The 112,706-nt window shown below is 69.7% G+C and carries 102 protein-coding genes, 3 tRNA genes, 1 pseudogene and 1 riboswitch (1 of these 107 running past the window's edge); of the genes and pseudogenes, 47 read left to right on the forward strand and 59 right to left on the reverse strand.

Annotation, left to right across the window (positions count from 1 at the left end; translation table 11 throughout):
* The 7 genes from Bra3105_RS00005 to Bra3105_RS00035 all read left to right on the forward strand — a co-directional run bounded on the left by Bra3105_RS00005 (position 1) and on the right by Bra3105_RS00035 (position 12,868).
* Entirely contained in the window at positions 1-597 is a 597-nt protein-coding gene (locus Bra3105_RS00005; protein ID WP_228358084.1) for a single-stranded DNA-binding protein, read from the forward strand.
* On the forward strand, positions 594-1,745 hold the full coding sequence (locus Bra3105_RS00010) for a hypothetical protein (RefSeq protein WP_228358085.1): 1,152 nt from the start codon (positions 594-596) through the stop codon (positions 1,743-1,745). Before Bra3105_RS00005 ends, Bra3105_RS00010 begins: the two co-directional genes overlap by 4 nt.
* A gap of 22 nt (positions 1,746-1,767) precedes the next feature.
* Positions 1,768-3,117: a hypothetical protein gene (locus Bra3105_RS00015; RefSeq protein WP_228358086.1), complete on the forward strand. Its 1,350-nt coding sequence runs from the start codon at positions 1,768-1,770 to the stop codon at positions 3,115-3,117.
* Between the two features lie 670 nt (positions 3,118-3,787).
* Entirely contained in the window at positions 3,788-4,345 is a 558-nt protein-coding gene (locus Bra3105_RS00020; RefSeq protein ID WP_228358087.1) for a hypothetical protein, read from the forward strand.
* A gap of 167 nt (positions 4,346-4,512) precedes the next feature.
* Positions 4,513-10,812 (forward strand): helicase-like domain-containing protein, encoded by a 6,300-nt coding sequence (locus Bra3105_RS00025; RefSeq protein ID WP_228358088.1) that lies wholly within the window; start codon positions 4,513-4,515, stop codon positions 10,810-10,812.
* A gap of 84 nt (positions 10,813-10,896) precedes the next feature.
* Positions 10,897-11,550, forward strand: coding sequence for a hypothetical protein (locus tag Bra3105_RS00030; protein ID WP_228358089.1), 654 nt, complete (start codon positions 10,897-10,899; stop codon positions 11,548-11,550).
* Between the two features lie 637 nt (positions 11,551-12,187).
* On the forward strand, positions 12,188-12,868 hold the full coding sequence (locus Bra3105_RS00035; protein WP_228358090.1) for a metal-dependent transcriptional regulator: 681 nt from the start codon (positions 12,188-12,190) through the stop codon (positions 12,866-12,868).
* On the opposite strand, the gene Bra3105_RS00040 is transcribed toward Bra3105_RS00035, so the two are convergent.
* From Bra3105_RS00040 to Bra3105_RS00050, 3 genes are read right to left on the reverse strand one after another with little or no spacing between them, the layout of a single operon-like run.
* Positions 12,844-13,749 carry a metal ABC transporter permease gene (locus Bra3105_RS00040; protein ID WP_228358091.1) on the reverse strand — a complete coding sequence of 302 codons (906 nt, stop codon included), beginning with the start codon at positions 13,747-13,749 and terminating at the stop codon, positions 12,844-12,846. The genes Bra3105_RS00035 and Bra3105_RS00040 overlap by 25 nt on opposite strands.
* The gene (locus Bra3105_RS00045; RefSeq protein WP_228358092.1) at positions 13,746-14,486 is read right to left on the reverse strand and encodes a metal ABC transporter ATP-binding protein; all 741 of its coding nucleotides are present in this window, start codon (positions 14,484-14,486) and stop codon (positions 13,746-13,748) included. The genes Bra3105_RS00040 and Bra3105_RS00045 overlap by 4 nt, the downstream gene beginning before the upstream one ends.
* Positions 14,483-15,418 carry a metal ABC transporter substrate-binding protein gene (locus Bra3105_RS00050; RefSeq protein WP_228358093.1) on the reverse strand — a complete coding sequence of 312 codons (936 nt, stop codon included), beginning with the start codon at positions 15,416-15,418 and terminating at the stop codon, positions 14,483-14,485. The genes Bra3105_RS00045 and Bra3105_RS00050 overlap by 4 nt, the downstream gene beginning before the upstream one ends.
* A 219-nt stretch (positions 15,419-15,637) precedes the next feature.
* Here Bra3105_RS00050 and nrdI point away from each other — a divergent pair, with 219 nt between their 5' ends.
* Together nrdI and nrdF are read left to right on the forward strand one after the other, a co-directional pair.
* Positions 15,638-16,147: a class Ib ribonucleoside-diphosphate reductase assembly flavoprotein NrdI gene (gene nrdI / locus Bra3105_RS00055; RefSeq protein WP_228358094.1), complete on the forward strand. Its 510-nt coding sequence runs from the start codon at positions 15,638-15,640 to the stop codon at positions 16,145-16,147.
* Positions 16,144-17,157 carry a class 1b ribonucleoside-diphosphate reductase subunit beta gene (gene nrdF, locus Bra3105_RS00060; protein WP_228358095.1) on the forward strand — a complete coding sequence of 338 codons (1,014 nt, stop codon included), beginning with the start codon at positions 16,144-16,146 and terminating at the stop codon, positions 17,155-17,157. Before nrdI ends, nrdF begins: the two co-directional genes overlap by 4 nt.
* 21 nt (positions 17,158-17,178) lie before the next feature.
* Here the strand turns inward: nrdF and Bra3105_RS00065 are convergent, their stop codons facing one another.
* The 5 genes and pseudogenes from Bra3105_RS00065 to Bra3105_RS00085 form a co-directional block, all read right to left on the reverse strand.
* A complete protein-coding gene (locus Bra3105_RS00065) occupies positions 17,179-19,074 on the reverse strand; it encodes a heavy metal translocating P-type ATPase (RefSeq protein ID WP_228359690.1) in 1,896 nt (631 codons plus the stop codon).
* A gap of 236 nt (positions 19,075-19,310) precedes the next feature.
* Positions 19,311-19,649, reverse strand: a pseudogene (cmtR, locus tag Bra3105_RS00070) (Cd(II)/Pb(II)-sensing metalloregulatory transcriptional regulator CmtR); the annotation flags it as partial.
* A 296-nt stretch (positions 19,650-19,945) separates the two neighbouring features.
* Positions 19,946-23,677 (reverse strand): MobF family relaxase, encoded by a 3,732-nt coding sequence (gene mobF / locus Bra3105_RS00075; protein WP_228358097.1) that lies wholly within the window; start codon positions 23,675-23,677, stop codon positions 19,946-19,948.
* Entirely contained in the window at positions 23,668-24,174 is a 507-nt protein-coding gene (locus Bra3105_RS00080) for a hypothetical protein (protein WP_228358098.1), read from the reverse strand. The genes mobF and Bra3105_RS00080 overlap by 10 nt, the downstream gene beginning before the upstream one ends.
* A gap of 523 nt (positions 24,175-24,697) precedes the next feature.
* The gene (locus tag Bra3105_RS00085) at positions 24,698-25,030 is read right to left on the reverse strand and encodes a glutaredoxin family protein (RefSeq protein WP_228358099.1); all 333 of its coding nucleotides are present in this window, start codon (positions 25,028-25,030) and stop codon (positions 24,698-24,700) included.
* 102 nt (positions 25,031-25,132) lie between these two features.
* Between Bra3105_RS00085 and Bra3105_RS00090 the strand changes: the two genes are divergently transcribed.
* Positions 25,133-25,603, forward strand: a complete 471-nt coding sequence (locus tag Bra3105_RS00090; RefSeq protein WP_228358100.1) for a hypothetical protein — start codon at positions 25,133-25,135, stop codon at positions 25,601-25,603.
* Between the two features lie 4 nt (positions 25,604-25,607).
* On the opposite strand, the gene Bra3105_RS00095 is transcribed toward Bra3105_RS00090, so the two are convergent.
* A complete protein-coding gene (locus tag Bra3105_RS00095) occupies positions 25,608-25,796 on the reverse strand; it encodes a hypothetical protein (RefSeq protein WP_228358101.1) in 189 nt (62 codons plus the stop codon).
* A 219-nt stretch (positions 25,797-26,015) separates the two neighbouring features.
* Between Bra3105_RS00095 and Bra3105_RS00100 the strand changes: the two genes are divergently transcribed.
* The gene (locus tag Bra3105_RS00100) at positions 26,016-26,372 is read left to right on the forward strand and encodes a hypothetical protein (protein ID WP_228358102.1); all 357 of its coding nucleotides are present in this window, start codon (positions 26,016-26,018) and stop codon (positions 26,370-26,372) included.
* Positions 26,373-26,529: 157 nt separating this feature from the next.
* Here the strand turns inward: Bra3105_RS00100 and Bra3105_RS00105 are convergent, their stop codons facing one another.
* A complete protein-coding gene (locus Bra3105_RS00105; RefSeq protein WP_228358103.1) occupies positions 26,530-26,937 on the reverse strand; it encodes an antitoxin HicB in 408 nt (135 codons plus the stop codon).
* Positions 26,934-27,134 (reverse strand): type II toxin-antitoxin system HicA family toxin, encoded by a 201-nt coding sequence (locus Bra3105_RS00110; protein WP_228358104.1) that lies wholly within the window; start codon positions 27,132-27,134, stop codon positions 26,934-26,936. The genes Bra3105_RS00105 and Bra3105_RS00110 overlap by 4 nt, the downstream gene beginning before the upstream one ends.
* Positions 27,135-27,409: 275 nt before the next feature.
* Between Bra3105_RS00110 and Bra3105_RS00115 the strand changes: the two genes are divergently transcribed.
* Positions 27,410-28,135 carry an SOS response-associated peptidase gene (locus tag Bra3105_RS00115; protein ID WP_228358105.1) on the forward strand — a complete coding sequence of 242 codons (726 nt, stop codon included), beginning with the start codon at positions 27,410-27,412 and terminating at the stop codon, positions 28,133-28,135.
* A gap of 45 nt (positions 28,136-28,180) precedes the next feature.
* Here Bra3105_RS00115 and Bra3105_RS00120 read toward each other — a convergent pair whose 3' ends face one another.
* From Bra3105_RS00120 to Bra3105_RS00160, 9 genes are all read right to left on the reverse strand, one after another.
* On the reverse strand, positions 28,181-28,765 hold the full coding sequence (locus tag Bra3105_RS00120) for a recombinase family protein (RefSeq protein WP_228358106.1): 585 nt from the start codon (positions 28,763-28,765) through the stop codon (positions 28,181-28,183).
* Between the two features lie 242 nt (positions 28,766-29,007).
* Positions 29,008-29,610 (reverse strand): cadmium resistance transporter, encoded by a 603-nt coding sequence (locus tag Bra3105_RS00125; RefSeq protein ID WP_062949375.1) that lies wholly within the window; start codon positions 29,608-29,610, stop codon positions 29,008-29,010.
* Positions 29,607-29,966: a Cd(II)/Pb(II)-sensing metalloregulatory transcriptional regulator CmtR gene (gene cmtR, locus Bra3105_RS00130; RefSeq protein WP_006590980.1), complete on the reverse strand. Its 360-nt coding sequence runs from the start codon at positions 29,964-29,966 to the stop codon at positions 29,607-29,609. Before cmtR (Bra3105_RS00130) ends, Bra3105_RS00125 begins: the two co-directional genes overlap by 4 nt.
* 282 nt (positions 29,967-30,248) lie before the next feature.
* Positions 30,249-30,950 carry a response regulator gene (locus tag Bra3105_RS00135; RefSeq protein ID WP_062946894.1) on the reverse strand — a complete coding sequence of 234 codons (702 nt, stop codon included), beginning with the start codon at positions 30,948-30,950 and terminating at the stop codon, positions 30,249-30,251.
* Positions 30,947-33,448 (reverse strand): DUF4118 domain-containing protein, encoded by a 2,502-nt coding sequence (locus Bra3105_RS00140; RefSeq protein ID WP_062946893.1) that lies wholly within the window; start codon positions 33,446-33,448, stop codon positions 30,947-30,949. The genes Bra3105_RS00135 and Bra3105_RS00140 overlap by 4 nt, the downstream gene beginning before the upstream one ends.
* A 2-nt stretch (positions 33,449-33,450) precedes the next feature.
* On the reverse strand, positions 33,451-34,065 hold the full coding sequence (gene kdpC / locus Bra3105_RS00145; RefSeq protein WP_062946892.1) for a potassium-transporting ATPase subunit KdpC: 615 nt from the start codon (positions 34,063-34,065) through the stop codon (positions 33,451-33,453).
* Positions 34,066-34,084: 19 nt separating this feature from the next.
* Complete coding sequence (gene kdpB / locus Bra3105_RS00150) at positions 34,085-36,274, reverse strand: potassium-transporting ATPase subunit KdpB (protein ID WP_062946891.1); 2,190 nt, start codon at positions 36,272-36,274, stop codon at positions 34,085-34,087.
* Positions 36,275-36,276: 2 nt separating this feature from the next.
* Positions 36,277-37,947 carry a potassium-transporting ATPase subunit KdpA gene (gene kdpA / locus Bra3105_RS00155; RefSeq protein WP_062946890.1) on the reverse strand — a complete coding sequence of 557 codons (1,671 nt, stop codon included), beginning with the start codon at positions 37,945-37,947 and terminating at the stop codon, positions 36,277-36,279.
* Positions 37,947-38,036 carry a potassium-transporting ATPase subunit F gene (locus tag Bra3105_RS00160; protein WP_062946889.1) on the reverse strand — a complete coding sequence of 30 codons (90 nt, stop codon included), beginning with the start codon at positions 38,034-38,036 and terminating at the stop codon, positions 37,947-37,949. Before Bra3105_RS00160 ends, kdpA begins: the two co-directional genes overlap by 1 nt.
* A 568-nt stretch (positions 38,037-38,604) precedes the next feature.
* Here Bra3105_RS00160 and Bra3105_RS00165 point away from each other — a divergent pair.
* From Bra3105_RS00165 to manD, 7 genes are all read left to right on the forward strand, one after another.
* Positions 38,605-39,204 (forward strand): recombinase family protein, encoded by a 600-nt coding sequence (locus Bra3105_RS00165; protein WP_062947965.1) that lies wholly within the window; start codon positions 38,605-38,607, stop codon positions 39,202-39,204.
* A 1-nt stretch (position 39,205) separates the two neighbouring features.
* Positions 39,206-40,600 carry a TnsB C-terminal domain-containing protein gene (locus Bra3105_RS00170; RefSeq protein WP_062946888.1) on the forward strand — a complete coding sequence of 465 codons (1,395 nt, stop codon included), beginning with the start codon at positions 39,206-39,208 and terminating at the stop codon, positions 40,598-40,600.
* Positions 40,601-41,407: an AAA family ATPase gene (locus Bra3105_RS00175; RefSeq protein WP_062946887.1), complete on the forward strand. Its 807-nt coding sequence runs from the start codon at positions 40,601-40,603 to the stop codon at positions 41,405-41,407.
* Between the two features lie 299 nt (positions 41,408-41,706).
* Positions 41,707-42,030: a hypothetical protein gene (locus Bra3105_RS00180; protein WP_228358107.1), complete on the forward strand. Its 324-nt coding sequence runs from the start codon at positions 41,707-41,709 to the stop codon at positions 42,028-42,030.
* Positions 42,031-42,258: 228 nt separating this feature from the next.
* A complete protein-coding gene (locus Bra3105_RS00185) occupies positions 42,259-42,753 on the forward strand; it encodes a DUF2975 domain-containing protein (protein ID WP_228358108.1) in 495 nt (164 codons plus the stop codon).
* Positions 42,753-42,956 carry a helix-turn-helix domain-containing protein gene (locus tag Bra3105_RS00190; RefSeq protein ID WP_228358109.1) on the forward strand — a complete coding sequence of 68 codons (204 nt, stop codon included), beginning with the start codon at positions 42,753-42,755 and terminating at the stop codon, positions 42,954-42,956. The genes Bra3105_RS00185 and Bra3105_RS00190 overlap by 1 nt, the downstream gene beginning before the upstream one ends.
* A gap of 842 nt (positions 42,957-43,798) precedes the next feature.
* Positions 43,799-45,022 carry a D-mannonate dehydratase ManD gene (gene manD / locus Bra3105_RS00195; RefSeq protein ID WP_228359691.1) on the forward strand — a complete coding sequence of 408 codons (1,224 nt, stop codon included), beginning with the start codon at positions 43,799-43,801 and terminating at the stop codon, positions 45,020-45,022.
* A gap of 63 nt (positions 45,023-45,085) precedes the next feature.
* On the opposite strand, the gene Bra3105_RS00200 is transcribed toward manD, so the two are convergent.
* Both Bra3105_RS00200 and Bra3105_RS00205 read right to left on the reverse strand, forming a co-directional pair.
* Positions 45,086-46,447, reverse strand: a complete 1,362-nt coding sequence (locus Bra3105_RS00200; RefSeq protein WP_228358110.1) for a PepSY-associated TM helix domain-containing protein — start codon at positions 46,445-46,447, stop codon at positions 45,086-45,088.
* A 53-nt stretch (positions 46,448-46,500) separates the two neighbouring features.
* Complete coding sequence (locus tag Bra3105_RS00205; protein WP_228358111.1) at positions 46,501-47,127, reverse strand: DUF5134 domain-containing protein; 627 nt, start codon at positions 47,125-47,127, stop codon at positions 46,501-46,503.
* Positions 47,128-47,517: 390 nt separating this feature from the next.
* On the opposite strand from Bra3105_RS00205, the gene Bra3105_RS18620 reads away from it, so the two are divergent.
* Both Bra3105_RS18620 and Bra3105_RS00210 read left to right on the forward strand, forming a co-directional pair.
* Positions 47,518-48,012, forward strand: coding sequence for a GNAT family N-acetyltransferase (locus Bra3105_RS18620; protein WP_407650887.1), 495 nt, complete (start codon positions 47,518-47,520; stop codon positions 48,010-48,012).
* 107 nt (positions 48,013-48,119) lie between these two features.
* The gene (locus Bra3105_RS00210) at positions 48,120-48,914 is read left to right on the forward strand and encodes an SDR family NAD(P)-dependent oxidoreductase (RefSeq protein ID WP_228358112.1); all 795 of its coding nucleotides are present in this window, start codon (positions 48,120-48,122) and stop codon (positions 48,912-48,914) included.
* A gap of 246 nt (positions 48,915-49,160) precedes the next feature.
* Here the strand turns inward: Bra3105_RS00210 and Bra3105_RS00215 are convergent, their stop codons facing one another.
* Positions 49,161-50,021 (reverse strand): hypothetical protein, encoded by an 861-nt coding sequence (locus Bra3105_RS00215; protein WP_228358113.1) that lies wholly within the window; start codon positions 50,019-50,021, stop codon positions 49,161-49,163.
* Positions 50,022-50,302: 281 nt separating this feature from the next.
* On the opposite strand from Bra3105_RS00215, the gene Bra3105_RS00220 reads away from it, so the two are divergent.
* Positions 50,303-51,468 (forward strand): IS3 family transposase gene (locus Bra3105_RS00220; protein ID WP_228358114.1). Its coding sequence is split into 2 segments (ribosomal slippage): positions 50,303-50,575 and positions 50,578-51,468, totalling 1,164 coding nucleotides; the frame shifts between segments, so codons are not numbered across the junction.
* Between the two features lie 97 nt (positions 51,469-51,565).
* Here the strand turns inward: Bra3105_RS00220 and Bra3105_RS00225 are convergent.
* From Bra3105_RS00225 to Bra3105_RS00240, 4 genes are all read right to left on the reverse strand, one after another.
* Positions 51,566-51,814: a hypothetical protein gene (locus tag Bra3105_RS00225; RefSeq protein ID WP_228358115.1), complete on the reverse strand. Its 249-nt coding sequence runs from the start codon at positions 51,812-51,814 to the stop codon at positions 51,566-51,568.
* Positions 51,815-52,178: 364 nt separating this feature from the next.
* Positions 52,179-52,694 (reverse strand): hypothetical protein, encoded by a 516-nt coding sequence (locus Bra3105_RS00230; RefSeq protein ID WP_228358116.1) that lies wholly within the window; start codon positions 52,692-52,694, stop codon positions 52,179-52,181.
* A 188-nt stretch (positions 52,695-52,882) separates the two neighbouring features.
* Positions 52,883-53,440 carry a thermonuclease family protein gene (locus Bra3105_RS00235; protein ID WP_228358117.1) on the reverse strand — a complete coding sequence of 186 codons (558 nt, stop codon included), beginning with the start codon at positions 53,438-53,440 and terminating at the stop codon, positions 52,883-52,885.
* Positions 53,441-53,461: 21 nt separating this feature from the next.
* On the reverse strand, positions 53,462-53,854 hold the full coding sequence (locus tag Bra3105_RS00240; protein WP_228358118.1) for a hypothetical protein: 393 nt from the start codon (positions 53,852-53,854) through the stop codon (positions 53,462-53,464).
* Positions 53,855-53,978: 124 nt separating this feature from the next.
* On the opposite strand from Bra3105_RS00240, the gene Bra3105_RS00245 reads away from it, so the two are divergent.
* Positions 53,979-54,359 carry a hypothetical protein gene (locus tag Bra3105_RS00245; protein ID WP_228358119.1) on the forward strand — a complete coding sequence of 127 codons (381 nt, stop codon included), beginning with the start codon at positions 53,979-53,981 and terminating at the stop codon, positions 54,357-54,359.
* 18 nt (positions 54,360-54,377) lie between these two features.
* Here Bra3105_RS00245 and Bra3105_RS00250 read toward each other — a convergent pair whose 3' ends face one another.
* The 11 genes from Bra3105_RS00250 to Bra3105_RS00300 form a co-directional block, all read right to left on the reverse strand.
* The gene (locus Bra3105_RS00250; RefSeq protein WP_228358120.1) at positions 54,378-55,280 is read right to left on the reverse strand and encodes a hypothetical protein; all 903 of its coding nucleotides are present in this window, start codon (positions 55,278-55,280) and stop codon (positions 54,378-54,380) included.
* Position 55,281: 1 nt separating this feature from the next.
* A complete protein-coding gene (locus Bra3105_RS00255; protein WP_228358121.1) occupies positions 55,282-55,905 on the reverse strand; it encodes a hypothetical protein in 624 nt (207 codons plus the stop codon).
* A gap of 15 nt (positions 55,906-55,920) precedes the next feature.
* Positions 55,921-57,138 (reverse strand): hypothetical protein, encoded by a 1,218-nt coding sequence (locus Bra3105_RS00260; RefSeq protein WP_228358122.1) that lies wholly within the window; start codon positions 57,136-57,138, stop codon positions 55,921-55,923.
* Positions 57,138-58,241: a C40 family peptidase gene (locus Bra3105_RS00265; protein ID WP_228358123.1), complete on the reverse strand. Its 1,104-nt coding sequence runs from the start codon at positions 58,239-58,241 to the stop codon at positions 57,138-57,140. The genes Bra3105_RS00260 and Bra3105_RS00265 overlap by 1 nt, the downstream gene beginning before the upstream one ends.
* Positions 58,242-58,254: 13 nt before the next feature.
* Positions 58,255-58,488 (reverse strand): hypothetical protein, encoded by a 234-nt coding sequence (locus Bra3105_RS00270; protein WP_228358124.1) that lies wholly within the window; start codon positions 58,486-58,488, stop codon positions 58,255-58,257.
* Between the two features lie 31 nt (positions 58,489-58,519).
* Entirely contained in the window at positions 58,520-58,693 is a 174-nt protein-coding gene (locus Bra3105_RS00275) for a hypothetical protein (protein WP_228358125.1), read from the reverse strand.
* Positions 58,690-59,286, reverse strand: coding sequence for a ParA family protein (locus Bra3105_RS00280; protein WP_228358126.1), 597 nt, complete (start codon positions 59,284-59,286; stop codon positions 58,690-58,692). Before Bra3105_RS00280 ends, Bra3105_RS00275 begins: the two co-directional genes overlap by 4 nt.
* Positions 59,283-59,660, reverse strand: a complete 378-nt coding sequence (locus tag Bra3105_RS00285) for a hypothetical protein (protein ID WP_228358127.1) — start codon at positions 59,658-59,660, stop codon at positions 59,283-59,285. Before Bra3105_RS00285 ends, Bra3105_RS00280 begins: the two co-directional genes overlap by 4 nt.
* A complete protein-coding gene (locus tag Bra3105_RS00290; protein WP_228358128.1) occupies positions 59,657-60,103 on the reverse strand; it encodes a hypothetical protein in 447 nt (148 codons plus the stop codon). Before Bra3105_RS00290 ends, Bra3105_RS00285 begins: the two co-directional genes overlap by 4 nt.
* 66 nt (positions 60,104-60,169) lie before the next feature.
* Entirely contained in the window at positions 60,170-60,427 is a 258-nt protein-coding gene (locus Bra3105_RS00295; protein ID WP_228358129.1) for a hypothetical protein, read from the reverse strand.
* 194 nt (positions 60,428-60,621) lie between these two features.
* The gene (locus tag Bra3105_RS00300) at positions 60,622-61,494 is read right to left on the reverse strand and encodes a tyrosine-type recombinase/integrase (RefSeq protein WP_323188835.1); all 873 of its coding nucleotides are present in this window, start codon (positions 61,492-61,494) and stop codon (positions 60,622-60,624) included.
* A 135-nt stretch (positions 61,495-61,629) separates the two neighbouring features.
* On the opposite strand from Bra3105_RS00300, the gene Bra3105_RS00305 reads away from it, so the two are divergent.
* The 8 genes from Bra3105_RS00305 to Bra3105_RS00340 all read left to right on the forward strand — a co-directional run bounded on the left by Bra3105_RS00305 (position 61,630) and on the right by Bra3105_RS00340 (position 69,930).
* Entirely contained in the window at positions 61,630-61,971 is a 342-nt protein-coding gene (locus Bra3105_RS00305) for a histone-like nucleoid-structuring protein Lsr2 (protein WP_228358131.1), read from the forward strand.
* Between the two features lie 333 nt (positions 61,972-62,304).
* On the forward strand, positions 62,305-63,201 hold the full coding sequence (locus tag Bra3105_RS00310; RefSeq protein WP_200501046.1) for an NAD-dependent epimerase/dehydratase family protein: 897 nt from the start codon (positions 62,305-62,307) through the stop codon (positions 63,199-63,201).
* A gap of 242 nt (positions 63,202-63,443) precedes the next feature.
* Positions 63,444-64,406: a mevalonate kinase gene (gene mvk / locus Bra3105_RS00315; protein ID WP_228358132.1), complete on the forward strand. Its 963-nt coding sequence runs from the start codon at positions 63,444-63,446 to the stop codon at positions 64,404-64,406.
* Positions 64,403-65,398 carry a diphosphomevalonate decarboxylase gene (gene mvaD / locus Bra3105_RS00320; RefSeq protein WP_228358133.1) on the forward strand — a complete coding sequence of 332 codons (996 nt, stop codon included), beginning with the start codon at positions 64,403-64,405 and terminating at the stop codon, positions 65,396-65,398. The genes mvk and mvaD overlap by 4 nt, the downstream gene beginning before the upstream one ends.
* Positions 65,395-66,492, forward strand: a complete 1,098-nt coding sequence (locus Bra3105_RS00325) for a phosphomevalonate kinase (protein ID WP_228358134.1) — start codon at positions 65,395-65,397, stop codon at positions 66,490-66,492. Before mvaD ends, Bra3105_RS00325 begins: the two co-directional genes overlap by 4 nt.
* Positions 66,489-67,640, forward strand: coding sequence for a type 2 isopentenyl-diphosphate Delta-isomerase (fni, locus tag Bra3105_RS00330; RefSeq protein ID WP_228358135.1), 1,152 nt, complete (start codon positions 66,489-66,491; stop codon positions 67,638-67,640). The genes Bra3105_RS00325 and fni overlap by 4 nt, the downstream gene beginning before the upstream one ends.
* Positions 67,637-68,737 carry a hydroxymethylglutaryl-CoA reductase gene (locus tag Bra3105_RS00335; RefSeq protein ID WP_228358136.1) on the forward strand — a complete coding sequence of 367 codons (1,101 nt, stop codon included), beginning with the start codon at positions 67,637-67,639 and terminating at the stop codon, positions 68,735-68,737. The genes fni and Bra3105_RS00335 overlap by 4 nt, the downstream gene beginning before the upstream one ends.
* Positions 68,734-69,930, forward strand: coding sequence for a hydroxymethylglutaryl-CoA synthase (locus Bra3105_RS00340; protein WP_228358137.1), 1,197 nt, complete (start codon positions 68,734-68,736; stop codon positions 69,928-69,930). Before Bra3105_RS00335 ends, Bra3105_RS00340 begins: the two co-directional genes overlap by 4 nt.
* 130 nt (positions 69,931-70,060) lie before the next feature.
* Here Bra3105_RS00340 and Bra3105_RS00345 read toward each other — a convergent pair whose 3' ends face one another.
* A complete protein-coding gene (locus Bra3105_RS00345; RefSeq protein WP_228358138.1) occupies positions 70,061-70,765 on the reverse strand; it encodes an SDR family oxidoreductase in 705 nt (234 codons plus the stop codon).
* Between the two features lie 55 nt (positions 70,766-70,820).
* Here Bra3105_RS00345 and Bra3105_RS00350 point away from each other — a divergent pair, with 55 nt between their 5' ends.
* Complete coding sequence (locus tag Bra3105_RS00350; RefSeq protein WP_228358139.1) at positions 70,821-71,210, forward strand: MerR family transcriptional regulator; 390 nt, start codon at positions 70,821-70,823, stop codon at positions 71,208-71,210.
* A 45-nt stretch (positions 71,211-71,255) separates the two neighbouring features.
* Here the strand turns inward: Bra3105_RS00350 and Bra3105_RS00355 are convergent, their stop codons facing one another.
* Positions 71,256-73,844, reverse strand: coding sequence for a polysaccharide pyruvyl transferase family protein (locus Bra3105_RS00355; RefSeq protein ID WP_228358140.1), 2,589 nt, complete (start codon positions 73,842-73,844; stop codon positions 71,256-71,258).
* Positions 73,845-74,651: 807 nt separating this feature from the next.
* Positions 74,652-74,727: transfer RNA gene (locus Bra3105_RS00360), tRNA-His, on the reverse strand.
* Positions 74,728-74,923: 196 nt separating this feature from the next.
* On the opposite strand from Bra3105_RS00360, the gene Bra3105_RS00365 reads away from it, so the two are divergent.
* The 3 genes from Bra3105_RS00365 to Bra3105_RS00375 are packed head-to-tail and all read left to right on the forward strand — an operon-like array spanning position 74,924 to position 76,154.
* Entirely contained in the window at positions 74,924-75,166 is a 243-nt protein-coding gene (locus tag Bra3105_RS00365) for a hypothetical protein (protein WP_228358141.1), read from the forward strand.
* Positions 75,167-75,178: 12 nt separating this feature from the next.
* Entirely contained in the window at positions 75,179-75,772 is a 594-nt protein-coding gene (locus Bra3105_RS00370; protein ID WP_228358142.1) for a hypothetical protein, read from the forward strand.
* 40 nt (positions 75,773-75,812) lie between these two features.
* Entirely contained in the window at positions 75,813-76,154 is a 342-nt protein-coding gene (locus Bra3105_RS00375) for a thiamine-binding protein (RefSeq protein WP_228358143.1), read from the forward strand.
* A gap of 39 nt (positions 76,155-76,193) precedes the next feature.
* Here the strand turns inward: Bra3105_RS00375 and orn are convergent, their stop codons facing one another.
* Entirely contained in the window at positions 76,194-78,116 is a 1,923-nt protein-coding gene (gene orn / locus Bra3105_RS18530) for an oligoribonuclease (protein ID WP_323188836.1), read from the reverse strand.
* A 61-nt stretch (positions 78,117-78,177) separates the two neighbouring features.
* Positions 78,178-78,270: riboswitch (TPP riboswitch) on the forward strand.
* Here orn and Bra3105_RS00390 point away from each other — a divergent pair.
* The 3 genes from Bra3105_RS00390 to Bra3105_RS00400 all read left to right on the forward strand — a co-directional run bounded on the left by Bra3105_RS00390 (position 78,262) and on the right by Bra3105_RS00400 (position 81,334).
* A complete protein-coding gene (locus Bra3105_RS00390; protein ID WP_228358144.1) occupies positions 78,262-79,671 on the forward strand; it encodes an MFS transporter in 1,410 nt (469 codons plus the stop codon). (Overlaps the previous riboswitch by 9 nt.)
* Positions 79,668-80,615, forward strand: coding sequence for a hydroxyethylthiazole kinase (locus Bra3105_RS00395; RefSeq protein ID WP_228358145.1), 948 nt, complete (start codon positions 79,668-79,670; stop codon positions 80,613-80,615). Before Bra3105_RS00390 ends, Bra3105_RS00395 begins: the two co-directional genes overlap by 4 nt.
* A complete protein-coding gene (locus tag Bra3105_RS00400) occupies positions 80,612-81,334 on the forward strand; it encodes a thiamine phosphate synthase (protein WP_228358146.1) in 723 nt (240 codons plus the stop codon). The genes Bra3105_RS00395 and Bra3105_RS00400 overlap by 4 nt, the downstream gene beginning before the upstream one ends.
* Here Bra3105_RS00400 and Bra3105_RS00405 read toward each other — a convergent pair.
* The 3 genes from Bra3105_RS00405 to Bra3105_RS00415 form a co-directional block, all read right to left on the reverse strand.
* Positions 81,288-82,349, reverse strand: a complete 1,062-nt coding sequence (locus tag Bra3105_RS00405; RefSeq protein WP_228358147.1) for an SDR family NAD(P)-dependent oxidoreductase — start codon at positions 82,347-82,349, stop codon at positions 81,288-81,290. The genes Bra3105_RS00400 and Bra3105_RS00405 overlap by 47 nt on opposite strands.
* Positions 82,350-82,471: 122 nt before the next feature.
* Positions 82,472-84,043 (reverse strand): FAD-dependent oxidoreductase, encoded by a 1,572-nt coding sequence (locus tag Bra3105_RS00410; RefSeq protein WP_228358148.1) that lies wholly within the window; start codon positions 84,041-84,043, stop codon positions 82,472-82,474.
* Between the two features lie 155 nt (positions 84,044-84,198).
* A tRNA-Arg gene (locus tag Bra3105_RS00415) sits at positions 84,199-84,274 on the reverse strand.
* Between the two features lie 189 nt (positions 84,275-84,463).
* Here Bra3105_RS00415 and Bra3105_RS00420 point away from each other — a divergent pair.
* Positions 84,464-85,435, forward strand: coding sequence for a nucleoside hydrolase (locus Bra3105_RS00420; RefSeq protein WP_228358149.1), 972 nt, complete (start codon positions 84,464-84,466; stop codon positions 85,433-85,435).
* A 31-nt stretch (positions 85,436-85,466) separates the two neighbouring features.
* Entirely contained in the window at positions 85,467-86,501 is a 1,035-nt protein-coding gene (locus Bra3105_RS00425; RefSeq protein WP_228358150.1) for an SDR family oxidoreductase, read from the forward strand.
* On the opposite strand, the gene Bra3105_RS00430 is transcribed toward Bra3105_RS00425, so the two are convergent.
* Both Bra3105_RS00430 and Bra3105_RS00435 read right to left on the reverse strand, forming a co-directional pair.
* Positions 86,491-87,480: a DNA-formamidopyrimidine glycosylase family protein gene (locus Bra3105_RS00430; RefSeq protein ID WP_228358151.1), complete on the reverse strand. Its 990-nt coding sequence runs from the start codon at positions 87,478-87,480 to the stop codon at positions 86,491-86,493. The genes Bra3105_RS00425 and Bra3105_RS00430 overlap by 11 nt on opposite strands.
* A complete protein-coding gene (locus Bra3105_RS00435; RefSeq protein WP_228358152.1) occupies positions 87,480-92,327 on the reverse strand; it encodes an ATP-dependent helicase in 4,848 nt (1,615 codons plus the stop codon). Before Bra3105_RS00435 ends, Bra3105_RS00430 begins: the two co-directional genes overlap by 1 nt.
* A 209-nt stretch (positions 92,328-92,536) precedes the next feature.
* Between Bra3105_RS00435 and Bra3105_RS00440 the strand changes: the two genes are divergently transcribed.
* Together Bra3105_RS00440 and Bra3105_RS00445 are read left to right on the forward strand one after the other, a co-directional pair.
* Positions 92,537-93,163 carry a superoxide dismutase gene (locus Bra3105_RS00440; RefSeq protein ID WP_228359569.1) on the forward strand — a complete coding sequence of 209 codons (627 nt, stop codon included), beginning with the start codon at positions 92,537-92,539 and terminating at the stop codon, positions 93,161-93,163.
* Positions 93,164-93,515: 352 nt separating this feature from the next.
* The gene (locus Bra3105_RS00445; RefSeq protein WP_228358153.1) at positions 93,516-94,100 is read left to right on the forward strand and encodes a single-stranded DNA-binding protein; all 585 of its coding nucleotides are present in this window, start codon (positions 93,516-93,518) and stop codon (positions 94,098-94,100) included.
* 25 nt (positions 94,101-94,125) lie between these two features.
* Here the strand turns inward: Bra3105_RS00445 and Bra3105_RS00450 are convergent, their stop codons facing one another.
* Positions 94,126-94,671, reverse strand: coding sequence for a PPA1309 family protein (locus tag Bra3105_RS00450; protein ID WP_200501024.1), 546 nt, complete (start codon positions 94,669-94,671; stop codon positions 94,126-94,128).
* A 146-nt stretch (positions 94,672-94,817) separates the two neighbouring features.
* Here Bra3105_RS00450 and Bra3105_RS00455 point away from each other — a divergent pair, with 146 nt between their 5' ends.
* Both Bra3105_RS00455 and Bra3105_RS00460 read left to right on the forward strand, forming a co-directional pair.
* The gene (locus Bra3105_RS00455) at positions 94,818-97,958 is read left to right on the forward strand and encodes a UPF0182 family membrane protein (RefSeq protein ID WP_228358154.1); all 3,141 of its coding nucleotides are present in this window, start codon (positions 94,818-94,820) and stop codon (positions 97,956-97,958) included.
* Positions 97,959-98,146: 188 nt separating this feature from the next.
* Positions 98,147-98,220, forward strand: a tRNA-Met gene (locus Bra3105_RS00460).
* Positions 98,221-98,306: 86 nt separating this feature from the next.
* Here Bra3105_RS00460 and Bra3105_RS00465 read toward each other — a convergent pair.
* Positions 98,307-99,194 (reverse strand): alpha/beta fold hydrolase, encoded by an 888-nt coding sequence (locus Bra3105_RS00465; RefSeq protein ID WP_228358155.1) that lies wholly within the window; start codon positions 99,192-99,194, stop codon positions 98,307-98,309.
* Between the two features lie 113 nt (positions 99,195-99,307).
* Between Bra3105_RS00465 and Bra3105_RS00470 the strand changes: the two genes are divergently transcribed.
* Complete coding sequence (locus Bra3105_RS00470) at positions 99,308-99,949, forward strand: SGNH/GDSL hydrolase family protein (RefSeq protein ID WP_228358156.1); 642 nt, start codon at positions 99,308-99,310, stop codon at positions 99,947-99,949.
* Between the two features lie 15 nt (positions 99,950-99,964).
* Here the strand turns inward: Bra3105_RS00470 and Bra3105_RS00475 are convergent, their stop codons facing one another.
* From Bra3105_RS00475 to Bra3105_RS00500, 6 genes are all read right to left on the reverse strand, one after another.
* Entirely contained in the window at positions 99,965-100,753 is a 789-nt protein-coding gene (locus tag Bra3105_RS00475) for a calpain family cysteine peptidase (RefSeq protein WP_228358157.1), read from the reverse strand.
* A gap of 16 nt (positions 100,754-100,769) precedes the next feature.
* Positions 100,770-101,990: a pyrophosphate--fructose-6-phosphate 1-phosphotransferase gene (locus Bra3105_RS00480; RefSeq protein ID WP_228358158.1), complete on the reverse strand. Its 1,221-nt coding sequence runs from the start codon at positions 101,988-101,990 to the stop codon at positions 100,770-100,772.
* 139 nt (positions 101,991-102,129) lie between these two features.
* Positions 102,130-102,921, reverse strand: coding sequence for an inositol monophosphatase family protein (locus Bra3105_RS00485; protein ID WP_228358159.1), 792 nt, complete (start codon positions 102,919-102,921; stop codon positions 102,130-102,132).
* Between the two features lie 69 nt (positions 102,922-102,990).
* Entirely contained in the window at positions 102,991-104,034 is a 1,044-nt protein-coding gene (rsgA, locus tag Bra3105_RS00490) for a ribosome small subunit-dependent GTPase A (protein WP_228358160.1), read from the reverse strand.
* Positions 104,031-105,353: a 3-phosphoshikimate 1-carboxyvinyltransferase gene (aroA, locus tag Bra3105_RS00495; RefSeq protein WP_228358161.1), complete on the reverse strand. Its 1,323-nt coding sequence runs from the start codon at positions 105,351-105,353 to the stop codon at positions 104,031-104,033. Before aroA ends, rsgA begins: the two co-directional genes overlap by 4 nt.
* A gap of 3 nt (positions 105,354-105,356) precedes the next feature.
* Positions 105,357-106,010 carry a hypothetical protein gene (locus Bra3105_RS00500; protein WP_228358162.1) on the reverse strand — a complete coding sequence of 218 codons (654 nt, stop codon included), beginning with the start codon at positions 106,008-106,010 and terminating at the stop codon, positions 105,357-105,359.
* Positions 106,011-106,390: 380 nt separating this feature from the next.
* On the opposite strand from Bra3105_RS00500, the gene Bra3105_RS00505 reads away from it, so the two are divergent.
* Together Bra3105_RS00505 and rsrA are read left to right on the forward strand one after the other, a co-directional pair.
* Positions 106,391-107,032, forward strand: a complete 642-nt coding sequence (locus tag Bra3105_RS00505; protein WP_228358163.1) for a sigma-70 family RNA polymerase sigma factor — start codon at positions 106,391-106,393, stop codon at positions 107,030-107,032.
* On the forward strand, positions 107,029-107,352 hold the full coding sequence (gene rsrA, locus Bra3105_RS00510; RefSeq protein ID WP_200501008.1) for a mycothiol system anti-sigma-R factor: 324 nt from the start codon (positions 107,029-107,031) through the stop codon (positions 107,350-107,352). Before Bra3105_RS00505 ends, rsrA begins: the two co-directional genes overlap by 4 nt.
* A 170-nt stretch (positions 107,353-107,522) precedes the next feature.
* Here the strand turns inward: rsrA and Bra3105_RS18625 are convergent, their stop codons facing one another.
* The 4 genes from Bra3105_RS18625 to Bra3105_RS00525 form a co-directional block, all read right to left on the reverse strand.
* Entirely contained in the window at positions 107,523-107,597 is a 75-nt protein-coding gene (locus Bra3105_RS18625; RefSeq protein WP_370645926.1) for a 50S ribosomal protein bL37, read from the reverse strand.
* A gap of 63 nt (positions 107,598-107,660) precedes the next feature.
* Complete coding sequence (locus tag Bra3105_RS00515; RefSeq protein ID WP_228358164.1) at positions 107,661-108,338, reverse strand: GDSL-type esterase/lipase family protein; 678 nt, start codon at positions 108,336-108,338, stop codon at positions 107,661-107,663.
* Between the two features lie 12 nt (positions 108,339-108,350).
* Positions 108,351-112,280 carry a multifunctional oxoglutarate decarboxylase/oxoglutarate dehydrogenase thiamine pyrophosphate-binding subunit/dihydrolipoyllysine-residue succinyltransferase subunit gene (locus Bra3105_RS00520; RefSeq protein WP_228358165.1) on the reverse strand — a complete coding sequence of 1,310 codons (3,930 nt, stop codon included), beginning with the start codon at positions 112,278-112,280 and terminating at the stop codon, positions 108,351-108,353.
* A 189-nt stretch (positions 112,281-112,469) separates the two neighbouring features.
* Positions 112,470-112,706, reverse strand: partial view of a HAMP domain-containing sensor histidine kinase gene (locus Bra3105_RS00525; RefSeq protein ID WP_200501006.1) — the final stretch only. 792 nt of this gene lie beyond the right edge of the window; only the last 237 of its 1,029 coding nucleotides appear in the window; its start codon lies beyond the right edge, outside the window — the gene reads right to left on this strand; the stop codon is at positions 112,470-112,472.

Below are 112,706 nucleotides of genomic sequence, written 5' to 3' on the forward strand. Positions count from 1 at the left end.
ATGACCGTCACCCAGCGCATGGAGAGCCAGCGAGGCCAGATCGGCAAGGAGATCCGGCACGACCTGGACAAGAACGGCAACCCGTGGGCGAACTTCTCGCTCGCGGTCGACAGGAACCGTCAGGATCAGCAGGGCAACTGGCACAAGGAGGGCACCGACTGGTACCAGGTCTCCGTGTTCGGCGCGCAGGCGGCGAATGTGGCCGAGTCCCTGCGCCCGGGCGCTCCCGTGGTCGTCACGGGCCGTCTGGAGACTGAGCACCGCCTCGGGGAGGACGACAACGGCCAGCCCGTCGTGCAGGTCCGCAACAACGTCATCGCCGACGTGGTGGCCCCGGATCTGCGTCGCACCGCGGTGATCCTTCCCGACAAGCCGGAGACGGCAGGTCCCAGCGTCTCCGGGACCGGGCCGCAGGCCACGGCTGAGGCCGCCGCGGCTCCCGCGCAGGGACAGGTAGCACAGCAGCCGGGACAGCAGGCGTACCAGCAGGCGCAGGCCCAGCAGCCTCAGCAGGGACAGGCGGCGGCGCCAGCGGGCGGCGCGGGGTGGCCCCAGGTCGCTCAGCCGGGTAGCGGGCAGGGGGCGACGTTCGCGTGAACGCGATCTTCGACCCGGACGCGCCGGGGGCGGAGGTCGTTCTGACCACGCTCCTGGCGCGTGCCCGCGCCCGCGGCGATTGGACCGCCGCGTCCCCCGCGGACGAGTGGATGTTCCAGCCGAGCCTGAGCCCGTTCAACGCGCCCGAGATCAGCATCCCGTTTGAGGGGCCTCGCGAGTGGACGACCGTGCAGCTGGACGAGTTCGACGCCTGGTGCACGAGCCAGGGCGCCGTGTTCGACGAGTCCGTGGGCGAAGTCCGCGTGTCCCTCGACGAGATCAAGGGCGATGACCCGGGTGGACGCTACTGCGCCTGGCAGCACATGACGGCTGAGGACCTGACCTCGCTGATCACGCCGGACGCTGAAGGGCAACGGGTGCTCCCGTACGTCCTGTCCGAGGGGAAAGGGATCCCTCTCGCGTGCGACGCCGGGAACCTCCACCTCGTCATGGAAGCGAACGAGCCCCGCGTCTACGTGGAGGCAGATCGCGACGCGGCCGATGCACCCCTGAACAGTGGATACGAGTGGGACGAGATGGTCTATGCCTACGGCGGGAAGCCGTATGACCACCGGCCTCTCTTCCCCGTGGCTGTGAGCGAGACCAGCAACGTGCGTTTCACCGATGATCCCTCGCGGGGCGTCGTCGACACCGGTAGCTGGCTGCGTCCGGATGCGGCGAAGGCCTTCGAATGGGCGAGTAGCGCCCAGCTGTCTGCGGTGACGAACTGGGACCAGCACGGCACCGTGCCACTGGATGACCGGCACCTGCGCCTGGCGACCACGAAGGTGGGCCAGAAGACCCTCATGACGTGGGTCGGCGCGGATGACGTCCCTCAGACCAATCCCGACCTGCCCTCGGCATGGCTGAACGCCGAGGGGCGGCTGGAGTCGTTCGGCGACTACAGCAACGGCCATGAGGCCGGGATGTGGCACTGGACGAACGAGCAGGGCGAGATCTCGCAGCGTGCCTACGTGGGTCCTGAGGGCGTGGTGGGCCCGGCCGAGTTCCGGCAGGGCCAGGAGTGGTCGGTGGGAGCGGACCGAGGGAATACCTCCCTCGCATCGGAGCCCGCGCAGTCCTTGGAGACCGTGAGCCCGCCTCATCCCGCGGCTGAGCCGGCGGGCCCGCGAATGGGCATGAACTGACGACCGTGAGAGGAGCACGAGCATGACGCAGACGAACAGTCCGAGCGAGATCGACGTGGCCATGGAGCATATGGAGGTGCTCGCCCTGCTGATGCGCCGCGCGAAGAACCATGCGGGCCGCGGTAGCCGCGGTGCCCGCCAGGGCGACTCCGAGCCTGGCACCACGACGGAGACACCCGACGACGAGGTGGACCTCGAGAGTGAGTGGGGTGCCGACGGCCAGGTCGAGCAAGGCCCTGCCGCGGTCGACGAGTCCGGTGTCGTCCGGGTGCCTCTTCAGCGGCGCGTCGAGGGGCTGGAAGTGGATCCCTCCGCGGCCGACGAGGTCGATATCAGCGAGCGTGACGCACCGGAGATCAACGAGCAGCTGCGTGAGCTGGGGGCAGCGCTCGATCCGGAGACGGGCGAGGCCGTGATGGAGCGCGCGGCGTTGGAGGAGCGCGGGTGCACGGACGTCGAGGACCGCCTTGAACTGTTCTCCCGCATGTCGCCCGAGGAGCTGCTGACCGTGGTCGATGGCAGCGACCGTGCTGCAAGGTCCACGCGGGCGTGGATGCTCTCGCAGGACGACGTGTCCGAGAATCTGCGGCCTGCCGGTGACGTATCGCGCGCCGTGCTGCGCGACGGTGAGGTGTCGATCGAGCACCGTGCCCGCCTCCAGCGTGAGGACACGACGCTGAACCCGCAGGAGTGGGAAGAGGCCGTCCGCGCTGCGGGTGGGATCGCCGACGGGGACCGGGCGATGTTCCGCGCCGAGGTGGAGGACGCCGCCCGCGCGGCACAGTCGCAGAAGTTCCCACGGCCGGTGGAGGTGGCGGCCTTCGACAGGCTGGACTCCGACGGGCTGCACGAGCTGAGGGCGGGCGCCGAGCGCATGGACGAGCCGCGTTTCGAGGAAGCCGAGGATCTCGAGCTGATGGAGCTCAAGGGCGCGCAGGACCAGACGCGTGCGCTGGTGTGGGCTGACGAGACGGGCGCGCCGCAGACGCACCCGGAGCTGCCGTCGCTGTGGATGCGGGAGGACGACCCCAGCAAGGTCGAATCTGTCGGCAACTACGAAGACGGCCAGATGCACGGCGACTGGTACTGGGCCGATGAGGAAGGGCACGAAGCAGTCGAGACCGCTCCCTTCGATCACGGCGTGCAGAGCGGGCCCGCCGAGCAGCGCGACCCCGGGGAGGGGTGGGTGACTGTCGCGCAGACGCCGGAGCAGGGACTGTCCGCGCCGCGCCGACCGACCGAGGGAACCGCGGCATCGGCGGAGACGTCGACGGGGCCTTCCTCGTCGCCGGGTTCGAGCACGTCGCAGTCGACGCTCGCGGCGTCGACGTCGGAGCCGAACCACACCCCGGGTGGCCCCCGCATGTCCTGACGAGACGACTGGAGAAGAACCGTGGGCGGTGGGAACCGGGGCCGGTTTCCACCGCCTGCGGTTGTGGTGTGTTGACGAGCGAGGAGGTGCCCTGTGGCGTTCGTGCAGGGAGCGTTTGATCTGGACGGCCTGTGGGATACAGGCGAGGAGTCGATCGACGGCGGCGACGGCCGTGCGGTCGCGGTGCCGGAGGTGGCGTGGCCGAGCGTGGGCGGCCCGTCTCCTTGGGGGCCGGTGCGGCGAGTCGTCGAGGTCGTGCCCGCGGGTGTCGTGTGGGTCGATGCGCGCGACCAGTCCGGGTACTGGGTGGGCGAAGACCTGCGCGATCTCCTGGATGCGGGCGCGCGCGAGCACTCACCGGATACGAGGGCGGGCTGGTTCGGCGAGGTCGATGAGGCGATCGGCGTGGTCGTGCGGGAATGGCCCGCCGCGACCGTGGAGGCGCTGACCCGTGCCGACGCAATGACGTGGCAGAGCGCGGCGGGCCAGCTTCGCCGTGATGTGCGCGCCTCCCAGCGGCGTCTGGGAATGGCCGAAGGCTGGCTGTCCGCGTTCGACGACGTGACCCGGAAGAGCGGGGCACACCAGGAGGCGGAGCCCTCCGATATTCCGGCTGGCGCGGATCTGGCCGGGGAGGACACACGAGAGGGAAGCGAGCGAGGAGACGGTCATGGTGAGCGCGACGCAGAGGATGCAGGAGCTGAACGAGACCCGGGCACAGGCCCTGACGGAGAGGGAGTGGGAGCGGACGCTGCGGGAAGCGACCGCGTGGAGGAGCGACCCGGAGAGGTGGCGGCTGCCGGTGCCGGAGCAGGAAGCGGACCCGACCGACCCGCAGACGCATCCGAGCCCGCTGGGGGCGATCTCCTGGATTTTCCCTCGGACGGAGGACCTGCCGGTGTTCTTCACCCTGATGGACCGCCTGTGGAGCGTGAAGCAGGCGGACGAGGCCCCGGACAGGATGCTCGTGGAGCGAGTGGATCCGGACCCGAGAGTGGGCGCGGGGCTGCGGGTGACGTGGGCGGAGCCGGACCACGTGTGGGGCGCGAAACTGCTGGGGATGATGCGGCAGGTGAGCGCAGAGCTGGGCGAGAGGACTCGGGAACCGACGGAGGAGAGCGACATGGTGCCGGATCCGGTCGAGCTGGTGCGGGCACGGCAGATGATCGACCGGTTCTCGGTGCAGGTGCAGCGGGTGCGGGAGACCAGCCAGCAGATGGGGATCTGACCGGCGAGAGCGGCGACCCGGCCGAGAGCGCCGGGGAGAGGACTCCTGTGCGGGCGCTTGAGGGTGCTCCCGCGTTGATGCGCGCGCGAGCACGCGCGGTGGGGCCGGACCATGAGGCGGACACGGTGTCCGTGCCCTCGGGTGCGAAAGCCCGGTACGCGGCGAACGTGGCCGCGATCCGCGTGGTCCGAACCCTGGAGACGGAAGACCGCGCGGCGAACAGCGAGGAGCAGAAGACGCTGGCGGCTTTCTCCGGGTGGGGAGCGGTCGATGGCGTGTTCTCGGGCCGTCCCGAGTGGGAGGCAGAGGCCTCTGAGCTGCGCGACCTCCTCACGGGGGAGGAGTGGCAGGCGGCGCGTGCGAACACGCTGAACGCGCACTTCACCGATCCCGAGATCAGCCGGGCGATGTGGGACGTGATGGGGGAGGTGGGGCTGCCGGAGGATGCTGTCCTGTTGGAGCCCGGCGCGGGGACGGGCACGTTCCTTGGGCAGCGCCCGGAGGGTGTGTCGATGATCGGGGTGGAGCTGGACCCGCTGACCGCGCTGATCGGCCACTACCTGCACCCGCAGGCACAGATCCGCAACGAGGGCTTTGAGAGCACGAGGGTGCGCCCGGGCATGGTCGACGGGGCCATCGGCAACGTCCCGTACGGGAGCTACGCGCTGCACGATGCAGAGCACAATCCCGCGCGACTGTCGATCCACAACCACTTCATCGCCAAAGCGCTCGATGCGACCCGTCCCGGTGGGCTGGTCTCCGTGGTCACGAGCGCGTGGACGCTGGACGGGCAGGACTCGACGGCACGCCGAGAGCTGGCGAAGAGGGCGGATCTCGTGGCCGGGGCGCGTCTTCCCGGGGCAGCGTTCAGCCGAGTCGCGGGAACGGACGTGACCACCGACGTGCTCGTCTTCCGGCGCCTGGAGTCCGAGCGTGCCGTCCCGAACCTCGAGACCCTGGACTGGGGCCGCACGAGCGAGCTGGACCAGGGCGTCGCCGTCAATGAGTTCTTCAGCAAGCACCCCGAGCGCGTCCTCGGATCGCTGACCGTCACGGCCGGGCGGTTCGGCCCGCAAGCGAGCGTCACCGACGAGCAGGGAGACCTCCCGAGCCGCCTGCGCGAGGAACTCGCGGGACAGATCCGTGCCCGCGGGGTGACCGGAGGGTTCGCCCCGCGGGCGGAGCCCCTGGCCCTGGAGGCCGAAGACACCGAGCCTGGACTGTTCGAGGCTCTGCCCGCCCACGAGGTGCCCGTGCTGGGCACGGTCGTGGCCACGTCGACGCGCGCGGACGTGTCCGCGGCGGTGGGCGATTTCGCGCAGTGGACCGGGACGGACTGGGAGAAGGTGAAGGTCCCGCGCGCCCGCGCGAGCGAGGTGCGGACGCTGCTGGATGTGCGCGACGCGGCCCTGTCGGCCGTGCGCACCCAGACTGACACCAGCTCCTCCCAGGCCGATCGCGAGCAGGCTCGGCACCGACTGAACATCGCCTACGACACGTACGTCGGGGAGCACGGGCCGATCAACAGGTTCGAGCTGGTCACCTCCGCGCCTGCGGCGAAGAAGCTCCAGGCCGCGGTCGAGCGGGCGGAGAACCAGTGGCGGCGGAACCTGCCGGACTGGATGAGCCGGGAAGAGCGGGAGAGCGAGGACCCGGGAAATCACCTGAGGGAGCAGTGGCGTGCCGAGACCCTGGTCGACCTGGAGGGGACCCGCAAGAGGCAGCCGCACCTCGCGGACCTGAAGACGGACCCGTCGCTCGGACTGGTGATGGGTCTGGAGCTGTTCGATGAGGAGACGCAGGAGGCCAGGAAGTCGGCGCTGTTCAGCGAGGACATCGTGAGCGCGTCCACCCAGGAGCGGACCGCGCAGAGCGTGGATGATGCCGTCGCGATCTGCATGGACGAGACGCAGAGCGTGTCCGTGGATCGCGTCGCCGCACTGCTCGGGCAAGACGTCGACCAGGCACGCGACAGCCTCGCGGGAGTCGCCTACACCGACCCGGAGACGGGACGGATGCTGCCCGCCGCGATCTACCTCTCGGGGAACGTGCGGCACAAGCTGGAGGTGGCCCGTGAGGCGGCACAGGAGGACGCGTCGCTGGCGGGAAACGTGACCGCTCTCGAAGGGGTGATCCCGGAGTGGATCGGGATCGCGGACATCAACCTCCAGCCGGGCATCAACGTGCTCGGCCCCGACGAGTACCGGACCTTTGTCCGGGACACGTTCAAAGTGGAGGCCGATGTCGTGTACGACGAGCGCGAGGGCACGTGGGAGGTGAAGTCCCCGGGCGCGTCGGCGTTCCCCGAGGACGTCGCCTACCGGTGGGGCACGCAGGAACGCCGGCCCACGGACTTGCTGCAGGCGACGATGAACCAGCGGCCCGTGGTGGTCCGTAGCCGCGACGCCGACGGGAAGCAGGTCGTCGACCAGCAGGCCACGAACGCGGCCCGCGCCAAGTGCGAGGCCCTGACCGAGGAGTTCACACGATGGGTGGCCGACTCCCCGGAGCGGTCGGCCTTGGTGGAGGAACGCTGGAACGCCACGTTCAACCAGTACGTGGCCCCCGACTATCGGTCCCTCGGTGACCGGATGTCACTGCCCGGGCTGTCGGGCCAGTTCACGCCCCGCTGGTACCAGCGAGAGGGCGTCGCGCGGATCCTGCACGAGCCCGCAACTCTCCTGAACCATGTCGTGGGTGCGGGGAAGACCGGGACGATGGTGATGGGCGCAATGGAGCTGCGGCGTACGGGCACGGCACGCAAACCGTGGGTGGTCGTGCCCAACCACCTTGTCGAGCAGTTCTCGCGGGAGGCCAACGAGTGGTATCCCGGCGCGCGCGTGCTGGCGATCCCCTCGGGGGTCGGCCCGGCGGAGCGGCAGCGCTGGATTGCCCGGTCGGCCGGGGAGGACTGGGACATGGTGATCTGCCCGCAGTCGACGTTCAAGCTGATCGGCGTGGACCCGGCGCGGGCGCACTCGTGGACCATGGACCAGCTCGCACAGATTGAGGACGGCGCCGGGGACATCGACCCCAAGGACCGCATGAGCGTGAAGCGATTTGAGGGTGTGAAGAAGCGCCTCGAGGAGCGTGTGAAGAAGCTCGAAGCGTCCAAGGACGTCGGCCTGACGTTCGAGAACACAGGCTGCGACTTCCTCATGGTCGACGAGGCCCACACGTACAAGAACCTGGCCCGGCAGTGCGACATCTCTGACCTGTCCCACGCTGGCTCGGACCAGGCCTCCGACCTGGACATGAAGCTGCAGGTGCTCCGGGAGTTCCGGCGCGATGTGGCCGAGCGCGACGGGACGCTGACGCCCGGGTGGATCCCGCACGTGGCCGCGTTCGCCACGGGCACGCCGGTGGCGAACAACCTCGCGGAGATGTGGGTGATGCAGCGGTACGTGCGCCCCGACCTGCTGGAGTCCCAGGGGACGGCCCCCCTCCGCGAGTGGGCGCGCGCGTTCGCGCGGTCATCGCAGGCGCTGGAGATGAGCCCGGATGGGAACTCGTGGCGGATGAAGGACCGCGTGCGGTCGTTCACGAACCTCCACGCGCTCACGGCCAGTACCCGCGTCTTCACCTCCACCGTCACCAGCGCCGACCTCGGCAATGCCCTCCCGAACCTCGCAGGCGGACAGCGGAACCTCCTGACCCGTCCCGCCTCCGAGCAAGTCGAGCAGTACGTCGTCGCGCTCGGGGCCCGGGCGCAGTCGCTGAGTGGGGATCAGCGCGAGGACAACCTGTTGAAGATCAACGGGGACGGGCGCGCGATCGCGATCGACCCGCGCCTGCGCGGCTTGGACGCGGACGAGGACGGCGGCCGACTCGGACAGATCGCTGACGGCATCATCGACGTGCACGACCGCTCGAAGGACACCCGGTACGTGGATACCAGCGGCCGGGACGAGGCGATCCCGGGCGCGCTCCAGCTGGTGTTCCTCGACCAGGGCACGCCGGGCGGGGCCGGGCCGAACCTGTATGAGGACTTGCGTGTGGAGCTCGTCGCCCGTGGCATGGAGCGTGAGCGCGTCGCGTTCATCCACGACGCGACCGACGATGAGTCCCGCGGGGAACTGTTCGCGCGCTGCCGCGACGGCCGCGTGAACGTGCTTGTGGGGTCGACGGAGAAGATGGGCACTGGGGTGAACGTGCAAAAGCGCGCGATCGCCCTGTGGCACGCCGATGTTCCCTGGCGGCCCGCGGACCTCGAGCAGCGCGAGGGGCGCGTCCTGCGGCAGGGGAACCAGAACGCGGAGGTGACGATCACGAACTGCGTCACCCAGCGCACACCCGACGCGCTGAACTGGCAGGGCATCGAACGGAAGGCGTCGTTCATCGCGCAGATCACCAGCGGCCACGCACCCGGCAACGACATCGACGCAGGGGACGACCTGCAGCTGTCTGCCGGTCAGTGGGCCGCGATCGCGGCGGACAACCCGCTGGTGATGGAACGCGCTGAGCTGACCTCGGAGCTGATGACCCTGGAATCGCTGGCCCAGGCGCACCGCTCGAGCGTCCTGACGACGCGGGCACGTCTCACGTCCAGCCGGGCGAACCTCACGCGGATGGAGCAGTCCCTGGCCGAACTCGAGGACATCGGTGGCCGGGTGGACCTCGAGGCCGGGTACGTCGCGCCGGATGGGACCCACGAAGAACGGTGGGTGGATGCCTCCGTGCACATGCGTTGGGAGATCAACACGCACCTGCCACGCGTCGCAGACTCGAGCACCGGGGCCGCGGCCGCGGTAGGGCGGATCGCTGGTGTCGACGTGGAGCTGGCCTCGCCTGTGCGCGGGGTGATCGTGCTGCGCCCCGTCGACGCGCCACTGATGGAAGTCGGCGTGAACCCGGCCGAGGACGGGATCAGCGCGAACTACGCGCTGCGGGTGGCGAACCGCCTGGAGAAGATCCCCGAGAAGCAGGCAAGGCTGCGTGAGGGGATCTCCACGACCAGCCAGAGCATCCGCGAACTCGAAGAGGTCACCGCGTCCATGCGGTTCGAGCAGCAGGAGCAGCTCGACAGTGCTCGCGCGCGCCTGGAGGAGATCGACAAGGAACTTGAGGGGACGAACGACGACGACGAGGAGCAGGGCAAGGTCTTCCGCGAGGACCTGAAGGACGCTGGTATCAGTCTCACGATCCGAGGATCAGCGATCCGGCCCGGCGATGTGGTGCGTGCAGACGGGAAACGCCTGTCGCTGACCGCCGAGCGCGACGAGGAGAGCGAGCTGATCCGACTGGTGAGGCCCGATGGGGACGTCGAGAAGTTCGCCCAGCCGTGGGACGAGGTGAAGCTCGTGGCGCGGGACCGTGCACAGCTCACGGCCTGGGAAGCGCGACTGATCGACCGGGGCGAGCGCGACCGGCTCGTGCACCCAGGGGGCCTGCCCGAGGGAGCGCAGGTCGTCTTCGCTGACGAGTCTGGAGCGGTCATGGAGGGTGTCATCGAATCCGCGGGCCACCCTGCGACGGCTCGGACCAGCGATGGTGACGAGAAGGTGTTGCTCCCGGGCGTGATGGTCCTGCAGCCCGACTACTACGACGACGAGGCCCTCGCGGTCCGCCGGGAGTGGCAGAAGCTCGTGCCTGCGAACGCCCTGGTGCCGGGCGACCGGATTGTGCGCGCGCTCGGTCAGCAGGATGGCGAGGTCGTGGAGCTCCCCGCGTGGGCGGGCGCACGAGCCGAGGGAAGCGTCGGTGCTTACCTGGCTCTGCCGGATGGAGGGTCAGTGTCCGGTCGCGAGGGGCGGTTCGAGGTCGAGGCCGGACCCGGCGCGGACGCAGACCAGCTCGCGCGATCGGGGATGCCTACACATCTGGAGATCACTGCGCTGCGGCCTGGCGACGTGGTGGCACGACGGGAAGTGGACCGTGACGCGACCACGGACACTCCCGTGACCGTGATCAGTCCAGCGGACTCGTGGTCACGTTCGGCCGAGACGAGGATTCGACTCGAGGACGGGAACATCGCCACGGTCCGGACGAAGTCCTCGAGCGTGGTCGACGTTCTCTCCCGGTCACTGACAACGATGCCTGCCGCTGACTGTGCCCGCCTGCTCGAGGGTGGTATGCCCGAGGGTGTGCACGTGATCGAGCACCGCGAAATCAGCGAGCACGAGGGCCGCCAGCTGGTGACGAAGGACGCCGGGCAGATCCGGGTCGGCACGATCGTGAAGAATCCCCGGAACCCCAACGTGCCCGCGGATCGGCAGGCCTCGCACGCGATCCGCTTCATCGCCGAAGACGGCACCGAGAAGGTTGAGGCACGCACATACGGTCTTGACGCGGATGTGCTCGTCCTCGACAACGGTGTGGATGCTGAGGGCCTGAGACGTCGGCTCCAGGCCATGACCTCGGCTCCGCTGCTACGGGACGACACCGCTTCAACGACTCCGAGGACGGTGCACCTTCCCGCAGGTGTCTTCCCAGGCGCCGATGGCGGGACCTTCCCGAAGCTGCGGTGACAGCCGGCTGCCCGTGCGCCCGGTGGAGGCTCAGACTGCTACGGTGGCGTTGGTCACATGGGCCGGTGGTATGAAGAGGGGGACATGATGTCGAGGAGCAGGGCGAAGTTGTGGGGAGCCGGGGGTATTGCGTTGATGCTGGCGAGTGTCGCGCTCGCGGCGCCCGCCAGCGCCGAGGGAACTTCGGAAGAGACCGAGAAGATCACGGTTCAGTCGCAGATAGAAGATCTCGAGGTACAGGTCGACATGGCCAGCGTCCCGTCCGATGCGACGGTAACCAGCGACGACGCGGGCACACTCACCGTGACGCAAGACGGAAAGCAGATGACCGTCGAGCAAGACGGCTCATGGAAGATCGGCGATGCGCCGAAGCCAGGAGGAGTGGAGGCGCGCTGGGAGGCCGGGGCCTGCTACGGAACCTTCGTCAACGTCTATGTGAATGCTGAGATCGACCTCCAGTGGGGCGCTCAGCAGACCTGCGTCAGCACATCGAAACGACCGCACGCGGTGGACGTGACCCTGCGACAGGGCAGTACCAGACCGTTCTCTAAGCAGACCAACAAGATCTCGCACCGGGCCAAGCGCACGTACTCCCAGGTGTCCAACAACTACAACTACAGCCACTGCCTGAACCGGACAAAACTGCGCGCATCCGTTGTAGCGAAGCCCTATGCAGCTGGCGTGTACTGGCCCCAGGTCACCAGCGAGGACACGACCGTGAAGTGCAATGTTCGATGAACGCGGGTGACGAGCCCAGCGTCGCGGAGGTTGTGAGTGCTATCCGTGAGGCGTACACGGAGAATCTGGCCGGAGGGTCGAGCGCTGCGGAAGCTCTGCAAGAGGTCGCGATCAGGTTGCAGTTGAGCCTGCGCGACTGTGCCGAGGTGGTCGGCCAAGAGGATCTCGTCGATGCAATGGGCGATAGCTGGGAGATCGTGGGACCTGAAGGAGGTCCGTACGAGCTGCGCCGCCCGGGACATCCGCCAGTAACCGACTGAGCAATCAGTCTCCGACAACGCGGAGTTCATTCCATCGCTCCCAGGCCATTTCCAGCAACTGAGCTGGGATTCCCCACGCGAAGACGAGCTGATCGGCCAGGGGCTCCTCCTCCATGCTTGTGTCCCACCCAAATAGGCGACCGTGTGCCATCCCAGACGAAATCTGCCACGTCGTGGACACCGAAACCTCCGCAGTTGCCCGTGTGTCGTGTGGGAAGTAGTCGGGTGCGGCCGTCGTTGTCGGGGCTCGTCGCCGACGTGTCGCGGCCGACCGTTGAACGCTCTACTCACGCCTCTTTGGGGTCCGCACACCCAAACTTCGCGCGACTTAGCTGGGCGTGTCGCCGATAAGGAGCCTTCGCAGCTATTCTCGTGACATGTCTGTCAGCGAGCTGTCCGCGAGTGCCCAGAACTACGTGAAGGCGATCTGGGGACTGACGGAGTGGAGCGGTGACCCGGTTACTCCGACGCTGATCGCGCAGCGTATGGACCTGAAGTTGTCGTCCGTCTCGGATGCGGTGCGCCGACTCGCCGATCAGGGCTTGCTGACCCACGCGCGGTACGGGTCGGTGGAGCTGACCGATTCGGGGCGCGGGCACGCGTTGGAAATGGTGCGGCGGCATCGCCTGATCGAGACGTTCCTGGTGGAGACTCTGGGCTATCGGTGGGATCAGGTGCACGATGAGGCAGAGACTCTCGAGCACGCGGTGTCGGATTTCATGGTGGAGAGGATCGACGAGGTGCTCGGTCGCCCCGCACGTGATCCCCACGGCGATCCGATCCCCGCAGCCGATGGCACGGTGAGCATTCCCGAGGCGCGGCGTCTCACGGAAGTCGGTGCGGCTGGCCGTTTGATCGTGGAGCGGATTTCCGACGCGGATCCCGCATTGCTGCGGTTCTTCGAAGCCCGAGGTGTCGGGGTGGGTGCCGTCCTCGAGGTCGGAGAGGGGGCGCCTTTCTCCGATTCCCTGGAGGTGAGTGTGGAAGACTCCGGTGATTCTGCGCCTCTGGGGCGCTCGGCGACCGATGCGCTCTACGTCTCAGCCGCTCCCGTCTGATCTTCACGGGTGCTAATGGCTGCGTGTTGGCGAGGGCGACATGTCCTAAGGCGATTGACGAGCAGCCCGTGTCGCGGGGCGAAGAGGTAGACGATCGCGAACGCGCTGCCCTGCGCGACCACCACGAGCCCGCCGGGTGAAGCGTCCAGCCAGTAGCTGAGGTAGATGCCGGTCACGGAGCAGGCAGCGGAGAGGACGGGTGCAATGAGGAGCATCCGGCTGAATCGGTCGGTGAGCAGATAGGCGGTGGCTCCAGGAATGATGAGCATCGCCACGACCAGGATCACGCCCACGACCTGCAGGGCGACGACGGCGGTCAGCGCGAGCAGGCCGAGCAGGAGTGCGCCGAGGAGGCGAGGGCTCAGTCCGATGGCGTGGGCGTGGGTGGGGTCGAAGGCGTAGAGGGTGAGGTCGCGGCGCTTGACGACCAGGACTGCGAAGGCGACCGCGGCGAGGATTCCGACCTGAAGAAGGTCCGCCGGAGAGATGCCGAGGATGTTGCCGAAGATGATGTGGTTCAGGTCGGTCTGGCTGGGCGTGACGGAGATGAGGATCAGCCCGAGACCGAACAGGGTGGTGAAGACTATGCCGATGGCGGCGTCCTCCTTGACTCTGCTCGTCCCTCGCACCAGGCCGATCAAGCCGACCGCGAGGAAGCCGAACACGACCGCGCCGACGGCGAAGGGTGCACCGACGATGTAGGCGAGGCCGACACCTGGAAGCACGGCGTGGGAGACAGCGTCGCCCATCAGCGACCATCCGACGAGGACGAGCCAGCACGACAACAACGCACAGACCACGGCCGCGATGACAGTGGTGACCAGGGCTCGGGTCATGAAGTCGTACTGCAGGGGCTCGAGGATCCAGTCCAGTGGGTTCATGCGGCGTCCTCCGGGGCGAGCACGTCCAGGCCGAAGGCGAGGGCGAGCCGCTCTGGCATCAGGGCCTCGGACACGGGGCCGTGGAAGAGGATCTTCTGCAGCAGGAGCACTGCCTCGTCGGCCAACTGCGGGAGGGCGTGGAGGTCGTGGGTGGAGACCAGGATCGTGCGGTCGTCGTCGGCGAGCTCGCGGAGCAGGCGGACGATGGTGGCCTCGCTGCGCTTGTCGACTCCGGCGAAGGGTTCGTCTAGGAGCATGATCCGAGCGTCCTGGGCGATTCCACGGGCGACGAAGGCGCGCTTCTTCTGACCTCCGGAGAGCTGACCGATCTGCCGATCGGCGTACGCGGTGAGCCCCACACGATCGAGTGCGTCGTCGACCGCAGCGCGGTCCGCGGGGCGGGCGCGGCGGGCGTGGCCCTGATGGCCGTAACGGCCCATCATCACTACGTCGCGCACCGAGACGGGGAAGGCCCAGTCGACGTCCTCGCTCTGCGGCACGTAACCGATGAGCCCGCGTTGTCGAGCCCTCGCCGGTGACTCGCCGTCCAGGGTGACGCTGCCTCGATCGGGCCGGACCATCCCCGTGATCGTTTTGAACAGCGTGGACTTGCCAGAACCGTTCATTCCGATCAGGCCGGTTACGCGGCCCGAGTGCACGTTGAGGGACACGTCGGCGAGAGCGGCCACGTCGCCGTAGTGCACGGTGAGCTCTGAGACCTCGATCGCCGCGGTCACGCAGCCTCCCCCGCCAGTCCCGTGGTGATCGTGTCTGCATCGTGACGGATCAGGTCCAGGTAGGTGGGGACCGGACCGTCTCCCTCGGAGAGCGAGTCGACGTAGAGGGTTCCGCCGAAGCTCGCGTCGGTCGCGCTGACGACCTGCTGCATGGGCTTGTCAGACACGGTGGATTCGCAGAACACGGCGGGGACGTCGTTCTCCTGCACGAACTCGATCACCGAGGTGATCTGCTGCGGAGTGGCCTGCTGCTCGGCGTTGACGGGCCAGATGTACTTCTCGGTCAGTCCAGCGTCCCGGGCGAGGTAGGAGAACGCGCCCTCGCAGGACACCAGCGCACGTTGGTTCTTCGGGAGCTCGGCGAGTTCGTCCGTCAGGCTGTCCTGGACATCCTGGAGCTGTCGCTTGTATGTCTCGCCGTTCTTCTCATAGTCCTCCGCGTGCTCCGGATCGAGGCCGCTGAAGGCCTCCACCATGTTGTCGACGTAGGTCTGCACATTCTTCGGGCTCATCCAGGCATGCGGGTTGGGCTTGCCGGCATAGGCATCCTCTGTGATGTCGATCGGCTCGATACCTTCGGACACCACGACGTGGGGCACGTCGGCCTCCTCCACGAACTGTCCGAACCACACTTCGAGATTCAGACCGTTGTCCAGGATCAGGTCCGCGTCCGAGGCCTTCCTGATGTCCCCCGGGGTCGGCTCGTAGCCGTGGATCTCTGCACCCGGCTTCGTGATCGACTCCACCACGAGATCCTCGCCGCCGACGTTCTCCGCGATGTCCTCCAGCACCGTGAATGTCGTCAGCACCACGGGCTTCTCCCCGTCCGCGGAGCTCGTCCCTGTGGCTCCTCCGGAGCATCCGGAGAGCGCGAGCGCCGCGCTCGCGGCCACTGCGCCGAGCACCGTCTTCCATCGTCCTCGTGCATGCATCGGCAAATCCTTGTCCTCTCATCCCCTGCGCCCTTCAGGTGCACATCGTCAGCTCAGACTCTATTGTTCGCCATGGCGTAGTTGCAACAGCGGCGTGGCGTAGTGACGGCGCGCCGATTCGCTGGTACTACTAGATGTGCTGGAGCTAGGGCAGATGCGACACAACATCTGGGGTTGAGTGAGCCGGGCGTGGGCCAGGCCGCAGGAGAGGAGAGAAGTATGGCGACGACCGCACGAAGCTCCCCATCGAGCTTCCCGATCCGAGAGCTGGCACCGCAGGAGTCGCCGAGCCTGGTGTTCTTCTCCAGCATCTCGGAGAACACGCTTCGCTTTGTCCAGCGGCTGGATCGACCCGCGGTGCGGATCCCTCTGCGCCCCCGCGTGGAAGGCGTGATCCGCGTGTGCCGACCGTTCGTGCTCATCGTTCCCACGTACGGCGGCGGCGAGCGGGCCGGAGCGGTTCCCAAGCAGGTCATCACCTTCCTCAACGACCCCGCGAACCGCGCGCTGCTGCGTGGGGTGATCACCGCGGGCAACACCAACTTCGGCGAGCACTACTGCCTCGCCGGGCCCGTCATCTCGCGCAAGTGCGACGTCCCGGAGCTCTACAGGTTCGAGCTGCTGGGCACCCAGCGCGACGTCGAGCGCGTGAACGCAGGCCTTGACCCCTTCTGGCAGAGGACAGCCAGAACCAATCACATGCAGGACGAACACAGGAGAACAGCATGACCATCACCTCGCCGGCGCTCGGATCCTCCATCACCCCGCCCGGATACCGCCGCGACCCCCTGGCCCGGCTGCGGCCGATCAACTGGAACCGCGTGGGCGACGAGAAGGACCTCGAGATCTGGAACCGGCTGACCGCGAACTTCTGGCTGCCGGAGAAGGTGCCGCTGTCCAACGACCAGCAGGCCTGGCAGGCGCTCGCACCGCACGAGCGCACCCTCACCATGCGGGTGTTCACCGGGCTCACCATGCTGGACACCGTGCAGGCCACCGTCGGCGAGATCTGCCAGATCCAGGACGCGCGCACCGACCACGAAGAGGCCGTCTACACCAACATTGCGTTCATGCAGTCCGTCCACGCGCGCTCGTACTCCTCAGTGTTCTCGACGCTGACAAGCACGCGCGAGATCGACGACGCGTACCGATGGGCGATCGGCAACGATCTGCTGCAGGAGCGGTGCAAGAAGGTGCTCCATCACTACTACGGACCTGATCCGCTCAAGCGGAAGGTCTCCTCGACCCTGCTGTCCTCGCTGCTGCTCTACGCCGGCTTCTACCTGCCGCTGCATTTCTCCGTGCATGCCACCCTGACCAACACCGCGGACATGATCCGGCTCATCCTGCGGGACAAGGCCGTCCACGGCTACTACTCCGGCTACAAGTACCAGCGCGGCCTCGAGTCGCACCCCGACCGCCGAGACGAGATGCGGGAGTTCACGTTCGATCTGCTCGAAGAGCTCTACGAGCTCGAGCTCGCCTACTCCGGCGAGCTCTACGAGCCCCTCGGCCTCATGGACGACGTCGCCGCCTTCGTGCGCTACAACGCGAACAAGGCCCTCATGAACCTCGGCTATCCCGCCCGGTTCGGCGCTGACGAGACGACGGTCAGTCCCGAGATCCTCGCCGCTCTGGCTCCCAGCGCCGACGAGAACCACGACTTCTTCAGCGGCTCCGGCTCCAGCTATGTCATCGGCAAGGCCGAGCACACCAGCGACGACGACTGGGACTTCTGACGAGAGAACGAGAGCTGTGAGTTACTGCGTCCACGCCGCGCCCGTGTCGACCCCTCTCACGGAGTCCGGGAGCGCCCGTTTGCGGGCTGCTCCGACGCCGTTCAGGATGACGAGAACCTCGGCAATCTCGTGAACGAGCACGACTTCGGCAAGTCCGAGCACCCCGAACAGTGCGAGCGGGAACAGCACGATGATGATCGCCAGCGCCAGCGCGATGTTGGCCGTCATGATCCTCCGTCCACGGCGGGCATGGGCAAAGGCGACAGGGATCAGCCTGAGGTCGTGGCCGGTGAAGGCGATGTCGGCGGACTCCACGGCTGCCGCGGAGCCCGTCGCACCCATCGCGATACCCACGGTCGCCGTGGCCAGCGCGGGGGCGTCGTTGATGCCGTCGCCGACCATCGCCGTCGGCCCCGATGCTGTCAGCTGCGTGATCGCTGCGGCTTTGTCGGCCGGGAGTTGCTCGGCGCGCACGTCGTCGATCCCCGCCTGAGCTGCCAGGGCGCGGGCGGTGCGGGCGTCGTCGCCTGTGAGCATGACTGTGCCGATGCCTTGGTCGTGGAGCATCCGCACGGTTTCCGCCGCCTCGGGCCGCAGCTCGTCGCGTACGCCGATCAGGCCCGCGGTCTCGCCGTCCGCTTCGACCACGACGACAGTCATGCCCGCCTCGGCCAGCTCATCGGAGTCTCGACGCAAACCCGCGGGGTCGAGCCAGCGAGGCCTACCGACCCTGACCGCGCGGCCGTCGCCGCGGCCAATGAGTCCGTGCCCGGCCTCTTCGGTCACTGCCTCTGCCGCTGGGGCGTCGGGGGCGGCGGCGGTGATCGCGGACGCCAGGGGATGGGTGCTGCTCGCTTCGAGCGCAGCGGCCCAGGCGAGGACCTGTGCGCGATCGAATCCTGCCGCCGTGCGAACCTCTGTCGCCTGCGGGCGGCCCTGCGTGAGCGTGCCGGTCTTGTCGAATGCGACCGTACGGACGGTTCCAAACTGCTCGAACGCTGCTCCCGACTTGATGACGACGCCGAACTTCGAGGCGGCGCCGATGGCGCTTATGACGGTGACCGGCACGGCGATGGCCATCGCGCACGGCGAGGCAGCCACAAGCACGACGAGGGCCCGCTCGATCCACGTCGACGGGTCGCCGACGAGCACGCCGAACAAAGCGACCACGCCGGCGACGACGAGGACGACCGGCACTAGGGGGCGGGCGATCCTGTCGGCCAGCCGAGCACGCTCACCCTTTCGAGCATGGGCCTGCTCGACGAGCGCGACGATTTGGGTCAGCGAGTTGTCGCGGCCGTCCGCCGTGGCTTCGACCAGGAGCGAGCCAGCCCCATTGACTGCACCTGCCGGTACTGGGTCGCCCGGGCCGACCTCGACCGGGATCGATTCCCCGGTGACGGCAGAGGTGTCGACGCTCGAGTGTCCCTCGGCGACGATGCCGTCGGTCGCGACTCGCTCGCCCGCGCCGACAAGGAGCAGGTCGAGCTCGCGGAGGTCCACCACGGGGACGTCGAAGGCGCTACCCCGCCGCGAGACCCGCGCAGTCTGGGGTACCAACGCGAGCAGCGCGCGCAGCCCCTCTTTGGCGCGGTCCATCGCGCGGTCCTCGAGCGTTTCTGCGAGGGAGAACAGGAATGTGAGCACCGCGGCCTCGCCCACGTGGCCGAGCAGCACCGCCCCGACGGCGGCGATGGTCATCAGCAGGCCAACGCCCAGACGCGCACGACCCCTGGCGGTGAACAGACGCTTCATGGTGCCGGGCGCGAACGTCCACGCCCCGGCCGCGAGCCCTAGGCCGAAGGAGACCAGCGCCGGGGCCCCGAGCCCTGTCACCTCCAAGACCAGCCCAGTCGCCCACAACAGGCCGGAGGCAACAGGTAGGGCGAGAGCGCGGTCGCGCCACCACGGGGGCATGTCCTCGTGCTCGTCGCGGGGCGATTCGGACGGCCCGCAGCACGCGTCGCCCTCTTCGACCGTTGATGCTTCGGGAGTTGAGTCGATAGAGCCGCAGCAGGCATCGCCCGTCACAGTCGGGCCTCTGCTGATCACGACGGATCGAGCTGACGCCGTCTTCGTCGTCCTTGCCTCACGACGCGGCTCGTCGACGCCGCAGCACTCGTCGCCCACTTCGCCTCCTCCTCGCAGGCGGCGCAGCATCCCGGCACTGTGCACTGCGGGTCCATGCACGGCTTGCTCTCGTCGACCGCCAGCGTGACGTCGACCAGCGCAGTGAGCGCGGCGGCGATGTGCGGATCGGCGATCTCGTAGCGCGTCTGGCGTCCCTCGGGCTCGGCGACGACGATCCCGCACCCGCGCAGGCAGGCCAGGTGGTTGGATACGTTGGTGCGCGTGAGCTCTAGCTCGTGGGCGAGCCTCGCCGGGTAGCCCGGTTCGTCGAGCAGGGATAGCAGGATGCGCGAACGGGTCGGATCTGCCATGGCGCGACCGAGCCGGTTCATGGCATCCAATCTCGAGGCAATGGTCAGCATGTAATGATCATACAGTAGATGCTGACCTATCGGCTGACCCTGCTTGTCACCTTGTCGAAGCAGTCGTCCCGACGAAGGCGCGAAACGCGCACTCAGACCTGCGGGGCTCGTAGCTGTCCGGGCAGACGTCGACGTGAGCAGAGGCGAACTCGAGCTGGCTCTTCAGTGTCATAGGCCCGCCGACCCGCACCTTGACGGCGGCAATCTGCATCTCTACTCCTTTGTATGGGAAACCGGGCGCTCGTACTGGAACACCGGTCACCACCATCAAGCAGTGGTGAAGGCGGCGATTCGAATCACCGCCGAGGGCCCCAGCGAGGGCCACGTTCCTGAGCCGGTATCAGTCGAGGGGGCGTTGGAAGAGGGCCAGACCTTCGATCCAGCCCAGGTGGGACGATGGAACCTGAGGCTGGAGTGGTGATGCGGTGCTCGAGTTCGCGGTGAAGGCCCCAGTAATCGGCCCGCGCACGGGTGTCCCACTTCGGCGGCGGCGGTCCGAGCGCGCTCTGGGTGCGCACGTCGTGAAGGTCGCGGTAGATCGCCACGCGCGTTCGGAGGTAGTCGGGTAGGTCTGATCCCCAGTTGGAGCGTGCGGCGCGCTGCGTAATGGTCCGAACGCGGGACGCGAGGCGGTCGAGGACCAGCGCGTCGAGACCCCGCACCTCGTCATCGGTGGTCTCGGGCAGAGGTGGGGTGATGCCGTGGAGCAGCCCGGGGCCGGTGCCGTCGGCGGTTACCTGGCGCAGCCGGTGGGTGAGGATGCCGAGTGCTTCGTCGGCGTCGCTCTCGTCCTCGCGGCTGAACAGCCCTGAGGTGAGCGCGTCCTCGGCCGCGCGGGGGCTGAGCGCCTGGGCTGTGGTCCACGCGGCCGCGAGCGACGGGGCGACCACGGAGGTCTCCACTTCCAGCGAATCCAGGCCGTGCGTCTGGCAGACGCGGGCGAGGAGATCAGTAGTGGGGGCGAGGGAGACGAGGTATTCGTGCTCCGCCACGAGGTGGTCGAGGGTGTTGCGGGCCTCGCGGGACTCGTCGAGGGTTGCGGTGGCGGACTGCTCAGCGCCGGTCGTGGTCATCATCGCCGCGAGGCGACCGAGGGCGGTCGGCGCCTCGGGCGTGGCGATGAGGTGGCCTGGCGAGGTGCTGGCGGCGTTCTCGCGGGCGTCGGGGTCCTCGCCCACGTACACCTTGTTCGTGGAGCGGCCGCGGGTCATGCCGACATACAGCAGCTCGGCGGGCACCGAGTCTGTCGTGGGGAGGACGAGGCGGGCCTCGTCGACGGTCACGCCCTGGGAGCGGTGCGCGGTCGTCGCGTACCCCAGTTCCATGGACGCGGAGCAATAGCCGGCGGGGATGGTGACGTGTGCGTCGGTGCCGTCACGAGTGGCGATGAGACTGCCGTCGGGACCGACGTCGGTGACGGTCATCAGGGAGCCGTTGCGGATGAAGTCCCCGTGATCGTCGGTGAGGGTCCGGTCGTTCGTGCGCGCGAGCACCCGGTCACCGATCCCGGCGGAGAAGCCGTCCCGTAGGGGAGTGGCGCGGGAGACGTCGACCTGCCCTGCCTCGATACGGTCGCTCTGGAAGCGGGCGTTGAGATCTCCCACGACGTCGTTGGTCGCGGCGATCACGATCGCCGTGGTCTCACCGGTCGCGAGGGCGTCACGGGTCGCGGTGTACGCCTGGTCGATCATGTTCTCGTCGGCGCCGGTGGTGATCCGCTCGTGAGAGCTGTACAGGGACACCAGATCCGCGGCCTCGTCCTCGTCACGGACCTGGCGGAGGGTGAGGGAGGCCTTGGCCTCCCACTTGGGGTCGCTCGCGGTGGGGTCGTCGTGGAAGCGCCATACGCTGGAGAGCTCGAGGGCGCGGTCGCTCTGGGCGAGGAGTGCGAGCGCCCCGCCTGCTTCCACAGCGTCGAGCTGGCGGTGATCGCCGACGGCGAGGACCTTCGCTCCGGCTGCCTCGGCCTGCTGGGTGAGGGCGAGCAGGTGCGGAGTGGAGCTCATGGAAGCCTCGTCGACGATGATCAGCTGGCCGGGGTGCATGGCCCATGTCGCGGACTGTGCCTGCAGCCGAGCGATCTGGCGGCGCAGGCGCCCCCGCTCGGCGGACGCCTCGTGGGGCATGCGCGCGAGGAGAGCGTGCGCGCGGGTGATCTCCTCGGCGCGGCGTGCGTTCCCCCGTGTGGTCTCGTGCAGCCACTTCGCGATCGTGTGGGCGGGGGCGTCGATCTCATCCGAGAGCACGTGTGCTGCCTGGGCGCTGGTCGTCAGTCCCACCACGTGCGTCCCGGGGTGCGCACTCTCCCACGCGGATCGCAGCGCGGACATGGTGGTGGTTTTGCCGGTGCCCGCGGGGCCGATGAGGACAGACATGCGGGCGTCGTCGCGCAGGATCGCGCGCACAGCTGCGTCCTGGTCCGGGGCCAGGGCATACCCCTTGGTGGCGCGCTGGGCGTCGTTGATCGCATCGACCAGGGCATCGACGGTCTCCGGCGGAGGGGAGGCAATCGCGCCGGGCGTGGTCAGCGCTGCGAGGAGGACCTGCTCGCGGTGGAGTGCGCTGTGGCTGGTGAACACGGACCGGTTGATGTCGTCGAAGACGGCGCGGCCGCGCAGAGCCACGCGTGGGTCGTCCGTGTCGATGCGGTAACGCGCGGGGGTGATCTCGATGCAGTGGGAGAGGACGGCCTCGCAGATGAGGTCGACGGCCTCCGCGCGGACCTCGGGAGAGTCGGTGCGCACGAGACGCAGGGTGCGCTCAACCTCCGCGCGCACGTTGGCCACGCTCCAGGTGGAACGGGCGGCGGTCAGATCGTCCGTGAACGATGCGGCCAGGCGCGCGATTCGGGCGGTGTCGCTCGTCTCCTGCGCGTCGCCCATCGACCCGGCGGTGAGTGCCGCGAGCACCTCGGTGACGCTCGCCAGGCCCGCCTGATCGAGGTCGGGATCGTTCGAGCGGTGCAGGCAGGCGGCGACCAGGGCGGCGGTGTCGTGGCCGCGCGCAGACGTCTCCTCGCGCCACTGCGCACACCGGTCGGGGAGGGGATCGCCCGCTTCCTTCTTCGCCTTCCGAGTCGCCCGCCAGGCTGCGTTCTTGATTTCGCGGCGCTCCGTCGGGGATGGGTCGCGCCCATACTTCTGCACGAACTCGTCGACGCTTCCCGCGAGAGCCTGGCGGATGGTATTCCGGCGCGTGGAGAACATGTCCCGGACCTGCTCGTCCATGCCCACGATTTCGGGAACAACGGCGCGGGAAGCGACCTGTGCGCGTTCCGCCCACTCCACGCCGAGAGTGCGGTGCATCTCGTCCATGAAGAGGTTCTGGTGCAGCTCCGACAGCGCCACGGTCGATTTGAAGAGGGACCGAGAGTCCAGCGTGACCCATTTTCCGTCGCTCGCGCGCTGCACCCGGTTGGAGATCACGACGTGGGAATGCAGGTGTGGGTCACCGTCGCGCGAATCCCAGTGATCCCACTTTCCGGCCAGAACGCCCTGGGCTCCCACGGCCGCAACTCCGCCGTGTCCGGCGCGCGTTTGGAGCACTCGAGTCTCCATCTGACGGATCGTCTCCGCGACAGCCCAATCGTGGCATTGCGCAATGGTGGACTGAATGGACGTATCCGAGAGCGCCCAGAGGATGCTCGCATCCTTGGGGATGGTGAACGTCAGATCGAATCCAGCGACATCGCGCCGCGCCTGCGCTGTGGATTCAGCAAGCTGATTCACATCGGACGAATGATTAGCGCGCGATGTACCTCGCGGCGGCTTACCTAACACCACGCCTGTTTCCGGGTGTCGAAACTTCTGCCACAAGGCGATGGCTTCGTTGGAGCCAATAGAGCCACCCAGGGGAATGCCCGCTGCAGTCGCGCCAGCGCCAATCCACCGCCCGGGAGGATTCCCGTGATCGGTGTAGTAGGCGGTGAGTCCCTTTGCTGCCACCGATGCCGACGAGGACATGTCCGCCTTGGCGACTGTGTTCTGCAGATATTCCACGCTGCTGATGCGGGTGGTGTTCATCGCCATGGGTTTTCTCCGTCGGGAAGCCATGTCGTGACGCGCTCTCGGATGCGCGCACCGACTGTCGTTTCGAGATTGTGTGTGACCAGAGTTCTCACGAAGGCGGTGGAAACGAACTGCGCATCTCGCACGGTTCGCTGCAGATCGCTGCGCAGGCGCGCATTGTCCTTTCGTGCTTCGCGTGCTTCGGTACGGGCCTGGGCCTCCTGCGCGGCGAGCGTCGCCAGGCGTGCCCGAGCTGCCTGGAGCTCCAGCTCGACGGCGCTGGAGACTGCCCCCTGGGGTCGGGTCAGCTGCTCCGCGATCTGCGCGCGAGAGGCGATGCGGACCGGCGGGGGAGTGGGCGTGCCCTCGCCCTTCTGGCGGGCGCGATACCTGGCCATCTGAGCGGCCTTGCGGCACCGGGCGGAGCAGTAGCGCACGGCGCCGACGGGTCGCTCCTGCCCGCAGTGCTCGCATGCAGGTCGCCGCGCCCGGGGCGAGGTCGAGTCATCAGTGCTCATGCCCCACCATCGCGGCCGGGCCCGTGGAGCGCGGCGGTTCTAGTAGGGCCCCTACAGCATTGGTGCCAGAGGTCCGTGGGCCGTTTACTTCTACTGCTAAGACTCCGTGTCCCTGACTCGTTGGTGATGTGGGTCGGCCTGCGGTGTTCGTGATGGGGTCTCGTCCTGTCTCGTGGCGTCGTGGTGTTAGGTGCTGATGTGGGTGGTTCTCGTCGGGGGCTCGTGAGTCCTCTGGTGGGTGTGGTGCTCGCGTTCTCGGTCTGCTGAGTGGGAGTCCGTCGGGTCCGGTGAAGCCTGTGGGAGGTGAGACCTGGGGGTGGGGTGTGGGTCGGTGCGGGTGCGGGGTCGTGGGTGGTTCCCCCACGGGGAACACGGGTCCCTCGCCCTGCCCTCGCAACCACGCTGGCACTCGCTCAGTGCCAGCACCCTCCCCGTCAGTGGGACGGCGGGCGCCAGGGCCGCCGGGAATGCGAGAAGCCCACCCCCTCCCGTGGAGAGAATGGGCTTCTCGAGCCTGCGTGATTCACATGCGGGGAACATGTGCGGGTGATGCTGCAGATAACTGCGTGATGCTCGGTGTGGCCGTCGTCGGGGAAGCACTCGCAGAATCCGTCAGGGAAGCGACGACCTCCTTGATCTTGCCGGGGTTGAACCCGGCCCACGCGCCGTGCGCGTCGGTGACGACGACAGGTGCGCTCGTGAATCCCTCGTCCTTCATGCGCTGCCTCAGATCGTCGGGGGCATCCTCGAGATCACGCTCCGTGAAATCGACGCCCGCCTTCACGAACTGACGCTTCGTCTGGGTGCACTGAACGCACGCCGCACCAGCGGACCAGACAGTGATGTTCTCGGCCATGCCAACTCCTTCGATAGTGCTCACCTGTTCATCGCGCAACCGGCCCCGCGCGGACGCTTCTAGCAGTCGTCGCGCACGCGCGCGCGAGGGCGATGAGACGGCATGGAAGAGTTCCCGGACGTTCTCGATGAAGCCGTGAAGGATCCGCGCGTGATCGCCCGCTACTTCGCGAAGATCACGCCCGATCCCGAATCGGAATGCTGGTGGTGGACCGGGGCGATATCCGGCCGGGGACACGGCAGATTCTGGATCCGCAACGGCAAAGTGGTGATCGCACAGCGGTTCGGATGGGCCCTCGCTCACCCCGGGGAGCCGGTTCCTCCCGTCGTTGGTCACGAATGCGACAACCCGCTCTGCCAGCAACCCGCCCACCTCTCGGCGTCCACCACGAAGAAGAATCGAGCCGAATGGGACGCCCGCAGACACACTCTCGGCTCACCTCTGCGTGATACGCGAGGAGCCAGAAAGCGGGCAGAAGCGATCCGCGATGCAGCCCTCTCGGGACGTAACCTCAAAGACGCGCAGAATGAGGGGCTGCCCTACGCCGACCGTCACCAACTGCCACTGTGGTGAGACTTCAAATTGGCCAGCGAGCCCAGAACAGGACCTGCGCGCCCTCGGGAATCGCACATGCCGCTTGTGCATCTTCCCAGGTCTCGACCTCACCGCTGACGGTCGCATGCTCGAACTCGGAAATATCGCGGTCACGGACAGGGACATCGGAGTAATCGACTTCGAGAGCGACGCGAGCGTAAGCAGTCATCACACCTGCCAGTATCGGCTCCGCCTCGCCTTCAGGCGCTCCAGCGCCACCTCAACGTGCCACTCCCCTCAACGACGCCCCACGGGACCACAGGCCCCGGACCGGCATGCCCGCGCGCGGCCGACGCCGCCACGTCGGGGACGGGCCCGCCGGGTACGGCTCCCCGCGCGCCCAGCCCTCATCGACTCCGAGTCTGTCCGGCTGGTGCCGCACACTGATCGCATGAACCTGCGCGACCGCTATCCCCGCTACTTCGCCTACGAGGATCTGCTGAGCGCCGTCGAGCGCGTCGTCTCCGGGTACAGGCGGACCGTGGACGGCGGGACCCCTGTGACCTTCACGCACAGCCACCGCGACGTGGAGCTCCCCGCCGACACCGTGCGCGTCACTGCCGGAGGGGACACGCTGGACCTCACGGTCGACGCCTGGATCGAGCATCTCGAGACCGCCGAGGCTTACGTCCTCGCGTGGGTCACAGCGCGTGTGCACCTCCAAGGAGCAACGCTCACAAGCGGCCGCGGCCGACCGGACCCTTACTGGCAAGATGCCGTGCGGCAGGCGAACCCTGGTCGACGGTGACGCCCGACCTCGACACGAAGACTCACCCCTGCGTCTCCCCGTCGACGAGACCACAGACCCGGGACCGGCATGCTTGCGCGCGGCCGACGCCGCCACGTCGGGGAAGGGCCCGCCGGGTACGGCTCCCCGCGCGCTCAGCCCTCATCGACTCTCCGAGTCAGGCGGCACTCTGCGTGCGGGCACCAGCCTCGTGGAGCAGCTGCCCGGCGCGTGCGCGGGAGACGTCGAGGACGGCGGCGATGTCCGAGCCGTTGAAGCCCTGGGCTGCCAGCGCGGCCACGAGCTCGCGGGTCTCACGGGCCGCGCGTTCCTGGGAAGCTGCCGCTTCCTGGGTGGCCTGGCGGGCCGTGCTCACGCGGTCGGCCAGCGCACTGTCCGTCGCGGGCTTGAGGACCACTGCCCACTGACTGTGGTCCACCTCGGGGGTGATGGTGTCCAGGTAGTCGCGGACCTGCTGGCGGGCCTTGGAGAGCGTGACGCTCTGCGTGCTCACCTCGTCCTCGCCCTCTATGGTCAGCTCCCATCCATGCGCCCAGCGCTCGAACGTTGCAGTCACCGTGCTCATCGGTCATCCTCCTTCGCGTTGATCGCCCTCAGTGCCTTGGCCACGAGACCCGGGGAGACCTCGCGGGACTGGGTGATGACCACCCGGTGTCCGCCGGGTGCGGTCCACACCTCGTGATCGCCCTTGCCCTCGCGCGCCGTGAACCCGGCGCCGCGTAGCAGCTTCGCGAGGTCTCGGTACTTCATCGGCTTCACCATGAGGCTAGTCTAGACCCCCTAGACATGCAAGGTCAAGAGGGGCTAGACGTTGCTTCTTGGGCATGTTGCACAGCGGAACTGGAGGGGGTCGCGGTGGCTCTGAATCTAATTTCGGCAGCCGCCGGGGGTGCTGGGCTTCGTTCTGGGGCTGTTGGTCGCTCTCGGAGCCGTGTACGCGCTCTTCCGTGCGTTCCGTCGTGGGTGAAGTGAAACTCGGTCGATGGTGAGTGCCGTGCCGCGGTCTACGATCAGACGCATTCAACGAGGAGGCCGTGATGTGTGGACGGTTCGTGCTGGACTTCGACGAGGCGGGGCTGTTGCGCGCCTACGTCGCCACGAAAGCTGACCAGGAAGGCCGGGACTGGTCGCCGGTCTACTCGATCGCCCCGTCAACCCTCGTGCCCGTGGTCCGCGAGCACTACGACGACGAGGGGGAGCTGCAGCGGACCCTCGAGCCCGCCCGCTGGGGGCTGCGCGCGGCGTGGGCGAAGGAGAAGGGGCCGCGTCCGATCAATGCCCGCTACGAGACCGTGACGACGAACGGCATGTTCCGCTCGTCCTTCACGTCCCAGCGGGTCGTGGTCCCGATGAACGGCTACTACGAGTGGGTCGAGCAGGATGACGGGTCCAAGCAGCCCTACTACGTCCACCCCGAGCACGGCGGTCTACTGAACGCGGCGGGTCTGGCGGCCGCTCGGAAGTCCGAGGACGGCGAGTCCTGGGACGTGACCTTCACGATCATCACTCGCGAGGCGAAGGACGCCGCGGGCGAGGTCCACGACCGCATGCCCGCCTATCTGCCCGACGACATGCTCGATGAGTGGCTGGCGCCCGGGAAGCTCGGTGATGATGAGAAGGCCGACCTTCACACGGGGCTCGGCGAGGTCTCCGAGGAGATCGCGAAGACCCTCGTGACCTACCCGGTGGATCGTCAGGTCAACAACGCGCGACGCGTGGACCGCACCGACCCGTCACTGATCGAACCTGTTGCCCTCACCTGAGGCGGTCGGCACTCCGCGCGATCCTGATCCGCCCCCATCCCCGGCTTACAGGGGCAGTGCCTGCTGCTCGAGGTAGCGGTAGAGCGTCTGTCGGCTGATCCCGAACTCGCGCGCGATCTTGGCCTTCGGGACCCCGGCGAGGGCCCGACTGCGGACGTCGCGGATCTGCTCGGAGTCCAGTAGCCGCTTGCGTCCGGGGTACGTGCCCGGGCGGCTCTTCGCGATCGCGATCCCCTCGGCCTGGCGTTCGCGGATCATCTCGCGTTCCGACTGGGCGACAGCGGTGATGATGTGCAGGATCAGGCGCGTGGTGAGGTCTCCGCCGTCGGGTCGGATCGTGAGGCCCTGGGACACGAACTCGACGCTCACGCCCTTCTGCTCTAGCTCCTCCATGATCTCGAGCATGTCGCGCAGGGAGCGTGCGAGCCGGTCGATGGATGCGACGACGAGAGTGTCGCCCTCGCGGACGTACTCCAGGGCCTCGCACAGCTGCGGGCGCTCGGAGACGGTCGCGGCGGACTGGTACTCGCGGTATGTCTTGTCGGCGCTGCCGATCGCCTCGAGCTGTCGGTCGAGATTCTGGCCGACGGAGGAGACCCTGGCGTAGGCGACGCGCTGCGTGGTGGGCATGAAGCGATTGTGTCGCATTGAGGTGGTCGGCGCCCGAGGCACGACAGAAGTGTCGCAGAACTGCGACCGCACACCCTGTTGAGAACCGTGGGTGTGGCTTCGTTCGCTTGGTGGCGGGGTTTTTGCAGCGCTCCGTGGCGGTCTTGTTGCCGCGATCACGCAGGACTGGCTGCAGGTAGGTGTCGCGGTCTGAACCGAGAGGGGTGCGCCCGGTCGGGGCCGTTTGGATCGCTGCCGCTACGTCAGAGTCCGAAGGCTCCGCCGCTGACGAGGATCACGATGCCGAGGCCGATGAGAACGATGGGGAAGAGGATGTGCTCCCAGCGTTCGAGCACTTCGGCGATCGGGGGGCGGGTGGCGACGAACTTTGCCAGGGCCACCAGGACCGCGACGAGCGCGAGGAAGACGATGCAGTAGGCGACTGCTGCGAGAGGTTCCACGCTGAGGAAGACAGGGGTGTAGACGCCGATGTTGTCGCCGCCGTTGGCAAGGGTGACGCCTGCGACGGTCCACACGCCGACCTTCTTGCCGGCAACCTTGGCCTCGTCGTCATCGTCGTCATCGTCTCCGCGCCAGGCCTGCCATGCGGCCCAGAGGCCGAGGCCCAGAGGGATGAGACCGAAGTACGGGATGGCTGCCGAGGGCAGGAATGCTCCGGCGCCGATGGTCACCAGGACCGCGGCACCGAGGATGCCGGCGAATCCGAGGTACTGGCCGGCCAGAATGCGGGCGGTAGTGCCGCGCTGGCCTGCCCCTCGCGCGAAGAAGAGGGAGAGCACGATGATGTCGTCGATGTTGGTCGCTGCGAACAGGCCCATCGCCTGCAAGACCGAGGTGAGGATCATGCGCCCTCCCCAGCTGCGTCGCATCCGGGAAGCGAGCAGGCGGGATCGATGCACGGGGCGTCTTCGTCCACTGCCAGGGTGGCATCGACCAGTGCCGTCAGCGCCTGCGCCAGGTGCGAATCGGCGATCTCATATCGTGTCCGACGACCCTCGGGCTCGGAGACGACGATCCCGCAATCGCGCAGGCATGCCAGGTGGTTGGACACGTTCGGGCGTGTCAGGTCCAGATCTCGGGCCAGTTCCGCCGGGTAAGCGGGATGGTCGAGCAGGGTCAAGATGATCCGGGATCGAGTGGGGTCGGCCAGTGCACGACCCAGGCGGTTCATCACGTCGAGACGCGAAGCAATAGTCAGCATGGACTGAACTATACAGCGCGCACTGAACACTCGGTCACAGGCGTCAGCCCAGATCGCATGCCCGTAAGGGGAACCCTCACCGGACACCACCGCTACTGATCGAGAGGAACGACGGCACGCCTGGCGGGCTGTCCCGTAAGACCCGTCCGGTTGTGGATGTGCACGGTTGATGGCCGCGTTCTTACGGCGCTACTTGGCTCGGTGCGCCCCTTGTCAATCTGCGTCTCCCCGTTGGGGTCGAATGCCATGAGGGTCAGGGGGCGATGCGGCCCCGTTGATACCTCACGACCGTTCCCGAACAGCATTCTCGAGGCGGTAGCCCATGCCGGGCTCGGTGAGGAGGTGCCGCGGGCGGGAGGGATCGTCCTCGAGTTTCTTACGCAGCTGTGAGATGTACAGGCGGAGATATCCCGTGTCCTCGACGTGTTCGGTGCCCCAGATGCGGGTGAGGAGCGTGCGGCGGGAGACGAGCTTGCCGCGGTGGCGGACCAGGGTGTCGATAACCTGCCACTCGGTGGGCGTGAGCCGGATCTGGCGGCGGCCGGAGGGCAGGTTGCGCACCACGCTGCGGGCGGCGAGGTCGATCGTGACCTGACCGAGGCGGACCACCAGCACCTCCTCGTCCTGCGGGACCCGCCGGGTGAGGGCGCGGATGCGGGCCAGCAGCTCCTCGACGGAGAACGGCTTGGTCACGTAGTCGTCGGCGCCCGCGTCGAGCGCCTCGACCTTGTCCGAGGCGCCGGCCCGCCCCGAGACCACCAGGATCGGAGCTTGCGACCACCCCCGCACGGCCTGGATCACCTCGACCCCGTCGAAGCGGGGCATGCCCAGGTCCAGGAGGTAGAGGTCGGGGTGCTCGTCGATCGCCGTGTTCACCGCGTCGGCGCCGTCGGTCGCGGTCACCACGGTGTGTCCCTTCGCCGAGAGCGTGATCCTCAGAGCGCGTAGGATCTGCGGGTCGTCGTCCGCGATGAGGATCTTCATGGGGTCTCCTGTGTCGGGAGCGGAGCGAGGGGGAGCGAGACCACCATCGTCAGGCCGCCGCCGGGGGTGTCCTCCGGGGTGAGCGAGCCGTGCATCGCTTCGACGAAGCCGCGGGACAGGGCAAGTCCGAGGCCGAGGCCGCTGGTGTTGTCGGTGTCGCCGAGGCGCTGGAAGGGGACGAAGACGTCGTCGTGGCGGTCCGGGGGAATGCCCGGCCCGTGGTCGATGATCCGGATCTCCAGTCGGGAGTCGAAGGTGCTGGTCGTGAGGGTCACGGGTCGGTCCGGTGGGGAGTGGCGGGCCGCATTGGCCAGCAGGTTCACCAGCACCCGCTGCAGCAGCACCGGGTCCGCCCCGACGGTGTGCTCGTCATGGGCGAGGGCGAGATGCACCTCGGTGGGGCCGAGACCGAGCTCGTCGAGCGCCGGGGCGATCGCCGAGGAGGGATCCGTGGGGAGGGTCGTGATGGTGAGGACCCCGGCCTGCAGCCGGCTGACGTCGAGCAGGTCGCCCACCAGGGCGGCGAGGGAGTCCAGGCTCTCCTCGGCCGTGAGCAGGAGCTCCCGGGCGTCCTCGGCGGAGAGGTCGCCGTCGGCGGTGCGGAGCCCGCCCACGGCCGTCGCCGCGGCGGCGAGAGGGCGGCGCAGGTCGTGGCTGAGCGCCGAAAGCAGCGCACCGCGCACCTTGTCGGAGGCCGCGATCGGAGCGATCTCTTCCGCGGTCGCAGCGAGCCGGCGGTGCTCGATCGCGGCATCGATCTGCGCGGCGACCACGCTGAGGAGGCGCCGTTCGGAGGCGCGGAGGTCCCCGCCGTGCAGCATGAGGCGGGCGTCCTGGGCGAGCGGGACGGTCGTGGTCCCCGCCTCGGCCCGGGGATCGCCCGAGGTGGAGTGCACGGTGCCGTCCTCCCCGAGGACCTCAACCGCGTCCAGTCGGAAGGCCTCGCGGGTGCGGTCCACGAGGGCCTGGATCGCGTCGTCACCGCGCAGCACGCTGCCGGCGACGGTCTGCAGCAGCTCGGACTCCGCTTCGGCCCGTCGGGCGGCCCGGGTGCGCCGTGCCGCACGGTCCACGACGACGCTCACCAGCACCGCGATCGTCACGTACAGCAGCAGCGCGAGGAGGTGGTGCGGCTCGGCGATCGAGATCGTGTGCAGCGGGTCGATGAAGAAGAAGTCGAGGGTGAGACCGGAGAGCAGCGCGGCGAAGAGAGCGGGCCAGATCCCGCCGGTCAGCGCGACCACTACCACGAGCAGCTGGTAGCTGAGCACGTCGGAGGTGATCGACTCCTCGGTGCGCAGGGCCAGCAGCGCGGCGGTCAGCAGCGGACCGCCCAGCAGCGCGAGGACGAACCCCGCCAGGCGCCGGGCGGGGGTGAGGGCGCCTCCGATCCTGGGCAGGGCGAGGCGCCTGCCCGCGGCGGAGTGGGTCACGATGTGCACGTCGATGTCCCCGGACTCGCGCACCACGGTCGCCCCGATGCCGGGGCCCGTGAGGGCGGCGGCGAGGCGGCCGCGCCGGCTCACCCCGATCACCAGCTGGGTCGCGTCGACGGAGCGGGCGAAGCCGACCAGGGACTCGGGGACATCCTCCCCGACCACCTGGTGATATGTGCCGCCGAGTTCCTCCACCAGGGCACGCTGCCGGGTGAGCGCCCCGGGGCTGCTGCGCAGCAGCCCGTCCTGGCTGGTGACGTGCACGGCGATCAGGTCGCCGCCGGCGGAGCGCGCCGCGACACGGGCGCCGCGGCGCAGCAGAGCCTCCCCCTCGGGCCCGCCGGTCAGCGCCACGACCACCCGTTCGCGGGCCTCCCAGCGGTTGTCGATCGAGTGCTCGGAGCGGTAGTCCTTCAGCGCCTGGTCGACCTCGTCGGCGAGCCACAGCAGGGCCAGCTCGCGCAACGCGGTGAGGTTCCCGAGGCGAAAGTAGTTCGACAGCGCCGCGTCCACCCGCTCGGCAGGGTAGACCAGGCCGCTGCGGAGCCGGTCGCGCAGCGCCTGCGGCGCGAGGTCGATGACCTCGATTTGATCGGCGCGGCGCAGGAATCCGTCCGGGACGGTCTCGCGCTGCGGCACCCCCGTGATCTGCTCGACCACGTCGTGGAGGGACTCGATGTGCTGGATGTTCACCGTGGAGATCACGTCGATCCCGGCGGCGAGCAGTTCGTCCACGTCCTGCCAGCGCTTGGCGTGGGCGGCGCCGGGGGCGTTGGTGTGGGCGAGCTCGTCGACCAGCGCGATGTCGGGTGCGCGCTCGAGCACGGCCTCGAGATCCATCTCCTCGAGGGGCACCCCTCGGTGCTGGTGCCGACGCAGCGGCAGCTTGGCCAGTCCCTCAACCCGTCGTGCGGTGTCCGCGCGGCGGTGGGTCTCGACGATGCCGATGACGACGTCCTGGCCCTCGGCGGCGAGGCGATGGCCCTCCTCGAGCATGGTGCAGGTCTTGCCGACGCCGGGAGCGGCTCCCAGCAGCACCCGGAGCCGCCCCCGTGCCGTCATCGTCAGTCCTCCAGTTCGTCCAGGGCCAGGTTGAGCGCGGCGACGTTCACCGTCGGATCACCGAGGTAGCCGAGATCGCGACCCTCGGTGTATTCAGCCACGAGGTCCTCCACCCGGTCCAGCGACAGGCCTCGCGCCTCGGCGACCCGAGCGGTCTGGAGGGCGGCGTACTCAGGACTGATGTGGGGGTCGAGGCCCGAGCTCGATGCCGTCAGGGCGTCGGCGGGGACCTCCTTCGGGGCCACGTCGTTGAACTCGGCGATCTCGGCGCGACGCTCGGTGATCGCGGCGATCAGCTCGGGGTTCTCCGGTCCGTGGTTGGTGCCGGAGGAGGAGCGGCCGTCGTAGCCGTCGCCGGCCGCGGAGGGACGCGGCTGGAAGTACTCCGGCAGCGGCTCCCCGTCCTGGTCGAGGAAGGACTGGCCGATCAGGGTCGAGCCCACGATCTGTCCGTCGCCGTCGCGCAGGGGCGACCCGTCGGCACGGGCGGGCAGCAGCAGCTGTCCGATGCCGGTGATGAGCAGGGTATAGCCCAGGCCCAGCACGAGCGTGCACAGGAGCAGGGTCCGCACGGCGACGGCGGTGGTCCGCAGGGTGCTGCGGAGGGTGGTGTTCACGGGAGGGTCCTCTCGGAGGTCAGAAGCCGGGGATCAGCCGGACGAGCAGGTCGATGAGCCAGATGCCCGCGAAGGGCGTCACGATCCCGCCGAGGCCGTAGATCGCGAGGTTGCGGCCGAGGATCTTCGAGGCGATCATCGGGCGGTAGGCGACGCCCCGCAGGGCCAGCGGCACCAGGGCGATGATCACGATCGCGTTGAAGATCACCGCGGACAGGACCGCCGAGGCGGGTGAGCTGAGCCCCATGATGTTCAACGCGGACAGGCCGGGGAAGACGCCCATGAAGATCGCGGGGATGATCGCGAAGTACTTCGCGATGTCGTTGGCGATCGAGAAGGTGGTCAGTGCGCCGCGTGTGATGAGCAGCTGTTTCCCGATCGCGACGATGTCGATGAGCTTGGTCGGGTCGGAGTCGAGGTCGACCATGTTCCCGGCCTCCTTCGCGGCGGAGGTGCCAGTGTTCATCGCGACGCCGACGTCGGCCTGGGCGAGCGCCGGGGCGTCGTTCGTGCCGTCACCGGTCATCGCGACGAGCCGCCCGCCCTCCTGCTCCGCGCGGATGTATTCGAGCTTCTGCTCGGGGGTGGCCTCGGCGAGGAAGTCGTCGACCCCTGCCTCCTTCGCGATCGCCGCGGCGGTCAGAGGGTTGTCGCCGGTGACCATCACGGTGCGGATGCCCATGGCGCGCAGCTCGGCGAACCGCGCGGTGAGACCGTCCTTGACGACGTCCTTGAGGTGGATGACGCCGAGGACGGCTCCGTCCCCGTCCCCGGTGAGGCAGGCGACAACCAGGGGGGTGCCGCCCGAGGACGAGATGCGCTCGACGTGCTCCTCGAGGGTCGCCCGGTCGGAGGCCGAGGGCACGACGCCCTCGGTCTCGAGCCAGGCGAGGATCGCAGAGCCCGCGCCCTTGCGGAGGCGGGTGCCGTCGGGCAGGTCCAGGCCCGACATGCGGGTCTGGGCGGTGAACGGCACGACCTCCCCCCGCGGCGCGGTGCCGACGTCGACGCCGCGCTCCCGTGCGAGCTCGAGGACTGAGCTGCCCTCGGGCGTGGGGTCGGCGAGGGAGGACAGCGCGGCCGCCTCCACGAGCTCGTGCATCCCGGCGTCGCCGACGCGGACGAAGTCCGTCGCCCGTCGGTTGCCGTAGGTGATGGTGCCGGTCTTGTCCAGCAGCAGGGTGGTCACGTCGCCCGCCGCCTCCACCGCGCGCCCGGACATCGCCAGCACGTTGCGCTGGACGAGCCGGTCCATCCCGGCGATCCCGATCGCGGACAGCAGGGCGCCGATGGTGGTGGGAATCAGGCAGACCAGCAGCGCCACGAGCACCGTGATCGAGGCCGGGCTCGCCGGGTAGGAGGCGATGGGGTTCAGTGTGATCGCGACCGCGAGGAACACGATGGACAGCGAGGCCAGCAGGATGTTTAGGGCGATCTCGTTGGGGGTGCGCTGCCGGGCGGCCCCCTCGACCAGCGAGATCATCCGGTCCACGAAGGTCTGGCCTGGCGTCGAGGTGATGCGCACGACGATCCGGTCGGACAGCACCCGGGTGCCGCCGGTGACGGCGGAGCGGTCGCCGCCGGACTCGCGCACGACGGGCGCGGATTCGCCGGTGATCGCGGACTCGTCGATGCTCGCGATGCCCTGGATGATGTCGCCGTCGCCGGGGACGAGATCGCCCGCGGTGACCACCACGATGTCGTGCCGGGCGAGGTCCGCCGAGGAGATCTCCTCGGTCGGCACGGTCTCCGCGCCGGGGTCGGCCGTAGCGTCGTACCCGTCGACGAGGCGCGCCAGGGTGCTGGTGCGGGTGCGGCGCAGGGTCGCGGCCTGGGCCTTGCCGCGCCCCTCGGCGACGGACTCGGCGAGGTTCGCGAAGAGCACGGTGATCCACAGCCAGCCGGCGATCGCCGCGGAGAACGTCGCCGGCACCGCAGTGCCGCCGGACGGGGCCGGGCCGTCGCCGATCAGCTCGACGACGGTCATCACGCTGGTCAATAGAGCACCGACCCACACGATCAGCATGACGGGGTTGCGCCACTGGGCGCGGGGGGTCATCCTGCGCAGCGCGCCTGGCAGGGCGGCGCGGAGCTGCGCGAGGGTGAGGGTGCGGCGCGGCGCAGGGGGCTGCGCCGGCGACGACGTGGGCGTCGGCGCGGAGGACGGGTCGGAGTGTTCGGAGTGGATGGTCTTGTCGATGGTCGGCATGGTCACTGCAGCCCTTCAGCGAGCGGTCCCAGGGTGAGGACGGGGAAGAAGACGAGTGCGGTCACGAGCAGCGCCGTGCCGACGGTGAGGCCCACGAACAGCGGGCGGTGGGTGGGCAGGGTGCCGGAGGTCGCCGGGATCCGGTCCTGCGCGGCGAACGAGCCGGCCAGGGCAAGGACCAGGGCGATCGGGAGAAACCTGCCCAGCAGCATCGCCACGCCGATCGCGGTGGTCAGCCACGGCGTGCTGGCGGTCAGCCCCGCGAAGGCGGAGCCGTTGTTGTTCGCGCCCGAGGCAAAGGCATAGAGCACCTCGGACAGGCCGTGCGAGCCGGTGTTGGTCAGCGAGACGTTCTCGATGCTGTGGCGCAGCGGAGGAACCGCGAAGCTGAGGGCGACACCGCCGAGCACCAGCAGCGGCATGACCAGGATGTAGAGGCTTGCGAGCTTCATCTCCCTGGGGCCGATCTTCTTCCCGAGGTACTCGGGGGTGCGACCGACGAGGAGGCCCGCCACGAACACGGCGATGATCGCGATGACGAGCATGCCGTACAGCCCGGCGCCCACGCCGCCGGGGGCGATCTCGCCCAGGAGCATGTTCACCATCGGGACCATTCCGCCCAGCGCCGTGTACGAGTCGTGCATCGAGTTCACGGAGCCGGTCGAGGTGAGGGTGGTGGTCGCCGCGTAGAGCACGGACTGGGGCAGGCCGAAGCGGGTCTCCTTACCCTCCATCGCGGCGCCGGCGAGTTCAGGGGCGGTGCCCTGCCCGGCGAACTCGAAGGCGGCCAGTACGGACACCGAGGCGAGGTACAGGGTCCCCATCGTCGCGGCGATCGCGTAGCCCTGACGGTGATCGCCGACCATCGTCCCGAAGGTCCGCGGAAGGGAGAAGGGGATCAGCAGGATAAGGAAGACCTGGAACAGGCTGGTCCAGCCGGTCGGGTTCTCGAAGGGGTGGGAGGCGTTGGCGTTGTAGAAGCCGCCGCCGTTGGTGCCGATCTCCTTGATCGCCTCCTGCGACGCGACCGGACCGCCCGGGAGTGTCTGGGTGCCGCCCGCGACGGTCGTGACGTCCACGTAGCCCTGGAAGTTCTGCACCACGCCGCCTGCGATCAGCACGACGGCGCTGAGGATCGATACCGGCAGCAACACCAGGAAGGTGCCACGCAGCAGATCGACCCAGAAGTTCCCGATCGTTCCCGTGCGGCGCCGGGCCAGGCCTCGCACCAGCGCGACCGCGACGGCGATGCCGGTGGCGGCCGAGACGAAGTTCTGGACCGCGAGACCGGCGAACTGGACCGTGTAGGAGAGGTCCTCGCCGGAGTACGCCTGCCAGTTGGTGTTCGTCACGAAGGAGATCGCGGTGTTGAACGCGACCCCCGAATCGATCGACTCATTGCCCAGGGAGTAGGGCAACAGCTCCTGGAGCCGCAGGAGACCGAACAGCGCGAGGACGCCCACCAGGGAGAACAGCAGCACGGACCGCAGGTAGGCGGGCCAGGACTGCTCGCGGGAGGAGTCGACGCCGAGGACGGCGAACACGCGCGTCTCCCAGCGCGAGGAGACTGGGGCGGTGAAGACCCAGGCCATGTAGTCGCCCATCGGGCGGTACACGACCGCGAGAGCGGCGACGAGTGTGAGGACGCTCGCGACGAGGTAGAGCCAGTCCATCAGAAACGCTCCGGTGCAAGCAGGGCGATGAACAGGTACACGATCGCGGCGAGACCGAGGAGGAGGGCGAGGATCTCGAGTACGATCACAGCTTCTCCACCGCCCGCGCGATGAGGGCGACGACCGCGAATAGGGCGATCACGCCGACCACGGAGAGGACGTCGAGCACAGCAGGACTCCGTTCTGAGTAGGGGCGGCCGCCGTCCGGCGGTCGCACGCCGAGGTGCGGCGCGATACCGAGCACACACCGTTCACGGCGGCGGGACAGGCGTCCTCACGGAATCCATACGGCTCTCGAGCCGATCCTCATGGACTGCTTACGCCAGTCGTCCCCCGGCTGGGGCTCAGGTCACCGACAGCACTCGGTGCGACACCACACTGGGCTCCCACACACCGGAATCTGCAAAACCGTCACCATTCGCTGTGGGGACGCTAGATAGGGCCTCCAACACAACTCGCAGCGTTCCACGCCACACACTGCCGACGGCCTACCTAGTCGCGTTGCGGAAACCTACAGCTTTACGAGACACACAGCCGAGCGGCGAAGGGATCGTCTCGAGCTGGGTCGATACCGAGCGGCGGTGTCTCGTGAAGTCGTCGCACCGTGTTGCGTCTCAGATCTTCCAGAGCAGCGAGTTTGTGAGGCATCATGTGGTGATGAGGCTTCTGGGGTACACGCGGGTGTCGACGGCGGGGCAGGATCCGGCGCTGCAGCTCGACGCTCTCCATGCGGCGGGGGTGCAGAAGCGGGACGTGTTCTCGGACGTGACGTCCGGGGCGAAGAGTGCGGCGGAGCGTCCGGGCATGAAGAAGCTCCTGGCCTACGCGGAACCTGAGGACACGGTGGTGGTCTGGCGGATCGACCGACTGGGCCGGTCGCTCATCGACGTACTCAACACCGTGAGCCTGCTGCGGGACAGTGGCGTGAAGATCCAGTCGGTCTCCGACGGGATCGATCCCGAGACGTCGTCGGGCCGGCTCATGCTGGGGATGCTGGCAACGCTGGCGGAGTACGAGCGAGAGCTGATCACCGAGCGCGTCAACGCGGGAATCGCAGCAGCCCGGGCCCAGGGCACCAAGTTCGGCCGACCCCCCGTGAACCCGGAGGTCGTGGATCGCAAGCTGGCGATCGCTGCCGAAGAGAGAGCCAAGGGCCGTACCGCTGAGGAGGCGGCGCGCCTGGTGGGGTGGTCACGGGCGACGCTCTACCGCCACCAGCGGGACGCGGCTGCTCGCGAGAGCATCGCGCAGGCGTGACATGGACGGGTCGCAGAAGTGGAAGATTCTGCGGCTCCACGTCGAAGACGGCATCCCGCTGGCGAGTCTCGCACGGGAGACTGGGGTGGGAGAGCGAACGCTCTCGCGCTGGCACAGTCTCTACCGGACAGGTGGCATTTCGGCTCTTGAGCGGGCGCAGCGCGCCGATGCCGGCGTGCGGCGGACCGCGCCTGAGCTGGTGGCTTTCGTGGAGCACCTGGCTCTGACCAAGCCTCGCCCGAGCATCGCGACGCTGCACCGCCTGGCCGTAGCCGAGGCTGCACGAAGAGGCGTGAGTACGCCGAGCTACGCGACGGTGCGGTCGGTCGTGCAGGCATTGGATCCAGGGATGGTGACGCTCGCTCTCGAGGGGCCAGAGTCCTACCGGGACCGCCACGAGCTCGTCTTCCGCCATCGCGCTGAGCGGCCCAATGCCCTGTGGCAGGTCGACCACACCGAGCTCGACATCCTCATCAAGGACCCCAGTGGGAGACCATCCAGGCCCTGGCTGACCACGGTCATGGACGACTATTCGCGGGCGATCTGCGGGTACATGGTCTTCGAGGGCGCACCGTCGGCGATGAACACCGCGCTGGCGCTGCGCCAAGCGATCTGGCCTAAGAGCGACCCCGCCTTGCCGATGTGCGGCATCCCCGACGTCCTTTACGTCGATCACGGCAGCGACTTCACCAGCCGTCACCTCGAGTACACCGCGATCGCGTTGAAGATCCGCATCATCCACTCCGCCGTCGCCCGCCCCCAGGGCAGAGGGAAGATCGAGCGGTTCTTCCACACCGTCAACACCGAGCTGCTCGCGACCCTGCCCGGGCGCCTCACCCCTGGACGCCCACACCCTGTGCCGGTGCTGGACCTTCCTGGTCTCGACCGGGCCGTCGGGGAGTTCGTTGACCAGTACAACCAGCGCGCGCACACCGCGATCCGCACGAGCCCGAAGGCGGCCTGGATCGCTGAGGGATGGTTGCCGCGACTCCCCGAGAGTCTCGAGGAACTCGACGGGCTGCTTCTGCGGGTCTCCAAGCATCGCACCGTCCAGCGCGATGGGATCCGCTTCCAAGGTCAGCGCTACCTCTCGCCCACGCTCGCCTCGTTCGTCGGACGTACGGTCACCATCCGCTACGACCCCCGGGACCTGTCCGAGATCCGTGTGTACGACCACGACACTTTCGTATGCACAGCGATCGATGAAGCTCACCCCAACCAGCGGTACAGCCTCCACGACATCGAAACCGCCCGACGGGCCCGCCGCCGGCAGCTGCGCAAGGACATCAACGACCGTATCCCCACGACTCCACGACCCCCTGCCGACCCTCCCACTCCAGCCACTTCCGTACGCCGGCCCAGGAAGCGCCTGAAGACCTACGAAGAGGACGAGTAGATGAACCGCGACTTCATCGTCACCAAGGAACACCGCCGCTTCACCGAGTTCGCCGGCGCCATCCGCAAGGACGTCACGATCGGCATCTGCCACGGCGAGGCCGGGGTCGGTAAGACGCAGTCCGCCCGCCGGTACGCCCACTGGGACACCCTCGAACCCTTCATCCACGCCTGGGGGCCACGCACCGAGGCCGACCTGAAGCACTACGCCGCCGCCCACCGATCCCGCACCGTGTTCTACACCCCCGAGGTCCTCGCCAAGCACCGCGATCTCATGCGCGACATCGAGTTCTACCGCGGCAAGGTCGGAGTGCTGATCTACGAGCACCTCTGCGCAACCGGGAAGATCACGACCACCGACGTTCCCCGCACCATCGACTTCACCGAACTGATCATCATCGACGAGGCCGAAAGGCTCACGCCGACCTCGCTCGAACTCCTCCGAGACCTCCACGACCGCCACCACGTCGCCCTCATGTTCATCGGCATGCCCGGCATCGACCAACGCTTCCGCCACTACCCCCAGCTCTACAGCCGCCTCGGCTTCTCCCACCGCTACCGCGCCCTCGCACGTGAGGAACTGCTGTTCGTCCTGACCCGCCACTGGAAGCGCCTCGGTCGCACCCTCGACCCCGAAGACTTCACCGACGCCCAGGCCATCGCCGCGATCGAACGCATCACCCGAGGCAACTTCCGCCTCCTCGAACGGCTCTTCCCTCAAATCGGACGCGTCCTGAAGATCAACCAACTCGACACCATCACCGACGACGTCATCGAAGCAGCCGCCAGCACCCTCATCACCAGCTAACGCCACTCACCCCCACCAGAAGCGCGCCATTTACTGATCAGCTTCACAACCGTGGGCGAGCCTCGCACTGAGTGTCGCGTTGAGGTATACCCCAGCAGGACATATCCGGTCACTACCGGATTCGGTGCATACTGAACCTCATGGCCAGCCGTGTCCCGCGGATCGTTGCTCTCGGAGTCCTCGTGCTCACTGCGGCGTCTGCCTGCGCGAGCGATTCCGGGCGTGGAGTTGAAGCTGAAGCATGTGTCTCGTGGGCAGACCTTTCAGATCCCCAGGCAGCGTTCGAGGAGGCAGATGCCGTGATCATCGGTCGAGCACGTGCCTCCACCAACGTGACGAGCATGTACGGGCTCGATGCCGCTGTGCACGACGTGGAAGTGCTGCAGGTATTCAAGGGAGACCTGGGTGCCAGTGTGGCCGTCGCTGCGACCCCGGAGACATGCACCACCGGTGCCCCTTACCCGAGCGGTGATCCTTTGGACGCAGATGATGATCTGCTTCTCTTCCTGACCCAGCCGGCTGGCCGCACACCGTGGTCCACGGTGACGCCACTGGACGGTGTGCAACCCGCGCCGAAGGATGGGTCACTCCCGTTTGAGGTCACCGCTAACCCTGGTGGCTGACCTGCCAGTGGGTCTCGGAGCGTCCATTGGTCCGCGGCCTGCCATATGAGGCCGGGGCAGCTCGACGACGCAGACCCGGGAGGTTACCCCCGGTCAGTCGCCCCCTCCCCGGGTGTGAGTACTCGGTTTGCCCGAAGGAAGTCGCGATCGCCGCATTGCGCTCACCAACGGCGGAGGCAACCGCCGAGCGCTATTGACTTTCGATAGATATCGATCGATACTCGATGCATGAACGTTGAGCTTCCTCGTCCGTCCCTCGGCCTTGCTGTCGCCACAGAGGTGCTTGTGGCCATCCTGTTCGTCGTCGGCTTCGCCGCCGCCGCCCTGTTGCCCGCCTTCTCCGCGGCTGTCGCGGAGGACTTCCCTGAGTACGCGGCACTTCGAGGACCGCTCCTCGCGACCGGGATCGCCTTCATCGCTCTCGGCCTTATCGCCCTGGGGTCGATCGCGTTGCTCGTTCACCGTGTCTACAGAGGTGCGGTGCTGGTGAGGTCATCCCTCGTCTGGGTCGATCTGCTCGTGGGCGCGCTGGCGGGCGCCGCTGTGGTGGTGATCGCGGCCTCCGTCGTGATCAGTCGAGGGCAGGCCGGCAGCCCCTTCCTCGTGATCGTCGAGGTCATGGCCTTCCTCGGCTTGGTGGCAGTTGCCGGGGTCATCCTCGTGCTGCGCTCACTCTTGCGGAGCTCCATCGACATGCATGATGAGCTGGAAGAGGTTGTGTGATGCCGATCCGCATCACGATCGATCGCATGCTGGTCGAGCGCGAGATGAGCGTCGGCGAGTTCGCAGACGCCATCGGTATCACACCGGCGAACGTCGCGGTCCTGAAGAACGGGCGCGCGAAGGCTGTGCGGTTGTCTACACTGGATGCGATCTGTCGCGTCCTCGAGTGCCAACCCGGCGACCTGCTCCAATATGAAGAATGATGCGGGCGCGCGTAGCGACCCCGCGCCGGCGAGTTGCTCCGCGAGGCACGACCCGCTAGTCGATACGGTCGGGGAGCAGGTCGGCCCGCTGGGTGGCCTCGCGAATGAACATCCAAAATCGGTCGCATGCCAGACTTCAGATCGGCGACCTCCACGAGTTCTTCGAATCCAGATGTCCCGTTTGCGGCTTCGTCACGTCACAGGGATGGTCATGGTTTCCCTGGTGTTTCTTGTGTCCCTTGGTGTCTACGTGATCGCTGTGAGGAATGCTCTGTCCCTGGACTACGCGCCACTTCCGATCTTCGACCTGTTGCCCGACGGCGGCCCAGATGGAGGCGGAGGACGCGCTTGCCAAGGGTCGTCGATTAAAGGTGGACGAGATGGGGCTGTTAATGACCACCAACTGTATGAGGCCACGGCGTTGTCGACGCGTTCGTGGAGTCGTGTGGCCTCGGGCTGGTCGGCGCAGCCTCTCGCGGCGTCAGGGCTCTCTGATAGCACTGCCCACGCGTGCACTGACCCAGCGTGACAACGACCCCGCCGTGGCCGGACCGGCAAATGCGTGAAGACTCCGCCCACCTCAACACGACAGATCTGTCGCGTTGGGGCACACCCTGTGCGACAGTTACGCGACCGTAGTCTTCCCTGTTCCACAGGGTCCAAAACGGCAGTTCTGCGACAGATCTGCCTCGTGGGGTATACCTCAACGGGGCGCCATCCGTCAGCGATGCTTGCAAGACCGTGCAACCAATGGAAGCTCAGTGGTCCTGGCCGCAAGGTGTCGAGTGCGTCCCTGAGAGGTGGCGCGACCTCGAGAAGAGAGTGAGTGGACTGTGGGCACGATCGAGAACGTCGAAGTTCTCCTGACGAACCCTGGACGGAACTTCGTGACGGTCCGGATCACGACATCAGACGGGGCCACGGGGTTGGGGGACGCCACTCTCAACGGGCGTGAGCTCGCGGTGGCGTCCTACCTTCGCGATCATGTGGCACCGATTCTGGTCGGGCGCGACCCGTCGGCGATCGAGGACACGTGGCAGTACCTCTACCGCGGGGCGTACTGGCGGCGGGGGCCCGTCACGATGGCTTCGATCGCCGCCGTCGACATGGCGCTGTGGGACATTAAGGGCAAGGTCGCGGGTCTTCCCGTGTACCAGCTCCTGGGCGGTGCCGTCCGTCGAGGGCTCCTCGCCTACGGCCACGCCTCCGGTGCCGAGATCCCTCAGATCTTCGATTCGATCCGTGAGCACCTCCATGCGGGGTACCGGGCTGTGCGGGTGCAGACCGCGGTGCCGGGACTCGGTCAGGTGTACGGGGTCGCGGCAGCCGGTGCGAGCGGATCGGGGCGATACGACTACGAGCCGGCCCGCCCAGGAGTGCGGCCCACGGAAGAGCAGTGGGACACCCGCGCCTACATGCGGCACCTGCCGACCGTGTTCGAGGCGGTGCGCGGAGAGTTCGGTCCCGAGCTCCCTCTGCTCCATGACGGCCACCATCGGATGACGCCGAACCAGGCCGGCCAGCTCGGACGGTCCCTCGAGCCCTATGACCTGTTCTGGCTGGAGGACTGCACCCCGGCGGAGAACCAGCAGGGCCTGCGCCGCGTGCGCGACCTGACGAGCCAGCCGCTCGCGATCGGGGAGATCTTCAACTCGATCTGGGACTACCAGACGCTGATCACCGAGCAGCTCATCGACTACGTGCGCAGCGCCGTGACACACACCGGTGGCATCACCCACCTGAAGAAGATCATGGACTTCGCGTCGCTCTATCAGATCAAGTCCGGCTTCCACGGCCCCACGGACATCTCCCCGGTCGGCCAGGCCGCCGCGCTGCACCTGGGCCTGGCGATTCACAACTTCGGGATCCAGGAGTACATGCGTCACAGCGACCCGACGCTCGAGGTGTTCCGCACGAGCTATACCTTCGCCGACGGTCTCCTGCACCCGGGCGACACGCCGGGGCTCGGCGTCGAGTACGACGACCGGGCCGGCGCAGCCCACGACTACTCGCCCGCTTACCTGCCGGTGAACCAGCTCACCGACGGCACCATGCACGACTGGTGACCGCCTCGCACGAATGCGCCCCGCCCTCGACTGAAGAAGGGGCGGGGCGCTTTCATACCGCCGTCAGGACGTGCCGCGGCGGGCTCCGAGCAGTTGTCGGGCGAGGTCGACCGCCATGAAGACGATCAGCGACACCCCGAGAAGCGGCAGGAGGACTCCGAGGATCGCCGCGGCGGCGAGGAGGATCCCATAGGCGCCGGCGGTGTCGACCCGTCGCCCCAGCGGCTTCGGCAGCCCGGCCCCTGGTCCCTTCGGTCGCCTGCGCCACCACATGCGGTAGCCGATCACGATCAGGGTGATCACGGCAGCTGCGACGGCAATCAGAGCGAGCTGGTTGACCCAGCCGAAGAGGATGCCCATGTGGAGCGAGATGCCCGCTTCAGCGAGCTTCCCGGCCAGCGGCCAATCTTCGAACTTCACCGAATCCACCACGCTCCCCGAGCTGGGATCAATCGCGAGCGAGTCCTGCTTGAGAGGCCACGAGCGTTGGACCTGGCTGACGGTCCACGCGCCACCGTCGTTCGCAGGGGTGATTGCGACGGGATCACCAAGGTCGTGGTCGCGGGCAACCTCGAGGACCTCCTGAGCGGTCTGCGGAACATCATTCTGCGCAACGGCTGGGGTGTTGGTGGTGTCGGTGGCGACGGTGGGGGTGGACCAGTCCAGGCTCGCGCGCAGCGCGGAGACATTGCCTCCGGCGAATTGTGACCAGGTCAGGCCCGTGGCGGACAGGAAGAACAGTCCGATCGCGGCCCAGATCCCGACGGTTGCGTGAAGACTCATCGAACGCTGCCGACGAGGTCCTTTGCGCGTGGGCAACAGGTAGGCGCGGGCGGAGCGCCTGCGGATCTTCCGGGTGATCCAGGTGATGATCCCGCTGAGTGCGAGGACCCACAGCCAGCTGGCTGCGAGCTCGCTGTAGACGCGTCCCGGGTCGCCGAGATGGAGGTGGCGATGCATGTCGTCGAACCACGTTCGCAGCGGCAGCCACTCCCCGAACGTGTTCAGCACCCCGGTGACCTTGCCCGTGTACGGGTCGACGAAGGCCGTGAGCTGACGGTCCTTCTTCGCTGACGGAGAATCGAATGTGACTCGGGTCGTGGACTCCATGTCCTTGGGCGGCCGGATCTCAGCGATGGTGCCATCTGGCACGGCGGCTCGCGCGGCCTCGACCTGCTCTGCCAAGGCGACGCCCTCCCCGCTCGCGGGAGCGCTGGCGTGCAGCTCCTTGTCGTACACGACCTGTTCGATCTGCGGTGTCAGCACGTACAGGATTCCCGTGACCGCGGCGACCATGAGGAACGGGGCGATGAACAGGCCCACGTAGAAGTGCAGGCGCAACAGAAGTTCGCGCAGCTCATCACGCAGACGTCGAGGTTTCGCGGTGCCGCCGCCAGCGGGGCGCGCGGGAGCTTGAGTCGTCATGGGGCGGGCCTGTCGCAGAAGAACCAGAGGAGAGAGGAGGGATAGTGGAGGGGTCACATCAGGGCGAGCATGAGTGCCATCCCTGCAGCCATCAGCAGGTGGCAGGCAGCGTGGACGCGGTGCCCACGCTCGCGAAGAAGGCGCACAAGCCACCACACGGCGACCACGAAGCTCAGGCCCACGGCGACCCAGTTCACGGTGCTGGCCCACGCCGGAGTAGGCGTCATCTGCATCGGCATGGAGCCCATCGACCCGCCGCCGTGGTGCGCGGCGTGCTCATCCGAGGACATCTCCATCGAATGCCCCATCAGCAACGGCATCGCCAGCAGCATCCAGACCATCGCTGCATTGAGCACGAGATGCGTAAGGACACCTACGCGCTCGATCCACCCATGGACCGAGGGCAATCCGGCGAGCATCAGCACACCGAACACGCTGAAGATGATGACCTGCACCCACGTGCCGACCTGCCCGACCGGGCGCCACACCATCAGCAGCATCGCCAGACTCATGATCAGGTGGTTCACGTGCACCGCGGTCGCCACCGGCCCCTGATGCGCAGCATGGTGAGGGTCAGCAGCGCTGACTGCGCCACGGGCCTGGGCGAGATGCAGAACGCAGATCACCGCCGTCGCCACGAAGATGACGGACAGGAGCACGGAGTAAGGGGCTTCGATCACAAGCCCGTACTCTACATGCTGTAGAAGTCAGGGTTAGTAGTCCAGCGCACCGCAGCACCAAGGGCACCTGGTGCAACATCTTCGCGATCGTGGGCCCAGCTCGCCAAGGGTCGGGCACGACGATTCCGCACCGGAACCGCGGCGCGGAGTACGCCTCGATGTGGACCCCGTACGAGTGCCCAAGACCTGGCGACTGCAGCGCGCTGAGACTGTCGCTCCGCGCAAACCACCCCAATGGCACATATCTGTCGTGTTAAAAGCCACCCAGTGCGACAGTTACCGCACTGTAGTCTCCCCTGTTGCACAGGGTCCGAAACGGCAGTTTCGTGACAGATCTGCGGGTTGGGGTGTACCCCAACGAGACAGCAGTGAGGTGACAAACTGTTAAGCATGGGACCCGAGGGGACTGTCGAGCTGAAGCCGACCTCGAGGGGAGACTTTGCCGCCCTCAGAGGGCTCTTCGACGACCCCTCCTTCGCCGGGTGGGGCAGCACAGCTGGGCAGATGGACGATGCCGAGATTCGGGCCAAGTACTTGGGTGAACGACTACCGCAGGTCGAGTGCTTCTTGGTCCTCAGTTCGTCGTTGCCGGTCGGCCTCGCCCAGCTACACGAAGACACGGCCCGAGGTGGTGGGATGGACCTCATCCTGCTCCCGACCGCGCGCGGCCGCGGAGTCGGGAGCGCCTCGGTGCACACACTCGTCGAACGAGCACGCACGGTCCATCAGTGGGCGTACGTGACGGTCGACCCCGATCTCACCAACCCCGACGGAATCAGGTTCTGGCAAGCGGTCGGCTTCGCTCCTGTGCACCGCTGTCCAGGCACTCCGGAGCGTGCCCCTTATCTGCTTATGCGGCGACCTCTTGATCTCGAGGCCGGTTAAGGCTCGCGGCACAATCGCTACTGGGGATCTGCCTCGTGGGGTACACCCCAACAGGACATGCTGCTCCACCGATTGAACCCCCTCGTCCTCCATGCGAGTCTCCTCGCATGAGCACAAACACTCACCGTCGCCGCTTCGAGGGGCGCACTGTTCTCGTTGTGGGCGGCACGACCGGAATCGGGTGGGCGACCGCTCAGCGCATCGCGAGCGAGGGCGGCAGAGTGGCCCTTGCAGACCTGGGCACAACCAACCCCGAGGACCGGGTGGCCGAGCTGCCTGGCGAGGCCCACATCGGAGTGGTGTGCGATGTGCTCAGCGAAGAGTCCGTGCAATGCGCACTGGACCGCATCTCCCTACAAGTCGGCACGCTTCACGGCCTCGTACACGTGGCCGGTGGCGACGTCGCTCACGGCGACTTCGAGACGATTGACGACGAAACCTGGCGCCGCATGTTCGAACTCAACTTTCTGGGACCCGTGCGCCTTCTTCGCGCCGCCATACCTCTCATGGCTCGCAGAAGCGAAGGCCCTCCGGTGGAAGTCGGCGCGGCGGCTGTCGTGGTGAGCTCGATCAACGCGATAATCACTTTGGGGAGCGAACCGTACTCCGCAGCGAAAGCGGCTCTCGGCCCCATCGTGGGCAACCTCGCCGCCCAGTATGGGCCCCAGGGCTTGAGGTTCAACGCCCTAGCTCCAGGCACGATCCGCACTCGCGTCTGGGACGATCAGGGCGGGCCCGACCACCTCGCACCCAACTACCCGCTCCAACGCGTGGGCGAGCCCTCCGACGTCGCAGCAGCCCTCGCCTTCCTGTGCTCGGACGACTCCTCCTTCATCACGGGACAAACGCTCACCGTCGACGGAGGACTGAGCGTGCAATCCCCGTTCTGCGACCACCTCTGAGCCCCGAGCAGCCCCACCATCTGAAGGGCCTGTCCCACGTAGCAGGCCACCTCAACTACACACTTTCGTCACGTTGAGGCACACCCTGAGCGACAACTGCGCGACCGCAGTCTTCCCTGTTCCGCAGGGTCCAGAACGGCTGTTCTGCGACAGATCTGCCTCGTGGGGTATACCCCAGAGCGACACTGGCGCCCCGGTGCGTTGATCGGTTGAGACCGCCGGGGAGAGTGATTCAGTGCGTCGAGATCAACGCGGGATGAACCAGGTCCAGCGCCCGGGGTGCCGTTGGCGTGCTGCCTCAACGAGGAAGGTCGGGTAGATTCGCCCGCTTCCCATGAGCGCGCTCATGGCTCGCACCTCCGTTTCTCCCAGCTGGTGGATTGCAGCGTTCTCCTGATTGGAACCGAACACGTCTCCACACTCGGCGCATACGAGCTTCGAGGGGAAGGGCCGGATGAGTCGACGCTGCTCCACGGGGTGTGCTGTATCCAGTTGTGGGATCGCATCGAAGAAGGCTGCCGCGAACTGTTCGGGGGTGTCTGCGACGAACCAGCCGTCTTGCCGGAGTTTCCGGCCGTCGTACCAGGGGCGGATGATGGCTAGCCACTCCGAGGGGACGCCACGCTCAGCCATGGGCTTGGACATCTGAAGATGTCCATCGTCGTCGTACACGGGGCCGTCGTCGAGCGCCCAATGGGCGTGGCGCGCATCGAACCGCCACTTCTCGTCTTCGGTTAGTGTGACACCGCGCTCGACAACCTTCGTCACCTCAACAGGTGAGCGGGTCATGAGGAACACTCCCCTCGTCCGGCCGATCTGAGGGTAGTCCGGGTCCAGCAGCACATCACCGCGGCAGGCCACCTCGTACACGTCCCCGGGTGGCCGATGGCCGTCGGGTCGGAGGTAGTTGGTGGCGTAGCGGCGGGCGCTGTTCAAATCCGTGGTGAGATAGACGAGATCCGGCCGATAGATAGAGCCCGTCGGGTAACGATATAGATTCCGTACCCCCAGTTCCGCCGCGGAAACGATGCGATCCCCGACGTCGAGACCCGGGACGCCCCCGTGGAAAATCGCCTGACCGCGCTTGGGGCCGTCCGACGCTTTCATGCGTTGCGATCAGGTCGCTGGAAGGTTTCGTCGTGATGCTCCCAGGCGGCGTCGACGATTTCGCCTAGGCTCTGGCGTTCGGGGCCGTCTCGGCCGTCGAGGCCCCCGCCTTCTGGGTGATCGTGTTTCACGGCGTTGTAGATCGCCTCGGTGACCTCGAGCAGTAGGTCTGCTCGCCCGTGAGCGGTGAGCTGGCTGGCGAGGCGGCGAGTGGGACTGCCGCACGGATAGGTGACATCTGATCTGGCTTGCCCGTAGGGCGGCCTGGAAGGATGTGCACCATGCCCGCTCCTTACCCCCGAGAGTTCCGCGACGATGTCGTGCGAGTGGCCCGGTCCCGTGAGGACGGCGTCACCATCGCGCAGATCGCGAAGGACTTCGGCGTCCACGAGATGACGCTGCACAAATGGCTCCGCCAAGCCGATGTCGAGGCAGGGGTCCGCACCGGGACGACCCGCGAGGACGCCGCCGAGACACGAGAGCTCAAGCGCCGTGTTCGCCTGCTGGAGCAGGAGAACGAGGTCCTCCGCCGTGCCGCGGCTTACCTCTCCCAGGCGAACTTGCCGGGAAAAAGTTCTACCCGCTCGTGAGCGAGCTCGCCGCTGACGGGATCCCCGTCGCGATGTCCCTGCGGGTTCTCAAGCTCTCCCGCCAGCCCTACTACCGCTGGCTCAAACAGCAGGTCACCGACGCCGAGCTGATCGAGGCATACCGCGCCAACGCCCTGGTGGACGCCCATCGCGACGACCCCGAGTACGGGTACCGGTTCCTGGTCGACGAGGCCGCCGAGGCCGGCGAGGTGATGTGCGAGCGGACCGCGTGGAAGATCTGCCGGGACAACCAGTGGTGGTCCGCGTTCGGGAAGAAGCGGGCCAAGAACGGGAAACGGCCCGGGCCACCAGTCCACGATGATCTCGTGAAGCGGGACTTCTCCACCGATGACGTCAACGAGCTGTGGCTGACCGACATCACCGAGCACTGGACCGACGAGGGCAAGCTCTACCTCTGCGCCATCAAGGACGTGTTCTCCGGCCGCATCGTGGGCTACTCGATCAGCGACCGGATGAGGGCCCGTCTCGCAGTGAACGCCCTGGACAACGCGGTGACTCGTCGTCGCGATGCTGCCGGATGCATCGTGCACTCGGACCGCGGGAGCCAATTCCGGTCACGGAAATTCGTGCACGCCCTGAACCGTCATCACCTCATCGGATCGATGGGGAAAGTCGGCGCCGCCGGGGACAACGCCGCGATGGAGTCCTTCTTCGCGCTTCTCCAGAAGAACGTCCTGGATCGCCAGCGCTGGAGGAACCGAGAAGAGCTCCGCATCGCGATCATCACCTGGATCGAGAGGACCTACCACCGACGACGCCGACAGGCTCGCCTGGGCCGATTGACCCCCATCGAATACGAGACCATCATGAACCCCACCGCGACCCTCGCGGCCTGACACCACAACTGTCACCTGATCGTGCGGCAGTGCCAGTCTCGCCGGCATGGGCGAGCACGTCGGGGTGAATCGTCATCATGGGTTCCTTATCGGTCGTTTAGGGTGCAAGGTTGGTCGGCGTCTGGAGCACCTCGAAGGTTCGTCGGCTGACGTGGTGATCGAGCCCTCGAACCTTCAACCGCCCGCGGAAAGGTCCGCGTCGGTTCACCAGCTCGCCGAGTTTGAAGAGGGGCTCCCCGGGCCCATGGGTCACGCCGATGATGATGCAGATGCGTCCGTCATTGCCGAGGTCGCTGTGGAGGCGTACCAGGGTGCCGACTGGGAGATCCGGTGCGGTCGTCTTCATGATGGCTCCTCGTTCGAAGTAGTAGGTCAGCGTCCAGATACGCGTCCAAGAACGCACACGGCGAGCATTCCTACAGCTCCCAGGGCAGCCAGGGCGCCGATCAGTGCGGGCAGCATTTGTGCCGTCTCACCGAGGATCCCCCAAGACCCGACGGCATACCAGCCGAGGACGGCCTCCCACGCGACCGTTACGAGGACGAACGGGGCCGCAGTCAGAAGCATCCAGCTCGAGAACTCACTGGACCACCCTGCGCTCTCCGCGCGAGCACCGATGGCAATCGCGACGACGGTCACGAGGAGACCAAGACCGGCGGGCACGAGCGCAACGGCAGCTGACGCCCCGGTGGGACTTGTGAAGAGGTGAGTCACGACTGCTCCTTTCCATAGATGCCGGCCCGAGTGGCGGATGGGACTGAGTTGATGATGTCGTCGAGGGTGGGCGCGGGTGTTGCGCGTCGGGCGGCGTCCGCCAACTCTTGAGCGGCCCAAGCTACTCGTGCCTCGTGCTCGGCCCGCTCCACGCGGTGGGTGGCTTCGCCGAGCATGTCTGCCCGTCCTGCAGCGAAGAGAACATCAGGTGCGCGACGGCCGTCGATGAGTGGGAGCTTCTCGAGTTCAGCAGGTGACCATGGGACTTCGAAGCACCCATTGTTGGTGCGTCCCTCCCGCCTCTCGAGGTGCGCGAAGCTGCACGTGAGAATGAAGGCGATCAGCGTGAAGGCGACCAGGCACGCGAGCGCGACGGCCCAACGGAGACCCAGGAGCCCCGGGGTCTCGGCCACGTATCCCCAGAGGGAGATGCTCGGGTGTCCGAACGGGTTGAGAAGGTTCCCGCTCTGCCACGAGTCGAACCATCCGACCAGCACTGCTGCGACGGCCATAGCGCACCCGACCCCTCCGAGGCAGGTGGTGATCCAGAAGAGGCCGGAGAGGAGGTCGGCGCGGTCTGCTCTCGTGACGGACTGCCTGCTGGCCGGGTCGTCTGCGATGAGGCGTGACCGCCGAGCTCCCGACGCGTGGACGGTGTAGGCGGGAAGGGTCTGGCGCTCGTTCGTGGGCTGCATGGTGTTCACCTGCTGTGGTCGAAGCCGGGGCATGTGGCCCAGGAGCCGGTCTGGTTCGCGCGGGCGGCGTCGGCGGTGGACTGGTAGTCCTTCCAGCGCATGGGGTTGTCTGCGGAGTCGGGCTTCCAGGGGTAGGCGTAGCCGCTGGCGATGAGGCCCCTGCCGACGTCGTTGTCGTCGGTTTCGACGTAGCGGAGCTGTCGGCCGTATCTGTCGGTGTCCTCGGAGTGCTTGTCGCTGGTAAGGGTGACCTGGGTGCCCTCGGGGAGCTTGTCTCGGAGATGGTCGGCGGCCTCGCGGCCTCCGCATTGGTCGTCGCCGTCTCCGTGGCTGATCTCGGGGGTGTTGATGCCGAGGATGCGGACGCGCTGGGTGGTGCCATCGGGGTTGGTGACGTCGATGGTGTCGCCGTCGATGACGCGGGCGACCTCGCGGGTCTCGGTGGTGGTCTGAGTGCCGGTCCAGTCGATGGTGTAGAGCCCGATGCCGATCGCGACGGCGAGGAAGATGGGAGTGGCGAGGGCGAGGGCGACGACGATGATCACTGTGCGCATGGTCCGCATGGCGAGGTCCTTACCGGGTGTTCACGAGCAGTCGAGGTCGGGGCGGTCCGCGTAGATGATGCGGGTGCAGCCTGCATCGGGCATCCCGAAGTCCTCGAGCGGCTGCCAGGACGGCTCGAGGTAGCCGGTGAGGTCGGGGTCGTAGGCGAGGTAGCCGTCGTAGCAGTAGGCGCCGTCGTCGTCGTACATGCGGAAGCGGATGCGGTGCGGTCCGGGGGTCTTCACGGCCTCGTAGAGCGAGGGGAAGGCCTTACTCGGGCCGGTGACGCCCACGCGCGAGGTGAGGTCGTCGTCGTCAGCGGTGACGCGATCGTCCGTGATGATCCACGCGTAGGGATCCCCGTCAGGAATGGCGTCGACCTCGTGCGTGTCAACGCTGAACTCGCCCGTCGCGGTGGCGACCGTGGCACTCATGGCTTCTCCTTCGGTAGCGTCCTACCGGAAGTATAGGGCGATCTATACAGTAAGGTCTAGGGCAGGGTGTGTGGGGGCTGGTATGGTGCGGGCATTCAGCGGGCGTCAGAGAGGTGTGATGGGCGTGGGCGCATGGGAGGCAACGGTCGAGCGCGAGGGCCGCGTGTGGCGGGTCTCGGTTCCCGCGCTGGGGATCAGCGACCAGGTGGCACGGCTGGGAGAAGCAGACGTGTGCGCGCGTGAGCTCGTGGCTGGAGCGGAGGGTGTTCCCGCTGAGCGTGTGGAGGTTCGGGTGCGGCCACTGGCGGACCCCGGGGTGCTCGCGGGGTTGGCGGAGGCTGACGCGATCGCTGCGGAGGCCGCGGCGTTGGTGGAGCGTTCGGCGCGGATGCGTGCCGGGATCGTGCGCTCGTATGTCGAGGAGCAGCATCTGACGTACCGGGAGGCAGCGCGGCTGTTGGGCATCTCGATGTCCAGGGTGCAGCAGCTGGTGACGGGCCGTTAGGGGGAGACCCGAGCGGGGTCAGGAGGGGCCGGCAGCGCGCGGGATGTTCTCGACCGCGGGGTGCGGGGGCTGCGTGAGCGATGGTGTGCTCTCGGTGGTGTCGGTGAGGTCGTGCTCTTCGCCGGTGGGCGTGCCGTGGTCATAGATGGCGGTGCGCGTGGTGATCTCGGGTTCCACGGTGTCGGTCCAGGCCCATTCGCCCTGAAGCTGCCCGTCCTGGTAGGCGCCGAAGCACGAGGGTTCACCGTCGGTGGTCAGCCACATGGAGGGCAGGTCCGGGTGTGCCTGGGGTGTCCCGGCTGTGTCGGTCCAGATCAGGGCACGCAGCTCGTTGGCGTCTCCCCGGACCTCGGAGATCGCCAGGGCAGGCTCGTCGTCGGGGGTGGCTGTGGTGGTGCCGTAGCGGTGGACCAGGAGGTCGCGGGCGTCATCGGCCAGAGCGTCGGGGCGCAGGTTCAGGTCTCGTGCTGTCTCGGCGGCGATGGCATCGGCGGGGCCGAGTGCCTCGGTGAGGATGTGCGAGAGGCGCGTGAGGTCGGTGATCTCGCTTTCGAGCATGCCGTACTGGTCCTGGAGCCGGTCGAGTGCTTGCCCGGTGGTGTCGCCGGGCTCCCAGTCGGCGTCGCCGTTGATGCGCAGTCCGAGGTCTTCCAGGGCGAGGGAGTCGAAGTCGCTGAGGGAGTCCTCGTAGCGAACGGCTTCGCCCAGGACGCGTAGCTCTTCGACGATGCGTGAGTTCTCGGTCGTGGGGCGCCACGCGGATGGGGGCGCGATGGAGCCCTCGAGGGTCGTGTAGTCGGCGTCGGTGCCGGTGGGAGTTGCCACGTCCTGGCGGGTGAAGGAGTTGCGGCGGGGCTGCTGGAGCAGGGTCTCCATGGTCGCCCGGGGATCGGTGACCGCGGTGGGGTATTCGTGGCTCATCTCAGCGCCTTTCTGTGTGGGGTTCATCGTGCCGCACGGCACCGACAGCGGCCTGCGGCTTGTTGAGGGCCTGGGCGAGGTGCTCCCTGGCGGCGCCGAGGTTGAGCGGCGCCGACGGCGCGCGGGAGGTGGTGATCGCGCGGATGACGCTGGCGACGAGCTGCTTATGGGCGTGCTCGTCGAGGTCACCCTCCTCGTAGAGGGTGCTGGCGGTGTCGAGGTCGCGGATCAGGTCGAGGAGCTGGTCTGGAGTGCGGTCGGCGTTGAGGTACACGCTGAGGGGGATCTGGGCGTCGAGACCGTGCCTGGCACGCCACCGGGCCTGGAACGCGGTGGCGAGGAGGTGGGCACTGATGATGCAGCCCATGAGAGCTCCGGCGGCGGTGAACACGTCGTGGCCGGGCAGGAGGATGAACAGGGCAATGGCGGCGATGACCGCGAGCACATACGTGACGGGTATGGCGGGGGCGGCGAGGAACAGTCGCGCCCCGGGGATGCGGATGCGGCGGGTGAGGATGCGTGGCGCTCCGGGGATGATGACCTCGAGGTCGGATCGTCCGATGAGGGTGCGGTTGCGTCCCCAGGGGCGGGCGATGCGCCGTGAACGGCGGTGGAAGATACGCATGATGTCCTCTCGGTGTCAGTCCTGAGCGTCTTGGGGTGTCCACGCGCCGTCGTCGGTGCGGGTCATGGTGATGGTGAGGGTCTGCCACTTCGTGTCGTCGTCGGCGTGGCCGTCGGGGGCGTAGGGGACGGTGGCTCGGACGGTGAGGCGATCCTGGTCGTCGGCGTGGACGCTGAACTCGTGGATGCCGCCAATCCGGATGGAGGTGCTCTCGCCTGCCTTGCGCTTGATCTTCTTCGCGTGGGCGGGCTTGGTGAAGGTGTCCGTGATCCGCTGGGCGCGCTGCTTGTCGGTGAGCCCGCCGGGCTGTGCGATGAGCGCGGTGAAGGCGGACAGGGTCGGTTTCGTGAGCTGTGCGCGAGCGTCGGTGTCGAGGGGTAGTGCACCGGGCGTGTCCTCGGGCAGGTGGATGCCGGAGACGAGGGGACCGGTGTCGGGTTCTCCGGCGGCGTCAGCAACGGGCTGGGCGAGGGAGACGGAGTAGTCCTCGGTGTCGTCGTGCCCCACGTGACCGGTGGTGTCGGTGGTGCGGAGCACGTCGTGGCCGGTGCCGGTCGCGACGCTTCGATCGGTGGTCGTGAGCGAGGCATATAGGGCGGGTGTGGTGACGGGCTTGAGCTTCGCGAGCCACTGCTTGTCGCTGAGGGAGTCGTTGGCCCAGACCTGCGCGAAGGTCTCCAGGGACGACTGGTCACTGTCCGCCTTCTCGGGGGCGGTGCTCGCGGCGATCGCCGTGGTCTTCCAGTCGGCGTCCTGGTCGGTGCGGGTCACGGTGACCACGAGGGGGCGATCATCGGTGGGGATGGTGACGGTCGCGGTGGTCATGGTGGTGTTGCTGAGGGTGGGGTCGCCGGTGATCTCGTGCGCGGTGACGTCCTTGGGGGAGGTGTTCTCGTAGGCCGCGTGCGCGAGTGGTGCCAGGGTGGCGAGGAGCTTCTTGCGCCACGCGGCAGTGTCTTTGCTGTCGGGGCCGTTGACCCAGACTTTCGCGGTGGCCAGGGCGGCGTCGCGGGCACCGGTCTTGGCGTCCTTGTCGGCGTCAGCGTTGGTGAGGGAGTCGGCCTTGTCGGAGTCGTCGCCTGCCGCGGGGGCGGGGTCGTCGCTCGGGCTGGGGCTGGTGTAGGGGCCGGTGGGGGTCGGTGTTGCCTCGTCGGGGCTGGTGTGGCCGGTGCATGCGGCGAGGGCGAGCACGGCCGTGGCGATGGTGAGGGTGCGTACGGGGCGGTTGAGCATCAGGCGTCCTTCTTGGCGTCATCGGCGGGCGGGCGTGCGATGCCCACGAACTGGGAGCCGTCGAGGCGGGCGGTGCCGAGGGCGAAGCCGTTCTTGGAGCGGGACCACTCGACCATCTGCCCGCCGCCGACGTACATGGCGACGTGGGAGACGGCGTTGGTGCCACCGACGGTGCCACGGCGTCCCCAAGCTTCAAAGATCAAGTCTCCGGGCTGGATGTCGGAGGGGTCCACGCGATAGGCGGCGAGGTTGTTCCACTGGTCCTGGGCGCTGCGTCCGAACTCGACGCCCGCGCCCTGCTTCCAGGCGGAGCCGACAAAGCTGGAGCAGTCCAGGGTGTTGTTGGTGGGACCCTCGAGGGTGCCGCCGCCGAGGTGGTAGGTCAGACCCTTGCCCCTCCACTGCATCGCGTACTTCAGGACGCCCTTGACGGTTCCGGTCGCGTTCGCGCCGATCGGGCCGTTCGCCTCGCCGCCGCTGGAATCACAGCCCAGGGAGGACTGCACGAGGCTGCCGGAGGCATCTTCGACGGGCACGCCGGAGACCTTGGCCATGAGCGTTCGCGCGGTGTTCTCGTGCTTGGCGTAGGCGCCGGGGTAGCCAGAGCGCTGCACCGCCTGCGCGGCGTCGGTCAGGGACATGTCCTGCCAGCCGTCGACGTCCTTCAGACCGGGGATGTGGGAACCGTTGGCGGCGTCGACACCTTCGAAGAACGCGGTCGCGGCATAGGAGGGGTCAGCGAGCTGTTCGGCGGTGCCCCAGCCCTGGGAGGGCCGCTGCTGGAACGCACCCACGGAGTCGCGATCCCCGCCGGTCAGGTTCTGGAGGGTGGACTCTTGCATGGCGGTCATGATCCCGATGAGCTGGCCGCGCTCGCCCACGCCCGACTTTTCTCCGGCCTTCATGATCTGGGCGACCAGAGCGAGGCTCTCCTTGCTGTACCCCTTCATGGAGGGGAGCGCGCTGGTATCCACGCTGAGCGCGCCCGTGGTGGTGGTCGAGCAGGCGGCACCATCCGTTGCTGTGCCGAACATCTGGGGGACACAGCCGGTGGTGGCGAGGAGGATCGCCACGGGGGCGAGGTAGCGGGCGCGGTGCTTCACGGGCGGGTCACCTTCAGTCGTCGTGCTGGGCCATGTAGAGGCGGGCTCCGTTCGCGAAGACCTCGGAGAGCTTGATGTTGTGCTGAGCGGCGAAGACGCGAACCTGCCTCTGTAGGTCCATCTCGATCGAGATGGAGGTGTTGACCTTCTCTGAGACCGCGTTCTGGCTGGCGGCGTCCTCGGCGGGACGGAAGGTGTCGGCGACCTGCGGGGTGCGTCGGCGGCGGGAGTAATCGTTGGTGGCCATGGAGAGATCTCCTTCGTTGAGTGGGAAGCGGTCAGAAGAGGACGAGGGGGAGAAGGAGGAGAGCGATGGCGATGAGGCCCAAGCCGCCGGCGGCGAGGGACATCCATCCCGAGTTCTCCTTGTTGAGAACGGCGAGGGTCGTGATTGCGCCGCCGAGGAGGCCGATCGCGCTGAGGACCACGAGGAGGAAGGGGGCGGTGGTCATCGAGTCTCCTGGAGGAGTTCGGTGGCGACGCGTTCGTATCCCCAGGTGTTGTGGGGGCGGCGGACGGTGTCGGGCTTGATGCGGGTGGTCTTGATGATCGAGGTGTTCATGAGGGGTGCGCCGCCCTCGCGGAGGGCGGTCACGGTGTCGCGGAATGCGGTGGTGTGGGGCTCGGCCTGGGTGATGAGGATCGCGGAGTCGCGGTGCTCGGCCACGTCGAGAGTCAGCCAGGTGCGCTCGATGTCCCTGGGGGAGGCGAGCGTGGGGATCAGGACGCGATCGGCGGTGTCGATGGCTGCCTGGACGATGGCGGCGTCTCCGGGCGGGGTGTCGACGAGTACGAAGTCCACGCCCGTGGGGATGGGGCGGCGGATGGTGCGGGCGTTGATGGCGATGACGGGGAAGGGGAGGGGGTCTCCGGCGTCGGCGGCATCTTCGGCCCATGCGGAGGCGGATCCCTGGGGGTCGGCGTCCCAGACCTCAACGGTGTGACCGGAGTTGGTCAGGGCCATGGCGAGCATGATCGCGCTGAGGGTCTTGCCGACGCCGCCCTTGGTGTTGGCGATCGTGATGCGGCGGGGAAGGGTGTTCATGAGGGGCTGTCTCCTTCGTGGTCGGTGAGGATGAGGACGCCCGGCAGGTGTCCCTCGGCTGTGCGGGTGAGGTCGTTGCGCGCGTCGATGGCTTCCTGGGGTGTGATCCAGCCTTCGGTGAGTGCCTCGAGCTGCCCATCAAGGGCGTCGGCGGCCGTGGTCAGCTTGGCGATGCGGTCCGCGTGGGCTTCGCTGGAGGGGAGCGTGTTGAGGGCGGTGATGGCCTCGCGCAGGCTCTCGAGGTCAGCCTCAAGATGTGCGGCTCCATCGTCTGGGGTGACGTGGATGCGGCGCTGGCTCCAGCGGCGGAGCACATACAGGGCCGTGGCTGCGGCAGTGATGAGTCCGAGGAAGACGAAGAGGACGAACGTCATCGCGTGCTGTCCTGAAGCTCAACCGACCGGAACTGGCGGTCCGCGGCGACGCTGCCTCCGATGAGGGCGCTAGCCCAGGTTCCCGGCGCAGGCCGGGAGGGTAGAGCGTGCGTGATCGCTGCATTGCGGGTCTCGACGGCGGCCTCTGCGGTGATGTTCCCGGCCTCCAGCTCGTGCACCGTGCTCCGGATGGTGGAGATGGCCTCGGACATGTGGCGAATGCGGGTGAGGTAGAGAGACCAGTTGCCGCCGCTATTACGGCGACGGCTCTCGGTCTGCGCGTGCTGCAGATGGTCGATGTCGAGCTTCAGGTGCTCTGCGAGCTGAGCAGACGGGATTGATGTGGTCGTCGGCCCGTGGCGCCGATCGTGGCGGATCACGAGGATGCTGCCCAGGGCGATCGCGACGACGATGGCGAGGATGATGAGGACGGTCCCGGTCATGGTGGCTCCTTCGGAAGCGGTCGTGTCAGTGGGTCATCACCGGGCCGGTGGAAACCGGGGCCGGTTCTAACCGGCGGCCGCGCGGTCTGGGTGATCTGCGGCGCGAGTCCATTCGTGATGGATGCGCGTGACTCCCGCCTTGAGGTCGATGTCTCGCAGGGGGACGTCGTAGGTCACGCGCGGATCGGGGGCGTCGGAGGCGACGTGTCGGCGGGCGCGCATGCAGGAGGCGGCGTCCTCGGCGCTCCAGCCGGGCCACTCCCGGACCTCTGTCTCGGTGCTGCCGGTGGCGTAGGTGATGGTGGTGATCAGGCAGGTCGTCATCGCTCGTTCTCCTGTTCCTCGCTGCCGAGGGCGTCGTAGATCGTGAGCTGGGTTGCGGGGATGTCGTCCTGGTGAGTCGTCGTCTCTGCCGCGGGTCTCATGTGTGCCTCCCGGTGGGTGCTGTTGCACTGTCATCGACGGGCGGATGGAAACCGGGGGCGGTTCTAACCGGGGCCGGTGGAAACCGGCGGGGGTTAGGCGGCGATCTGGATGTTTCTGACGAGGCCGTGGCTCGATGAAGTGTCGAGGCCGATGTACATGGCGGTGGTCTCGGGCTTCGAGTGACCCAGGAGGTTCTGGACCAGCAGCAGGTCGCGGGAGTCGCGGTAGGCCGCGGTGGCGAACCGGTGGCGAAGGGAGTGCGTGGTCCACGTGCCCGGCAGTGCATCGTTGACGAGTTCTCCGATGCGGATGGGTTGCAGGTGGGTGTCTGCATGGCGACCGATGGATGGGAAGAGCCATAGCGTGCCTGGCGGGAGGTCGTGGAGTTGCCGGGCGAGGGCGTCGTAGACGGGTTCGGACAGTGGCACGCATCGTTCGCGGCGGCCTTTGCCGTGGACGAGGAGTGAGTGGCCGAGGAGGTCGGGGGTGATGTCGTCGCGGTGAATGCGAGCGATCTCGGCGCGGCGTAGTCCGGCGCCTGCGGCGAGCTGGATCATGGCTTGGACGCGAGTGGTTGAGCGCGTGAGTGCGGACCGCACGGCGGCGTCGGGGCACGGTCGGGGCAGGGCGTGAGGGCTGATCGAAGTTGGAAGGTTGATGAAGGGGTCGGAGGAGATCTTCCCTGTGCGGTGGAGCCAGGTGGTCCAGAGTCGGAGCGAGGTGCGAATCGACCGACGGTAGGTGGCGCTCCATGCGGTGTTCGCGAGGTGTTGCGCGAGCGAGTCGAGGGCGAGTGGGTCGGTTCCAGGGGGGAGGGAGTTGAGATAGCGGGTGACGTGGTAGACGCGGAGCCGGATTGTGCCTTCGCTGCGGTTTGCTGCTCGGAGCCATTCGCTCCACGGGGGAAGAGTGGAATGCATAGTCGCCACGATGGCGCACCAGGAGGGTGTGAGGGGGCTGTTCATGGGAGCCGATCGGCGCTGGTAGGGGTGGGAAACGGTGGAAACCGGCGCCGGTGATGCGGTGCAAAGTTGGCGCTCCTGAGGTCGAGTAGGGTGGTTCCGACCGGAGATCTAGGAATGCGAGCTGGAGGAGCTGAGATGGCGCGTGTGGTGAAGCAGGAACTGATTGATGACCTCGATGGGTCGGCGGCGGAGGAGTCAATCACCTTTGCGGTGGAAGGGCGTTCCTACGAGATTGACCTCAATGCAGAGAACGCGGCTGCTCTGCGCGCGGATCTTGAGAGGTGGGAGCGGGTTGCGAGACGTTCGACTTCACGAGGGTCCAGTGCTCGAGGTGGGAGCGCGGTGGCCCGACGTGATCGTCGGCAGCTGGAGGCGATTCGGGGGTGGGCTCGGGAGAACGGGCACCAGGTCTCCGATCGCGGCCGTATCCCGAGGGTTGTGGAGGATGCTTACAACGCCGCGCATGGGGTCGCGTAGGGTTGGTGCTAGGCGACCTTCCGGCGCTCGATGAAGTTGACTGTGATGAGCTTCCCGCCGGGGCGGTGACTCTTAATCAGCGGGTCCGGGGTTCGAGTCCCTGATGGCGCACCCGATCGAGAAGCCCCCGTCGCACATGCGGCGGGGGCTTCGTCGTTCCCATCGTCCTCGCGAACCCTGTCCGGGTCGCGTGCACGCCGCTCCCAGCCGCGGATCGGGAGAGCGGTGCAGGATCACTTAGACTCGACCTGCGCAGGCTCGATCCGCTCGAGGGCTCTCGATCCGGACGATCCGCGCACGACGCGACATGCGACCTGCGGAAGGAGATCGGCTGTGAAGATCGCCGTCACCGGTGCCACCGGCGTTCTGGGGCAGGAGGCGGTCGAGGCGCTCGTCTCCGCGGGCCACGAGGTGACGGGGGTGACCCGCCGTGAGCGCGGCATCCCCGTGGTCGAGGGCCGCGGCGCCTCCGCGGTCGTCGCCGATGTCTTCGACGCCGCCGCCCTCGAGGACGTCTTCGCGGGCCACGACGTGGTCGTGAACACCCTTGCCCACGTCCCGAAGGGCATGGCGGCCATGCGCCCGCTGGCCTGGCGCGAGGACGACAAGCTGCACATGGAGGCCTCCGTCGCGATCGCCTCGGCCGCGCAGAAGGCGGGCGTGCAGCGCCTGGTCCAGGAGTCCACGATCTTCCTCTACCCGGACAACGGCGACGAGTGGATCGGCGAGGACGAGCCGCTGTCCGTCCGCAACCAGGCCTTCCGCCCGCGAGTGCGCGAGATGCGCGCGGCCGTCGACTTCGCGACCGGCGGGCGCAGCGCCGTGATCCTGCGCCTCGGCCAGCTCTTCGGCCGCGACCCGCAGACCACGCACACGCTCAAGGCCACCCGCAGCGGCGACCAGATCCTGCTGGGCCGGCCCGAGAGCTACATCACCCTGCTGCACCATCGCGACGCGGGCCGCGCCTTCGTCGCCGCCCTCGGCGCGCGCAGCGGCTTCTACAACGTGGGCGGGGAGCCGATCACCCGCGGACGCTGGGCCAAGGACCTCGGCACCGAGGCCAAGGCCAAGGGGCCCGCGAAGTTCTACCCCGAGATCGCGCAGGCCGTCGTCGGCACCCGGCTCGACGTCCAGCGCCGCAGCCTGCGCGTGAGCTCCGTGCGCTTCATGTCCGAGACGGGCTGGCGCCCTCTCATCGGCCCCTCGACCCCCGGCTGGTCGCGCATGTGAGGCGAGCCCTCCGGCAACTGTGCCGGGGTGTTCACAGAACCTTCGCACGCCCGGCCCAGGAACCCCGCTCGGGGCGGCGTGGCGCGTGCCAGAATCGACGCATGTCCTCCCTCGACGTCCGTGCAGGTGAGCGTGCAGGTGAGCAGGCCCACCGCAGCGGGCGGGCCCGGGGCGGCGCGCCGTATCCTGGCGCACGGCCGGAGGTCGGCCGGCAACCCACCAGGCAGCGGGGAGAGGCGAGGATGAACCCAGCGCGCACGAGCGTGCACGGTGCGCGCACCGGCATCGGCCGGGCCCACGCGAAATCGATCCTGCTGGGCGAGCACGCCGTCGTGTACGGCACGCCCGCGATCGCCGTCCCGCTGCACGCGCTCGACCTCACCGTGCGCGTCACCGAGCGCGCCGACGAGCAGCTCCACCTGCGCAGCGCCCTGTTCACCGGTTCCGCGGCCGACGCCCCGCAGCGCCTGCACCCGTTGGTCACCGCGATCCACGCGGCCCTCGCGCTCACCACCTCGGCGCCGATCGGCCTGGACGTCGAGATCGACTCGGCGATCCCCTTCGAGCGCGGGCTCGGCTCGAGCGCGGCCGTGGCCGCCGGCATCGCCCGCGCGATCGGCGACCTCACCGAGACGCCCCTGGATCCCGAGGCCGTCCACGACGTCGTCATGGCCGCCGAGACCATCGCCCACGGTCGCTCGAGCGGACTGGACGGCAGGGCCGTCGCGTCCGACGTGCCCATCCGCTTCCGCGGCGGGGAGGTCACCCCCGTCCCCGTCGGCGCGCCGCTCACCTTCGTCCTCGCCGACAGCGGCCACGAGGGCTCGACCGCGGAGGCCGTCGGCGCGGTCCGCGAGCTGCGCGAGACCTTCCCGAGCCGTGTCGACGGGATCATCGGCCGCCTGGGCGGCATCGTCGAGGAGTCCCTCGACCGCTTCGCCACCGGCGACGTCCCCGCGCTCGGCGCGCTCATGGACGAGGCGCACTCCCTGCTCACCGAGCTCGAGGTGTCCGATGCGACCCTCGACCGCCTCGTCGGCGCGGCCCGCGGGGCCGGCGCGGCGGGCGCGAAGCTCACCGGGGGAGGGCGCGGAGGCTGCGTGCTCGCCCTCGCCCCCGACGCGGCCCGCGCCGCGGACCTCGAGACGATGCTGCGGGACGCCGGCGCGACCCGCACCTGGCAGACCACGGTGGAGACCGCATGAGAACGGCGACAGCGCGCGCGCACCCGAACATCGCGCTCGTGAAGTACTGGGGCAAGGCCGACGAGGAGCTCATCCTCCCCGTCGCCGGCAGCATGTCCATGACCCTCGACGCCTTCGCCACGACGACCACGGTGACCCTGGATCCGGAGGCCGACGAGGACTCCTTCGTCCTCAACGGCACCCCGGCGACCGGCACGGCCCTCGCCCGGACCACGCGGTTCCTCGACCACGTGCGCGAGCTCTCCGGCTCGAGCGAGCGTGCGCGCGTGGACTCGGTGAACGAGGCGCCCACCGCCGCGGGCCTCGCCTCCTCCGCCTCGGGATTCGCAGCCCTCGCCCTCGCCGCCTCCCGCGCCTTCGGGCTCGCGCTCGACGAGCGCGCGCTCAGCCGCCTGGCCCGCCGCGGCTCCGGCTCGGCCTGCCGCTCCGTCGTCGACCGCTATGCGGTCTGGCACGCGGGGACCGACGACGAGACCTCCTACGCCGAGCAGATCGACGCCCCGGACCTGCGCCTGGTGATCGTCACGGTAGACGGCGCCCAGAAGGCCGTCTCGAGCCGCGAGGGCATGCGACGCACGGCCGCGACCTCGCCGTTCTACGACGCCTGGATCACCTCGACCGCCCGCACCCTCGAGGAGATGGTGCGCGCGTGCGCCGCCGGGGACCTCACGCGGATCGGTGAGATCACCGAGTCCCACGCCCTGCGCATGCACGCCGTCATCGCCTCGAGCGAGCCGCCCGTGCGGTACCTCGCGCCCGCGAGCGTGGCCGTCTTCGACACCGCCGCCGCGCTGCGGGCCCAGGGCGTCGTCGCCCACCCCACCGCCGATGCCGGCCCCAACGTGTGCGTGCTGACCACGCCCGCGGACGCCGAGACGGTCGCCCGGGCGGTCTCCGCGCACGGCAGCGTCCGGATCGTCGGCCCCGGGCCCGGCGCGCACCTCGTGGACGCGACGGTCGATGCGGCCGAGACGGACGGGAGCGAGCGATGATCGAGACCCGCGCCCCCGGCAAGCTCTACATCGCCGGCGAGTACGCCGTGGTCGAGCCCGGCCATCCCGCGATCCTCGTGGCCGTCGACCGCTACCTCACCGTGCGCCTCACCGAGGCGATCGGCATGGGACGCGTCCACTCGAGCCGCTACGGGCACGGCCCCGTGACCTGGGTGCGCGACGCCGACGGCGACACCATCGTGGTGGACCACAGCCCCTTCGACTACGTCACCGCGGCGATCACGATCCTCGAGCGCCTGCGCTCCGAGCGGGGCCTCGACCCGCGCTACTTCGACCTGCACATCGACTCCGAGCTGGACGACTCCAGCGGTCGCAAGTTCGGGCTGGGGTCCTCGGCCGCCGTCACCGTCGCCGTCGTCGACGCGCTCGATCGGTTCTACGGCCTCGGGCTCACCGCGATGGAGCGCTTCCGCCTCGCGCTGCTCGCGACCATCCACGTCGCCCCGAAGGCCTCCGGCGGCGACCTCGCGGCCTCGACCTTCGGCGGCTGGATCGCCTACACCGCGCCCGACCGGGCGCGGCTGCTCGCCCTCAGCGACGCCCTCCCGGTGGCCGAGGTGCTCACCGCCCCCGAATGGGACGTGTGCACGGTGCGTCCGCTGCCGGACCTCACCGCGCTGCGCCTGCTCGTGGGCTGGACCGGCTCTCCCGCCTCGACCGAGCGGCTCGTGGACCGGGTGCGCATGAGCGAGGACGACCTCGACGCGCACTACGCCCGGTTCCTCGACGACTCCCGCACCGCCGTCGAGGAGCTCGTCGCCGCCTGGGACAGCGACCCCGCGACGATGCTCGAGATCATCCGCCGCTGCCGCCGGCTGCTCCAGAAGCTCGGGCGCCTGCGCGGCACCACCATCGAGACCGACCAGCTGCGCACCCTGTGCGACCTCGCCGAGGCCAGCGGCGCCGCCGGCAAGCCCTCCGGGGCGGGCGGCGGCGACTGCGGCATCATGCTCCTGCCCGGCGACGTGAGCGACGACGCGGTGCTCGCCACCTGGCGCGAGCACGACATCCTGCGCCTCGATCTGCGCCCTCACCTCCCGCAGACCGCGGACACCGCGGGGGCCGTGCGATGAGCGCGGGGACCGACGGGGCGAGGCCCGACGCCGACGCCGCGGGACGCCGCGAGCGCAAGGAGGACCACGTGCGCCTCGCCACCGCGCAGTGGCAGGGCGGGACGCGCACCACCGAGTTCGACGATCTCGAGTTCCTCCACCACGCGCTCGGCGGGGTCAGCCTGCCGGAGGTCGACCTCGGCATCGAGCTGTTCGGCCGCGCCGTGCCGGCCCCGTTCTACATCAACGGCATGACCGGCGGCACGGAGTCCACCGGGCGCATCAACCAGCAGCTCGCGATCGCCGCCCGCGAGACCGGCGCCGCCATGGGCTGCGGATCCGTCTCCATCGCCCTCGAGGACGAGTCCGCCGCGGACGCCTTCCGCGTGATCCGCCGCGAGAACCCCGACGGCCTCGTGATGGCGAACATCGGCGTGGGCCGCAGCGTCGAGGACGCCCGCCGGGCCGTCGACCTGCTGCAGGCCGACGTCCTCCAGGTGCACGTCAACGCCGTGCAGGAGACCGTCATGCCCGAGGGCAGCCCCGACTTCTCCTCGTGGCTGCGGGGCATCGAGCGGATCGTTGCGGCGCTCGAGGTGCCGGTGCTCGTCAAGGAGGTCGGCTTCGGGCTCAGCGCCCGCACCCTCGCCGACCTCGCATCCATCGGCGTGGCCTGGGCCGACGTCTCAGGTCGCGGCGGCACGGACTTCCTCGCCATCGAGAACGACCGCCGCCCCGGCCGCGACTACTCGTATCTCACCGGCTTCGGCCAGTCCGCGCCCGCCGCGCTGCTGGACGCCCGCGCCCACCAGGGCGAGCTGGGCGGGATGACGCTGCTCGCCTCCGGCGGTGTCCGCGACCCCCTCGACGTCGTCAAGGCCCTCGCGCTCGGCGCCCGCGCCGTCGGCGTCGCCGGCTCCTTCCTCAAGGCCGTGGTCGAGGGCGGGCCCGAAGGGCTCGTCGAGCTCATCGGCTCCTGGCAGCACCACGCCCGCGAGCTCGCGGCCCTGCTCGGCGCCCGCACGGCAGCGGGCCTCACCGGCACCGATGTGCTCGTGCGCGGGCGCCTGCGCGAGTTCTGCACCCTGCGCGGCATCGACGCGGGCGCCTTCGCGCACCGCTCCGCCCGCGCCACCGACGATCCCTCCGATCCCCAGGAGCAGCGATGAGCACCGAGCCCGAACCCACCGCATCCGCCACCACTGCATCTGCCCCCGCTGCGCCCGCGCCCACCACGCAGATCCCCACCCGCTGGGTCGGCCCCCTGCGGATGAGCGGCAACGCCGTCGAGGGGGAGATCGAGGTGCCGCTCGCGACCTACGAGACCCCGCTGTGGCCGTCCGTCGGCCGCGGGGCGCGGATCTCCCGGCTGGTCGAGGGCGGCATCCGCGCGACCGTGCTGGGGGAGCGGATGACCCGCTCCACCCTGTTCGTCGCTCCCGACGCGGCGACCGCCTTCGAGGCGTCGAAGGTCATCGCCGAGCGCGTCGACGAGCTGCGCGAGGTCGTCTCCTCGGGGTCCCGCTTCGCCCGTCTCGAGGAGATCCACCCCGAGATCGTCGGGAACCTGCTGTTCACGCGCTTCGCGCTCACCACGGGCGACGCCTCGGGCCACAACATGGTCACGCAGGCCTCCGAGCAGCTCATGGAGCGGATCCTCTCCTGGGACCTGGGGATCGAGTACGGATCGATCTCCGGGAACTTCTGCTCGGACAAGAAGGCCACCGCCGTCAACGGCGTCCTGGGCCGCGGCCGCAGCGTCGTCGCCGAGATCCTCATCCCGCACGAGATCGTCGAGAAGCAGCTGCGCTCGACCGCCGAGCGGATCACCGACCTGGTGGTGCGCAAGGACTGGATCGGCTCCACGATCGCCGGCGCCCTGCGCTCGGCCAATGCGCACTACGCGAACATGCTGCTCGCCTTCTACCTCGCGACCGGGCAGGACGCCGCGAACATCGTCGAGGGCTCCCAGGGATTCACCCACGCCGAGGTCCGCGAGGAGGGGCTGTACTTCTCGTGCACGCTCCCGCACCTGATCGTCGGCACCGTGGGCAACGGCAAGGACCTCCCGCACGTCGACTACGCGATGGAGCGGCTCGGCTGCCGCGAGGAGCGCGAGCCCGGCGCGAACTCGCGCCGGCTGGCCGCGCTGATCGCCGCGAGCGTGCTGTGCGGCGAGCTCTCGCTGCTGGCCGCCCAGACCAACCAGGGTGAGCTGATGACGGCCCATCGTCGCCTCGAGCGGAGGAAGGCACCGCGCTCATGACCAGCACCGGAGAATCCACCAGCACCAAAAAATCCACCGGCACCAGCATCGGCATCGAGGACCTCGAGCTCGCCGCCTCCCACCACGTCCTGGACCTCGGCGCGCTCGCCGAGGCGCGCGGCGTCGACCCTGCGAAGTACACGCGCGGCATCGGCCTGGACGAGATGGGCGTGGTCGCGGCCGACGAGGACGTGGTCACCCTGGGCGCCTCCGCCGCCTCGCGGCTGCTCGCGCGCACAGGGACCGAGGGCCTGCGCACCGTGCTGTTCGCGACCGAGTCCGGCGTGGACCAGTCCAAGTCCGGCGCGGTGATCGTCCACGGACTGCTCGGGCTGTCGAGCTCCGTGCGCTCCGTCGAGCTCAAGCAGGCCTGCTACGCGGGCGCGGCCGCCGTGCAGGCGGCCATCGGCATCGTGGCGCGTCGGCCCCGGGAGAAGGTCCTCGTGATCGCCGCCGACGTCGCCCGCTACGGCCTCGGCACCTCCGGAGAGCCCACGCAGGGCGCCGGCGCCGTCGCGCTGCTGATCGCCGCCGACCCGGCGCTCCTCGCGATCGACCCCGTCTCCGGCGTCTACTCGGCCGACGTCGACGACTTCTGGCGCCCGAACGACTCCACGACCGCGCTCGTGAACGGCCGGCTCTCGATCAGCGCCTACAAGAACGCGCTGCTGGGCGCGTGGGACGACCTGCAGGAGCAGGGCGGCCCCGGCGTGGACGAGCTCGACGCCGTGGTCTACCACCAGCCCTTCACGAAGATGGCCGTCAAGGCGCAGCGCTTCCTCGACCAGCACACCGGTGGCCGGCTCGACCCCGAGGCGCTCGAGCAGGGCGCCGTCTACGACCGCCGTCTCGGCAACACCTACACCGCCTCGCTCTGGGCGGGGCTCGCCGCGCTGCTGGACCACCGCGACGGGCTCGAGGGCCGACGGATCGGCCTGTTCAGCTACGGCTCCGGCAGCGCGGGGGAGATGCTCACCGGCACCGTCCAGCCCGGGTTCGCGCGTCCCGAGCGGGCCGCGGCGACCCGAGCGGCCCTGGATGCACGCGTCCCCGTGACCGTCGCCGAGTACGAGGAGCTGCACGAGCGTCTGCTGGGCAGCGACGAGGACGTCGAGACGCCGCGCGTGACCACGGCGCCGTTCCGCTTCGCGGGAGTCCAGGAGGGCGCGCGGAAGTACGAGGCGACCGCCTAGACCGTCCGCTTCCCGAGGGACGACTGGAAGCGGAGCAGGTAGCCGTCGGGATCCTGGACCAGGACCTGCACCAGGAACTGATCTGCAGGCTGATGCCTCGGCCCAGCGGGGACTCGAGCGGCCCGGAGGATCAGCCCAGCTCCGCGTAGAGCTCCTCGGGTGTGCTCGCCAGGCGCGCCTTGATCGCGGCGGTGTCCGTGTCGAGCACCTCGCTGCGGCCCGCCTCGAGGGCGTCGAGGAACATCGCCACGACCTGTCGGGGATCGTTCTTGGGGATGTCCCAGCCGGCCATCATGTCGGTGTCGGTCGAGGCCAGATGGACGCCCAGGACCTGCGTCCCCTGGGCGGCGAGTTCGAGCCGGGTGCTGTTGGTCAGCTGCCACTCGGCGGCCTTCGAGGCGGCGTACGAGCCGTTGCCGGGGAAGGTGCGGAAGGACAGCAGCGACATGATGTTGATGATCGCGCCGCCGCCGTGGGCTGCGAGCACCGGGGCGAACTCCCGGGAGACATGCAGGGCGCCGAAGAAGTTGGTCTCCATCTCGGCGCGGATGCGCTCGAGGTCGCCCGTGAGCAGGTTCTGGGCCGAGGCGATGCCTGCGTTGTTCACGATGAGGTCGACGTCGCCGGCCTGCTCGGCGGCGGAGGCGGCGTGCGCCCCATCGGTCACGTCCAGGCGCAGCGGGACGACCCGCGGGTCGGTGAAGGGGAGCGACTCCGGGCGCCGGGCGGTGGCGTAGACGCGCCGGGCGCCCCGCTCGAGCAGCTGCTCGACGACGATGCGGCCGATGCCCCGATTGGCTCCGGTGACGAGTGCGGTGCTGTGTGCGATGTCCATGTGCGCGACACTAGGACCTGACACCCATGTCAGATGCAAGGGGCGGGGAGGCACGATGCAGGAGGAGACCGGGATGCTGAGGATCGGCGAGCTCGCGAGGAGCACCGGGGTGAGCGTGCGCTCCCTGCGCTACTACGAGTCGAGGGGACTGCTCGAGGCGCAGCGCACGGGCGGTGGGCAGCGCTCCTACCAGGGGGAGGCCGTGGACCGCGTGCTGCTCATCCAGCAGCTCTTCGCCGCCGGGCTCAGCAGCGCCGACATCGCCGAGCTGCTGCCGTGCATGCGCAGCGGCCGCACCACGGCCGCGATGGTCGAGCGGCTGGAGCGCGAGCGGGCGCGGATGGAGCAGCAGATCGAGCAGCTGCACGCGGCGCGCGACCGGCTCGACGGCGTGCTCGCGGACGCGCGGAGCAGGAGCGCGACGAGCGCGCCCACCCGAGGGTGAGCGCGCTCGTCGTGACCGGGGGAGAGCCCGCCGGAGATCCGGGCCTCAGGCGTCCTTGTGCTGGACCAGCGCGCGCTGCACGCCGGTGCGCTTCGAACGGGGCACCAGGACGTTCTCGTCGAAGTGGCCCACGCCGATGAACGAGATGAAGACCTCGTGGTCGGGGATGTCGATGAGCTCGCGGATCTTGGTCTCCTTCTCCGTGCCCATCGCCGTGTTCAGCGGCACCGAGCCCAGACCCACCTGCGTGAGCCCCAGCAGCAGCGACATCATGAACAGCCCGCCGTCCACGAACGGCTGATTGCGCTCGGGCGCGAAGAGGAACGCGTCCAGGTCCGCGGAGACCAGCAGCAGCCTGGGCGGCATCTCGTAGCCGGCGAAGCCGCCCTGGATGTCCAGCACCTTCTTGATGACGTCGGGGTCCTCGAACTGGTGGACCCTCGCGCCCTGGCGGTTGCAGACCGAGGGCGACTGCATCGCGATCTGCACCGCGCGCGCGATCTCCTCGTCCTTCACGGGCTCGGAGGTGTACTCGCGCACGCTGCGGCGGCCGTAGACGACGTCGAGGAAGCTGCGCTCCGCATCCTCGTTCTCCACCTCGCCGACGAGCTCCCGGACCTGCCCGGCCGGCAGCACGCCGCCCTCGGCATGGGTGGTGTCGTCGATGAGGGCCTGGGCTGCCTCGGAGAACAGCTGGCGGAAGTGCGAGACGTCGGTGCCGAGCTGGTCATGACGGTCGAAGTAGGCCTTCATCACGGCGGCCGAGCTCTGCAGGAACTCGTCCGAAGTGTCGCGATCCGCGGCGAGCCAGGCGTTCATCTCCTTGGCGAGGCCCGGGACCGCGCGGCCGCCGAAGCCGGGTCGGAAGTTGCTGCGGCTCAGCCCCTTCTCGATGGCGTGCGCGTGGAAGATCATCCGCGCCTGGGCGCCGGAGACCCCGTCGGCCGAGCGGGCGTGGCCGAAGGAGCGCACCTGGCGCTCGGAGTCCTTGAGCGCGAGCGCCTTCGCCTGGGCGGAGAAGCCGCCCGCGGGAGCCCCGCCCTTGCGCTTGGCCGGGGCCTGCGCGGCGAGGGCGCCGGTGGTGATCCGCTCGATCTCGATGCTGCGGATGTCGGCCCCGGCACGGCGGCCGGTGAAGTGCACGCCGCCCAGCATGAACTGGGTGAACCCGGGCTCGGAGACCGTGAAGGTGAGCGTGTCGGTGCGGGCCTGGCCGCGTGCGCCCTCGACGTTCACGGCGCCGACGACGCGGAAGCGCGTCGACTCGGGGTTGCGCACGTGGATGTTGACCTTCTTGGCGTCGGTCGTCGGCGTCCAGTCGATGCGCAGCTGGTAGGCCGAGCCCGCGACGAGCGGCTCCGGCAGATCCGTCCACACCAGGTTGCCCAGCACGGCGCCGTCGCGCGCCACCCGCAGGCGGGTCTGCTTGCCGCGACGGGCGATCTTCCAGCCGGAGCCCCCGGTCGCGAACTCCGGCGCCGTGAGCGTGAGCTTCTGGCGCGGGTAGAGCGCGGCGGAGCCGGTGGTGCTCGGGTCCAGCGCGTCCTTCAGCCATGCCATCGAGGACTCGCGGCCGGAGCTGATGTAGTCGCGGGCGGTCGAGTAGTCGATCTCGCGGGTGACGTTCGGGTTCGCGGCGATGTCCTCGTGGGAGTCGGTCTCGCGCACGCGCCGCGTCTCGTCGAAGCCGAGCGAGCTCATGAGGTTCTTGAAGCGGTCCGCACCGCGCTTGGTGTTGAAGATCGAGGAGAAGGGCTTCTCGAAGATCGCCGCGAAGGCGGAGCCGTGGAAGCTGTCGGTGACGACGTACTCCGCGTCCTGGTAGGTGCGCAGGAAGTTCTCCGGACGGTCTTCGTCGAGGATCTGGGCGCGCGGCTCGTCGGCCCACAGGGTGCGGCAGTGCTCGATGCCGTCGTCGGGGTTCGGGATCACGCGGATGATCTCGAGGCCGAGCTTGTCCGCGATGCCCTGCGCGACGGCCTTCTTCTCCTCGGTCGGGTCGAGGAAGAACACGCTGAGGTACTCGCCCTCGGGGGCGACCGTGGCCTTCGCGGCGAGCTCGTCGTAGTGCTCGCGGGGGAGCAGGAAGACCGGGTCGACGACCAGCGAGGCCTTCGCGCCGAAGATGTCGCGCGCGGTGTCCACCGCATAGCCCTCGCGCACGGAGATCGCCTTGAAGCGCTGCAGCTGCGCGGCGTGGGTGGCGATGAACTCGGGCGTGAACTTCTTCGTGCCGCGGTTCCCGAAGGAGGTGCCGTAGGCGACGCGGTTGTTCTGCTCGGAGACGAAGTCCAGGAAGAGATCGCTGTTCACGCGGCCGATCAGCGGGTTCCACAGCTGATCGCTGCCCACCACGAAGGTGCGCGCGCGCTCGTTCAGGCGCGGCAGCTCGGTGAAGTGCATCTGCTGGGTGGTGTGGTAGCCGACGCGCTCGGCGAACTGCATCGAGACGATGTCGTCCGGCCACTCGACACGGAAGCCGTTGTAGCCCAGGGGCTCGTGGACCATGAGCACCGAGTGGCCGAGGTTCTGGATCGCGCGGTTCAGGCCGTAGTACGTGAGGATCGACCCGTAGTTCTTCCCGTACCACCAACCGCACACGGCGACGTCGAATGTCTGCTTCGGATCGGTCATCTGGTGAATCCTTGCCTCTCATCGCTTGCTGCAGGAGGTGACGCCTGGAGTCTGTGATGCATTTCGTGCGTGTGCCCGTGAATCCGATGCGTTCGTTGTTCCGGGCGGGCGACCGAAATGCTTGCGGCGAGTCTAGCCCAGCACCGCCGGGGGAAATCGGTCGTGTCGCGCCGGTGTCACGGGGAGATCCCGCAGGCCGACGGGGGCCACCGCGGAGGACGGGTGGCGAGTGCGGGGCGCGGGGCCGGTGATCGCGGGGCGGGCCGCCGTCGGGTGCGGTGGGCGGACGCGGTATCACCCCAGGTGAGGAACATCGGCGGCCATGGCGTGCAGGTCGCGGCGTCGCGACCCGGCATCGACGGGTGCTGGTTTCTGGCCCGGCGAGGTGCGCGGAACAGGCTCGGACGGGGATCCGTGGTCGACTTCACCGCCCGAGGGAACGGACGCGGTACGTCAGGTGTACGGGTGGTGAACAGAATGCGGACGAACGGTAAGTGGATTGATGAGAGGTATGGAGGAAGAATGGAGGCCGTGTGAGGGTGCACCACCGTTCATGTGCAGGTCGAGGGCGTCCAAGAATTCGGTGCAGGGTGTTTTCTGCGCATCGATCATGAATTCGCTGAATCGGCATTCGAATGATTCCCGGGCAGCGGCGGGCAGTGGCGGGCTGCAGTGGGAGGCGGGAGAGGCGGCGTCGCATGAGAGCGGGGCGGCGGGTGCATGGGCTCGCTGGGCGCCGCCGGTGTCCACGACGATGTCCGGACAGCACTCCGGACAGAAAAAACGCCCTGTCACCAGGGCGTTTCTTGGGGTGATCGACGGGATTTGAACCCGCGACCGCCTGGACCACAACCAGGAGCTCTACCTACTGAGCTACGACCACCATGTGCGCTCCGAGGACCGCAACGAGAAGCAAGCATACCGGGCGTCGGCCCTGCTCCGCACCCTCGGACGGGGGTTCTCGCTGTGAGACGCCTTGCACTTCGCCGGCACGGCAGACTGGGGCATCGGTCCGGAGGACTCCGGGCCCGATGGAGCAGTCGGCCCACGAGCCGGCGGACAGACGAGGGGGAGCACACATGGGAGCGGTCGACGAGGGAGGATTCGCAGGGTGGGAGATCCTCATGCTGCTGGTCTTCGTGATGTTCTGGGTGACGGTCGCTGTCGTCGCGTACTGGGTGATCCGGTCCGCGGTGCGCGCGGGCGTGATCGAGGCCCACCGTCGGCTCGATGCCGAGAGGGATGCGGCCGCCCATCGCGGGGTGAGGCCGGCCCTGTCGCAGAGGCCCGAAAAGCAGGAGCCGGATCCCGCCTCGTCATGACAGGCTCGCCGCATGCTCCTGCTCGTGACCGGCTCCAGCTGCTCCGGGAAGACCACGGCGGCCTTCTCGTGCGCTGATCTTCCGCGCCTCGTGGTCCACGACAGCGACGAGCGCGGCGTGCCGAGCAATGCTGACACCGCCTGGCGCCAGCGCGAACTGCGCTGGTGGGTGCGCGAGGCGATCCGGCTCGAGGAACACGGTGTGGACCTGCTGCTCACGGGCCAGTCGCCGATCGGCGAACTGCTGGCGGTCCCGGAGGTCGCAGACCTGCGCGCGGCGGTCTGCCTCCTCGACGTCGCGGACGAGGAGCGCCGACGCCGATTGGCGGCCCGTGATCCCGGGACGTGGTCGCCGACGCAGGTCGACGCGTTCCTGGGATGGGCTCGCTGGCACCGGCGGCACGCCGCGGACCCCGCCCACGCCCCCGAGGTGATCGTCGCGACGGGCGAGCCGGGCATGCGATGGGAGCGCTGGCTGCCTCCCGCCGCGAGGCCGCGCGCGTGGCAAGTCGAGGTCATCGACACGACCGGGACACCCGTCCTGGACACGGTCTCCCGGCTGCGGGAGTGGATCTCGAGGAGCCGCGGGCCCGTCGTCAGCGCATGATCCGCTTGCCCGCGGGCCGATGGGGGAGAACAGTGGGGGCATGATCATCGCCTTCTCCGTCCAGCCCACCGGTGAGCCCTCCGATCCCGGCCTCACCCGCGACCTCGCCGAGGGATCCGACGCCGCGAGCGTCCACGACGCCGTCGCCGCCGCCGTCCGCGTGGTCCGGGAGTCCGGGCTCCCGAACCGCACCAGCTCGATGTTCACCGAGATCGAGGGCGACTGGGACGAGGTGATGGGCGTCGTGCGGCGCGCGACGGCCGAGGCCGGTCGCTACGGCTCGCGCGTCTCCCTCGTGCTCAAGGCCGATATCCGCCCCGGGCACGAGGGCGAGCTCGACGGGAAGATCGAGCGCCTCGACGCCGCCCTCGACCGGGGCTGAGGGCGGCGCCGCATGTGAGGGCGGCGCCGCCAGGCTGAATCAGCCGATCTCGTCGACCAGGCCGTCGCGGACCGCGGCGGCCATGGTCGGGGTGACGGGCAGTCGCGGGATGAGCGTGGCCTGGTAGGCGTGGTAGATGTCCGGCTTGCCCTCCCAGGTGCGCGCCTGGGGCTGGTTGCGCCGGTCCAGCTCGTGGTGCCAGCTGCCCCGCTCGGGATCCAGCAGGAACTCGCTGACGTACTCCCACCAGGCCTGGTAGCGGTCGGCCCACTTCCGGTCGCCCGTCACCTGGAACATCGCGGCCGCGGCGGCGGTCGCCTCGGCGGCGACCCAGTGCATGCGCTCGTGCACCACGGGCGTGCCGTCCCAGTCCACCGTGTAGGGGAAGCCGGGCTCGCCGTCCATGCCGAAGGCGTCGTCGGCCCTGCCCATGAGGGCGTTCGCGGCCTCGAGCATCCACTCGGGTGCCTCGCCGTCCTTCGCGAGCAGCGCGGCGCGCCCGTGCAGCACCAGGCGGGACCACTCGAGCCAATGGCCGACGGTCGCGCCGTAGGGGCGGAACGGATCGGCCGGCTTGTCCTCGTTGTAGTCGAGGATCGGGTTCCACGAGGTGTCGAAGTGCTCCGGCAGCAGCCAGTCCTGCTCGCGCGCGAACTCGTCGATCGCCCGGGTCATGATGCCCATGGCCCGGTCCAGCCAGCGGCGCTCCCCGGTGACGTCGGCCGCGGCGAGCAGGGCCTCGGTCGTGTGCATGTTCGCGTTGATGCCCCGGTACTCCTCGCAGACGGTGAAGGCGCGGTCGAAGGTGTCCACGCTCATCCCCGTCTCCTCGTCGTAGAACTTCTCGTCGAGGACGCCCAGGGCCTCCTCGAGCAGCTCCGCGGCGTGCGGGCGTCCGGCGGCGGTCGCGGAGGCGGCCGCGAGCACCACGAACGCGTGCGCGTAGGCCTCCTTGGCGTCGTCGATGACGGTCTCCCCGGCGATCTTCGAGAACCAGCCGCCGTGCTCCTCGTCCTTGAAGACGGTGCGCAGGGACTCGATGCCGTGGTCCACGAAGCGCCCGTACTCGGGGCTGCCCAGCATCGTGGCGAGCGCGAAGCAGTGGGTCATGCGGCAGGTCACCCAGAGCTCGGCCGGCTTGTCGCCGTCGAGCTCGCCGTCCTCGTCGAGCCAGCCGAAGCCGCCGTCCTCCCGCAGCGACTCGGCGCCGAAGACGAGGAGCTCCTCGCCCTCGGAGTCCAGCCAGGTGCGATGGGTGGCGCGCTGCAGCCACGGCACCGCCGGTGCGGAGGAGCCCGCGGCGCCTGCGGCCGCGTCGTCGGACCCGTCGGCGCTCTCGCCGTCGGCCGTGAGCTCGAAGGTGCGCGCGGCGGCCTGGGCCTGCGCGGTCGTCGGCCCCGGGTCGGCCACGAACAGCACCTCGCGGTAGTACTTGAGCTCCTGGATGGACTCGCGGATGTCGGCGAGGGCGCGGTGGCCCCCGTGCTTGGCGGGCGTGTTGTAGAAGACGCGGGGGAACCAGCGCTTGGCGAGCTCCTTGAGGCTCGAGACGTCGATCGTGCGGTAGGAGAGCCAGGCGGCGAACTCCGGCACGTCCTTGTCGAGGAACACGCGGTCGGTGCCCACGGAGTTGCCCGCGAGCGGCGCCTTGCCGGCCTCCGGGCAGTGCTCGCGCACGTAGGCCAGGCACTGCTCCTGCGCGGCCTCGAGGGTGATGCCCGCGTCCAGCTCCTCCAGCAGCCCGGAGTTCGTGTGCATGGTGCGCACGAAGTCGCCCATCTGCTCCAGCGCCTCGGCCGGGGGCCTGACGACGACGTCCACGCCCTCCCCGAGGATGTTGAGGTCACCATCGGTGACCAGGACGGCGATCTCGACGAGCGCGTCCTTCTCCTTGTCCAGTCCGGTCATCTCGCAGTCGACCCAGACGATGCGGTCGGCGGTTCCACGGTTCGAAGTGCTCACGTGGCAAGGGTAGTCGCCGCGGACGGCGCCGCGGCCCCGCCGGCGCCTCTGGAATACTGGCGCGCCGGACACGGGGTGCGCCGCGCGCGCTGAGATCACACCCGTGGAACCTGATGCAGTTCGCACTGACGAAGGGATGTCCGCCATGCGGTCACGTCTGCCCAAGAGCCCGCCCACGACTGTCGCCGCGGCCCACCCGCCGACGGCCGGTCCGACGCCGCAGCTGCCGCCCGAGGGCCGCGCCGCAATGCGCGCCGGGGTGGTCGGCAACTTCATCGACAACGTCCACGTGTTCCTGCCGCTCACCGCGCTGACCCCGGCGCTCGCCGTCGTCGCGGGCCCGGGGATCGCCGCCACCACGGGAGCGATCGTGGTGATCGCGATGATGCTGGGCAGGCCCGTCGGCGGCATGGTCTTCGGCAGGATCTCGGACCGCCTGGGGCGCACGCGCACCACGAAGGTCGCGATCACCGGCACGGCCGCCTGCGCCCTGCTGATCGCCGCCATGCCCACCCATGAGCTGCTGGGTGCGGGGACGATCGGTCTGATCCTCTGCCTGCGCTTCCTCGGCGGGATCTTCGTGGCCGGCGAGTACTCGGCCGCGATCCCCCTGGCCATGGAATGGTCGGCCCCGCGACGGCGCGGCATCATGAGCGGGCTCATCCTCTCGATGGCGCCGTGGGCGCAGGCCGCGATCGCCTTCGCGACCGCCGCGCTGCTGCTGGTCCTGGGGCCCGACGCCTATGCCGCCTGGGGCTGGCGCGCGCTGTTCGTGCTCGGGGCGCTCGCCTCCCTCGGCATGCTGGTCTACTACCGACGACGCGTGGTCGACGCGCCGATCGCCCGGCGCGAGCGCGAGCGGCCCCAGGGGCCCGAGCCGAAGGACGAGCCCGCCGTCACGGGCATCGCGGCCATGCTGCGCGGACGCTGGGCGCGCGCCTTCTGGCAGGTCTTCACCCTGATGACGGGGCTGTGGCTGCTCACGAACACGACCGTCATCATGCTCACCGCCCAGCTCGGCGAGGACACGGGCCTTCCGGCGACCAGCGTCTCGGTCGCGATGGGCATCGCCTCATGCGCGCAGGCGCTCGCGATGGCGCTCGCCGGGCATCTCTCCACGAGCACCGGAAGGCGCCGACTGCTCATCGGGTGGGGGATCGCGGCGACCGTGCTGGGCCCGGTGCTGTGGTGGACGGCGGTGGGCTCGAGCACGCTGGCCGGTGCGGCCGTGCTCGCCGCGGCGCTCCAGGTCGTCACCGTCGCCGCGTACGGGCCGGTCTCCGCCTACCTCTCCGAGCGCTTCCCGACGTCGGTGCGGTCCACGGGCTACGGGATGGGCTACAGCCTCTCGCTGATCCTTCCCGCGCTCTACCCGTTCTACCTGCCCGGGCTCTCGGCGCTGCTCGGGGCCCATGCGGCCGTGCTCGTCCTGCTCGCCCTCGGTGGGATCCTGCTGGTGATCGGGGCGGCGGCAGGACCCCGGCTGTCCGCGAGGGAGATCGACCGGGACCTCGACCAGGTGGCCGGGGAGCCGACGAGGAGGGCCGGGCGATGAGCGGGGATCCCGACGTTTTCGCGGGTCCGGACCAGCGCGGCGGCCCGGGCCTGCGCGGCGACACGGACCCGCGCGACGACTCCGACCTGCGCGCGGTCGCCCCGGTCATCGCCGAGGTGCGCCGTCGCCCGCCGCTCGTCCACTGCGTCACCGCGACCGTGTCGATGGGAATCGTTGCCGACGGGCTGCTCGCCGCGGGCGCGCGCCCGATGATGACCGAGACCGAGGCCGAGGCGCCCGTGGTCACCGGGGCGGCCGACGCGCTGCTCGTGAACCTCGGGACCCTCAGCACCGATGCGATGACGGGCATCCCCGCGACCGTCGCAGCGAGCATCGCTGCCGGTCACCCCTGGGTGCTCGACCCGACCGCGATCGGGCGCGCGCCCGTGCGCACGGCCCTCGCCCGTGAGCTCGTGGAGCTGCGGCCGGACGTGGTGCGGGGCAACGCCTCGGAGGTCCTCGCGCTGCGCGGAGGGCCCGGCGGGCGCGGAGCCGACGCGGCGGACGCGACCGAGAGCGCTCGCGGCGCCGCCGCCCGGATCGCCACCCTCACCGGAGGCGCCGTCGCCGTCTCGGGGCCGGTCGACTGGATCGTCGGTGCGGGTGCGGGTGCGGGTGCGGGTGCGGGTGTCGGGCCGGGAACGGATGACGAACCCAACACTGCGGGGATCGAGGTCCGACGGGGCCATCCGCTGCTCACGCGCGTCACCGGCACCGGCTGCCTGCTCGGCGCGCTCACGGCCGCCTGCCTCGTCGCGACGCGGCGCATCGGGACCGACGGCCCTGCGGTCCTCGCCGCTCGCGCCGCGACCGTATGGCTCGACGTCGCGGGGGAGAGGGCTGCCCGGAACGCTCCGCGGCCCGGCGCCTTCCGCTCCGCGCTGCTCGACGCTCTCGACGAGATCGGCGAGCACGCCCTGCAGTCCACCGAGGAGGAGTCATGACGCGCCCACCCACCGGACCCGCCGGCGCCCGCGCGAGGAGGCAGTCGCTCGACCTGCGCTGCTACCTCGTCACCTCAGGGACCGACCGGCACACCGTCGAGACCGCAGCCGCGGCCGCTGCCGCCGGAGCGGGGATCGTCCAGGTCCGCGCGAAGGAGCTCGAGGCGCGCGAGCTGCTGGATCTCGTGATCGCGGTGGCCCGCGCGGTGAGTGCGGTCGCACCCGCGTGCCGGGTGCTCGTCGACGACCGCGCTGACGTGGCCTTCGCCGCCGCGTCCCGCGGTGAGCGCGTCCACGGCGTCCACCTCGGTCAGGGGGACCTGCCGGTCACGGATGCGCGCACCCTGCTGGGATCCCGGGCGATCATCGGCCTCACCACCGGCACCCTCGACCTCGTCCGTGCGGCCGAGGAGCAGACGGAGCTGCTGGACTACGTGGGCGCGGGGCCCTTCCGGCCGACCCCCACGAAGGACTCGGGGCGCGCGCCGCTCGGCGTCGACGGCTACCGGGAGCTGCTCGCGGCCACGCGCCTGCCGATCGTCGCGATCGGGGACGTGACCCCCGACGACGTGCCCGCGCTCGCAGGGACCGGCATCGCGGGCGCCGCGCTCGTCCGGGCGATCATGGCGGCGGACGACCCCGCTGGAGCGGTCCGCGAGGTGCTCGCCGGCTTCACACCGCCGACCAGCCGCCGTCGGACGCGAGCACGGCGCCGTTGACGTTCGAAGCGTCCTCGGAGAGCAGGTGCAGGATCGAGGAGGCCAGCTGTTCGGCCGTGGCGATCGAGGGGATGTTCGAGCGTGCCTCCTCGAGCCGCGCACTGCCGAAGGGAGCGATCTCCGGCTGCATCGGGATCCCGGTCGCGACGCCGCCCGGGGCGACCGCGTTCGTGCTGATCCCCTCCTTCGCATACATGAAGGCCATCGACTTCGTGATGCCCACGACCGCATGCTTGGAGGCCGTGTAGGCGACGCCCGAGGCCGAGCCGCGCAACCCCGCCTCGCTCGCCACGTGCACGATCGCCCCGCCGCCTGCCTCGAGCATCCGCGAGGTCACCGCCCGAGTGAGGGACAGCAGACCCCCTACGTTCACGGCGAACACCTTGGCCCACATCTCGTCGCTGACCTCGTGGATCGCGGAGAAGTCGTCGTTGATCCCGGCGACGTTCGCGAGGCCGTCGATGCGCTCGCCGGCCGCGGCGAGGATCGCGTCGATCGTCTCGGCGGAGCCGAGGTCGCCGACGACGGTGAGCAGGCGGTCCCCGGCTGCGGCGACCGCCCCATCGGACGCGAGCGCCTCGAGCCGCTCGGCGGAGATGTCGGTCGCGACCACGCGCGCGCCCTCGGCGAGCAGGCGCTCGGCCGTCGCCCGTCCGATGCCGCCGGCGGCTCCGGTGACCACGACGGTGCGGCCGGCGAAGCGCCCGGCCGACGCATCGGCCCCGCCCGTCGGCCCTGATCCCGCTGCCGGGCCCGTGCCGCCGTCGGACTCTGCGGGGATCTCGCCGCCGTTCGCGGCGCGGACCATGTCATCGACCGCACTCTGGGGGAGCTCGCCGCGGCTCAGCGGCACGAGCTGCTGGAGCGGCATCCCCAGCACCGGGCCGAGCGCGGCGACGTCGGTCCCGCTGCGTTCGAGGAGGGCTCGCAGCACGGGTCCGCCGCTGGGATGCTCGAGCCAGGCGCTGATCGGCGCGCTCGCGGTGATCGGGGTGGGGGTGGAAGCATCGTTCATGGCCTGGACCTCCGACGTCGTCGTGGATGGACGAGGGCACAGCGATCCGGCCCTCGCAGCCACGGTAGGCGGTGGGCCGGGGAGTCGGTGGGGGGCGGGTCGGGTGAGGACTGCGAGCGCGGTCACCGGGGCAGCCAGTGCTGGAGCACCGCCTCGAGGCCCGCCTGCTCGCGGGACGCGTCCTCGCCGGCAGACGACTCCACCGCGGACCATTCCACTGCGGACGATTCCACCGCAGACGACGCCCCGCGTCCGGAGCCGAGGTCCTCCGCAGCCCAGGCCGCGTGCCCGTCGGGCCGCAGCAGTACGGCGCGCGCAGGCAGCTCCGCGCAGGGCTCGACGATGTGCTCCACGGCGTCGGCCCAGGCCGCGGGCGAGAACGCCCCGTCGGGGTCGACCAGCAGCCAGCGTCCATCGTGCATCCGCTCATAGAGCCGCCCCGCGCCCAGGGACATGTCGCGAAGGCGGCGGCCGACGAGATCGTCCTCGGCGCCGCCCGGGGTCCCGAGGTCGTAGCGAATCGAGAGGGAGGCGATCTTCTCGCTCAGCAGCCGGTCCGCCTCGGGCAGCGCGATCAGCTCGCCGAGAACCCTGCGCAGCGCCTGCGCGCCGGGGTCCCCGGAGATCAGCACGCTCTGCGCCCGCGTCATGGTGAGGACGTCGGAGGCGACCGGGCGGCGCTCGGCCTCGAAGGTGTCCAGCAGGGCCTCCGGCGCCTCGCCGCGGACGACGGCGGCGAGCTTCCAGCCCAGGTCGAAGGCGTCCTGGATGCCGAGGTTCAGCCCCTGACCGCCGAGCGGCGGATGCACATGCGCGGCGTCCCCGGCGAGCAGCACCTGGCCGCTGCGGTAGAGCTCGGCGAGCCGCGTCGCGTCGGTGAAGCGGGTGAGGGAGACGGGGGAGTGCGCACCGAAGTCCGTGCCCGCGAAGGCGCGCAGCCGCGCCCGGAACTCCTCGAACGACGGCGGCTCGGAGCGGTCCTCGGCGACGCTCGCGGCCGGCACGACCGCACGGAACAGTCCCGGGTTCGAGGACTGCCCGATACCGAAGCCGCGATGCTCGCGGCGCACACGCTCGGATGCGGCAGCGATCTCCTCGGCGCTCGCCGTCACCTCCATCTCTCCGAGCAGCCATTCGCTCTGCGCGGCCTCGCCGGGGAAGCCGATGCCGAGCAGAGCCCGCATGCGGCTGCGGCCGCCGTCGCACGCGACCGCCCAGCGGGCCCGCACGCGCTCGCCGTCGGCCAGATCCAGGACCACAGCGTCGGCGTCCTGCGCGAGGGCGACGACCTCGCGACCGCGGCGCACGTCGGCCCCGAGCTCCCGCGCCCTCTCCTCGAGGAGGCGGTCCGTGACCGGCTGCGGGATGCCGAGGATGAATCCGTGGGCGGTGTCGAGCTCGGGGGAGGCCGACGACGAGATCCCCGCGAAGCGGCCGACGCCCGGATGGACGGTGCCCTCGGCGAGGAACCGTTCGAGGATCCCGCGCTGGTCCAGGATCTCGATGCTGCGCGCGTGCAGCCCCAGGGAGCGCACCAGCCGGCTCGGCTCCGCCTCCCTCTCGAGCACCACCACGTCGACGCCGCGCAGGCGCAGCTCGGCCGCGAGCATCATGCCCGTAGGCCCGCCGCCGATCACCGCGACGTCATGCGTCCGCTCCGCCTCACTCGTCTCCGCCTTGTGCGACTCCACCATGTGCGCCTCCGCCCCTGCGCGCCCGGGGGATCCGGGTGCGAGGGAGCATTCTGGTGCGCGCAGGGGGCCTTGCCGCAAGCCCCCGCCGGGGAGATATCCTGGTCACGGCTGGGACAGGGATGCCCGCGCGTCGTCGTGGCATCTCGTGTCGTTCGTGGTGCCCCCAGCAGGACTCGAACCTGCAACCTACGGATTAGAAGGCCGTTGCTCTATCCATTGAGCTATGGAGGCGTGCATCCTCGCCGTGCACCCGGCGCACCGGTGCGGATGCGCCGACCAGTCTAGCCAGGTCGGGTGCCTCCTCTTGACGTGCTGCGGACCCTCGCCGTGCGAAGGTGAAGCCTGCACGTCGGGCCGGGATGAGGGCTCGTCGCATGCGCCTGCTCCTCGCACTTTCCACCACGCCCCCAGGAGGCCCCGATGGCGACCCATCACATCCTGCTCGACGTCGACACCGGCGTGGACGACGCGATGGCGATCATGTTCGCGGTCCGCCACCCGGACGTCGACGTGCGCGCCGTGACCTGCGTGGACGGCAATGTGCCCCTCGCGCGCGTCCTCGAGAACACGTGCCGCGTGCTCGACGCGCTCGATGCTCCCGAGGATCTGCCCGTGGCCGCCGGTTCCGGGCGGCCCCTCGTCGAGCCGCCGCGCGATGCGGCGCAGGCCCACGGGGCGGACGGACTGGGCGGGATCTCGCTCCCGCACAGTGATCGCCCAGTCTCCGACCTGCACGCCGTCGAGCTCATGCGCAGGACGATCGAGGCATCCGACGAGCCGCTCACCCTGGTCGCCCTCGCGCCGCTCACGAACGTCGCGCTGCTGCTGCGCATGTACCCCGAGAGCGCGGCGCGCCTGCAGGGGATCGTGCTGATGGGCGGCTCCGCGTCGGTCGGGAACGCGACAGCGGTCGCCGAGTTCAACGTGTGGCACGACCCGGAGGCCGCGCGCATCGTCTTCGAGAGCGAGCTGCCCGTGCGCATGTACGGCCTCGACGTCTTCGATCGGGTGGGGCTGGACGAGCAGTCCGTGGCACGGCTCGCGGGGAGCACCGACCCGCTGGCCACCGCGCTCGGCGATCTGCTCGAATTCTGGCTCCGTGACGAGGACGGTCTGCCCGGTGGTCCGGAGGCGGCGCGGATCGGCGACGCCGGCGCCGTTTGCTCGCTGGTCGCCCCGGACCTCATGGACATCCGCACCCTGCCGGTGCGCGTCGAGACGGCGGCCGGTCCCGCGCGCGGCCAGACCATCGTGGACCGTCGGCGAGGCCCCGGAGAGGACGCCGAGCACGGGCTCGCGGACACCGGGAAGAACGTGCAGGTCGTTCTCGGGGCGCAGGAGGATGCTGTCGCCCGACTCTTCCTCGAGACCGTCGTGCCCGACGGCGCCTGACCCCGCACCCGTCCCACCCTCGGAGGCACCCATGCCAGCGCAGCGCATCCTCGTCACCGGCGGCTCCGGCTTCATCGCCGGCCATTGCCTCCTGCAACTGCTCGAGGAGGGGTACCGGGTCCGCGCCACCATGCGCTCCCTCGAGAAGGAGGCGCGCGTGCGCTCCGATCTCGAGGCGGCCGGCCTCACCCGCGGCGAGGACCTCGAGTTCGCCGCGGCGGATCTGACCTCCGACGACGGCTGGGCGCGCGCCCTGGACGGCGTCGACGCCGTGCTCCACGTCGCCTCCCCGGTCATGCCCGGCCATGTGGAGGACGAGGCGCAGCTCGTGGCCACGGCCCGCGAGGGCACCCTGCGCGTGCTGCGCGCCGCCCGCGACGCTGGGGTGCAGCGCGTGGTCCTCACCTCCGCCTTCCACGCCGTGAGCTGGGGGCACGCCGACACGGGCCGGATCTTCACCGAGGAGGACTGGACGGTGCTCGACGGCCCAGGGGCCGACGCCTACGCCCGCTCGAAGACCCTCGCCGAGCAGGCCGCTTGGGAGTTCGCCCGCAGCGAGCCGGACGCGCCGGAGCTCGTGACCATGCTGCCGGTCGCCGTCATGGGCCCGCTGCTGAGCACGGGAGCCTCGGGCGCCAACCACGTGGTCCTGAGCCTCCTGCAGGGCGCCATCCCCGCGAGCCCGCACCTGTTCTTCCCGATCGTCGACGTGCGCGACGTCGCCCGAGCCCATGTGCTCGCGCTGCAGACCCCATCGGCCGCGGGCCAGAGGTACCTGCTGTCCGACGGACCGGCACTGGAGATGCAGGAGGTCGCGCGGATCCTGCGCGAGCACCTCGGGGAGGCCGCCGGGAAGGTCCCCTCGCGCTCACTCCCGAACGCGGTGATGCGGGTCGCGGGACTGTTCTCCCGCCAGATGCGCGCCATCGTCGCTGACCTGGACGTCGCCAAGCGCGCCTCCCACGAGAAGGCGGCCCGCGAGCTCGGCTGGGAGCCGCGTCCCGCGCAGGACGCGATCCTCGACGCCGGGCGCAGCATGATCTCCCAGGGGCTCGTCAGGCCCTGAACCCGCGTCCCGAGGGCCTTCGTGGACCGGTCGCGGCTCCCTGTCCTTTCTTCTCCCTCTGTTCAGTGGCACAGGCCTGGCAGCGCGGGCACACGAAGATCACGCGTCCCTCGGAGCCCTCGATCTCCGGTTCGAGCAGCTCACCGCGCTGGATGCGTGCGCCGCAGCGGCGGCAGGGCTCCCCGGCGCGTCCGTAGACCCACAGGTCGCCGCGCCGGCCCATCATCCCGCCGGTCGTCATCCGCACCGCGCGGCTTGTGTTCACCGTGAGCAGGCGCTGGGCGAGATCGACCATGCCGGGCAGGTCCGCGACCTCGCGCAGCGGGGCCGAGGGGTGGATCCGATGCAGGAAGCACAGCTCGCAGCGATAGATGTTGCCGATTCCGGCGAGGTTCCGCTGATCCAGGAGGGCGAGCCCGACGGGCCGCTCGGGGCGCGCCCGCAGATTTTCGAGCGCCCGCGCACGCAGCTGTTCGGACCAGTCGGGGTCGAGCAGGTCGGGGCCCAGGTGGCCGATGAGCTCGTCCTCATCCGCCGTGCGCACCAGTCGCACCTGCTTCACGTCGTACCCGACCGCACGGACTTCGCGGCCGTCGTCCCGGATCGCCTCGAGCACGACGCGGGCGGTGTGCCGGGGACGCGGGCCGGCGCTCGTGTCGCTCGAGCGCAGGGAGACCCCGTCGACGTGCCAGATCCCGTCCATCATCAGGTGGCTGTGCAGGGTCAGCGGCTCTGCCGTTCGGGTGGACGTGCCCGGATGAGTGGACGTGCCCGGGCTCGTGGGCGCGCCCGGACCGGCGGGCGGGAGCAGCCGCAGCAGCAGGTGCTTGCCGCGCGGGACCACCTCGCTCACGGTCCATCCGCGCAGGTCCGCGGTCGCGGCGCTCGGCACCCGCAGGTCGCTGCGGGTGATCTCGGCGCCGGCGAGGGCCTCGTGCAGGATCCGACACTGGCGGAAGACGGTATCGCCCTCGGGCATCAGCGGCCTCCCGCGCGCAGGCGCAGCGACCGCGGGGAGCGGTAGCAGCCGGAGTCGACGAGCGCCCGGGTCACATGGGCGACCTCTGCGTCCTCGAGCCCGTGCCCGACGATCCGCTCCACCTGCAGCTGCGGCAGCAGGGAGTCGTCGCGGATCGCGCGGGCGAGCTGCTCGGCCACCAGCGGCGTGGCGTCCTCGTCGGCCCACCACAGCAGGCTCTTCCCGCCGCGCTCCACGAACGCGGCGACCTCGCCGTCGACGAGGACGACGAGCGTCCCGGCGCGGCGCGCCGGTCGCGCGGTCGTCCCCTCGGGCGGGGCGATCGGCAGGGCCGGCCAGGGCAGGGCGGCGCCATAGGGGTTCGCCGGATCGGTCGCGGCGAGCACGAGGGTCGAGGGCCCGGCACCGTCCTCGCGCGCATCCGGGACCGCGTGCCGCCGCGCCTCCGCCTCGTGCTCGCGGTCGCGCAGCAGGTCCACGGCCTCCACGGGCGCGAACTGCGAGGCGCCGAGGCCGTCCACGAAGTAGCCGCGTCGACAGCTGCCGGCCTCCTCGAGCGCCGAGAGAACCCGATAGACACCCGCGAAGGAGCCGGGCACGTCCTCGACGTCCATCGCTCCGCGGGTGAGGACGCCGTGGCGGTCGAGCAGCAGCGTCGCGAGCGCCGCGGACCGGGCCGAGGGCTCGACCGCCTCGACCCGCAGCGCCGACCAGCGCCCCGCGCCGACCGGGCCTGTGACCAGCTGCGACGGCTCGGCGGCGCCCTGTCGCATCATGGCCGCCGAGAGCCGCGCCGCGCCGCGCCGGGTGAGCGGACGCGAGCGGCCCGAGCGGCCGGCGCCTCCGGAGCGCCCCGCGCCGCGGGACGGTGCGGGACCCAGCGCATAGGTCCGCAGCGCCCCGAAGGAGTCGTTGGTGACGAGACCGGCGAAGGCGAGGTCCCAGAGGGCCTCGTGCACGTCCTGCGGGCGGGCGGCCTCGCCCGCCTCGTCCCCTGCGTCGCTCGCGAGCGCGGTGAGGATCTCGCCGTGGCGCAGCGCGCCCGGGGTCGCGCGCAGCAGCGCGAGCACGCGGGCGGGCAGCGATCCCTCGACGAGCGCGGCCGCTGCCTCCTCGAGGGCACCCGCATCCAGGCCCAGGGGGAGCGCGTCGGCCAGATGGAGGCGCACCCACCCGTCGGCCGACCCGAGCCGGCCGTGCCCGGACCAGACCACCTCGCCGGAGGCGAAAGCGGCGTCGAGGACGGCGGGGGAGAAGTCCGGCAGGCGCGCGGGAAGGATCTGGGTCTCCCAGGCGCTCAGCGGCAGCGAGACCCCCGCGAGCTGGTCGATCACCGAGAGCAGGCCATCGGCCCCGCGCCAGTCGGCCCGGGCCCGGCGCCCGTCCGGGCGCCGCGCCGGCAGGTGCTGCCAGTCGGAGAGGAAGCGCGCATAGACGGGGTGGGGGACGGGGGCGATGTCCTTGCGCGAGGCGGCCAGGGAGGCGCGGCGGATGCGCCGCAGCATCTGGGCGTCCACCCACTCCTCGCCCTCGCGGCCGGGGGTGAACTCGCCCTGCTGGAGGATCCGCTCGGCGGTGAGCTGCTCGAGCGCCGTGCGCGCGACCCCGGGTGCCAGGTCGAAGGCGTCGACGAGGTCCGACGGGGCGAAGGGGCCGCGGCTGCGCGCCCATCGCGAGACGAGATCCGCGACCGCCCGCGGCACGGCGGCCAGGTGCGCCTCGGGGATCCCGGGCGGCAGCGCGGCCCCGAGCGCGTCGCGCAGGAGTCCCGTGTCCTCGATCGCGGCCAGGTGCTCGACGCCGCCGATGCGCACGGCGACGGCGCGGCGCGCGTCGACCAGCTCGCGGCCGATCTCGGCGGCGCGGTCCGCCGCGCGGTCCCCCGCGGGGTCGTCCGTCTCGCCGAGCCGCGCGGCGATCTGCGCGAGCGTGAGCGGGCCGAGGCGGCGCAGGGCGTCGGCCGCGTCCTCGGCGCCGCGCAGCGGACGCTCCCCGTCGAGGCCCTGCGCGCGGCGCTCGACGTCCTCGATCACGCGCGCGTCGAGCAACTCGCGCAGGCTCACGCTGCCCAGCAGCTCGGCGAGCAGCGACTGATCCAGGGCGAGGGCGGCGGTGCGGCGCTCGGCGAGCGGGGCGTCGGTGTCGTAGATGAACTGGGCGAGGTAGCCGAACAGCAGGGACCGCGCGAAGGGCGAGGGGGAGTCCGTCTCGACCTCCCGCACCTGCACGCGGCGCCCGGCGACCCCGCGCATGAGCTCGACGAGGGCGGGGAGGTCGTAGACGTCCTGCAGGCACTCCCGCGCCGCCTCGAGCATGATCGGGAACTGCGGATAGGGGCGGGCCACCTCGAGCAGGTGGCCGGCCCTCTGGCGCTGCTGCCACAGCGGCGCCCGCGAGCGCGGGTCGCGGCGCGGCAGCAGCAGGGCCCGGGCAGCGCACTCGCGGAACCGGGCGGCGAACAGGGCGGAGGTGCCGACGAGCCGCCGCACCTCCTCCTCGATCTCCTCGGGCGTGAACACGAACAGGTCCGCCCCGGGAGGCTCCTCGCCGTGGGGGATGCGCAGGACGATGCCGTCGTCGGCCGCCATCACCTGGCCGTCCAGCCCGTACCGCTCCTCGACGCGGGCGCCGACGGCGAGGGCCCACGGCCCGGTGATCCGCTGGCCCAGCGCGCAGTGCAGGACCACCCGCCAGTCGCCGAGCTCGTCGAGGAAGCGCTCGATCACCAGCTGGTTCGGGCCGGGGACGACCCCGGTGGCCTGCTGCTGCTCGGCGAGATGGTCGACGACGGCGCCGCGCGCGTTCTCGTCGAGGCCGAGGGAGCCCAGGCGCTCGCGGGCGGTCTCGTCCGGGAGGGCCGCGAGCTCGGCCTGCATGCTCGCGATCGCACGGCCCAGGGTCGCCGGCCGTCCGGCCCCCTCGCCGTGCCAGAAGGGGATGCGGCCGGTGAGGCCGAAGGCGGGGGAGACGGTGACGCGGTCGGCGGTGATCTCCTCGATCCGCCAGCTCGAGGTGCCCAGCGTGATGACGTCCCCGCGGCGGGACTCGTAGACCATCTCCTCGTCGAGCTCGCCCACCCGGCGCGGCTGGGTGTCCCCCTCGGCCGCGACCAGGTGCACCGGGTAGAGGCCCCGGTCGGGGATGGTGCCGCCGCTGGTGACGACGAGCCGCTGCGCACCGGGCCGGGCCTGCAGGGTGCCGGACTCGTGGTCGTGCACCAGCCGCGGCCGCAGCTCCGAGAAGGCGGTCGAGGGGTACCGGCCGGCGAGCAGATCGATCGTCTGGTCGTAGGCCGATCGCGGCAGCGAGCGGTAGGGATGGGCCTCGCGGACCAGGTCGAACCAGTCCTCGACGTCCAGGTCCTCCGCGAGGGCCGCCGAGAGGGTGTGCTGGGCGAGCACGTCCAGGGCGTTGCGGGGCACCGCGAGCGGCTCGATGCGCCCCTCGACGGCCTCGTGCACGGTGACCGCCGCGCGCAGCACGTCGGAGGCATGCAGGGGATGGAGGATCCCCTGCGAGGTCGCGCCGACGTCGTGCCCGGCCCGGCCGATGCGCTGCAGAAGGCTCGAGACGCTGAACGGCGTCTCCACCTGGATCACCAGGTCCACCGACCCCATGTCGATGCCGAGCTCGAGGGAGGACGTCGCCACCACGCAGCGCAGCGCCCCGGACTTCAGCTGGTCCTCGATGCTCGCGCGGATCTCCTTGGACATCGAGCCGTGGTGCGCACGGGCCACGTCCTCGATCTCGTCGGGGGAGACGGCGAGGTCCTCGGGTGCGCGGGCCACGAGATCGGAGTCCGCCTCGGCCCCGAGCACGCGGGCCGCCTCGTCGCCGACGACCTGCCTGCGGTGCAGGGTGTTGAGCTTCGACGTGAGGCGCTCGGCCTGGCGGCGGGAGTTCGTGAACACGATCGTCGAGCGATGGGCGAGGACCTCCGCGAGCACGGCCCGCTCCACGTGCGGCCAGATCGTCCCCGAGACGTCGTCCTCGTCGACCGCGTCCGCGGGCGGGTCGATCGCGGACAGGTCCGGCACGGGCAGGCGCACGCCGATGTCCCAGGTCTTGGCCGACGGCGGACGCACCACCTGCACCTCCCCGCCCCGTCGGCCCGCCCCGCCGAGGAACGCGGCGACCTCGTCGACCGGCTCCACGGTCGCCGAGAGCCCGATCCTCTGCGCGGGATGCTCGAGCATCGCGTCGAGCCGCGCGAGGGAGAGCGCGAGGTGCACGCCGCGCTTGGTGCCCGCGACCGCGTGGACCTCGTCGACGATCACGGTGCGCACGCCGGCGAGGGTCTCGCGCGCGGACGAGGACAGCATGAGGAACAGCGACTCAGGGGTCGTGATGAGGATGTCCGGCGGGCGGGTGAGCAGACGCCGCCTCTCGGCGGGCGGGGTGTCCCCCGTGCGCACGCCCACCCGCAGCTCACGGTGCTCGAGCCCGAGGCGCTGTGCGGCGCGCATCGTCCCCACCAGCGGGGACGTGAGGTTCCGCTCGACGTCGACGCCGAGCGCCTTGAGCGGGGAGAGGTAGAGGACGGAGGTGGTCCCGAGTCGCTCGTCGCGGCCGAAGGCGAGATCGTCGATCGCGGTGAGGAAGGCGGCCAGGGTCTTGCCCGATCCGGTCGGGGCGACCACGAGCGTGTCCTCGCCGCGGCCGATCGCGTCCCAGGCGCCCTGCTGTGCGGGCGTGGGCGCTGCGAACGCCTCGGAGAACCAGGCGCGGGTCGCGGGCGAGAAGCGCTCGGGCACCGCAGAGGCGGCCGACGCCGGGGCGAGGTCCGTCCCGGGATCGGTCCCCGTGCCGGAGCCGCTGCCCCGATCAGCACCTTGTGCGCTCGCCATCGGGCCATTCTCGCAAGGCGGTCCGACGAACGGGGCCGGGCGTCGGAGACGGGTCGGCGCGCGCACGGCTGACCCGTGGCTGCGGCCGCGTCGACAGCGGATCCTGTGTGAACGCGTCCTGCCCGCATGCAGTGCCGACGTGGCAGGATGGAGGACACGGCGGGACCCGTCTGCGGTCCCCGCGACCTCGAATGGAAGGGATGAACCTCATGGCGGAGTACACGCTTCCCGATCTCGACTATGACTACGCGGCGCTGGAGCCCCATATCTCGGGCCGGATCATGGAGCTGCACCATGACAAGCACCATGCGACGTACGTGAAGGGCGCGAACACGGCGCTGGAGAAGCTGGCGGCGGCGCGCGAGGCGAACGATTTCGGTTCGATCAACCAGCTGTCCAAGGACCTGGCGTTCAACCTGGGTGGTCACACGAACCACTCGATCTTCTGGAAGAACCTCTCCCCGGAGGGTGGGGACAAGCCCACCGGTGAGCTGGCGAGCGCGATCGATGAGTACTTCGGGTCGTTCGATGCGTTCCAGGCGCAGTTCACGGCGGCGGCCCTGGGGATCCAGGGGTCGGGCTGGGCGATCCTGGCGTACGAGCCGATCGAGGGGAACCTGGTGATCGAGCAGTTCTACGATCAGCAGAACGGGATCCCGGTCGCGACGGTGCCGCTGTTCCAGCTGGACATGTGGGAGCACGCGTTCTACCTGGATTACCAGAACGTGAAGGCTGATTATGTGAAGGCGATCTGGAACATCGTGAACTGGGCAGATGTCCAGGCGCGGTTCGAGAACGCGCGCAGCACGAAGGGCCTGGTCAACCCCGGCGCCTGAGCGCCACGACCCACCTGACCCGCTGACCCCCGCGCGGGCGCCCGAGCACCGGCGCTGCGTCTGTGGGCGAGCGATCAGCTCGACCGGCGGTCGACTCCTCATGAGGAGTCGGCCGCCGGTCTCTTCATGTCTCGTGGACTCGGCGGGGCCGGGCGGAGGCACCGATGCGCCGGACGCCGCCCCACCCGCTCACGGCACGGCGTTCGCGCCGCGACCCCGCGGGTCCTCCCCAGCGTCGGTTTTCCCCATTCCTGCCGCGTCCTTGGCGGACGGCGCCGCCGCTGGGAACTCTGGGGGAGTCGGCAGAGGGCCGACGGCGGGCCGAGCCCCGCCTCTGAGGAAGGAACCCGCCATGAGCATGAGGGATGTCTACGTCACCGTCCGCGGCAACGCCACGAGCGACGCCCACGTCACGAACAACCAGAGCGAGCCGACCGTGATGGTGCGGATCGCCGTGAACCGCCGCTACTACGACAAGGGGACCGACGACTTCAAGGACGCCGCCACCCCGGACTTCTTCAACATCTACGGCACCAAGGCGCTGGGCAGGAACATGCTGCGCTCGGTGAAGAAGGGCGACCCGGTTATCGCGACCGGCCGCCTCAGCTATTCCGAGTGGACATGGGAGGACGGCTCCGAGGGTCGCAGCATGCAGGTGCGCGCGGATGCGGTGGGCCACGATCTCGTGTTCGGCACCACGCACATGACGCGCGCACAGCGACACGACGATCCGCCGGTCGACGTCACCACCGGAGAGGTCTTCCCCGATGGGCAGCACTCCCTGGTGCGGCCCCTCGGCGGGGTCGTGGGCGACGACGGGGACGATGCGCCCGCCGTCACGCAGCCCGAGGGCTCCTCGGACGGCGCAGGGCCGGAGGAGGACGAGAGCAGGCAGCTCGCCGGTCAGGGAGCGGGTGGCGCCGACGCTCCGTTCTGAACCGGGTCCCCGCAGCGGACCGGGCTCACTCCTCCCCGGTGACGGCCTCGCGGATCGCCGCGACGACATCGGGGAGGAGCTGCGCGCCGAGCGTGACCTCCTTGTGGCCCTCGCGGCGCACCGCGCAGAACATGGTGCCGTCCTCGAGGGCGGCGACCGCCGCGCGCATGCTGCCGGCGCCCGTGGGGAGCGAGTCCTCGGGGGCGCGCTCCTCGCGCTGCGCGGCGCTCAGGTCGAAGCACGCGGCAAGACCCGTGATGCCCTCGGGCCACGCGAGGGCCGAGAGCGAGGAGAGGGGATCGGAATCCGCGGGCACGTCGTCGAGCTCGACGGGGGTGAGGTGCCTGGAGTCCTGGGCCAGGCTCAGCGCCACGTCATCGCCCAGCAGCGCCGCGAGCCCCGGCTGCTCGGCCAGCAGCTGAGCGCTGCGCAGGAGGGCGAACCAATGGACGCGCTCGAGCGTCGGCTCCTCGAGGTGGCGCAGCACCTCCAGGAGCACGCCGGCCAGGGCCGCCTGCGCGGGGTCGAGGTCGTCGTGCGGGGCATCGGCCCCACGGGGAGTCTCACTCATCACAATCCTTCCAGGGGAGACCTGGCAAGATGGGAGGGCCACCGTTGCACGCGGTCGGCCACACACTGTATCCGGAGCGGCGTCTCCTCCACCCGGCGATGAAGCCCCGGTGCGGTGTTCATCCCACGACTCTCCCAGAGGACCCCGTGAGCTTCTCCGCACCGCTCGGCGACCAGCCCCGACCCCGACCACAGCCGGCCGGTGCCGGTTCGTCGGGGAGGCGTCGCCGCATCTCCCCGCTCTCGATCACGATCGGCGTGCTCGCGCTCATCGTGATCCTCCTGCTGATCGCCTCCGCGGTATGGACCAGATTCCTCTGGTTCGACCAGATCGGCTTCACCGACGTGCTCACCACGCGCTGGCTGACGCAGGGGCTCCTGTTCCTGATCGGCTTCCTGGTGTTCGCGGTGCCGCTGTTCTTCTCCCTGCGCCTGACCTACACGCGCCGGCCGGTCTACCCGCCGGTGACGCGCGAGCAGGAGGCCATGGAGCAGTTCCGCGCGGCCGTGGACCCGCTGCGCCGCGGCATCACGATCGTCGCGCCCATCGTCATCGGCGCCTTCGCCGGTCTCGCCGCGACCCGACGCTGGCAGGACGTGCAGCTGTTCCTGCACCCCCAGTCCTACGGCAGCACCGACGCGGTGTTCGGCCTGGACGTCGGCTTCTACGTGTTCACGCTGCCGGTGATCACGATGATCATCTCGTTCCTGCAGTTCATGGTGCTGGTCTCCGCGGTCGCGGCCGTGGCCGGGCACTTCGTGTACGGCGGGATCAGCTGGACGCAGGAGAGCGGCCTCGAGGTCACCACGACGGCGCGACGCCACCTCGGGATCCTCGCCGCCGTCTACGTGCTGCTGCTGGGCGTGGGCCACTGGTTCCACCGCTACGGCATGCTCACCGGCGAGCACGACCGCTTCGACGGCGCCTCCTACACGGACGTCCACGCGATCCTGCCCGCCCAGACGATCCTCGCGATCGCCGCGGTCATCGTCGCGGCCCTCTTCGTGCTCTGGATCTGGCGGGCCGACTGGCGGATCCCCGCCGTCGGCGCAGGCCTCATGGTGCTCTCCACCCTCGTGGTGGGCACCGCCTACCCGTGGGCCATCCAGCAGTTCAAGGTGACCCCGAATGAGCGCGCCCTCGAGCAGCCCTACATCCAGCGCAACATCGAGGCGACGCGCACCGCGTGGAACGTCGACGACGTCACCGAGACCTCGTACTCCGCGTCCACCACGGCCGAGGCGGGCGCGCTGCGCGAGGACGCCGACACCACCGCGCAGATCCGTCTGCTGGACCCCTCGATCGTCTCCCCGACGTTCGAGCAGCGCGAGGCGAATCGCCAGTACTGGGGCTTCGACCAGGTGCTCAGCGTGGACCGCTACACGATCGACGACCGCCTCCAGGACACCGTGATCGGTGTGCGCGAGCTGCGGCCGGACAAGTTCAACCTCGACAGCCGCGGCTGGGTCAACCGGCACATCGTCTACACGCACGGCTACGGCCTCGCCGCCGCCTACGGCAACCAGCGCAACTCCGACGGCGAGCCCGACTTCCTGCAGTCCGGCGTCCCCGGCAAGGGCGAGCTGGGCGACTTCGAGGAGCGCGTCTACTTCGGCCGCCACTCCCCGGACTACTCGATCGTCGGCGGACCCGAGGGCTCGGAGCCCGAGGAGTTCGACTACCAGACCGGGACCGACGAGAAGAACGAGGGCGCCCAGCACAACAACACCTTCACCGGTGACGGCGGACCGAAGGTCGGCAGCTTCTTCAACCGCCTGCTGTACGCGATCAAGTTCCGCGACCCCAACATCGTCATCTCCAGCTACGTCAACTCCGACTCGCAGATCCTCTACGACCGTCAGCCGCAGGAGCGCGTGAAGGAGGTCGCGCCGTTCCTGCAGCTGGACTCCGAGATGTACCCGGCGGTCGTGGACGGGCAGATGGTGTGGGTGATCGACGGCTACACGACCACCGACGCCTACCCGTACTCGACGAAGCAGAACCTGGACTCCGCCACGGTCGACTCCAAGACCGCCGAGGAGGACGCGAGCGACAACTACCGGGACGCGCACGCCAACTACATGCGCAACTCGGTGAAGGCCACCGTCAACGCCTTCGACGGCAGCGTGAACCTGTACACCTGGGACACCGAGGACCCGATCCTCAAGTCGTGGCAGCAGGTGTTCCCGGACTCGCTGAAGCCCGCCTCGGAGATCTCCGGCGACCTCATGAGCCATCTGCGCTACCCGGCCGACTACTTCAAGGCCCAGCGCGAGATCCTCGCGAAGTACCACGTCACGGAGGCCGACGAGTTCTTCGGCCAGCAGGACTTCTGGCAGGTCTCACCGGACCCGACGGCGAAGGCATCGACCAACGCCGACGGCTCCAAGGGCACGCAGGCCCCGCAGCCGCCGTACTACCTCACGATGCAGATGCCGGGGGAGGAGTCCCCGCGCTTCACGCTGTCCTCGAACTACATCCCGTATCAGGGGCAGAGCGGGCAGAACGTGATGACGGGCCTGCTCGCCGTGGACTCGGAGACGGGGGACAAGGCGGGGAACCCGGCCAAGAGCTTCGGCAAGATGAACCTCCTGGTGCTGCCGACGACGAACCCCGTCAACGGTCCCGGGCAGGTCCAGGCCACCTTCAACGCCGAGCCCAATGTCTCGCAGGCGCTGAACCTGCTGAAGTCGGGAAACTCGGAGGTCATCAACGGCAACCTGCTCACTGTCCCCGTGGGCGGCGGCCTGCTCTACGTCCAGCCCGTCTACATCCAGTCCTCCTCCGCGGGCGGCGGCACCCAGTACCCGCTGCTGCAGATGGTGCTGGTCTCCTTCGGGGACAAGATCGGCTTCGCGCCGACGCTCGACGAGGCGCTCGACAAGGTGTTCGAGGGCGACTCGGGCGCGAACGCGGGCGACGCGAAGGTCCAGAGCGACCAGAGCGATGCGGTCTCGGGGTCCGTGGACACCGAGAGCGGGGAGGCCGACAAGAGCGACGCCTCGGACTCCTCGAAGGATTCTGGCAGCTCCGGCGACGCCGGGTCGGACACGGCCGGCGGCACCGCCCAGCAGCGCCTGGACCAGGCGCTGAAGGACATGGACCAGGCCACGAAGGATGCCGACGCCGCGATGAAGAAGGGCGACTGGAACGCCTACGGCAAGGCGCAGGACGAGCTCTCCGACGCTCTGCAGCGGGCGGTCGACGCCAACAGCGAGCTCGAGGGCTCCGGCTCCGGCGGCGCGGCGAGCGACGGCGGGGGCGCGAGCGATGGCGGCGGGGACTGACCTCGCGACCGTGACCGCGTCGGCCGGACCCGCGCCTGTGGGCCCGGCCGACGTCCTCGCGGATGCTCGCGGCCGCTCCGAGTCCCCTCTGACCAGGGCCATCGGGAGGCGGCGACGTGTCATGGCACACGTTCCCGCCCTCCCGGCTGGACTCCGAATCGGGGGTGTCCTAGAGTTGAACATGTCGCCGCGGGGTGGAGCAGTTCGGTAGCTCGCCGGGCTCATAACCCGGAGGTCGTAGGTTCAAATCCTGCCCCCGCTACGAAGAGAAGGCCCCCGATCCGGAAACGGATCGGGGGCCTTCGGCTTTTCCGGTGCAACGCGGCGCCGGATCACGGGCGCTCGGGTTCAGCGCCCGAGGGTCCGGAGGATCTCCCCGCTCACGACTCGCGGCTCGGTGAGCATGACCAGGTGACCGGAGTCCTGTGCGACCACGAGGCGTCCGCCGGCGGTGCGACCCGCACGCTCGCGGTGCGCCTCGCTCATCTGCGCTCGCACCGAGCGACCCACTCCGGATGCGCTCGCACCGGAGATCACCGTCACCGGGAACCCCTGGTCTCCCGCGGCATCGTCGGCCGCTCCCAGCAGTCGCAGATCCCCGGCCATGTCCGCGCTCTCGGCGAGCTGCGTCCTCACGGCCTGCGGGGTGTACATCTCCGTGCGCGAGTCCGACCGCGCGCGCTCGGGGAGCATCGGGACCGAACGCGCATACATCGGCCCCAGTGCGCCCAGGCGGGCCAAGGGCGGGAACAGCACCGCTTGGAGGGCGTTCAGGCGCGCGAAGCCCGGCGAGAGATAGTAGGAACACAGCTCGTCGGCCGGATCCACGAGCACGAGTGCCCGGACTCGCTCCGGACGCTGCAGCGCGGCGGCGCGCACGATGGGCCCGCCCCAACTGTGGCCGACGAGCACGACACCATGCGCGGCCGTGCTGTGCTCCGCCTCCTCGAGACCGTCCAGGAGCGCATTCAGGTCGCGTGCCAGGTCCTCGAGTCGACGAGAGCCGGGTGCACCAGGGCTGCGGCCCAGTCCGGCACGGTCGTACGAGATGGTGCGCACGGTCCCGGCGAACTCCTGCTGGACGAGCGCCCAGATCGACCGCGTCGAGGCGGCTCCCGCCTCCAGCACGACCGTGGGGCCGCCGCCGGGGACGGGGCCCGTGTCGTCCGCGTGCAGCACCCGATGGGGACCGATCGGGACGTCGAGGCCTCGTGGATCCAGCGGTGCGCACCCCATGAGAGCCTCTCCGACCCGGCGCTGCGCCGAACCTGTCCTCGGCGACCACGCCGGGTGCTCGAGCATATGCGAGAGGACAGGCGCGCGCCCCCGCGTTCTGAGAAGATCAGCCCATGAACGACACCGCCGTCCCCGCCCGCACCCTCCTCTTCATCGGGGACTCGATCACCGACGCCGGACGTCGCGAGGATCCGGAGCACCTCGGGTTCGGATACGTGCGGCTGATCGCCGAGCACTTCTCCGCCCATGAGCCCGATGCGAGGGTGCTGAACACGGGGATCGGCGGGAACCGCGTGCCGGACCTGGTGGCGCGGTTCGGTCCGGACTGCCTGGACCTCGCCCCCGACGTCGTCACCCTCTACGTGGGCGTGAACGACACCTGGCGCCGCTACGACAGCGACGACCCCACCTCCGTGGAGGACTTCGAGGCCGGGTACCGCTATCTGCTCGACCAGCTCTCGGGCGCGCGGCCGGGCGTTCCCGTGCTGCTGATCCTCCCGTTCGTCGCCGACATCGACGAGGAGAAGGCCCGCTACCACGAGGACCTCGCCCCCAAGGTCGCCCGCATCCGGGCGCTCGCCCGCGAGTTCGGCCACCCCGTCGTGGACACCGAGCACCTGCTGGAGCGCGCCTACGCCGCGGGCCACACCCCGGCGACCATCGCCGAGGACGGCGTGCACCCGACGATCGCGGGGCACCGCCTGCTGGCCGACGCCTGGCTCGCGGCCTTCGCGACGGTGGACCCGCGGCGCTGACGCGGCCCGGCCGCCTCAGCGCAGCGGGCGGGCAGTGACGTCGATCGAGAGGAAGCCGCGGCGGAACGTCCGGCGGTCGACGACGAGCAGCTCGTCGGGCCTCCACGGATTGCGCAGCGAGATCTCGCCCGTCGTCCGGTCGCATCCCACGATCGCCATCACGTGGTTCGCCGGCAGCGGCCCGCGCGCCGTGATCACGCGGGGCGAGAGCGGGTGGGTGGAGGCGAGCACGGCGCGTCCCTCGTCGAGCCATCCCCGGAGGCGATCGGGGCGGGGGAGCAACACGTGCGTGCGTGCGGGGATCCCCGTGAGCAGCTGGAGGCCGAACCGCCCGAGCCCCCGACCGAGCAACCGATAGGACCCGGCGACATGGATCGCGGCGGCCTTCTCCACGAGGCCCGGCCACCCCGGTGCGTCACCGGCGCCCCCGGGTGCGGATCCGGACCCAGTCCCGGACCCTGTTCCGGACCCGGACTGGAGCGCGCCCACCCAGCGGCCCCGCGCGTCGACCGGCATCGCCCGATCGACCGCGATGCGCACACGGCCCCCGCGCAGCAGGACCCCGACGCTGCTCGACCCGTCGTGCGCCCTGATCATCCCTGCGATGCGCGCGGGCGCCGCCTCGTGGACCGCGAGCATCGCCGCCGCCACCCAGCAGTCGCCGAACGCGCCCTGGCGCGGGCGGGCGTCGAGGTCCAGCGCGGCGCCGTCGACGCGGAAGCCGACGCCCGCGGGGCCCGAGGACAGCACGCGCGCCCGCCGTGCAGGGACGACGAGCGCGCGCAGCCGGCGGCGCCAGCTCATGGGCGGGAGTGCCTGATCAGTGGGCTTCGACGGGATCGACGTCCTGGCCGATGCGCGCCATGACCTCGCCGAACCAGGGCTGGGAGATGTCGAAGGCCTTGTGGCCGGCGATGCGCTCGAACTCGATCGCGCGCAGCAGATCGCCCCGCTCCTCGTCGTGCCCGATCACGCCGGTGCCGCCCTCGAGGGCGACCTGCACGGCGAGGTCCGTCATAGACTTGATGAGGCGCAGGTCCTCCGCGTTCGCCTTGGCCGAGCGCGAGAAGTAGCCGGACTTCTGCACCATGACCTTCTCCGCGCCCAGGCGCTCCGCGAACTGCTTCGCGAACCACTGGCCGGGGTTGATGGTGTCGAGCTTGACGTGGCCGAAGGGGTCCTTCTCGGGCTCCTCGCCGCGCGCCTGCATCTCGGCGACGATCTCGGGGATGCCCGCACCCTCGGAGAGGAAGATGTTCACGCAGCCGGCCTCGTCCATGACGGCCTTGAGGCGCTCGGCCTCGCCCTCGATGTCGAGCTTCATCTCGGGCAGGAACACGGCGTGCACGTCCCAGCGCTCGGGCGTGTGACCGATGCCGGGCAGCCACTGCTGCTGGGCGTGCCACTGCTGGTAGTACTCGGCGGCCTGCGCCGTGAGGTATCCGCAGGAGCGGCCCATGATCTCGTGGATGATCAGCATGCGCGGGTTCGAGCCGTGCTCCGCGAGGACGTTCTGGGCGAAGACGCTGGTCTGCTCCGCGGCGGTCTTCGCGCCCAGGGACTGGCGGATCGGCACGATGTCGTTGTCGATCGTCTTGGGCAGGCCCACCACCTGCAGGTCGAAGCCGTTCTCGTGGAGATGCTTGGCCAGGTCCGCGGCGGTGGTGTTGGTGTCGTCGCCGCCGATCGTGTGGAGCACGTCCACGCCGTCGGCCTTGAGCTTGTTCGCGGCGACCTCGAGCGCGTCCTCGCCCTCCTGGATGAGGCCGCGCTTCACGAGGTCGGCGGTGTTGGTGAGCTTCACGCGGGAGTTGCCGATGGGGGAGCCGCCGTAGTTGTGCAGGATCCCGGCGTGCTTGCGCACCTCGTCGTCCACGACGATCTTCTCGCCGGAGAGCAGGCCCCAGTAGCCGTGCTTGTAGGCGATGATCTCGACGTCGGGCACGAGCTCGGTGTAGCGCTCGATCAGTCCTCCCACGGCAGAGGAGAGGCAGGGGGCGTAGCCGCCGGCGGTGAGCAGTGCGACGCGCTTGATCGTCATGGGTCAGGTCCTTCGCGGTGTACGTGACGTGCGCGCACGGATACGGACCGCGCAGCGCGTGGACAACACGGCCATCGTATCGGCCGGGTGCGCGGACACGCGCCGGCGGCCCGCGCGTCGGACCCCTCGGCGCGACGCGTCAGTCGCGGGCGGCGAGGGCCTCGAGCGTCTCCTCGTGCAGGTGGCCGTTGGTGGCCACCGCATTGCCGCCGAAGGGGCCGTCCTCGCCGTCGAGCGAGGTGAACCGGCCGCCCGCCTCCGTGACGATCGGGACGAGCGCGGCCATGTCGTGGAGCTTGAGCTCGGGCTCGGTCGCGACGTCGACCGCGCCCTCGGCCAGCAGCATGTACGACCAGAAATCGCCGTAGGCGCGGGTGCGCCAGAAGCGCTGCATGAAGTTGAGCATCTGGGGAAGCCTGTCCAGGTCCGCCCAGCCGTGCAGCGACGAGTAGGACAGCGAGGCGTCCTCGATGGTGCGCACGTCGGAGACCTGCATCTTCGTCGCCGCGTTCAGGCGCGTGCCCGTCCACGCGCCGGTTCCGGAGCCCGCCCACCAGCGGCGCGAGAGCCCGGGCGCGGAGACCAGGCCGACCACCGTCTCGCCGTCCTCGACGAGGCCGATGAGCGTCGCCCACACGGGCACTCCGCGCACGAAGTTCGAGGTGCCGTCGATCGGGTCGATGATCCACTGGCGCGGGGAGTGGCCGGTGGAGCCGAACTCCTCGCCGATCACCTGATCGCGCGAGCGCGAGCGGGCGAGCTGGGCCCGCACGAGCTCCTCCGCCGCGGTGTCCGCGTCGGTGACCTCCGTCAGATCCGGCTTGGTCTCGACCGTGAGGTCCTGCGCCTTGAAGCGGGACATGGTGAGCTGATCGACCGCATCGGCGAGGACATGGGCGAGCCGCAGATCGTCGGCGAATCGAGAGGACATGCGCCCAACCCTACGGCCTGGGCGCGCAGATTCCCGGCACCGCCCATGCCGCGCGCGGGTCCGCCGCGCTCACGCCTCCCAGGGGTCGTTGCGGCGCAGCGCCTCGTCGAGACGGCGGTAGGAGGCCAGGCGCTCCGGGCCGGCCGAGCCCGCGCGCCCCTCCTCGACCGCGGCGTCCAGCGCGCAGTCGGGGGCGTCGGCGGCGTGGGTGCAGCCGCGCGGGCACTCCTCGGCGAGCGGGGCGAGATCGGCGAAGGCCTCGAGCAGCTCCTCGGGGGAGACGTGCCCGAGCCCGAAGGACCGCACGCCCGGGGTGTCGATCACCCATCCGGATTGGTCGGGCAGGCGCAGCGCGAGCGCCGAGGAGGAGGTGTGGCGACCGCGGCCGGTGACGTCGTTGACGTGGCCCGTCGCCCGATCGGCGCCCGGCACCAGGGCGTTCAGCAGGGTCGACTTGCCCACGCCCGAATGGCCGATGAGCACGCTCGTGCGGCCGTGCAGGTGCGCGGCGAGCTCTTCGACGCCCACGACGCGTCCTGCTTCGTCCAGGTGCGTGACCACGTGCTCGACGCCCAGCGGCGCGTACTGGGCGAGGAAGCCGGCGGGGTCGCGCAGGTCGGACTTCGTCAGGCACAGCAGGGCGTCGATCCCGGCGACCCAGGCCGCGACCAGGCAGCGGTCGATCATGCCGCCGCGCGGCTCGGGGTCCGCGAGCGCCGTGACGATCACCATGAGGTCGGCGTTCGCGACCAGCGGGCGCTCCGTCGGGTCGTCGTCGTCGGCGCTGCGCCGGAGGAACGAGGAGCGCTCGTGCACCTTCACGATGCGGGCGAGCGATCCCTCCCTCCCGCTGGTGTCGCCGACCAGTCCCACCACGTCGCCGGGCACGATCGGGGTGCGGCCCAGCTCCCGGGCCCGCATCGCGGTGACCACGTGCTCGTCGGTCGTCCCGGAGCCGACGACGGTGCGCCAGCGCCCGCGATCGACGGCGGTGACGAACGCCGGGACCGCGTCGTCGTGGCTCGGGCGGATCTTCGTGCGCGGCCGCGAGCCGCGGCGATTGGGCCGGATCCGGACGTCGGACTCGTCCAGGTCGCGGATCCGGCGACTCACCGCGCCTCGCCCGCCTCGTCCGTGTGCAGCATGGCCAGCCACATGCCCACGAAGTCCGGGAGGGTCTTCTGGGTGGTGGCGACGTCGACCACGCGCACGTCCGGCACGCGGAGGCCGATGATCGCGCCCGCGGTCGCCATGCGATGGTCCTGGTAGGTCTCGAACTCGCAGCCGGTGAGCGGCCCGGGATGGATCTCGAGGGACCCCTCGTGCTCGACGGTGCGGCAGCCCAGCTTCGAGAGCTCCGTGGCGAGGGCATGGATGCGGTCGGTCTCGTGGCCGCGCAGATGCTTGATGCCGCGCAGATGGCTGGGGGAGTCCGCGAGAGCGGCGAGGGCGGCGATCGTGGGCGTCAGCTCGCCGGTCGCCGAGAGGTCCGCGTCGATCCCGTGGATGACGCCGGTGCCGCGCACGCACACGTCCTCGTCCTCGCGCCAGAACTCCCCGCCCATGCGGGCGAGCAGAGTGCGGAAGGCGTCGCCCGGTTGGTCGGTGCGACGGGGCCAGTCGGCGATCTCGATCTCCCCGCCGGCGACCAGCGCGGCGGCCAGGAACGGGCCCGCGTTGGAGAGGTCGGGCTCGATGCGCACGTCGCCGAAGGCGATCGGCCCGGAGCGGACGGTCCACACGTGGGTGCCGTCGGCTTCCTGGCTGTGGGAGACGTCGATGCCCGCGCGGCGCATCTCCGTCATCGTCATCTCGATGTGGGGGAGCGAGGGCAGGGAGTCCCCGACGTGCCGCACCCGCAGATCCTGCTCGCAGCGCGCGCCGACCAGCAGCAGGTTCGAGATGAACTGGCTCGAGGCCGACGCGTCCACGTCGATGCTCCCGCCGGCCAGGCGCCCGCGTCCGTGGACGACGAACGGCAGGTGCCCGGGCTCGCCCGTCTCGGTGACCTCGACGCCGAGGGACCGCAGCGCCTGGATCGCCGGCCCCATGGGACGCAGCAGCGCCGACTCGTCCCCGGTGAAGGAGACGTCGCCGTGGTGCAGGGCCGCGAGGAGGGGGACGAAGCGCATGACGGTGCCCGCGAGACCCGTGTGGATCTCGACCGGCCCCTCGGCATGCTCCGCGGGCGGTGGGATCGGGGTGACCCTCAGCGCCTCGCCCTCGACGCTCAGGGTCGCCCCCAGGCGCTCGAGGGCGTCGCGCATCAGGCGCGTGTCGCGGGAGACCAGAACCCCCGTGAGCGCGGTCGGGGCGTCGGCGATCGCCGAGAGCATCATCCAGCGGGCCGTGAGCGATTTCGAACCGGGCACGCGCACGAGCGCGTCCACGGGACCGCCCGCGACGGGGGCGGTCCAGGTGACCTCCGACATCGATCAGCCGAGCTGGTCCGCGAGCTTCTCGGTGGACTTCCTGGCCTGCTTGGCGACCTCGTCGGCCTTCTTCGAGGCCTTCTTGCTCAGCTCGTCGGCCTTCTTGCTCGCCTTCTTCGAGAGCGAGCCCGAGGAGCTGCCCGCCTTCTTGGACAGCCGATCGGCCTTCTTCTCGAGATCGCGCTGGGTGGCGGCGGCCTTCTTCTGGCTGCGCTCGACGAACTGGCCCCACTGGTAGCCCAGCGACGGGCGGCCCTCGCGGTCCAGCACCGCGATCATCACGCCGCCCAGCAGGCCGATGTCGGCGAGGATCGACTTGATCTCGTCCATGCGCTCCTCGCCGCGCAGCTGCCAGACCTTCTTGCGCCCGGCCAGGCCCACGCTCGTGGTCACGAGCAGCACGCCGGCGGCGGTGCGGGGCGCCCGGCCCGTCGCGTAGGCGAGGCCCGCGACGGCGGCGACGGCGCCGGTGGCGCGCAGCACGGTGCGGGAGTCGACGAAGGAGGGGGCCGACGAGCTCTCGAGGGCCTTGTCGACCTGGGCGAAGGCGGAGGGCGCGACCTCGATCTCGCGCTCGGGGGAGATCGCGGTGCGCACGCCCTCGAAGATGAAGGGGGCGGCGAGAGCAGGGCGGGCGATGCGGCGGATGAGCGACATGGTGTCCTCACGTCTCGGGTTCGATGGACTCTGCCGGGCGCGGCCCGGCGTTGTGACCAGCCTATCGCGCACCCCGCCCCGTGCGTCCTGCCGCCGGGGAACAGCCGAGCCCCCGTGCGCGTTGCAAGGACCGGACCCTGCGGGGCGTGCCCGAGCGGACGGCCCGACCGCACCGTTCGCACCAGCGCGCTCCGCGCCGCCGGGAGAGGAGAGAGCCGATGACCACGTGCCTGCAGACGCGGCCGCCGTCGGCCACAGTGCCGACCCCGGTGCCGACTGCGTCGGCCTCGCCGCCGGCCGTCCCGTCGGCCCCGCCCCGCCTGCGCGGGACCTCGCGCACGACCGTCCTCGCACCGACCGGTGCCGTACCGTGGAGCCTGATGACCACCACTGATCACGACGGCGACCGAGCCCCCGGCGCCGCCCCCGAGGACACGGCTCCCGAGGACTTCGACTTCGAGGCCGAGGCGCTCGCGCACCTCGACTCGCTCTACGGCGGCGCCCTGCGCATGACCCGCAACCCCCAGGACGCCGAGGACCTGGTCCAGGAGACCTACCTCAAGGCGCTGCGGGCGCGCGACCGCTTCACGCCGGGCACGAACCTGCGCGCCTGGCTGTACCGCATCATGACCAACTCGTACATCTCGTCGTACCGGCAGAAGCAGCGTCGGCCGCGCGAGTCGTGGACCGACGAGGTCGAGGACTGGCAGCTCGCGGAGGTCGAGTCCCATTCGAGCCGCGGTCTGCGCTCGGCCGAGGCCGAGGCGCTGGACCGCCTGCCCGACACCGCGGTGAAGACGGCCCTGCAGGACCTGCGCGAGGACTACCGCATGGCGGTCTACCTCGCCGACGTCGAGGGCTTCGCATACAAGGAGATCGCCGAGATCATGGACACGCCGATCGGCACCGTCATGTCCCGGCTGCACCGCGGACGCCGCCAGCTGCGCGAAGCGCTGAGCGACTACGCGCGCAGCAGCGGGTTCCTGCGGGACGGAGCAGATGACGGGGAGGAGGGACGATGACCGAGGAGCATGACGAGACCCGCCGTGACCTGCGGTTCGGGCTCGAGGAGGCGCTGGACGGCGAGCTCCCTCGCGACGTGGTCGAGCGCATGACGCGCCACGCCGAGGACTGCCCGGAGTGCGCCGACGAGCTCGAGCGCCTGCGCGCCATGAAGGACCTGGTGCGGCGCTGCTGCGCGAAGGACACCGCCCCGCAGACCCTGCGCGAGCGCATCAGCGTGCAGTACCGCAGCGTGGAGTACCAGCGCCTCGAGGTCGAGCACGGGCCCGACGGCGCGACCTTCCGCTCCACCACGGTGCGCCGCGACACCCTGGGCTGACCCGGGCCCCGGGCTTACCGGGCCGAGCGGGGCTGATCCCCACCGCTCTCGGCTGATCCGGCCCCTGACGCGACGAGGCCCCCTCCGGATGGAGGGGGCCTCGTCGATGCTCGGGGTGCTGCGCGTCGGGGCCGACGGATCGGCTCACCCTCACGCTGCGCGAGCGCGCCTCAGGTGTTGGGACGCTTGCCGTGATTGGCGCCGTTCTTGCGACGGGACCGGCGCTTGCGACCGCGCTTGCTCATCACGCTCTCCTTCCTTCGCCCGGACAGACAACCTCAGCATTCTGTCACAGGGGATCGGCTGGTTCAGTCGGAGGTGCCCAGGAAGCGACCGAAGCCACCATGCAGGACCAGCCAGGCCATGAGGCCGTAGCCGGTCTGCCCGGGGTGGTCGGCGCCGCTGCGGGCGAGGTCCGAGGACCACTGCTCGTGACCCTCGAGGGACCGCACGGTGTCCACGTAGGGCACGCGGCGCCGCGCGCACACGTCGTCGAAGGCCCCGGAGAGCTCGACGAGGTCGGCGGTGCGCGCACGATCGGCGCTGGGCGGCGGGCCGACGACGAACGCCGGGATCCGCAGCCGCTCGAGGCCGTCGAGGACCTTGGCGAGGTTCAGGCGCGAACGGGCCAGCGAGATGCCGGCGTCGACGTCCCCGCCGCCCAGGCCCAGCACCACGCGGTGCTCCACGGTGCCCTGGGCGAGGCCCTCGGCGTCGGTGCGCAGACGCACCTCCTCGTCCCAGCGCTCCGAGAGATCTGCCGAGGTCTCCGACGGCACCGCGCTCGTGTACAGCTCGACCCGCGGCCTCGGCCCCTGCTCCTTGGCGACGGCCCGGCCGAGCCAGCCGAGCGCGCGTGCGTCGCCCACGCCGGCGAGGAGCTCCTCGCCGAGGGCCACCACGCGGATCGGCCTGTCGCTCGCGGGGGCGGGGCTGGCCGGGACGGTCCGCTGGACCGGGACCGAGCGGGGGGCGGGCTGTTCCACGTCGTCTCCTCGTCAGTTCTGCAGTGCCTGCGCGACCAGGGTCTCCTGCTCGGCCTTGTGGGTCTTGGCGGACCCGGTGGCCGGCGAGGCGGAGGCCGGTCGCGCCACGACCTGCAGGGTACGCCCCACGGCGGCAGGGAAGTTCAGGGCCATGAAGCCCCAGGCCCCCTGGTTCAGCGGCTCCTCCTGCACCCAGACGAGGTCGGCATCGGGGTAGGCGGAGAGCGTCTCGCGCAGCTCCTCCTCCGGCAGCGGGTAGTACTGCTCGAGGCGCACGATCGCGACGTCGTCGATGCCCTGCTTCTCCCGTGCGGCGACGAGCTCCCAGTAGAACTTCCCGCTGGTCAGCAGGACCTTCTTGGCCTTCGAGGGCTCCACGGTGCGATCCGGGAGCACGGGCTCGAAGGTGCCCGAGGTGAAGTCCTCGACGGAGCTCACGGCGGCCTTGTTGCGCAGCATCGACTTCGGGGTGAAGACGATGAGCGGCTTGCGCGGCTCGGTGCGGGCCTGGCGGCGCAGCAGGTGGAAGTAGCTCGCCGGCGTCGAGGGCATCGCCACACGCATGTTCTCCTCGGCGCACAGCACGAGGAAGCGCTCGATGCGGGCGGAGGAGTGGTCCGGGCCCTGGCCGTCGTAGCCGTGGGGGAGGAGCATCACGACGGAGGACTGCTGTCCCCACTTCTGCTCGGAGGAGGAGACGAACTCGTCGATGATGGTCTGCGCCCCGTCGACGAAGTCGCCGAACTGGGCCTCCCACAGCACCAGGGCGTTCGGGCTCTCCACGGAGTAGCCGTACTCGAAGCCGAGCGCCGCGAACTCGGAGAGCGAGGAGTCGTAGACGTTGAACCGCGCCTGGTCCTCGCTCAGGTGCAGCAGCGGGGTGAACGTGTCCTGGTTCAGGGAGTCGATGAGCACGCTGTGGCGCTGCACGAAGGTGCCGCGGCGCGAGTCCTGGCCGGCCAGGCGCACGCGCGTGCCCTCCATGAGCAGGGAGCCGAAGGCCAGCAGCTCGCCGTAGGCCCAGTCGATGCTGCCGCTGCGGGACATCTCCCGGCGCTTCTCGAGCAGGCCCGTGAGCTTCGGGTAGACGGTGAAGCCCTCGGGCGCGGCCATGTGGGCGTCGCCGATGCGCTCGAGCACCGAGGCGGAGACGGCGGTCGCCGAGGGCACCACGATCTCGCCGGTGTGCTGCGAGCTGGGCAGGTCCAGGCCGTGCACCGAGTTCTTCGGATCGGCCTCGCTGCTGGCGTTGCGGGCATCGGCGAAGGCCTGGTCCAGGTGCTGCTGGAAGTTCTTCACCAGGGCGCCGGTCTCGTCCTCGGTGAGGTCGCCGCGCTCGATGAGGGAGTCCGTGTAGAGCTTGCGGACGGACGGGCGGTCCTTGATGAGGTTGTACATGAGCGGCTGCGTCATGGCCGGATCGTCGCCCTCGTTGTGGCCGCGGCGGCGGTAGCAGATCATGTCGATGACCACGTCGCGGTGGAACTTCTCGCGGTAGGCGAAGGCGATCTCGGCGACCCGCACGCAGGCCTCGGGATCGTCGCCGTTGACGTGGAAGACCGGCAGCTGCGTGGTCTTCGCGGCGTCGCTCGAGTAGAACGACGAGCGCGAGGAGTCCGGCAGCGTGGTGAAGCCGATCTGGTTGTTGATGATCACGTGGACGGTGCCGCCGGTGCGGTAGCCGCGCAGCTCCGAGAGGTTCAGGGTCTCGGTGACCACGCCCTGGCCGGCGAAGGCGGCGTCGCCGTGGATGAGGATCGGCAGCACGGGGAAGTCGGTGACCCGCTCGAGCTGGTCCTGCTTGGCGCGCACGATGCCCTCGAGCACGGGGTTCGCGGCCTCGAGGTGCGAGGGGTTCGCCGCGAGGTACACCTTGGTGGTGGTGCCGTCCTCGGCGGTGAAGGTGCCCTCGGTGCCCAGGTGGTACTTGACGTCGCCCGAGCCCAGGCCGCCCGAGGAGCCGTCGAACTCCTGGAAGATCTGGCCGAAGCTCTTGCCGGCGAGGTTCGAGAGCACGTTGAGGCGGCCGCGGTGGGCCATGCCGATGCAGACCTCCGCGATGTCGCCGTGGGCGGCGTCGGAGAGGATCGAGTCCAGCAGCGGGATCACGGACTCGCCGCCCTCGAGGCTGAAGCGCTTCTGGCCCACGAACTTGGTCTGCAGGAACGTCTCGAACGCCTCGGCGGCGTTGAGGCGGTCCATGATGTGGGTGACCTGGTCCTTGTCGTACTGCTTCTTGGGCGACTCGAACTGCTCCTGGATCCAGAGGCGCTCCTCCGGATCGGCGATGTGCATGTACTCCACGCCCACGGTGCGGCAGTACGCGTCGCGCAGGATCCCGAGGATGTCGCGGAGGGTGGCCTCCTTGCGGCCGCCCAGCCCGCGGGTCGGGAAGGTGCGATCGAGGTCCCACAGGGTCAGACCGTAGGTCTGCACGTCCAGGTCGGGGTGGGTGCGCACGCGGTACTGCAGCGGGTCGGTGTCGGCCATCAGGTGGCCGCGCACGCGGAAGGCATGGATGAGGTCCATGACGTGCGCGAGCTTCTCGGCCTCGGTGTCGTGCAGCGGGTTGTCGGCGACCCAGCGCACGGGCTCGTAGGGGATCCGCAGGGAGGCGAAGACGCGGTCGTAGAAGCCGTCCTTGCCCAGGAGCTTGTCGGCCATCTTCTTGAGGAACTCGCCGGAGGCGGCGCCCTGGATGATCCGGTGGTCGTAGGTCGAGGTCAGCGTCATGACCTTCGAGACCGCGAGCTCGGCGAGGGTGGCCTGGCTCGCGCCCTGGAACTCCGCGGGGTAGTCCATCGCGCCGACGCCGACGATCGTGCCCTGACCGGACATCAGGCGCGGGATCGAGTGGACGGTGCCGATGCCGCCGGGGTTCGTCAGGGTCACGGTGGTGCCGGTGAAGTCGTCCATCGTGAGCTTGCCGGCGCGGGCGCGCTTGACGACCTCCTCGTAGCTCGCCCAGAAGCTGAAGAAGTCCAGCTGCTGCGCGGCCTTGATCGACGGGACCACGAGGGAGCGCGAGCCGTCGGGCCGGGGCATGTCGATCGCGAGGCCGAAGTTCACGTCCTCGCGCTGGAGCAGGAGCGGCTTGCCCTTCTCGTCGACGTCGAAGCCGTTGTTCATGTCGGGCATCTCGGTGATGGCCTCGACCATGGCCCAGCCGATGAGGTGGGTGAAGGAGACCTTGCCGCGGCGGTTCCGCTTGAGGTGGTTGTTGATCACGATGCGGTTGTCGAACAGCAGCTTGACCGGGACGTCGCGCACGGACGTCGCCGTGGGCACCGTGAGCGACTCGTCCATGTTCCGCACCACGGCGGCGGCCGGGCCGCGCAGCTTGGTCGGGACGGGCTCGGTGAACTCGCGCTCGGGGATGGTCGAGCTCGGGGTGGTGGACCGCATCGGCCGGTCGGAGGTGTCGGAGACCTTCGCGGCGGGAGCGTCGTTCACGGCAGGGGAGTCCTTCGCAGAAGAGGGTGCGGTCGGGGAGGCGTCGGCGGATGCGGACCGGGCGGCGCCGACGGGCGCGGACGACGGGGTCGGCTCGGGCGCCGGGGCCGACGCGGGCTTCGTGGCCGGCGCCGCGGGGGCGGGCTCCTCGGCGGGAGCAGCGGCGGTTGCAGCCGTCGCGGGATCGGGCGCGGGCTTCGTCGCCTGCGCTGCCGCGGGGGGCTGCTCGGAGGGAGCGGGCTGCTCGGACGGAGCAGGCTGCTCCGAGGGAGCGGGTGCGTCCTCGGCGGAGGACGACGAGGAACCGGACGCGGATGCCGGGGCGCTCGGGGTCTGCTGCGCGCGTGAGCGGAAGAACTCTGCCCAGCTCGGATCGACGCTCGAGGGGTCGGCCTTCCACTGCTCGTGGAGCTCGTCCACCAGCCACTGGTTGGGCCCGAACTCGGGCTCCTCGTCAACGGAATCGGAGAGGGGTGTCTTCTGTGACACTCTGCGATCGCCAACCTTCATGAAAATCGAATGGAGCGGACTGGTCCACCCTAACCGAGGGGAGGGGCCCCCGCGCCCATGAAGTGGGCATCCGCGCACCCATGACGGAGGGGTAGATCACCTCCGGCGCGAGCGGCCGGAGCCGACGGCACCCGGAGGGCCCGGCGACCGCGTCCGCGGAGGCGGGGATCAGCGGTCGGGGAGCGTCAGGCGGATCGCCGAGGAGCGGTCCGGGTCCGTGTGCGGGCGCGGATCGTCGATCACCTGGATCCGCCCGCCGTGCAGCTCGACCGCCCAGCGGGCGATCGCGAGGCCCAGGCCGGTGCCGCCGGATCCGTCGTCGGTGCCCCCGCCGTGCTGGAAGCGCTCGAAGACGCGCTCGCGGTCGGCGCGGGCGATGCCCGGGCCCTCGTCGCGCACCTCGAT

The sequence above is a fragment of the Brachybacterium halotolerans subsp. kimchii genome (genome assembly GCF_020792675.1).
Lineage (GTDB): Bacteria > Actinomycetota > Actinomycetes > Actinomycetales > Dermabacteraceae > Brachybacterium > Brachybacterium halotolerans.

Excerpts from the sequence above, each read along its gene's own strand:
- Bra3105_RS00005 (WP_228358084.1), top strand. The coding sequence starts at position 1 with ATGACCGTCACCCAGCGCATGGAGAGCCAGCGAGGCCAGATCGGCAAG.
- Bra3105_RS00015 (WP_228358086.1), top strand. The coding sequence starts at position 1,768 with ATGACGCAGACGAACAGTCCGAGCGAGATCGACGTGGCCATGGAGCAT.
- Bra3105_RS00020 (WP_228358087.1), top strand. The coding sequence starts at position 3,788 with ATGGTGAGCGCGACGCAGAGGATGCAGGAGCTGAACGAGACCCGGGCA.
- Bra3105_RS00030 (WP_228358089.1), top strand. The coding sequence starts at position 10,897 with ATGATGTCGAGGAGCAGGGCGAAGTTGTGGGGAGCCGGGGGTATTGCG.
- Bra3105_RS00035 (WP_228358090.1), top strand. The coding sequence starts at position 12,188 with ATGTCTGTCAGCGAGCTGTCCGCGAGTGCCCAGAACTACGTGAAGGCG.
- Bra3105_RS00040 (WP_228358091.1), bottom strand. The coding sequence starts at position 13,749 with ATGAACCCACTGGACTGGATCCTCGAGCCCCTGCAGTACGACTTCATG.
- Bra3105_RS00050 (WP_228358093.1), bottom strand. The coding sequence starts at position 15,418 with ATGCATGCACGAGGACGATGGAAGACGGTGCTCGGCGCAGTGGCCGCG.
- nrdI (WP_228358094.1), top strand. The coding sequence starts at position 15,638 with ATGGCGACGACCGCACGAAGCTCCCCATCGAGCTTCCCGATCCGAGAG.
- nrdF (WP_228358095.1), top strand. The coding sequence starts at position 16,144 with ATGACCATCACCTCGCCGGCGCTCGGATCCTCCATCACCCCGCCCGGA.
- Bra3105_RS00065 (WP_228359690.1), bottom strand. The coding sequence starts at position 19,074 with ATGCCCCCGTGGTGGCGCGACCGCGCTCTCGCCCTACCTGTTGCCTCC.
- mobF (WP_228358097.1), bottom strand. The coding sequence starts at position 23,677 with ATGGCGATGAACACCACCCGCATCAGCAGCGTGGAATATCTGCAGAAC.
- Bra3105_RS00080 (WP_228358098.1), bottom strand. The coding sequence starts at position 24,174 with ATGAGCACTGATGACTCGACCTCGCCCCGGGCGCGGCGACCTGCATGC.
- Bra3105_RS00085 (WP_228358099.1), bottom strand. The coding sequence starts at position 25,030 with ATGGCCGAGAACATCACTGTCTGGTCCGCTGGTGCGGCGTGCGTTCAG.
- Bra3105_RS00090 (WP_228358100.1), top strand. The coding sequence starts at position 25,133 with ATGGAAGAGTTCCCGGACGTTCTCGATGAAGCCGTGAAGGATCCGCGC.
- Bra3105_RS00100 (WP_228358102.1), top strand. The coding sequence starts at position 26,016 with ATGAACCTGCGCGACCGCTATCCCCGCTACTTCGCCTACGAGGATCTG.
- Bra3105_RS00105 (WP_228358103.1), bottom strand. The coding sequence starts at position 26,937 with ATGAGCACGGTGACTGCAACGTTCGAGCGCTGGGCGCATGGATGGGAG.
- Bra3105_RS00110 (WP_228358104.1), bottom strand. The coding sequence starts at position 27,134 with ATGGTGAAGCCGATGAAGTACCGAGACCTCGCGAAGCTGCTACGCGGC.
- Bra3105_RS00115 (WP_228358105.1), top strand. The coding sequence starts at position 27,410 with ATGTGTGGACGGTTCGTGCTGGACTTCGACGAGGCGGGGCTGTTGCGC.
- Bra3105_RS00120 (WP_228358106.1), bottom strand. The coding sequence starts at position 28,765 with ATGCCCACCACGCAGCGCGTCGCCTACGCCAGGGTCTCCTCCGTCGGC.
- Bra3105_RS00125 (WP_062949375.1), bottom strand. The coding sequence starts at position 29,610 with ATGATCCTCACCTCGGTCTTGCAGGCGATGGGCCTGTTCGCAGCGACC.
- cmtR (WP_006590980.1), bottom strand. The coding sequence starts at position 29,966 with ATGCTGACTATTGCTTCGCGTCTCGACGTGATGAACCGCCTGGGTCGT.
- Bra3105_RS00135 (WP_062946894.1), bottom strand. The coding sequence starts at position 30,950 with ATGAAGATCCTCATCGCGGACGACGACCCGCAGATCCTACGCGCTCTG.
- Bra3105_RS00140 (WP_062946893.1), bottom strand. The coding sequence starts at position 33,448 with ATGACGGCACGGGGGCGGCTCCGGGTGCTGCTGGGAGCCGCTCCCGGC.
- kdpB (WP_062946891.1), bottom strand. The coding sequence starts at position 36,274 with ATGCCGACCATCGACAAGACCATCCACTCCGAACACTCCGACCCGTCC.
- kdpA (WP_062946890.1), bottom strand. The coding sequence starts at position 37,947 with ATGGACTGGCTCTACCTCGTCGCGAGCGTCCTCACACTCGTCGCCGCT.
- Bra3105_RS00165 (WP_062947965.1), top strand. The coding sequence starts at position 38,605 with ATGAGGCTTCTGGGGTACACGCGGGTGTCGACGGCGGGGCAGGATCCG.
- Bra3105_RS00170 (WP_062946888.1), top strand. The coding sequence starts at position 39,206 with ATGGACGGGTCGCAGAAGTGGAAGATTCTGCGGCTCCACGTCGAAGAC.
- Bra3105_RS00175 (WP_062946887.1), top strand. The coding sequence starts at position 40,601 with ATGAACCGCGACTTCATCGTCACCAAGGAACACCGCCGCTTCACCGAG.
- Bra3105_RS00185 (WP_228358108.1), top strand. The coding sequence starts at position 42,259 with ATGAACGTTGAGCTTCCTCGTCCGTCCCTCGGCCTTGCTGTCGCCACA.
- Bra3105_RS00190 (WP_228358109.1), top strand. The coding sequence starts at position 42,753 with ATGCCGATCCGCATCACGATCGATCGCATGCTGGTCGAGCGCGAGATG.
- Bra3105_RS00200 (WP_228358110.1), bottom strand. The coding sequence starts at position 46,447 with ATGACGACTCAAGCTCCCGCGCGCCCCGCTGGCGGCGGCACCGCGAAA.
- Bra3105_RS18620 (WP_407650887.1), top strand. The coding sequence starts at position 47,518 with ATGGGACCCGAGGGGACTGTCGAGCTGAAGCCGACCTCGAGGGGAGAC.
- Bra3105_RS00210 (WP_228358112.1), top strand. The coding sequence starts at position 48,120 with ATGAGCACAAACACTCACCGTCGCCGCTTCGAGGGGCGCACTGTTCTC.
- Bra3105_RS00215 (WP_228358113.1), bottom strand. The coding sequence starts at position 50,021 with ATGAAAGCGTCGGACGGCCCCAAGCGCGGTCAGGCGATTTTCCACGGG.
- Bra3105_RS00225 (WP_228358115.1), bottom strand. The coding sequence starts at position 51,814 with ATGAAGACGACCGCACCGGATCTCCCAGTCGGCACCCTGGTACGCCTC.
- Bra3105_RS00230 (WP_228358116.1), bottom strand. The coding sequence starts at position 52,694 with ATGGCCGTCGCAGCAGTGCTGGTCGGATGGTTCGACTCGTGGCAGAGC.
- Bra3105_RS00235 (WP_228358117.1), bottom strand. The coding sequence starts at position 53,440 with ATGCGGACCATGCGCACAGTGATCATCGTCGTCGCCCTCGCCCTCGCC.
- Bra3105_RS00240 (WP_228358118.1), bottom strand. The coding sequence starts at position 53,854 with ATGAGTGCCACGGTCGCCACCGCGACGGGCGAGTTCAGCGTTGACACG.
- Bra3105_RS00250 (WP_228358120.1), bottom strand. The coding sequence starts at position 55,280 with ATGAGCCACGAATACCCCACCGCGGTCACCGATCCCCGGGCGACCATG.
- Bra3105_RS00255 (WP_228358121.1), bottom strand. The coding sequence starts at position 55,905 with ATGCGTATCTTCCACCGCCGTTCACGGCGCATCGCCCGCCCCTGGGGA.
- Bra3105_RS00260 (WP_228358122.1), bottom strand. The coding sequence starts at position 57,138 with ATGCTCAACCGCCCCGTACGCACCCTCACCATCGCCACGGCCGTGCTC.
- Bra3105_RS00270 (WP_228358124.1), bottom strand. The coding sequence starts at position 58,488 with ATGGCCACCAACGATTACTCCCGCCGCCGACGCACCCCGCAGGTCGCC.
- Bra3105_RS00275 (WP_228358125.1), bottom strand. The coding sequence starts at position 58,693 with ATGACCACCGCCCCCTTCCTCCTCGTGGTCCTCAGCGCGATCGGCCTC.
- Bra3105_RS00280 (WP_228358126.1), bottom strand. The coding sequence starts at position 59,286 with ATGAACACCCTTCCCCGCCGCATCACGATCGCCAACACCAAGGGCGGC.
- Bra3105_RS00285 (WP_228358127.1), bottom strand. The coding sequence starts at position 59,660 with ATGACGTTCGTCCTCTTCGTCTTCCTCGGACTCATCACTGCCGCAGCC.
- Bra3105_RS00290 (WP_228358128.1), bottom strand. The coding sequence starts at position 60,103 with ATGACCGGGACCGTCCTCATCATCCTCGCCATCGTCGTCGCGATCGCC.
- Bra3105_RS00295 (WP_228358129.1), bottom strand. The coding sequence starts at position 60,427 with ATGACGACCTGCCTGATCACCACCATCACCTACGCCACCGGCAGCACC.
- Bra3105_RS00300 (WP_323188835.1), bottom strand. The coding sequence starts at position 61,494 with ATGAACAGCCCCCTCACACCCTCCTGGTGCGCCATCGTGGCGACTATG.
- Bra3105_RS00305 (WP_228358131.1), top strand. The coding sequence starts at position 61,630 with ATGGCGCGTGTGGTGAAGCAGGAACTGATTGATGACCTCGATGGGTCG.
- mvk (WP_228358132.1), top strand. The coding sequence starts at position 63,444 with ATGAACCCAGCGCGCACGAGCGTGCACGGTGCGCGCACCGGCATCGGC.
- mvaD (WP_228358133.1), top strand. The coding sequence starts at position 64,403 with ATGAGAACGGCGACAGCGCGCGCGCACCCGAACATCGCGCTCGTGAAG.
- Bra3105_RS00325 (WP_228358134.1), top strand. The coding sequence starts at position 65,395 with ATGATCGAGACCCGCGCCCCCGGCAAGCTCTACATCGCCGGCGAGTAC.
- fni (WP_228358135.1), top strand. The coding sequence starts at position 66,489 with ATGAGCGCGGGGACCGACGGGGCGAGGCCCGACGCCGACGCCGCGGGA.
- Bra3105_RS00335 (WP_228358136.1), top strand. The coding sequence starts at position 67,637 with ATGAGCACCGAGCCCGAACCCACCGCATCCGCCACCACTGCATCTGCC.
- Bra3105_RS00340 (WP_228358137.1), top strand. The coding sequence starts at position 68,734 with ATGACCAGCACCGGAGAATCCACCAGCACCAAAAAATCCACCGGCACC.
- Bra3105_RS00345 (WP_228358138.1), bottom strand. The coding sequence starts at position 70,765 with ATGGACATCGCACACAGCACCGCACTCGTCACCGGAGCCAATCGGGGC.
- Bra3105_RS00350 (WP_228358139.1), top strand. The coding sequence starts at position 70,821 with ATGCAGGAGGAGACCGGGATGCTGAGGATCGGCGAGCTCGCGAGGAGC.
- Bra3105_RS00355 (WP_228358140.1), bottom strand. The coding sequence starts at position 73,844 with ATGACCGATCCGAAGCAGACATTCGACGTCGCCGTGTGCGGTTGGTGG.
- Bra3105_RS00365 (WP_228358141.1), top strand. The coding sequence starts at position 74,924 with ATGGGAGCGGTCGACGAGGGAGGATTCGCAGGGTGGGAGATCCTCATG.
- Bra3105_RS00370 (WP_228358142.1), top strand. The coding sequence starts at position 75,179 with ATGCTCCTGCTCGTGACCGGCTCCAGCTGCTCCGGGAAGACCACGGCG.
- Bra3105_RS00375 (WP_228358143.1), top strand. The coding sequence starts at position 75,813 with ATGATCATCGCCTTCTCCGTCCAGCCCACCGGTGAGCCCTCCGATCCC.
- Bra3105_RS00390 (WP_228358144.1), top strand. The coding sequence starts at position 78,262 with ATGCGGTCACGTCTGCCCAAGAGCCCGCCCACGACTGTCGCCGCGGCC.
- Bra3105_RS00395 (WP_228358145.1), top strand. The coding sequence starts at position 79,668 with ATGAGCGGGGATCCCGACGTTTTCGCGGGTCCGGACCAGCGCGGCGGC.
- Bra3105_RS00400 (WP_228358146.1), top strand. The coding sequence starts at position 80,612 with ATGACGCGCCCACCCACCGGACCCGCCGGCGCCCGCGCGAGGAGGCAG.
- Bra3105_RS00405 (WP_228358147.1), bottom strand. The coding sequence starts at position 82,349 with ATGAACGATGCTTCCACCCCCACCCCGATCACCGCGAGCGCGCCGATC.
- Bra3105_RS00410 (WP_228358148.1), bottom strand. The coding sequence starts at position 84,043 with ATGGTGGAGTCGCACAAGGCGGAGACGAGTGAGGCGGAGCGGACGCAT.
- Bra3105_RS00420 (WP_228358149.1), top strand. The coding sequence starts at position 84,464 with ATGGCGACCCATCACATCCTGCTCGACGTCGACACCGGCGTGGACGAC.
- Bra3105_RS00425 (WP_228358150.1), top strand. The coding sequence starts at position 85,467 with ATGCCAGCGCAGCGCATCCTCGTCACCGGCGGCTCCGGCTTCATCGCC.
- Bra3105_RS00430 (WP_228358151.1), bottom strand. The coding sequence starts at position 87,480 with ATGCCCGAGGGCGATACCGTCTTCCGCCAGTGTCGGATCCTGCACGAG.
- Bra3105_RS00435 (WP_228358152.1), bottom strand. The coding sequence starts at position 92,327 with ATGGCGAGCGCACAAGGTGCTGATCGGGGCAGCGGCTCCGGCACGGGG.
- Bra3105_RS00440 (WP_228359569.1), top strand. The coding sequence starts at position 92,537 with ATGGCGGAGTACACGCTTCCCGATCTCGACTATGACTACGCGGCGCTG.
- Bra3105_RS00445 (WP_228358153.1), top strand. The coding sequence starts at position 93,516 with ATGAGCATGAGGGATGTCTACGTCACCGTCCGCGGCAACGCCACGAGC.
- Bra3105_RS00450 (WP_200501024.1), bottom strand. The coding sequence starts at position 94,671 with ATGAGTGAGACTCCCCGTGGGGCCGATGCCCCGCACGACGACCTCGAC.
- Bra3105_RS00465 (WP_228358155.1), bottom strand. The coding sequence starts at position 99,194 with ATGGGGTGCGCACCGCTGGATCCACGAGGCCTCGACGTCCCGATCGGT.
- Bra3105_RS00470 (WP_228358156.1), top strand. The coding sequence starts at position 99,308 with ATGAACGACACCGCCGTCCCCGCCCGCACCCTCCTCTTCATCGGGGAC.
- Bra3105_RS00475 (WP_228358157.1), bottom strand. The coding sequence starts at position 100,753 with ATGAGCTGGCGCCGCCGGCTGCGCGCGCTCGTCGTCCCTGCACGGCGG.
- Bra3105_RS00480 (WP_228358158.1), bottom strand. The coding sequence starts at position 101,990 with ATGACGATCAAGCGCGTCGCACTGCTCACCGCCGGCGGCTACGCCCCC.
- Bra3105_RS00485 (WP_228358159.1), bottom strand. The coding sequence starts at position 102,921 with ATGTCCTCTCGATTCGCCGACGATCTGCGGCTCGCCCATGTCCTCGCC.
- aroA (WP_228358161.1), bottom strand. The coding sequence starts at position 105,353 with ATGTCGGAGGTCACCTGGACCGCCCCCGTCGCGGGCGGTCCCGTGGAC.
- Bra3105_RS00500 (WP_228358162.1), bottom strand. The coding sequence starts at position 106,010 with ATGTCGCTCATCCGCCGCATCGCCCGCCCTGCTCTCGCCGCCCCCTTC.
- Bra3105_RS00505 (WP_228358163.1), top strand. The coding sequence starts at position 106,391 with ATGACCACCACTGATCACGACGGCGACCGAGCCCCCGGCGCCGCCCCC.
- rsrA (WP_200501008.1), top strand. The coding sequence starts at position 107,029 with ATGACCGAGGAGCATGACGAGACCCGCCGTGACCTGCGGTTCGGGCTC.